Consider the following 115,343-nt stretch of genomic DNA (forward strand, 5'->3'; position numbering starts at 1 on the left):
TTAGGCCGCTTTATTGAACAAGACAACAAAGAAAAAACATTCAATGCTTTAGTTGAAAAAAAGCGTGAAAGTTTACCCACAAAGCTACAAGCTTATGAACGTATGTTGTTATTTTGTGAGCGTATCAACCCATCAAAATTACTGTTAAGGGTAAATCCTATAGGAGATGATACTGATAACTACCTCCAACTTTTAATTGGTAATATAGAACAAGAGTTTGAACATAATTTAGTACAGCAATTATACATTTCTGATGATAGTTGGAAAGCTGTTTTAGCAGCTAAATTAGCTATTATAGCTAAACTTCGAAACACAGCAGAAAGTTCTGAAACTGCTAAAGATTTACGTGAAAATGTATTAATTGACTACTCGCAACAGGAAAGTCCCGCTAATACTGCAATCTCCTTTTTAAAACAAGAAGTAAAGAAGTTGATATAATAAAAAAAGCCTCTAATTAGAGGTTTTTTTTATTTCTATTATTTTTCAACAGGCAAATCTAACCTACTTGCCCATTCTGTCCAAGAACCGTCGTATACACTATAATTAGTTTTTCCTGCCTCTTCAGCTCCTAAAGCAAGTATACATGCTGTAATTCCTGATCCACAAGAAAAAATCATTTCTTCTTTACTTGGATTCACTTCTGAAAATATTTTCTGAAGCTCTTCTTTCGATTTCATCTTACCATTTAATTGCAATTCTGCATAAGGTAAGCTTTTAGAATTTGGAATATGACCTCCTATTAAATCTTTTCTTGGTTCTGGCTCTGTAGCATAAAACCTTCCTTTTGAACGAGCGTCTAATATAACTTTATTATCAAGAGAAGCTTTTAATACTTCCTCTGTAACACTTATTTTACCCTTATTAAGATTAGCTTTGAAGTTCCCTATTAAGAATTCTCTTTCTTTTTTAGACTCAACTGTATAACCAGCGTCTTTCCAAGTAGGTAAACCTCCATTTAAAACTGCGACATTTTCAAAACCAAACACTTTAAACAACCACCAAACTCTAGGAGATGAGTACACGCCTAAATCATCATAAACAACAATACAGCTATCATTATTTATCCCTAATCTTTGAGCCTCAGTTTCAAAATATTTTTCTGACGGAATTGTGTTAGGATATTCTGCTTCAACATCTAAAAAGACACTCTTTAAATCAAAGAAAACAGCATCTTTAATCTGCTGTTTTTCTTTTTTATTATCTGTTTTGACTCCTACTTTCTGAATAGTTGCATCTAGAACTATTAAGTTATCTGCACTTAAATTATCGTGCAACCAATCAACAGAAACTATAGGTGATTTTACTGTAAGCATATTACTTTATTTTACTTCATCATAATGCTCATCCCATTCATGTGGGTGTGGCTTTCCTAACTTCCCTACAGACTTAGCTACCAAAGTTGATACTGTGGCGTCACCCGTTACATTAATAACTGTTCTACACATATCTAATGGTCTATCAACTGCAAAAATTAATGCTAAACCTATGGCTAATTTATCTGCTGGAAAACCAACTGACTCTAATACGATTACTAACATTACCATTCCTGCTCCTGGTACAGCTGCTGAACCTATTGAGGCTAATAAAGCCGTTAAAATAATTGTGAGTTGATCAACAAAAGTTAAATCGAAACCTAAAGCTTGTGATATAAATACTGCTGCTACTGCTTGATATAAACTAGTACCGTCCATATTAATAGTAGCTCCTACTGGTAACACAAAACTCGATACTTCTTTATCTACTCCAATATGTTCTTCTACTCGTTCCATCGTAACTGGTAATGTTGCCGCGCTAGAACTTGTTGAAAACGCTAATAATTGTGCTGGACTTATTTGTTTTAAAAACCATAATGGGTTCTTTTTGGTAAATACACTTATTAAAACCATATAAAGTGCTACCATTAATAATAAACCTCCAATAACAGTTGCTCCATATTTTAATAATGCTAACAATAAATCAGGATCATTAGAGGTAACCACAACATTTGCTAATAATGCAAATACCGCAAAAGGTGCTGTTAACATGATTAAATCAACCATTTTTAACACAACTTCATTTAACGAATCAAAAAAGTTTTTTAATGGTGTAGCCTTTTTTTCTCCTATTAATAACATTGATATTCCTAAAATAATAGTAAAGAAAATTACTTGTAACATTGCTTTATTATTACTCATTGCTTGTATAGCATTATCTGGAACCATATCTTCCAAAAACTTAAGTGGACCACTTTCTTTTTGTTTACTCGCTTCTACTATTTTAGCTTGTACCCCTTCACTGTTTGCGTAATCTGCTGTTAATTTAGCTATTGTATCTTCTGAAATTCCTTCTCCAGGCTGTACAACATTTACCAATACTAACCCCACTGTTATTGCTATTACCGTAGTACCTATATAAATTAATATGGTACGTATACCAATGTTTTTAAATTTTGAAATATCTTTTAAATCAGAAATTCCTTTTACTAGAGAAGCGATAATTAACGGTACTGCTATTAGTTTTAATAATTTTACGAAAATTGTTCCAAAAGGCTTTATCCAGTCCGATACAAATGACGCCCCATTGTCTGTAAAGGTCATCACTAACCCAAATAAGACACCTAAAATCATTCCTATTAAAATTTGCCAGTGTAGTGCAAGTCTCTTCATATAATCTATAAATCTATTATTTTTTAACTGGCCGTAAGGTATAAAGAAATATTTAAAAAAAGTGACCTTCAGTTCGTATCTTGTGTCCAATTATTATAAACTGAGTACTAATTTTATTAAAATAACAAAATGACGGGAATTTTAGATTTATTAAATAGCGATATAGGAAAAACAATTATATCTGGTGTTGCCGGATCAACTGGGCAAGACACTAATAAAACTAGTAGTGTACTAACAATGGCATTACCTGTTTTAATGAAAGCAATGCAACGAAATGCTGCCACTCCTCAAGGTGCTGAAAGTTTAAAGAACGCATTAAATAAGCATGATGGTGGAATCTTAGATAATTTAGGTGATTTATTTAATGGTGGTGTAAATTCTGATGTTTTACAAGACGGTGGTAAAATTTTAGGTCATGTTTTAGGAAATAAACAGCAAGGAGTTGAACAAGTTATTGGTCAAAAAGCAGGAATGGATACTGGTGCTGTTGCTGATATTTTGAAAACTACTGCTCCTATTTTAATGGGGTTACTTGGTAAGCAATCTCGTCAAGAAAATGTAAATAATTCCAGTGATTTAAGTGGACTTCTAGGTGGTTTACTAGGCGGTAACTCTACTCAAAAAGAACAAAGCTTCTTAGAACAGATACTTGATGCTGATGGAGATGGTAGTATTGTTGATGATGTAGCTGGAATGATTTTAGGTAACGCTGGTAATAATCAACAAAAATCAGGAGGGCTTTTAGGAGGACTTTTAGGTGGTGTGTTTGGAAAAAAATAATTTTATTTTGCTATAATTTATAATGAACGGGGAAACATTTGTTTCCCCCTTTTCTTTTGGTTATTTTTGCAGCATATTAGTACTTATGGAAAAACTTAAACATCGTTGGGGTATAAAAAGCAATTGGGCTTTAACTGCTATTTTTATGGTTTTTGCTATAAATGGATCATTTGCAGCTTGGGTTGCTAAACCTATTACAAATTTGCTAGGGTTATCTCCTGAAACCTTAAATCCTTGGTTATATTATCCTTTAAGAATTCTACTAGTTTTTCCTATTTACCAAACAACATTACCCTTAATTGGTTGGTTATTTGGACAATTTAAGTTTTTTTGGGAATTTGAAAAGAAGTTTTTAAGTAGGTTAGGACTAGGATTTATTTTTAAGGGGTAAAAATTCTTTTTATACTACCTATAAAAATATACAAACTACTCACCTCTTCCCATAAAGAATATTTTTTTTAGTTTACTCTTTTAATTATCTCATTTATATTGATTGGTATTGGTAAATGTACACCTTCTAATAGAAAGCGTTTATGCACAGCTTCTTTTAAAGCACATTTAGTTTTAAATTCTTGAAACGGTTCGTTTAACCATACATAAGCACGCATATGAATATGGTCTGGATATATATCAATAACACGAACATCTACTTGATGTACATCACTAATCACCTGGTATGGTGTACGATAATCAATAACAGTTGGTAACTTAACAGCTTCTTCTTGTATAATTTTTCTTGCTAAATCAATATCTGCTTTTAATCCTATTTTAAAATTGTTAAAACTTAATACATGAGAGTCTTCTATGGTATGATTTAAAATAGAATCTGTACTAATTACCGAATTGGGTATAATTAACCGCTTATTCTCAAAGTTATTTATTACAGTATGTCTCAACGTTATGTCTTCAACAATACCAACTCTAGTTTCATCCAGTTTAATATAGTCTCCCACTCTAAAGGGGCGGAATATAACTATGAAAGCTCCTGCTATTAAGTTAGATAGTGCTGCTTGTGCAGCAAAACCTATAATAGCGGCTAAAATACCAGCTCCAGAAAAAATTAAAGTCGCTTTACTTCTAAAAGCAGGCACCGCCATAATTACATAAATGACACTTAAAAGTCCAATTACAAACGATACTGAATTACGTAAAAATTGAATACTTGTTCTTCCAAAACGATCTTCTTTCTTGCTTTTAATAAGTTGCCAAATAATCGCTCTTACCAACCTAGAAATACCCCAAGACACTAAGAATACGACTATAATATACCCTAATGCTCCAAAAAAGGTATCTAGGTTAAAACGATATGGTAAAAACTTATCCATTAAAATAATGCTGTTTGACTTTCGTCGTCTTTATCTTTTTTCTTCTTTTGAAGTGCTCTTTCTAATGCTTTTTTTGCTTTATCTTCTTTAGACTCTACAAACGTTTTATCTTTAGGCGTAGTATCTTCTACATTCAAAGGTAACGCTTCTTCTTTAATTTCTTCTTCATCAGTTACCTCAATATCCTCTACTTTTTCCCCTTCTGGTTCTTCGTAAGGTAATGACTCTAATAAGTTTACTGTTCTTATTTTATCTGTTGTTAATTGATTTCCTTGAGCTTTAATTCCTTTAATTGCTATAAAGTCTTCAAAGTTCACTTCTATTTTTTCTAGGCTCCTTTTTGAGAAAATTACCTCTGCCATAGGACGATAATCTGTAGCTATGATTTCTAACTTCGATTTTTCATCTTCTGATATAAAAAGTTCTTCTTTATCTGGTGTTTCAACTAAGAATCGTTTTACAAAATAACGTTCTTTAACCCCGTCAAAATAAATTGCTGAAATTGGCTTATTAGGCTTCCATTTTTCTAACACAATCATATCATTTTCAAAATGCATCGCTAAATCTGGTGATACTGCTTTGATTTTTCCTGATTGAGTTGCTATTAATATTTTATCTTCTGCTTTAAACTCACCTAACAACTCTCCTCTCCCATCAACATTTAAACGTTGTACTGTATCGTCAAACCAAATTTTTCTAGGTTTTAAAGTTGAAACTCCTGCTTCTTTAAACTCTACTTTTTTAATTGAGTACTTGGTTACTAAGTTTCCTCTAACACTACGTCCTTTTATGGCTAAATCTGCAAAATCAATATCCCATTTTAATTTTTTAACACTTCCTACTGCTCTAAGTAAAATAGTTACTACCTCAGCTTCTCCATTAGAGTTAGCTGTAAAGTATAATACTTTTGATTTTGAATCTCCGTTGGCTAAGTTGTACTCTTTATCACGAGTAACTGATGTAACGTTAAAACGCTTCATATATGAAGGTCCTTTCGCTCCATCACGATATATCATGTTGTAAACTGTACGTTTATCTTTTTTCTTGAATATTGCAACATGAATAATTCCTTTTCCTACAAAGGTTTTAGAATCTACTTTCGTCACTACCATTGAACCATCTTCTCTAAACACTATAACATCATCAATATCCGCACAATCGGTAACGTACTCGTCTTTTCGTAGCGATGTTCCTATAAATCCTTCTTCTCTATTTACATAAAGTTTTGAGTTACGCATAACTACTTTGGTAGCTACGATATCATCAAAAATGCGGATTTCTGTTTTACGCTCTTTTCCTTTTCCGTATTTTGCTTTTAACTCTTTAAAATAGTCTATTGCAAAATCAATTAAATTATCTAAATGATGTTTAACCTCAGCTATTTTCTCTTCTAAACTTTCAATAAATTGTTTTGCTTTGTCAATATCGAATTTAGAGATTTTCTTAATTCTTATTTCTGTTAAACGAACAATATCTTCTTCGGTTACTTCTCTTTTTAAATGCTTAGTATGCGGTTTTAACCCTAGGTCAATTGCTTCTATTACTCCTTCCCAAGTTTCTACTTCTTCAATATCACGGTAAATTCTATTCTCAATAAAAATACGTTCTAAAGAAGCAAAATGCCATTGCTCTTCTAATTCATGTAATTGAATTTCTAATTCACGTTTAAGTAACTCTACTGTAAAGTCTGTTGATTTTTTTAGAACTTCTGTTACTCCAATAAACACAGGTTTATTATCCTCAATAATACAACACAGTGGAGAAATTGAATTTTCACAACTGGTAAAAGCGTATAAGGCATCTATTGTTTTATCTGGCGATACATTAGCTGGTAAATGCACTAAAATTTCAACATTAGCCGCGGTATTATCTTCAATACGTTTGATCTTAATTTTACCTTTATCGTTCGCTTTTAAAATGCTATCAATTAATGATGATGTGGTAGTACCAAAAGGCACTTCAGTAATTACCAACGTTTTTTTATCAAGTGCCGATATTTTTGCTCGTACTCTTACTTTTCCTCCTCGTTTACCATCGTTATAATTGGTAACATCTGCTATTCCTCCAGTTAAAAAGTCGGGTACAATCGTAAAACTTCTTCCTTTTAAATATTTTACAGAAGCATCTATTAACTCGTTAAAGTTATGCGGTAATATTTTAGTTGATAATCCTACTGCAATACCTTCTGCTCCTTGAGCTAATAGCAAAGGGAACTTTACAGGTAAGTTTACAGGTTCTTTTTTACGTCCATCATACGAGGCTTGCCATTCGGTAGTTTTGGCATTGAAAACAACATCTAGTGCAAATTTAGACAAACGTGCTTCAATATAACGAGAAGCCGCTGCACGGTCTCCTGTTAAAATGTTTCCCCAGTTACCTTGCATATCGATTAGTAATTCTTTCTGTCCCATTTGTACCATGGCATCGGCAATTGATGCATCTCCGTGAGGGTGATACTGCATTGTGTGACCAACAATGTTTGCTACTTTATTATAGCGTCCATCATCTAAGTCTTTCATTGAATGCATAATACGACGTTGCACGGGTTTAAACCCATCTTCCATTGATGGCACTGCACGTTCTAAAATTACATATGAAGCATAGTCTAAAAACCATTCTTTGTACATACCTGTTACCTTGGTAATGGTTTCTGTACTTTCAACAGGTTTATTTAGTTCTTCGTCATGTTCGTACTTATTGTTTTCTTCACTCATGTATGAATTCTATAAACGTTTATAGTTAAAATTGTTTTTTGTGGTTTAGTTAGTCAAATAATATTCTACCTCTAGAATTTCTACTGAGTTTGCAAAACCAATATCTCGATTTTCTTCAATTTCTACACTTACAGTACAGCTTGAATTGGCAAGTATACTTTCACATGAAGGAGAAAGAAACTCTGCATAGGTAGTAGAAAACTCGACACCATCAATTGACATAGTAAAGTAAGGAATTCCTTTTACCGAATAACTGTTTAAATTATTTAATTTTACTTCAAACGCTAACTTAGAAGTATTATTCCCTGTGTTAGATATATACTCAAAACTTAATAGCTCGTATGTGAAATTTTCTAACGATGGAGGCTCTATATTTACTGGTTCTGTAATTAACTCTAAATCACATGGTACTTCTTGTTCTATATCGTAACGATACGATTGGTTTCCTACCCAATAAAGTTGGGGAATGGTAATTGTTTTTAAACATTCTTCCTCTTCGTTTGAAGAGCAATTATATAAAACTACTATAAAACATGTTAACAATAAGGTTTTTACTGAATTGTATAATTTTTTACCCATTTTTTATCTGATGTTTTTATTCTTTGTCGTTTTAATAGATACACCCAATATTAAAGCCATAATGAACATTAATAATGTTTCTATATATGAATTTTGACTTGATGATCTACCAAAATAAATCATTAAAGCACACGCAATAATCATTATCAATGATACTATTATAATTACTTTCTTTAATTCTTTCATATTAATTTTCTTCTACTAAATCTAACTCAACCTTTAAGTTGTTAATAATAAACTTTTGTCTGTCTGGAGTATTTTTACCCATATAGAATTCTAACATTTGTTCTATCGACATTTCTTTGTCTAACATTACTGGGTCTAAACGAATATCATCTCCAATAAAATGGACAAATTCGTTAGGAGAAATCTCCCCTAACCCCTTAAATCGAGTTATTTCTGGTTTTCCTCTTAGTTTGTTTATCGCATCTTGCTTTTCTTCTTCTGAATAACAATAAATGGTTTCTTTTTTGTTTCGTACTCTAAATAACGGTGTTTCTAAAATATACAAATGTCCTTCTTTGATTACTTCTGGAAAGAATTGTAAGAAAAAGGTTATTAATAACAAGCGAATATGCATACCATCAACATCGGCATCAGTAGCAATTACAATATTGTTATAACGTAAGTCTTCCAGTCCGTCTTCTATATTTAAGGCTGCTTGTAATAGGTTAAATTCCTCATTCTCGTACACTATCTTTTTAGACAATCCATACGAGTTTAGGGGTTTTCCTTTTAAACTGAATACCGCTTGTGTGTTTACATTACGCGATTTGGTAATCGAACCACTTGCCGAATCTCCCTCCGTAATAAACAAGGTAGTATCTAAATATCCATCTTTTTTAGTGTCTCCAAAATGAATACGGCAATCACGTAGTTTCTTGTTGTGTAAACTTGCTTTTTTGGCGCGTTCACGAGCTAATTTTCGTATTCCTGATAGTTCTTTACGTTCTTTTTCTGCCTGTAATATCTTCTTTTGAAGTTTGTCGGCTACTTCCGTATTCTTATGTAAGTAATTATCTAACTGTGTTTTTATAAAATCATTAATATACGTTCTAACGGTTGGTAAGTCTCCTCCCATTTCTGTAGAACCTAATTTTGTTTTTGTTTGACTTTCAAAAACTGGTTCCATTACCTTAATAGAAATAGCACCGATAATTGATTTACGTACATCAGAAGCATCAAAATTCTTTCCAAAAAACTCTCGAACTGTTTTTACTACTGCTTCTCTAAATGCGTTTAAGTGCGTTCCTCCTTGTGTAGTATTTTGTCCGTTTACAAACGAATGGTATTCTTCCGAATATTGTGTTCTACTGTGTGTAATTGCTACTTCAATATCACTGCCTCGTAAATGAATTATAGGATACAACATATCTTCTTTATTGTTGTTGTCTTCCAATAAATCTTTTAACCCGTTTTCTGAATAAAACTTTTCTCCGTTAAAAACAATGGTTAACCCTGGGTTTAGGTACACATAGTTTTTTAGTAGTTTAGAAATGTATTCAGGACGATACTTGTAATTCTTAAAGATGGTTTCATCTGCAATAAAGGTTACTTTAGTACCTCTACGGCGTGATGTTTCTTCCAGTAGTTCTTGATTGGTTAAGTTTCCTTTCTCAAACTCTGCTGAAGCTGATTTACCGTCACGGTTAGATTCTACCCTAAAATAGGTTGATAACGCATTTACTGCTTTCGTACCAACTCCATTTAATCCAACTGATTTTTTAAAGGCTTTGGAGTCGTACTTTCCTCCTGTGTTCATCTTCGAAACCACGTCCACTACTTTTCCTAACGGAATACCACGTCCGTAATCTCGCACAATTACTTTATTCCCTTGTACAGAAACTTCTATGGTTTTACCTCCTCCCATGACAAATTCGTCAATAGAGTTATCTAAAACCTCTTTAACCAAAATGTAAATTCCGTCGTCTGGAGATGATCCGTCTCCCAGTTTACCAATATACATCCCTGGTCGCATACGAATATGTTCCTTCCAATCGAGCGAGCGTATATTGTCTTCGGTATATTGTGTTTCTTGCGTCATAAAAAATTGTGTGAATTGAAGTCTGTGCTAAAATAGTATTTCGCCAGAAAAAATAAAAAACTCTGTTAATATAGTTATCAACAGAGTTCGTTTTTATTTACTAAATAGTTTGCGTTTATGAGGTTATACGTCAAATTACTTTTAGTAAGCTATAAAAACACTAAAGTTAACAACTAAACAAAAACTATTAAGTTGGTTATAGTCTAAAAACATTAAAACCTATAAGAATAAATAGTATTTAGTAAAAACAACGCTTACCTAACCTAGATGTCCTATTAACAATCCAACCAGCCTTAAAAAATGTATCATACATTGTAGTTTTTACCGTAAGTTTGTCTAACAAATTTAAGTATTCAACATGACAACTTTATTCATAAACATTAAAGAATTAATACAAATTAGAGAAACAAGTACTAAAAAAGTATCAGGAGCTGCGATGAACATTTTACCTACCATAAAAAATGCTTTTTTATTGGTTGAAAATGGTATTATTACCGACTATGGTAGTATGAAAAAAGCTCCTATTTCTGCTGATAAAACGGTGGATTGTACTGGTAAAATGATGTTGCCTACTTGGTGCGATTCTCATACACACATTGTATATGCAGGCAATCGTGAACAAGAGTTTGTAGATAGAATTAATGGTTTGAGTTATGAAGAAATTGCCAATCGTGGTGGTGGTATTGTAAATTCGGCTAAGAAATTACAAGAAACTTCAGAAGAAAAGCTATACCAACAATCAGCAAAACGCTTAGAAGAAGTAATTGCTTTAGGTACTGGTGCTGTTGAAATAAAATCTGGTTATGGTTTAACCGTAGATGCTGAGTTAAAAATGCTACGTGTTATAAAAAAGCTACGAGAGAATTATAACATTCCTGTAAAAGCTACTTTTTTAGGGGCACACGCCTTCCCTACTGAATACAAAAACAACAGAGAAGGATATATCAATGTAATTATTGAAGAAATGTTACCTAAAGTTGCTGAGGAAAATCTAGCGGATTTTGTAGATGCTTTCTGCGAAACGGGATACTTCTCAGTAGAAGATACCGACAGAATTTTAACTGCTGCGCAACAATACGGATTAACACCCAAAGTACACGTAAACCAGTTTACAACTATTGGCGGGGTTCAAGTGAGCATAAAACACAATGCCTTGTCAGTAGATCATTTAGAAGTAATGAACACAGAAGACATTGAAGCCTTGAAAGGAACGCAAACCATGCCTGTTGCCTTACCTTCTTGTTCGTATTTTTTAAGTATTCCATACACCCCTGCTCGTGATATTATAAATGCAGGGTTACCGTTAGCCTTAGCTACCGATTACAACCCAGGGTCTACACCATCAGGAAATATGAATTTTGTGGTAGCAACAGCTTGTATTAAAATGAAAATGACACCAGAAGAGGCTATTAATGCAGCAACTATTAACGGAGCGTATGCGATGAATTTATCAAACGAGGTTGGAAGTATTACCAAGGGAAAAAAGGCGAATTTAATCCTAACAAAAGAAATTCCTTCGTATGGATTTTTACCGTATTCCTTCGGAAGTAACTTAATCGACGCTGTATTTATCAACGGAAAAGAGGTTTAGTAAGCTAAACTATGTGTAAACTGTCATTCCGAATAGTAATAAGAAGCCGTTTAGATTTCTCCTTTCGTTACACTTTAGTTCGAAATGACGTTTTCTAAAAAGACAATACAATATGCTAACAATATTCAACGAAAAAGACATACAAGAGTTTGTTGCGCCACGTGAAGGCGAAACAAAATTAGGTGAGTGCGTTGCGGTTATCGACTCTAAAAAAGAACTACAATCAGAACTTAAAAATTCCTCTGCTTCTTTTGTTATTTTAGGAGTTCCAGAAGATATTGGTGTTCGTATGAATGGCGGAAATGGTGGTGCACACACTGCTTTTATTCCTGCTTTAAAGTCGTTTTTAAACACCCAGCAAAATCAATTTATTAATGGAAACGACATCCTAGTGTTAGGATATTTGGATTGTTTGGACGATGTATATAGTTTTGATGTTTCTGACAGAGAAAAAGGTGATTTATTAGTAAAAGCAATAGATAAAGAGCTTTCTAAGCTTATTAAAATAATTGTTGAGAGTGGTAAAACTCCTATTATCATTGGTGGTGGACACAACAATGCTTACGGAAATATTAAAGGGCTTTCTGAAGGGAAAAATCAACCTGTAAATGTGATTAACTTAGATGCGCATACCGATTTACGTCGTTTGGAAGAGCGTCATAGTGGTAACGGATTTTCGTACGCCTTACAAGAAGGCTTTATTCAAAATTACTTTATGTTCGGGTTGCATGAAAACTACACGCCTCAATATGTGTTTGAAATGATTCATGATAGTTTAAACTTAGAGTATAATACGTTTGAAGAGTTAGAAGTGTATCACACTACTTCTTTTAAAGGCGAATTACAACGTGCTGAAAGTTTTATAGAAAATGCTCCTTTCGGAATTGAAATTGATTTGGATTGTGTGCAGCATTTTCCAAGTAGTGCTATGACACCTAGCGGATTTACTCCACAACAAGCTCGTAGATTTACACATTATTTTGGAAAGCTACTAAATGCTTCTTATTTACATATTTGTGAGGGAGCCCCAGCAGTTGTTAAAGATAAAATAGCTAACGGGCAAGTAGGAAAATACATTAGCTACTTAATTTCTGATTTTATTAAGGCTAAGAGTAATTAATTACACGTTACTTCTACCACAAAGTTCAGTTTATAAAGTACTATTAAACTTGATATGTATAATGGAAATGCCTTTTCGTACCTAATGGAAAAGACATTTAGTGCCTAGTGGAAGTGATATTTGATGCCTAATAGAAACGTTTTAATAATAAATAAGCCTAATACGTTAGTGGTATAACGTATTAGGCTTTAAAAAAGAGTTACTTTTTTATCTTAAGCTACAGTAACTATAAAAGAAGAGTCAGAAACACGAATGTCTTTTAAATAAATATCAATGCTACTCGTTGCTTGCGTTTTAACTCTAACACGGTAGTTACCCCCAGTAAGGGCTGGAACTTGACCTATAATTTTCTTATAGCTGTTTTGTGCCAAATAAGACACTTTGGTTTCGGTACCGTCTTCGGCAACAAAATACAAACCAACCTCGGGTAAATCACCAGCAACCTTTAAACGCAAACCATTCAGCTCAAATAATCCGTTGGCAGATAAGGTAGTATTCGTAGTTGCAGAGGTAATATCTTTTAAATTAGTAATAACCGTGTTGGTAATAGGTGCAGTTACTTTTTGTAGCGGAATATCGTCTTTAATTTCGTTGATTAACTTTCCACTATTAAGGTTTACATGTAGTTTATGGGTATCAGGATTAAAACCATCTTCCTCGGTATCAAAAACCCCAGAAATAGAGTAGCCAATATTTAGTAAAGGTAGGTTAATGTTATCGCCTTCTTCTATCGACTCGATAATTTCTTCATAGTAAGAATTAAGCACCGCCACAATATCGGTTTTACTTACTAGGTTACGTTTGCTCAACATTTTATCAATCAACTCGTCTTGATTAATAGTACGCTCTGTTAATATGCGTGCTGAGTAGTTGGTTTCATCGGTTAACTTGTTTTCAATTAAATAGTACTTCATCATATTGATTTTTAAATTATTTACTTTTCCTTTTGAATCCTTTTTTGGGTAGTAACAGCTAGCATACTGGAGCAATAACCAATACATGCCAAAACAATTACTAACCTTGGTGTTATTCATCACCAAACAGTCAGGTACAAGTGTACCTTTATAGCATTAACTTCGTAAAGATGTTGTAAAATTGAATGTGATATAATAGTAATAAGGGATAGCAATTTACTTTTTACAAACAATTTTTATAGCTGATACTAAAGTAGTTGTTTTTCGTTTTAACTCTCTGACTTTATGAGTTTTTTAACGTTTTAGGAAGTATAGGGGAGGTACGGGAAAAGAAAATGCGGATATGGAATCCGCGTTATAAGGTTATTTAGTTTTAACTTCAACGATATTCCAATCTTCATCATTTATATCGGACAGAATCGAATCAAACCTTTCTTTATGAATGGCAATACATAACAAATGTGTTGGACGAGAAAAACCAACATAAGCCATTTTACATGTCTGTCTAATCTTATCTTTTCCTCCTATATTGCTATTAAGAGTATCAGTTATATTGACACCTTTTAACTGATTTCGTAATCTTTCTGATTCGTAATTACCATAACCTCTGTTGTAAAACGTTTCAAGGTACAAAGTCGCCGTATGAGTTTGTCCTTTTGCTGAGTGTACAGTTCCAATTTCAATGCTTACTTCATCAGAATCAAATGTGTTTTTTTGTGACTCATCCTCAATATCATCTGTATTAATTTCAGATTCTCCATTTATGAAGTTTACTGATAAAGTAACTTCTTTTTGAAAAATTGAGAGAAAGGATGGAATGTAATCTCTAATGGCAGTAATGGTGTCCGAGCTTTTCCCTCTGATACATTCAATAGACCATTTATAAAGGTTTAACTTCAAGTTTTCATACTCGTTGTTTTCAAGAGTTTTAAAGAAGTTAATTAATTTTCTTTTGGTGTATACTCTATCATTTTCATCTAAGACATTTTCTAAGCGGAGAACCTTTAGCAATGCATTCAAAACATTTTTACGTACAGATTCTAGGGTTTTTTTCTCTTTATTAAAGTACAGAATATAGTCTTCAAGGACTTTGAAATCTATTTGTTGACCAGAACTGGCTTTTGCAAATTGAGGCCAATAATCAGATAAACCCACTTTATCGTCATCATCATGTTTTTTTCTCCAAGCAACTGCCATAAACTTATGAGCTGGGTTTACTGGGATTGAATTAGAAGCTTGTAATTCTTTGATTTTTTCGGCAAATGAAGGAATTACAAGTTTTATTGTGTCATCCTCATAAACAAAGATTGTTGGTTTAATGTCAATAGCAGAACCATCAGGATTAAGGTTTCTTCCCACAACTGGATTTGGAGTTAGAGCAAGATTCTGTACCAAAGAAGCAACTCTTTGACTTAACCTATGACTACCATTGATATACATCACATTATCTCGAATGGACCATATGTTTTCAAGAGAGACGGAGCCCCCACTGTAGATGGCTTGGTTTTTATCACCAATTCTTTGAATTATTGACAGGGTAGATTCATCTGGATGAAAGACCTTTTCAATCAAATTGTGTTGATGAATATCCATGTCCTGCATTTCATCAACAAAGACGAACTTAAATCTTTTTTGTAGTAGATTTTTAATAGTAGAATTTGATTCAAGATATAGATTTGCTAAGAAATATGCATCATCATAATGCAATATTTCTTTAGTCTTTAACAGGTGGATTTTCAGACTTTTGAACCAACCATATAAGCTTGATTTCTCTTCAGCAGTATAATCTTGATAATTACGCCCCCTTCTTGGTTTTCTAATCTCGAGCTGATCACCATTCAAGCTTTTTCTTAAAATAATCTCGTTATCATTAATATCAAGTCGGTACTTGTAGAAAAGAGACTCGTCTATGTTCTTGAGATAAAGTATTTTTCTAAAATCATTATTCGAGAGACCAAGTTTATAGTGCCATGGAGAGTTAAGAATTTGTGACAACCTCTCATCATAAATTTCAGAGTCAATTCTTGAAGGTTTTTTCTTAAAACTGTTCGTATAGTAAGGAATTGCTAGGAATGTGTCAACGAAACTTTGAATTGTTCCTACAAAATTTGGATAAGTAAAAAGCTTAGGGCAATTCTTTCCTATTCGTTCTTTTATCTCATCTACAGCCGCATTAGTATGAGAAATTACTAGTACACCACGTCCACTTTTCAATGGCATATACCTTTCCAAGATAAGTAGTTTTGCTAGAAGAGCGGTTGTTTTTCCACTTCCAGGTACAGCTTGTAGGTCAAGGGTTTCTAGATTACGGATAAACAATCTTCTTTCTTCGTCAAACTCTTTTCCTTCAGGTAAAAGAACTTTTTCTGCGTATTCAATATCCGCGTTTGTTATATTAATTTCCTGCGGCATATCTTATGGCTTGGATTAGATATTTGATGCTTTCATCATTATTGATATCGATTACTATGGTTCGTTCATCAGGAGCCTTTTGTAAGTCTTCATCTATAGTCATTGCTAACCTGTAGGCAACTTCTGTTTTTCTTAGTTTCTTGTTCTTATCAATCAATTTAATAGCAAGCGTCTTTTCAAAATCAGTATCCCAATTAGTTCTTGTATGAATAGACTTACACACGCTTTGTAGAGTAGATGTTAGGCTATTTGATTTAAACAAAGAATATTCTAGAGTCCAGTTTGGTGCAGTATAATATTTTATAGATTGTTCAGATTTTGCATTGTTCGCATCAATAACTCCCTGTGTTTCAATCTGGACAGTGTTTTCAACTCTTTTTACAAAATCATCTCCATCTTTTTCATATTCTTTAATATCCGAATCTGTGATTACCGCTACCGGAATTTTCATAAATGGCTCTTCTTTCCTGAGGTATATCTTTGAGTAATGGTCGAATCCTGTATTTCCAATATTTACTATTGAGATTCCCTTTTCAGTTAGATTTATCCCTATAGCCTTTGCGATACTTGGAATTAATATTTCTTCTGCCCAACCTTCTACCAGAATAACTCCTTTAGCAAAAAATAGGTTTGCTTTCGTTGTATCTAGAAATTTTTCAAGAAACTTATAGTTATTAGAGCCTAATTTTGTGTATGTTGCTCCCATCGGGAAAGCATTGTTGTCATTACAAATGATTAAATTTTCAAGCTTTAGTTTTGATGCTAGATTAGGGCTATGAGTAGTTAAGATTAATTGAATATTTTCTTCGTTTTGTAGTGCTTCAATGATTTGCATTTGGGCTTGGGGATGAAGATGCGCTTCGAGTTCTTCAATTAATCCTAACCTTAAGCCACTCCAATTTTTCTTTTGGAGATGAAGTAATTCTGAAGCCATAAACAATCTATTTAGAGTTCCTAAACCAGGGTTTAGTTCATCCTTAATAGATAGCTCGAGTTTTTCTAAGATGTTTTTGAGACTATTACCAAGTACGCCAAAATTGGATTCTTTATTCGCTTCATAAAATGCCTCAATAAACCTATCTATTTCTTTCTTTAATTCACTACCCTTTAAATCTTCACCTTCGAGGTCTTCACCTTCCTTATTCTTTCCAATAAAATAATTTTTTACCTCTTCATTAAAATCTTTAAATAAGCTTACCAATCTATGGTCTTCACCCTTGCCCTTAAAAGCATCATGACCTTGAAGGATTTGTGTTAATCTTGAATTTTTACGAGGAATTAATTCAGATTTAGCATCTCGTAAGGGTTTGAGATAAGTTGTTTTTAAATATTCTCTAGCCTCTGCTGTAAGCTGATATCCCGTTTCATCGACTCCTGATCTAATCTCAGTTGGATAGATATATTGATCATTTAAATTCCTTGAAGCATCATAAATCAACCTTAAAAAAGGTTTTGCTTCGTCTCCTTCGCCAATCCACCCTAGCCATTCAGTGAAATTTTTGGCTTCATCATCTGAAAGGTTTTCAAACCTCAATTCAATCCGTAACCTATCTGAACCATCATAAAAATCATCCCAATCTAATCTGAACCACTCGTAACTATGAGTTTTTAACGTAAGTTTTATTGAGTCAACAATTGCACTTTTTCCAGAGTCATTTTCACCTATCAATACATTTATTCCTTTTGTGAAATTCAAATCTAAATTCGGGTTCTCTAAATCAATGGAAGAATTACTGCCAAACTTTCTAAAGTTCCATAGTTTAAGGTTTGATAAGTACATATTTTAATTTTGGTATAATTATTATTAAATATAAATGAAAGCCTAAATTTAGTTGTTCAACCTCACTCATTCTTACGGTTTTCCGCAACCTAAATTGCAGATATCCGCAAAACATACATTATTACACATATAATTACCATTTAATAACATAATAGTTGTTATTACTAATGATATTTTACTACTTTTAAATTGTTAATATGCAGTTATATAAGGTTTTAACTAGTGTTTTGCTGCTGGTTTTAAAGACTGTTGTAACTGTATGTGCACAAAAAAATAACTAACCAAACTAACTAAAAATTATGAAAACCCTAAGCACTTGCTTAGCACTCTTTTTTTATGTGCTATGCATTAACGGACAAACACAAACTATTAACTGTGAATTTGAAATTAAAAAGTTGAGTAGTACTTATGAAAACTACAACAAAACATTAGAAGAAAAGAAGCAAGAAATAGACGAAACCAAAAAGTCGATTACCCAAGAAAGCTTAGACAAGCTTAGTACTTTAATTAAGGATAGAAAAGCGTATATAGATTCACTAAACCTTACCTATGCTAAGTTTACTAGCTATAAAAACGTGTGTACCAACATTCCTGCAGATTCAATAGCTAGTTGGTTTCCTTATAAAGAACCACCTACACGAGAAACCATAGCCAAAGAAGCTGAACAAGAAGAAACGGTAGAAGAACCTGTAACCTATAGTTATTTTAATGAAAATATAATTATTAGTGAAGATATTAACGGAGCTGAGAAGACATCTAGAGAGAAAAAGGTGTTCAATCAGGTATTAAAACAAGTAAATCAAGAAACTTACCTAGGGGATATTACGATACCTAAAGATGGACAGGAGTTTTGTTTTTATAATAATAAATTTGAACGTCAAGATGAGGAAAAATATACGTATAAATTTAAAAAGATAGATATAGAAGTGCGTGATGGTAGTTTTGCTGATATACAGGTATTGGTAGAATATAAGGGAAGTTTGTTATTATTTGAAAATTATAAAGGTGTGAGTTTTCTAAGGTATAGTCATTGGGCAAGAAAAAACTACCTTTTTTATTCACAAAAACAACCAACAACCAATGTTGATGAAGCAGAATTTAAAGACCTTCGCATTCGTTTAAGTGATGTACTGATGTATAAGTACAAAATAGGAAATAACTACATACCATACGATTTAACGTTAGAACTGCCTAAAGAAGATATTGATGGAAATGAAACCAATTTAACTACAGCGGCAACCTATCAAATAAAACAAGATACTTACTTAGATAAAATAGTAGAACTACGCGCTTATACCGACTTTTTAGCACTCTTTGGAGAGTCTGATAATGGTTTAGTGCAACTAGAAGGAAATGCAAAGTTTTATATGCTTCCTTTTTCAAGGAGCATTAGCAACTTTCCTATTTTCTCTAGGTATATATCTTCTATCCAATTTGAGTATTTTAAATCGATTACCCCATACGTACACTACGCTAAGTTTGAAGAAGATAAAGGGTTAGTTGCTGCAACAGGTGGTGTAATAGGAAATACATTAGATTTGGTAGAAAAACGCTTTTTAACTGTTGGTGGTGAGATGAATTTATTTGAGATATATCAAAAGAGTTATCCTATGAGAATAGGTTTGTTTGCTGCAGCTGATTATAATCTTACAAGAGTTCAAAATGATACCCAAGGAGTAGAGAATATAAAAGCAGTTAGTTATGGATGGGGGGTTAATATGTCGTCAAAACGATTTAACAACTTCGGATTCAATTACAAACTGGGGTTTCACTGGTTTGATTACAAAAACTATAACGGCTCTAGCACTATAGATTTAGACTTTAAAGTGCCCGTAGTAAAAAATCAAGCAGAGGTGTTTTATCACCCTAACAAAAACCCAAATCAAGCTATTTTTGCAAGATTAGTAACCTATAATTACAAAGGAAGCGAAAGCGATGAGGCTTTTTATCAGTTTCAATTCGGGTATAAGTTCTCCTTAGGGTCAAGAACAGTAAAGAAATAATACATAAAAAGAGGTTATTTGTTAAGAATAACCTCTTTTTATATAACAGTTTTATGAGTTCTATTAAAATCTAACAAAATTCTAATTTCATGGTGTCACCTCGAACCTATGTGAGAGGTCTCAAGGCAATGAGTTACACCTTTTAATAAGATTCCTCTCTATCGTTATTTGTTAACGTCATTGCGAGTGATAATGAAGCAATCTCTAAGTTTTGAGTTCTAAATAAACAAATTACTTCGTCGTATCCTCCTCGTAATGAGGATAAAAAGAAACTTATTTTAGCTTATTTAAATACACCTTTGTACTTGGCATTTCAGCTACATTTATGGTGTCTGGAATATAGCCTTCTGCCTGAAGTACTACCAAGCCTTCTCTAAACTCATATAGATTTACAGTTCCATCAATATCTGATATAATTGTATCTGTTGGTTCTCTTAGATTAATTACTTTAACGTTTTTTATCAGGGTTTCCGTAGTATTTAAAACTTGTATATTCCAAATCCCCATAAAATGCCTTCGTTGGTGATAATCTTCACTAGAGTTCCATAAATATATAATTGTTATAGAGAATGTAAAAACTGATACAATAGTAAAAGAGAGGTAAATAAGTACTTTTAAATATAGCTTTTGTTTTCTAAATCGAGAACTAAGAATTAATATTAAAGAACCTAGTGCAAATAGTATGAGGAAAATTTTTACCATGTTTTATTTATTAGAACCTAACCTTAGTCTTCTAAAGGAAGTATTGCTTTCTTCTTTAAAGTTATAGTATCTGCTTTTTTATTTAGAAATGTGTACCCTACTACTTCACCACTATGAGTCCAAACCGTTCTTACTATCTTAGTTTTATAGCCTTTTTTGGAAAAGGATAATTTAGAAATAAAGTTGATGTCTTTTTTTAATTTGAAATACCCTTTAGAATCAGATAATGTTGAATTATTAAAGTCCAATTCTTTTACTTTTACATTTGGTAAAGCTCTGTTATCTTCATCTAAAATAACCCCGTGATGAAAAAGTCTTTTTTCTTTACAGGATAATAATAAAGCCATGAAAAATATGAATAGAAGTTTTCTCATTTTATTCTTTCCTCTTCATAAATAAAGTGTCTTTTCTATGAACGAATAACGATTTATCTCCTCTTCTGTTCGCTGTATAAGGAGAAATAGTATCTGAGATATAACCTTCTTTAACAAAAATTAATTCACTAATAAAATCTGCTTTTCTATTTAGATAAAAATAGCCATCACTTTTAGAATAGGTATACTGTGAATAAGATGAGCTTTCTATTATTTTTACTTTATTTATTGGCTCTTTGTTTTCATCTAATACATAGCCGTGGTAACAATCACATAGTTCTTGTTTGCAAGAAACTGTTAAAAGTAATAATGTTAGTAATAATACGTTTTTCATTTTAGCTACATAACATGTCTAGAATACGCTTACTTTTCAAGTGGTTTTAGGAAGATTGAATCATACAATATTGTTTCTTCTCCAAAACTTCCTCTTGTTCCTTTTTCAATTTTGATACTCTTGTATTTTGGATGTTTTAATTCCATTGAATAAAATAAAGGAACATGCCCGCCTTCAAAATTAAACATCACTCTTTTCTTTACTCTCTGTATGGTAAACTTTCCTTGGTTATCGGACTTTATCTGTTCATCATCAATCTGTATCAATACTCCTTTAACTGGTTTGTATGTTAAAGAATCGTATAGTGTTCCTTTAATTTCGGGTCTTTCTATTCTTGACGAACAAGAATTCAAAATAAGTGCTATTAATAGTAAGTAATAGAATCTCATTTTTATTTTATTGAAAATACTTGATGTATTTACTTTTATGACTAATTAAATAAATAGTATCTCCAGTAAAGTTTCTACTTATAAACTCTCCATTATGAGTACTGTATACAGGCAATGTATCTATCCTATAGTTATCTTTTTTTAAGATGATTTCATTCCCTATTAATGTTTCTTCTTTTAGAGTAAAAAAACCTTTCTCATCTGTTTGAGTTAATTTATCATCTTGTAAACTACATACTTTAACACCTTTTATGGGTTCTTTTGTATCTATATCATAGATATATCCGCTATAGTTAGTATTACAGCTTTGTATTAAAAAGATAAAAGCTAATAATGAATGGTGGATTTTCATTTTAATTTTATTTTAGTTAACCATATTAAACTTAAAACATCTTTTGTAGATGCAACTCTTCTTTTATGATAATTGGGTTGGTTATACCATTCTCCTAGCTCGTTTTCTCTATAATACGGCATTATATCTATTTCTCCTTCTAAAGGAATTCTTGGTGCTGATGATTTACGAAATTGAAATACCGTATTTACACTTCCTTTATGACCGTAGCTGTAAAAAGTTCCTCCATATGCTTTTAAAATAGTGTGTCCTATTTCGTGAGCTGATGTATCCTTAAATTGAACATCTTCATTTCCTATTCTCTGGTATGCCCACTTTTTCGAATATTTAATATAACCTACATTATAACAAATAGCTTCTCTAGAAAAAATATTTCCCGCGTAAGATATTGGATCTTCAACGGTTCCTGGATTTCCTGAACGCATCCAAGAATTATTAGTATTAAAAATTAAACTAACATCATCCATTGTTTTCTGTGTTGTATTTATTGCGTTTACATAAACTTCATATTTTTCACCGTCAATATCAACATCTTTTGCTATGTAGTGATTCCTGTTTCTACCCCAATGATAGTTTAACCCTTCCAAAGCTAATTTTTCTAAATCTTCAAAGCTTTTTGTTATACTCTTAATAGGAATTTTACCATAATCTGACAATGTTTTTTGTGGTATTTTATCCCAAGGACATACTTCTTTTGAAGTTCTCATTCCTGGGTTAAGATGATCTCTATGAATAACCTCTTTACACTCTATTCCTCTTGCTCCTCCATCTTTTAAGTTAACACGTAATGTAACATCTATTCTTTTAGAGTTTTTATCAATCTTTACATCTACCCATTTAACCTCATCGTAACGCATACTAAAATCTAACTTTTTTCTGCTATAGTTATTTGAGTTATCTACGCCAATAGTATACAAGTTTAAATTTTCGTATTGTGTTAGTTTAGCAGTGTCTAAAATTCCTCCACTATCAAACCCATCCCATTTCCAAATGTGTTCTCCTTGTTTTAGCTTGTTAGCATCAGTTATTTTTTCTTCAAAAATCACCGAGCTTCCATCTCTAATTTGTAGCGTTAGTTCCTTGGCATTATTATCGGCTATTTGGTAAGTAAATTGTACAAAGCCTCTTTCACTATTTCCGCTGTAATCAGCTATTCCTAGGGGGACAAAACTTGGCATATTACGATAATTTTGGGGTTACACTAAAGTTTGTACCGTCACTAGAAACGGTACTGCCATTATTAGTTACTTCTTTTTGTGCTCCAGAAAGTGTTTTTCTCCAGTACGTAGAATATTCTATCGAAGAATTAGGCATTTTTACTCCTGCACACGTAATAATTAATCGGTCTTTTATAGGCTGGTCGTTTGTATTAGAAAAAATAGTTTCAAACTTTTTAAGGTAGCAATCAAAAAAAGTCATTGTTTTAGAACCTCCTTTTAAATATGGGTAGTATATTTTTAACTCTAGTTGGTCTATAGCATTTTCTTTACAAGCCCACTCTTCAAAATCAGTATTACTACCTGATTCTATTTCTAATTCTAAACCTACAAAGTTAGCGGAGCTTGTGGGTTGGTCAGAAACGTTTATATTTCTATTAAAACCAAAGTTATAGGTTAGTACTTCTATCTCTCTGTTATTAAACAACAGCATAGTTCTATATTTCATAGCATCTTTTTTAGTTATATTTTTTTCTTGTTGAAGTAATCTTTAGCAATTTCAACGTATCAAACCTACAATTTTTCTATTTAAAAAGCTAGCATATTTATTATTAAATCTCTTTGTACTAAGCAAATACGGAGCGTGTACTTTGTTTGTACTTAATAGGTACTTCTACTAACTTTATTTAAGGTTAAATACTTTGAAAGAATGCTTGGTTGTTAGCGTATGGATTTTAAATAATGAGATAACTACGTCGCTATTGCTACTCGTTATGACGGTTGTTTTTTAGAGCCAAGAGAATAGACCGCTTCGCTGTTAGAGTAAAGACTTATTTATAGGTCTTTGTTCTATTCTCTTTTTTCTATATTCTTTTTATCATCCAGTGTCACTTCGAGTAAAATTATTGAAATGAAATAAAAATAATTTTGTATCGAGAAGTTTTCTAATAGTTCTCGATACTATTTTTATTTCGTTATCACTCAATAAAAATCACTCGAACTGACAGTGATTACAATAAAAAAAGAGTAACACTTTTCAATGAGATTCCTTCTCAGTTGCTTTGCAACATACTTTCAATTAAAATATATCTTAATTTCAGTGACGTTCGGAATAACTGTATGTCTTGTGACCTACAAGAAATTCTTTGAAAATCAAGACAGCAGTGATGGATGTAAGATAAAAAGCTGTTTGAGCGATAGCGAGTTCTTTTTATCAGTGGAGGATGTCGTAGTATTTTCTCACGATTTTATTGTAAGTCTTGATTTTTGTTTCTTTTTATCAAGAAAAAGAATACCACAATAATCTTTGAGGAAAAACTTCTCTTTATAACGTTGTTATGAGACAAACGTGTAGTTTTTATGTTTGGGACTCTAAATAAATAGATTACTTCGTCATACCTTCCTCGGAATGATGGTTTGTAAAAGTATTTTTACTTATACTACTTACTTTACAGCTATATTTGCATATAGTAAAAAGAAAATAGTACCGTCTTAATGACACATCCTTTACGACAACATATTGAAGAAATTATACCTCTTACTGATGAGGAATTCGCCTATATTCTAAGTTTTTTTCAGCCTATTACTAAACGTAAACATCAATATTTACTGCAAGAGGGCGAAACTGCCAATAAAGAATATTGGGTGGTTAAAGGTTGTGTAAAGAGCTATTTTATTGAAGATAGCGGTAAAGAGCATATTCTTCAATTTGCTATGGAAAATTGGTGGATTACCGATTATGAATCATTTGTAAAGCAACTACCTTCTAAAACAGCAATTGATTGTATTGAAGATTGTGAATTGTTGTATATCACTTATGAAAACCGTGATAAACTAACTGCCTCTTTGCACAAAATGGAACGTTTTTGGGCTAAAAAGAGTAAAATGGGCAGAATAGCTCTTCAAAAAAGAATTGTATCGCTCTTACAAAATTCTGCAAAAGAACGATACGACCAACTGTTAGAACAATACCCTACCCTTTTTCAACGGGTTCCTAAAAAAATGATTGCTGCTTATTTAGGGGTTTCTAGAGAAACTCTTAGCAGGCTTAATTCTTAGTTTTTAATATTTCTTATTGTTTGCATGTGACATACATCACTTTAAAGGTGTGACATAGCTCCTGTCTAAAGTTGTACGTCCACTGCAACTTTGTAGTATAATTTTAAAACATATTATTATGCCTTTTGTAAACATTAAAGTTACCGACGAACAGGTAACCCAAGAACAAAAACGTCAACTTATTGAAGGAACAACGCAGCTTTTAGTTGATGTACTCCAAAAAAATCCTGCAACTACCCATATTGTTATTGAAGAAGTTCCTATGGGTAATTGGGGGCACGATGGTAAACAGTATTTAGGAACTAAAAAATAAGACTCATGAAGAACAAAACTGCAATTATTACAGGAGCTTCAACAGGTATTGGTAAAGAAATTGCTAAACTTTTTATAGAAAAAGGATGCAATGTAGTAATGAATGCTTCTAATGAAGAAAACCTACAAAAAGCTTATAAAGAGTTAGGTAGTCCGTTAAACGCTGTGCTTCTTGTTGGAGACATTAGTAAACAAGAAACAAGTAAACAATTAGTAGTCTTAGCTTTAGAAAAATTCAATAGTATAGATGTACTCATTAACAACGCAGGAATCTTTGCTCCTAAACCTTTTTTAGAGGTTGAAGAAAGCGATTTAGAGTTGTACTGGAATGTGAATTTAAAAGGAACTTATTTTGCCTCTCAAGCTGTTATTCCGAGTATGGTAGCACAAAAAAATGGAGCTATTATAAATATAGGAACTGTTTTAGTAGATCATGCTATAGCTGGTTTCCCTGCTACTGCTCCTTTAATGAGCAAAGGTGCAATTCATACCTTAACCAGACAACTCGCTGCTGAGTTTGGAAATGATAATATCAAAGTAAACACAATTGCTCCGGGTATTATTAGAAGTCCGCTACAAAGCAAAATAGGTATTGAAGACGCTGATAGTTTAGCTGGGTTACACTTGTTAAACCGTATTGGTGAGGTAACTGATATTGCTGAAGCTGCTTACTATTTAGCTTTTTCAAATTTTGTTACAGGTGAAACTATGAATGTGGCTGGTGGTCACACCGTTGGTCATGCCATTTAAAACTAAAAAAGATGTATAAAGAGAATATAACAGCAATAGAACTTTTAGTAACGAACTACTTTGAGGGTATTTTTTATGGAGATACTCAAAAACTTCAATCATGCTTTCATAACAATACTCCTATTTATGGAGATATTAAAGGCGCTGACTATTTTAAAAGTTCTGAAAATTATATTGAAGGGGTTGCTAACAGGCAAAGTCCAAATGATTTAAAAGAAACTTTTAACATGAAAATTGTAGGGGTTGATATTATGGGGAAAATAGCCATGGCAAAGTTACATGTACCTATGTTGGGTTATAATTACTATGACTATTTATCTCTAAACAAAATAGAGAATGAATGGAAAATTGTAGCTAAGGTTTTTACGCATGTAGAATAACCTTATAAACAAAAGCGGTTTGGATGTTTATCTAAACCGCTTTGTTTTTATTACTAACAACAAGCCTAATAATTTTTCTCATTTGATAGAGATTCCTCACTATCGTTCGGAATGACCGTAATCACCTATTTTATAATCCTAACCACTTTGTAAACTCTGCTGTTTTGTTTTGACTGGTTTTTAAAATTGTTTGGCTGTTTTTTAGATTAATAGCCACAACATTTTTATTGTACCTACTTATCTTTTCTATATAGTTTCTATTGAGTAGTTCGCCTCTATTAATTTTAAAAAACACGTTAGGATTTATCATTTCTTCTAATGCTTTTAAAGAAGATTGATTTAATACATGCTTTTTATTACTTATATCGTATGCAGTTACAATTCCATAATCTGCTTGAAAATACATTACCTCATCCACCTTTAAGAAATAGGTATATTGAGAGGATTTAACAGCGATAAAATCTTGATAGCTTTTAGGAGCTTGAGCTGTTTGATTTGCTAAGTAAGCATCTAATTTTTGTAAAACATTATGATCGCTTTCAACCTTCATTGAGTTTTTTAAGCTTGAGTACTTGTATACCGCTTTTTCAAACCGTTCAAACGAATACGGTTTTAATAAATACTCTATTCCACTGGTTTCAAAAGCATGCATCCAAAACTGGTTGTAGGCTGTTATAAATATAATTGGTGTTTGAATTGCTAGCTTTTTATAGGCATCAAAAACATTACCGTCTCGTAGCTCTATATCAGAAAAAATCAAGTCAATATCAGAAGTTGATTCAAAAAACTGAAGCACTTCTTCTACTGTTTCAAACTCTTCTACCACAGTAATAGGTTTATGATAACTTTCTATATACTTTTTCAGCTTTTTTCTAGCTGGTAACTCATCTTCAACTATAAGTGCTTTTATCATTTCTAAACAGGTTTATGAGGTAGTATTAATGGTAAAACAACTTCAAACTTTTTTTCAGTTTCGCGTATCTTAATAGTATTTTCAGCAAGCAATTCAAATTGTTTTGATAGGTTAGCCAATGCCACTCCATTACCTTTTCTTTTTTTAGAATACAACGCTTTGTTATTCGTTACTTTAATTCCTTTATCTTCTGTAATGGTAATTTGTACAGGAAATTCAAAGGTTCCTTTATTATGAGTAATGGCATTTTCTATAAGAACTTGTAAACAAAATGGTGGTACTACAATGTTTTTTGTATACAATACTGGTGCTATGTGTAGTTGATAATACCCCTGATATTTTTCTTCCATTAGCTTAAAATATCCTTCTGCAAAAAACAACTCTTCTTTTAATGAAACCAATTGCTTATCTGCACTATGTAAACTATACCTATACAACTCTGAAAATCGATTTAAAAACAAAGAAGCTCTTTCCGTGTCTTCATCAATAAGCTGATCTAAAACATTTAAATTATTGAATAGAAAGTGAGGGTTTAATTGGTTTTTTAATTGTGTAATCTCGTTTTTAGCTTTACTTATTTCATAGGCAGCTACCTGTTTTTGATACGCTACATTTTCTTTGTAATACAAGTAGGCTAATGAAAATCCACCAAAAATAATAAAGTCAATTACAGAGTTTATATTGACGTATATTATATGATAAACAGAACCAAAGTTTCTGGAATAAGTATCAAAAATGAACGCGACAATTAATCCAAAACTATTTCCTATCACTAAATATGTTAACAAGCCTATTCCAAAAAAACGCACATATCTCCTACTTAATGAAGTCTGCTTTTTTGAGTTTTTATTAATACTCTTTTTGATAAAACTAACCCACCAAAAAATAAAAACTGCTTTAAAAAAATACCAAAAAGGAGCATCAGGGTAAAAGATAAAATCTTTCCAAGAATCTGAATTCCCAAATTGATTTTTTAAAATAAATATTAAGCAAAAGGTAAAGAGAAAGATTAAAAATGTAGCATTTTCTCTAAAAAAGGATGTGTTTGTTTTCATATCAGTACTCACAAATATATCAAATTTGCGATGAAATCTTTGAAAGAATCTCACCGCAAACTCTAGCATTCCTATTTATCTTCTGGCCAAGTACTTACTGTATTTCCTTTCTCATCATAGGCTTCTAATTTTATTTTATTATCCTCGTCTATAATAAACTTAGCTCTTGTTTTTCCATTAGTGTCATATAAAAACAATCCATTTTGTTTTCCTGGTGTTTGTCCTAAAGCTACCCTAGGTACTCCTCCTATCATTCCTTTTTGTTGATATTCTTTAAACTTAGCTCTTTTCTCTTCCAAATCATTGATTGCTTTTAATTCCTCTCCTATTTTTAGGGACATTTCTTGGGTTTCGTTGTCTCCTCGATCATTAAACACTAACCTACCTGCTTTGTATCTTTTCCCATTTTTCTTAGCATCGGTAGTTATGAGTTGCATTACTTGGTCTCCATCGTATTGATCAAACGTTAACGATAATCCTGAACTATGTCCTTTTTCAGTTTTTTTACCATCATAAATAAATCCACCACACTCTATACCTTCTTCATTATAAAAAAGCATTCCTGCCCTCTTTTTTCTTTCGTGATATACTCTTCCATTAATCTTATCGCCTTTGCCAGGAAAGTTTGCTGTGTTAGTAATAAGCATTTTTACCGTTCCGTCATTTTCAATAATATTAATTCTTTTTACGTCAATGGTATCAAATTGTGTATTTCCTTTATTTTTAAAGGCTACAGTAGTTAAAACTCCTATTAGTGCTGTTATACTTACTGCAAATGTTCTTAAAAAAATAAGTTCTCTTTTTGGGTTCATCATGGTATGTTTTATAATTAGATACCTCAAAAGTATTTAAGGCTTACATTCTTTAAAACGTCTTTTTTATAAACTCAGGAAAATAAATGATAAACTAAGGAATATAAACAATAAAAAACCACCGACTTTAATTCGGTGGTTTAAAAATATGTATTAAGGTTAGTTATTTCTTAGTACATGTTTTGTAATGCTGTAATATCGTTACCATTAAACTCTCCGTCTTCGTTAGAGCTAAAGCAAGCTAACATAACTGAAGTTGAATCGTATCCTGTTGGTGTACCAGACACATGGTTAGCTCCTACACCAGCAGTTCCTTCGTTAGTGTTTTGTCCACAACTTTGACGGCTAAACCAATCAGTATGTCTAAATCCTACTGAATGTCCTATTTCATGTGTAATTACATGCTCGTTTACATTTGTTGTGTACCCTGATAATCCGTAGATTTGCACCCACTTGTAAGGTAAACCTCCACTTGGAAAACCTGCGCTACCACCTGATCCAGATTGATTTGGATTACGATAAACTACCATATCTTTATTGGAATAATCAGTTCCAAAACTTAAAGTAAAACTAATAGATACTCCGCTTAAATTATTGTAATTATCTACCGCCCATTGTAGTGCTGTTTGCTCTTTACTAGAAAGACCATATCCACCACCACCTGTATATCCTATAATAGAAATATTTCTACCTTGAGATACTAAGTTATTGGTTGAGTATTGACGTCCAGATTGATTATCATCCTTAGCCTTTGCTAAAGTAAATAACTCTTGTTCTGTCATTACTACATCTTCTTCTAAAAATAAGCGCACTTCTGATGTTCCGTCAGGAAAGTAAAAATTATCATAACGAATATGATCTACATTTAACTCTAATTTAGCTGCAGCATCAACAACCTCTTGAGGTACAGGTTTGAGCCCTGGGTTATCGCTATATTGTAGTATAGCATCCGGCTCTTTAATTTGTTCGTTTTCACTTGAACATGAGGTGAAGAACACACCTACTGACAAGCCCATAATTAGGGCTAACTTTGTTTTTTTCATAATATGAAGGGTTTTATAATTCACTGTAAATCTACACTTTAGAACTAAATATTTAAAATAAAACCTAAAAAAACGTTAAAAAAAAGAATATTTAAACAGAAAAATCATAAAATATTAAATACCAAACAAATAAGCGGTTTTTTAAACAATTAAAAAACACGATATCAATTACTTAAAAACAAAACTTCCTTTAACAGAAATGGTTAAAGGAAGTTTACGGTTAATTTACAGTATTTATAACTTATATAATAGTGCTTTGACCCATGTGTATGTTTTGGAAGTTCATATCACTATCTTCTTGATTATAGATGTAGTCCGCAATAAAATCTCCTACTTTACTAGTAGAAAATGGATTCTCTGAATTGATATCTTCGGTAGTAATTCCTAATTCTAATGATTTTTGAACGGCTACTTCTACTACTTTAGCTTCTTGCATTAAACCTAAATGCTCTAATAACATTGCTGCCGATAAAATAGATGCTAACGGATTTGCAATATCTTTTCCTTTTGCTTGTGGAAAAGATCCATGAATAGGCTCAAATAGTGCATTTTCTTTTCCTACTGAAGCAGATGCTAACAAACCTATAGAACCTCCTATAACGCTTGCTTCATCTGAAAGTATGTCTCCGAAAAGATTTTCTGTTAGAATTACATCAAACTGTTTTGGATTTAAAATTAATTGCATTGCAGCATTATCTACAAATAAGAAATCAACTTCAACATCTGGATATTGTGTTGCCAATGCTGTTACTGCTTTACGCCATAACCTTGACGTTTCTAATACATTAGCTTTATCTACCAATGTTAGTTTTTTACGTCTTTTTTGAGCTGCTTGAAAGGCTAAATGCGCCATTCGTTCAATTTCTTCTACGGTGTATGAACAACCGTCAAAAGCATGTTGTCCGTCGTCACTCAACTCTTTAATTCCAAAATAAATTCCTCCAGTCAATTCTCTATAAATAGTAATATCGGTTCCTTCAATTCTATCTTTCTTTAATGGTGAATTATGAAGTAACGTGTCATATGCTTTTACTGGACGCACATTACAAAACAATCCTAATTCTTTTCTTAAACGTAATAATCCTTGTTCTGGACGTACTTTTGCTGTAGGGTCATTATCGTATTTTGGATCTCCAATAGCTCCAAATAAAATAGCATCACTCTTTTTACACAATTCAATGGTTTCATCTGGCAACGGGTTTCCTGTTTTATCAATAGCACAGGCTCCCATTAATGTTTCTGTAAATAAAAATGTGTGGTCAAACACATTACCAACAGCTCTAAGCACTTTTTTTGCCTGTTCTGTTACTTCTGGTCCTATTCCATCTCCTGGTATTACCGTTATATTGTACTTCATCTTTTTACTTTTATTTCATTGTTGCTTCAAAAGCTGTTATTGTATCTTTTTTACTGATTAAAAAATCTATATCGTCGTAACCATTTATCATACATAGCTTTTTGTATGGATTGATTTCAAAATCTACATTACCTATAGGTGTTTTTAGTGTTTGATTTTCTAAATCTACTATAATGGTTGTATCTGGTAATTCAGTTACTTTTTTTAACAGTTTTGCTAAATATTCTTTGGGTACTTGTACTGGTAATATTCCATTGTTAAGTGCATTTCCTTTAAATATATCCGCAAAAAAACTACTGATAACTACTTTAAATCCGTAACCCGCTAATGCCCATGCAGCATGTTCTCTACTTGAACCACAGCCAAAATTATCTCCTGCTATCAAGATACTTCCAGTATAATTTTTGTTGTTTAAAACAAAGTCTTCATTTATACTTCCGTTCTTTTTGTAACGCCAATCTCTAAATACATTATCTCCGAATCCTTCTTTATTGGTTGATTTTAAAAATCGTGCAGGTATAATTTGATCGGTATCTATATTCTCGGTTGGTAGTGGTACTGCGGTATCTATTAGTTTAACAAATTTCTCCATTAGTTTAATTCTTTTGTAAAGTCAGTAATTTTTCCTTCAACAGCCGTAGCAGCTGCCATTAACGGACTTGCTAAAATGGTTCTTGCTCCTTGTCCCTGACGTCCTTCAAAGTTTCTGTTTGAAGTTGATACACAGTATTCTCCTTCTGGTATTTTATCGTCATTCATTGCTAAACATGCTGAACATCCTGGTTGTCGTAATTGAAATCCTGCTGCTTCAAAAACTTCTTGTAAGCCTTCTAGCTTTATTTGTTTTGCTACTTGTTGAGAACCTGGTACTAACCACGCATTTACATTTGCTGCTTTTTGTTTTCCTTTTATATAGTCTGCTGCAACTCTAAAATCTTCTATTCTTGAGTTTGTGCAACTTCCAATAAATACATAGTTAACGGGCGTATTTATTAATGATGCTCCTTTTTGAAAGTTCATATATTGTAATGACTTTTCAAAGGAAACATCATTAAACTGGGGAATATTTTCTGAAATTTTTATTCCCATTCCTGGGTTGGTTCCGTAGGTAAGCATTGGTTCTATGTCTTCTGCCTTAAAAGTGTATTCTTTATCAAATTTTGCACTTTTATCAGTCTTTAATGTTTTCCAATAGGCTACTTTGTTATCAAACTCGTCTCCTTTTGGTGCAAACTCACGTCCTTTTACATATTCAAAAGTGGTTTCATCAGGAGCAATCATACCGCCTCTGGCTCCCATTTCAATACTCATATTACACACAGTCATACGTCCTTCCATAGACATTTCTTCAAACACATTTCCTGCATATTCGCAGAAGTATCCTGTACCTGAATTTGTTCCTAATTGTGCTATGATATACAAGATTACATCTTTAGGTAGCACTCCTTTTTTCAACTTACCGTTTACATTTACACGCAAACTTTTTGGCTTTTCTAATAACAAACATTGACTTGCAAATACTTGAGCTACTTGGCTTGTTCCAATACCAAAAGCAATGGTACCAAAAGCACCGTGTGTTGATGTATGACTATCTCCACAAACCATAGTCATTCCTGGTTGCGTAATTCCTAACTCGGGAGCCATTACATGTACAATTCCATTATATCGATGTCCTAAACCATATAAAGTAATATCATTTTCTTTACAGTTTTGTGTTAACTGCTCTAGTTGATGCCTTGACAGTTTGTCTTTTATGGGTAAATGTTGATTTACGGTTGGCGTATTATGATCGGCTGTTGCTACTGTTTTGTCTGGTCGTGCAATCGGAATCTTACGCTCTTTTAACTCATTAAATGCTTGCGGACTCGTTACTTCATGAATTAAATGTTTGTCTATATATAAAATCTGCGGTCCGTCTTTAACAGTGTCTACCACATGCGCATCCCATACTTTATCAAATAATGTCTTTCCCATTAAGCTATGGCTATTTTTGAAATTTTATTTACTTGTTTCATAATCTGATGAATGTCTTCGTCGATTACTTCTTTTTGTCTGTCAGCAAACTGTAAGAATGTTTTATAAGCTGTATCTAACTGAATTTTAGTCAGCTCATACCCTATCTTTTTTGCTCGGTATGCTAAGGCTGCTCTTCCGCTTCTTGCAGTTAATACAATAGCACTTTCTGTAACTCCTACATCTGCTGGATCAATAATTTCATAGGTTTCACGGTTCTTGATTACTCCATCTTGATGAATTCCTGAACTATGAGCAAAGGCATTTGCTCCTACAATAGCTTTATTTGGTTGTACAGGCATTCCCATACGCTCGCGAACCATCATACTTGTATCGTACAATAATTTGGTATTGATATCTGTTTGAAGATTTAAATATGGATGCTGCTTTAAAATCATCACCACCTCTTCTAATGCTGTATTTCCTGCTCGCTCTCCTATTCCGTTAACCGTACATTCTATCTGACGTGCACCATTGATAGCTCCTGCAATAGAATTTGCAGTAGCCAATCCTAAATCGTTATGGCAGTGACAAGAAATAATTACATTTTCAATACCTTTAACATTGTCTTTTAGGTATTTAATTTTTGCTCCGTATTCTTCAGGTAAACAATACCCTGTAGTATCTGGAATATTCAACACTGTTGCTCCTGATTTTATAACTTCTTCACAAACTTTGGCTAAAAAAGCATTATCGGTTCTACCTGCATCTTCTGCATAAAACTCCACATCGCCTACAAAGTTTTTAGCATACGAAACAGCTTCTTTTGCTCGCCTAATCACTTCTTCTTTCGAAGCATTAAATTTATACTGAATATGTGAATCACTGGTACCAATCCCCGTATGAATCCTAGGCTTGTTAGCAAACTTTAAAGCATCTGCTGCTACTTCTATGTCTTTTTTAACGGCTCTTGTTAATCCGCAAACAGCAGCATTTTTAACCAATTTAGCTATTTCTTGTACTGATGTAAAATCTCCTGGGCTTGATACTGGGAAACCTGCTTCTATTACATCAACTCCTAAAAAATCGAGTCTTTCTGCAATAATTAGTTTTTGTTGGGTATCTAATTTACATCCTGGGACTTGCTCTCCGTCTCGTAATGTGGTATCGAAAATTTGAATTTTATCGCTTTGCATAAATCTAACTATGATTATCAAAATAAAAACCAAATGTATATATTGGCTTTTCTAGCAAGCTCTTTTTTAATGGGTTAGTTACGATATCAAAACAACAAAAAACAAAAACAAAACACTGAAAAACAAAAAGTTATGCGTAAACCAATTACATTCTCCAATCAACAAAATGATGCTTTGTTTGTTTTGATTAAGTCTTTATCAAAGTCAGAAAAACGTCAGTTTAATTTATATGTTGGTCGTTTAGGGGGTAATGTAGATGCGAAATTTTTTGCGCTTTTTAAATTGCTTGAAAAACAAAAGAGTTATAACGAAAGGGCCATTATAGATAGCGGTGTGGTTAGTAAACAGCAATTATCTAACTTAAAAGCACATTTATACAAGCAAATACTTATTAGTCTTCGTATGAATCCTTCTCATAAAAACATTCGAATTCAAATACGTGAGCAGTTAGATTTTGCTACTGTTTTATATCAAAAAGGACTATACAAACAGAGTTTAAAGCTGCTTGACAAAGCAAAAAATATGGCGGTTGAGAATGAAGAGAAGAATATTGCCTATGAAATTGTTGAGCTTGAAAAGGTTATTGAAAGTCAGTATATAACCCGAAGTATTGATACACGTTCTGACGAATTAACTGTTCAAGCAAAAGAGCTTAGTATGCAAAATGTTATTGCTAGTAAGTTATCTAATCTGTCATTACAATTGTATGGTACGTTGCTGAAAAATGGCTACGTAAAAAACGATGAAGAGCTGCAAGGAGTGAATACTTATTTTTACTCTAAACTTCCTGAATATACGTATGAAGACTTGGGTTTTAGAGAAAAATTATGGTTATACAAAGCACATTTGTGGCATAGCTTTTTAACGCAGGATTTTTTACAGTGTTATAAGTATGCTAACAAATGGGTAGATTTATTTAAGCATGATACTAAGAATATTTCTTTGCATCCTGTTTTTTATTTAAAAGGAAAAAACTACTTATTAGAGAGCTTATTTTTTATAAAGCATTATGATAAGTTTAAAGAAGAGCTTTCTTTATTTGAAAAGGAAATTAAAGAAAAAAGTATTCCGCAAAATAGCAATACTGAAATCTTAACTTTTCTATATTATTATGCTAACAAATTGCACTTACATTTCTTAGAGGGTAGTTTTTCTGAGGGTGAATATTTAGTAGCTATTATTAATGATAAGATTAATAGTTATAAGGATCGTCTTGATAATCATCATATCGTTGTATTTTACTATAAAATTGCTTGTTTGTACTTTGGTATGGGTAAAAACAAAGAGTGTATTTTGTATTTAAATAAGATCATTAAACCTAAAAATATTCAAGTAGCTAACGATTTACAGTGTTTTGCTAGGGTGCTTTCTTTAATTGCTCATTACGAGTGTGGCTTGGATTATGATTTGGAGCGACAGTTTAAAGATACCTATCGTTTTTTACTTAAAATGGAAAATTTACAAGAGGTTCAAAAAGAGTTTATTTCTTCAATAAAAGCGTTGGGAGATGTATATCCGCATCAAATAAAAAAGGAGTTAAAAAAAGTACACAGTCGCCTTAAGGTTTATGAGAATCATCCTTATGAAAAAAGAGCCTTTTTATATTTAGACATCCTTTCTTGGCTTGAAAGTAAGATTGAAAATAAACCTGTGGCACAAATTATTAAAGAGAAATTTGTTAGTTCTCAAAAGTGTTGAGATTGATATTTAAACCTGAAATACTCTTTATTATTTTCAATTAAGTTAACTAATTTAAATAACTGGTAAATACCTAAAATCAAAAACGGAATGCTAATTAATAGTTTAAGCATTTCTATTTTGTTTTACCTTAACTTTTACTCGTTAGTACGATGAGAGCATGTTTATAACTCATTTTTATAAGATTCCTCCTCCTACCTCGTCGGAATGACGTTTCTATTTTTTTGGCAATCGCCCTGAGATTAAAACAACTGTTCTTTTTTCACTTGCTGATATTCTTCTACAATTGCTTCTAACACTTCTTTTGCTGGTTTAATTTCATGGATAAGCCCTGCTACTTGACCTATTTCTAGTTCTCCATCGTCCAAGTTTCCTTCAAACATACCTCTTTTGGCTCTCGCACGCCCTAACAATTCTTTTAATTGTTCTACTGATGGTCCTTGCTGATATAACTCTTGTATTTCTTGATAAAACTTGTTTTTTACCAAACGAACTGGCGCTAACTCTTTTAAAGTTAAATGTGTGCCACCGTCTTTTACATCTACAATAGTTTTCTTGAAATTATCATGTGCAGAAGATTCTACCGTAGCTGCAAAACGACTTCCTATTTGCACTCCGTCTGCTCCCAACACCATTGCTGCTAACATTCCTCTACCAGAGCCTATTCCTCCTGCTGCAATTACCGGAATCTTCACTTGTTCTTTAACCATAGGAATTAACGTAAACGTAGTCGTTTCTTCACGTCCGTTATGACCTCCAGCTTCAAATCCTTCACATACTACAGCATCTACTCCAGCTGCTTCTGCTTTTAAGGCAAATTTTACTGAACTTACTACATGCACCACCGTAATTCCTTTTTCCTTTAAAAAAGAGGTCCATGTTTTTGGATTACCTGCGGAAGTAAACACAATTTTCACCCCTTCCTCAACAATAATATCCATGATTTTCTCTATATCAGGATACAACATTGGCACATTTACCCCAAAAGGCTTATCCGTTGCTTTTTTACATTTTTGAATGTGTTCACGAAGTACTTCTGGATACATAGATCCTGCTCCAATTAACCCTAATCCACCTGCATTTGACACTGCAGAAGCTAGCTTCCATCCTGAAACCCAAATCATTCCACCTTGAACAATTGGATACTGTATATTAAATAGTTTGGTAATTCTGTTTTGCATTTTTATCCTCTGAAGTTTAATGGTTGAGAAAAGTTGAAAGGAATCTTTCTATTCATATGTATCGCTGGCTCCCACCCTTTTAAGTTTTCAAAAAAACGAACAATTTCATTTTCTAACTTTTTAGGAACCTTTTCATTGATGGTAACATCTCTTACTGCTCCTTTTATATCAATTACATATTCAACTATAATCTGACCTTTAACTTTGTAACTTATCTTACTTGTTAACTTTTTAAGTTGCTTGTAATATTTATCCTTACCCCCTTTAAAAGTTGGTCTCTTTTCTTTTATAATGTTTTTTAAATCATCAATCTTTTCTCCCTTGTCATTATAATAAGTTGTTTTAATTATCGAATCGCTTTTGGCGATTCCTCTACCTGCCAATTTACCATTATAATGGTAAATTTTCCATACTCCTTCTCTCTTACCATCTATATAAACTCCTTCAATATCCTTATTCCCATTATCGAACCATGTTTGTATTCTCCCATTTCTTTTACCTTTTTTATTGTAGAAAGTTAATGCTGATATTTTTCCATTTTTATTGAACGAAACTGACTCTCCTATTTTAATCTTTTTCTCCTTTGTTAGATAATGTGTATAGTTATATAGTTTTCCGCTACGTTTATACTTCCTTACCAACCATAATGAATCTGCACTCTTAGTAATAATTTCAAAAGACATTGCTTTCTCCTTATTGTTGATTATATTACCTTTCTTGTCTAAATAGTTTATAATAGAGTCTTTCTGTGAATATCCATTAATATTTATGAACACCAACAATAATAAGAATATCTTTTTCATAGTTTTATTTTTTCCCTTTTTAAGAAATCACACCAGAACCTAATAGCTCTTCATTTTTATACCAAGCAACAAACTGCCCTTCTTGAATAGCCGATTGTGGATTTTCAAATTCAACATAAATTCCATTGTCTACTTTATACAGAGTAGCTTTTTCTAATGGTTGTCGGTAACGAATACGTGCTTCTACTTCCATAGATTCATCAGTTTGTAAAGCTAAATCTTCACGTACCCAGTGTAGTTCTTCATTTGATACAAATAATACACTTCTATACAATCCTTGGTGATTTTTTCCTTCTCCGGTATAAATAATGTTGATATCTACATCGGTTTCAATCACAAACAATGGTTCTTTGGTACCTCCAACTGCTAACCCTTTACGTTGTCCTTTGGTGAAATAATGTGCGCCTTGATGTTTACCTACTACTTTTCCATCTTCTTTATTATAAGAGAACTTCGTTGAAAAATATGCTAACTCCGCTTCTTTATTCTCAAATTCTGGAACTAAACGATTGTACTGCTCAAATTCATCTGGAATTCGGACAATATCTCCTTCTTTCGGTTGTAGTTTTTGTTGTAAAAAATCTGGAAGTCTTACTTTTCCTATAAAACACAAGCCTTGACTGTCTTTTTTATCAGCTGTAATTAAATCTGCTTCTTTGGCTATTTCACGAACTTCTGGTTTTGTCAATTCTCCAATTGGAAACAATGCCTTTGACAGTTGTTCTTGTGATAATTGACATAAAAAGTATGATTGATCTTTATTCGTATCTTTTCCTGCTAATAACTTGTATACAGGCTTTCCATCAATTATTTCTTCTGTTTTTCTACAGTAATGCCCTGTTGCTACATAATCAGCTCCTAAACTTAACGCGATATCCATAAACACATCAAACTTAATTTCTCGATTACATAATACATCAGGATTAGGTGTACGTCCTTTTTCATATTCATTAAACATATAATCAACAATACGCTCTTTGTATTGTTCGCTTAAATCAACTGTTTGAAATGGAATTCCTAATTTTTCTGCAACAATCATGGCGTCGTTACTATCTTCTAACCATGGACATTCATTAGAAATGGTTACTGAATCATCATGCCAGTTCTTCATGAACAATCCAATAACTTCGTATCCCTGTTCTTTTAGTAAATACGCTGTTACACTACTATCTACGCCTCCTGAAAGTCCTACTACTACTCTTTTCATTTTATACTTTTGAAGCTGCAAATTTACGAAATAATAAATGTTTATATTATGGAAATAATTGATGGCTTCATTACTAAAATTGATGAATTCTAATCTCTGATAAGGCTCAGTTTATTTTCTTTTCTAATGTTATTTAAATTATTAATATTTATAATTTAATTTTTAGGAATTGAAAACGCTTTTTTCTTTCTCTTGTCGGTAACTACTTCTCCATCCATGTAAAATTGCCATTTACCATCTCTCTTACCATTTTTATACATCCCTTTTTCTTTTAAATCTCCTTTTAAATCGTAGTATTTCCCTTCTCCTTCTAATTTACCATTTACATAATACACTTCTTCAATCATCACTCCTTCTTCAGTAAAAATCTTAGAAAGCCCATTTTTCTTACCATCTTTATAAATACTTTCTTCAGTTAACTTACCATTTCTATAGTAGTTTTTTAAAACTCCATCTAATTTACCGTTAGCATATTCTTCTTCTGAAAAAAGTTTTCCATCAGAAAAATAATACGTCCATTTTCCTACTCGTTTTTTTCCTACCATCCATCCTTTTGTTTTTATTTTTCCGTTAGGCGTAAAAAATTGCACAAAGGCACTATCGGATTTTGCAGAAAACTCTTTAGTCATAGAAGGAATTCCGTAAGAATTAGGTTCATAAAAATTAAATGTACCTATCTCTTTTCCATTTTTAAACTCTCCTGAATATCTTATTTTGTTTTTATTATCATCATAATATTTTTTCCAAACTCCATGCCTCTTTCCATTAGTATCAAATTTATTTATTTTTTGTGCTTGAGTAGCTGTTATAAAAAATACCGATAACAAAAGTGTTGTTGAAAATATCCTTTTTATATTTATCATGCTATAATTTCTTTTACAATTCAAATTTACATAAACCATACCAATATGAGTCTTGATTTTTTAATTTCTGTGCTAGAAAATGTTGATAATCCTGCTAGAGTAAACAGAAATAATGCTGCAAATATTGTATTAAAGCAACCTGAATTAGTAAAGTTTTTAGTTGATGTTACTTTCGATGTTGATAATAAACTATCTATTAAAGCTGCTTGGGTACTGGAATGGATTTGTACACATAATGGAATTGAATATATTATTCCTTATCTCCCTATTTTTACAAAAAATATATATAGAGTACACTTTGATAGCGCTATAAGACCTTGTGCTAAAATTTGTGAACATTTAGCAACTGCTTTTTCCTCAAAAACAACCAATGGTATAAAAGAACAGTTAACAGAAACTGATATCGATTTAATTATAGAAACTGGATTCGATTGGTTAATTACCGATCAAAAAATAGCAGTTAAAGCCTACACCATGAATACTTTATATTTACTTGGTTTACAAAAAGATTGGGTACATCCTGAGTTAGAACACCTAATTCGCACTAAAGTGATTCATGAAAGTAAAGGTTGTAAAGCCAGAGGAAAGAAAGTATTGGAGTTGATTGAAAAACATAAAGACCAAAAACAATTATAAAACCTCAGAAGAAAAATCTTCTGAGGTTCTTTTATTATTTTACAAGCAACTAAATACGATATCGTTTATTTTATTACCAAGCCCAGCCTGATGTAGAAGAAACCTGGTCGTTCCAAGACTTCTTCCACCACCACCAACCAGACATGGTGTACCATTTAAGATTCCCTACGTTTAACCCTAAATAACCTGTTGGTGAATAAAAACCTATAACTTTTCCTCCATAACAAGAGTGTTGGTATAAATATACTACTTGTCGTCTATAAGTTGGTTTTCTAATTTTTAAAGAAGATAATTGGTCGTTATTTCCTGACCCAACCCAATGGTCTCTGTAATAATAGCGTTTTTGCCTTCTCATGCCTGTCATTTCTGTGTTATAGTAGGCATGTTTATAGAAATAAAAGTTACCCGAGCCATACACATCATAGCTATTACATTTTGATGACTTCCCTTCTGTTGAAACTTGATCTCCTGGGAAACCTTCTGCTACTTTTGAGGTGTATTTTTTTAAGTCTTCTGTATTATCGAAAACTTTTACTTCAATATCAGTGCTTCCTTCTTCTGGATTATTAAAAAACAATGATTTTGGAGCTTTTTCTTCGTTACCAAAAATTTCTTGAGCAAAATCTACATCTCCATCTGCCTTCAATACTTCTCCACTTTCTTCATTATATACATAAGATATTTTAAATTGTTTTCCATAATAATCGTACGTATGATTAATAGTTACTGTACTTCCTTTTGCTAATTGTAATTCTTCTTTTTTTGATTCATTTTCAATTACTTCTTCACTTTGACAGCTAAAAAGTAATGTAAAACACATTACTGCCATCCATAAAAAATTTTGTTTTTTCATTTTTTCTTATTTTTTAAAATCCTTAGCATCTACTAAGAATTTATTCGTTTGATTAGTTAGTTTTTTAATTTTTTTAGAGGTATTAAAACCTCTCCGTTTTTAAAACGAGAATAATCTACAACGTATTTATTTGCTTGTAAAGTAATATTAGTTTTACCTAATTCCTTTGCAATATAGTCTCTTAGAGATATATCTTCTGAGATAATGAAATCTTCTTCTAAACTTCTAGAAAATACCAATCGTAATGACTCGCCTTCATTTCTGAATGCTATCATACCATTATCTTCATCGTTATTCCCTTCCCTAAGTTTCGAGAAAATCTCTTTTACCTCTAAGTTTTTGTTGTTTAACAGTTCGTTTGCAGTGTCTTCTTTTTGCCATGCTTGTAGTATCAGAGGCGACGCTTACTAATACAAAGTTTTGTAGTTGTTTCATAAAATAATAGTTTTCGGGGTTAATTATGAAATCAAATTTACATGAACTAAAAAACACAAACACCAGTTAAACAGCTATTTAAAACACAGGCAAAACCCTTTTTTAACCTAAAAAATACCTCTTTATAAATTAATTCCTATCCTTTACAAAGTTAATTCGTAACCTTTTTTAAAAACTTTTTAGGTTTGAGTCATTATTAACAATCAAATTTATATTATTATGAAAAAAAGCATTTTAAGCCTAGGAAAAGTTTTAAACAAATCTGAACAAAAAATTATTAATGGTGGAACTTCATTTGTCGCTAAATGTTGTAGTAGCGTTTTTGGTTGTACTTATGTTAGAACACATAGTTATGCCAATTTATTACAAGCTAAAGGATATACATGTATAGCTTTATATGAAGTTGGTGAACCAACACCTTATGGAAGTGGATTAGGAGAGCCTATATAATAGTGAAAGCAAGCCTAACGGCTTGCTTTTTTTATTTAATTCCCTTTAAATTCGTAGGTTTTCGATAGCCTTGAAACGGCTGCTTTAACAACTCTTTTAAACTAGAGTTTTTTTCTTCATCTGGAAATGTATCTACTCCATACACTATTTTTTCTCTATCTAACTCCATATACGTTCCTAATAAACGGTCCCAAATAGAAAAGATATTTCCGTAGTTAGAATCTGTATAGGGTAATAAATTATGATGATGTACTTTGTGCATATCGGGTGATACAATCACATAACTCAATACCTTATCTAACTTTTTAGGCATTTTTATATTAGCATGTGTTAACTGCGTAAACACTAACGATATTGATTGGTACAACATTATTATAGCTATTGGAGTCCCGACTAAAAAAACACCTACTAAAGTAAATGTAAAACGAATTACACTTTCTATCGGGTGATGTCTGTTTGCTGTTGTGGTATCCACTTTATGATCAGAATGGTGAACTAAATGTACCATCCACAAAGGTTTTACTTTATGTTCAACTAAATGTGCTAAATAAGCTCCGAAGAAGTCTAAAAATAATACACCTAACAATACGTACAACCACAATGGCATTTCGGGTAGCCAGTTGATTAATCCAAAGTCATTTGCTTGCACCCAATCGGCTGTCTTTAATAATAAGAATGCCAATACAAAATTGATAATTACCGTAGTTGCAGTGAAAAATAAATTAGGCCATGCGTGTTTCCATTTATTGTATTTAAAACTAAATAATGGTACAGCGCCTTCCAATAACCAAAAGAAAGTAATTCCGCCAACTAAAATAATACTTCTATGACTAGAAGGAATCGTTTCAAAATAATGTATAAGAGTTTCCACTATGATATATTTTTCCTAAAAATAGAAAAAATATCTATAAAAACTTATTTCTTAGAACTTCCCGATTGTGGTAATCTCTTTTTCAACTCCTCTACTATTCGGTAAGTTGCAGGACAAACCTCCGTATTTTTAATAGTTAAATCTGCTAATTGGATAAACTTTTTACGATTGGTATGTGGATATTCTGAGCAAGCTTTTGGACGCACATCATAAATAAAACACGTATTATCTGATTCATCTAAAAAAGTACACGGAGCAGATTGTAAGACCATGAAATTATCTTCATCTCGCTGTAAATATTGATTAGTAAAATCAATCACCCTCATTTTTAAGTGTTTTGCAATGCGCTCTATATCTTTTTCAGTAAAAATTGGTGAAGTCGTTTTACAACAATTAGCACATTCTAAACAGTCGGTACGCTCAAATTCTTCCTCATGCAATTCTTGCATTAATAAATCTAAGCGTTTAGGAGTACGCTTTTTTAATCGTTGAAAATACTTCTTATTTTCTTGTAAAGCGTCTTTGGCTAATTTTGGTAAGTTTTCAAGGTCTTTATCCATGGTGCAAAGGTACGAAAGCACCTTTGAAGTCATACATTATTCTGTCTTAAAAAATCATAAGGCAAATCGTGGGAAGAAAAAATTAAAAACACTAATTTTGTGCGACAATTAAAAAGAACCAATGAATATTCAATCGTTAATAGAAACGAAAGTAAAAGAAGGATTTTTAGCCTTGTATGATGTAGAAATTCCTAGTGTAGAATTTCAAGCAACCCGTAAAGATTTTGAAGGTGACATTACAGTAGTTGTCTTCCCATTACTACGGTACAAAAAAGGAAATCCTGTTCAAATTGGTGAAGATTTAGGAAAATATTTAGTCGAGAACATCAACGAAATTACTAGCTACAATGTCGTAAAAGGTTTTTTAAACTTAGTGGTTGATGATTCTTTCTATGTAAACTTTTTTAATCAAATAGCTACTGATGCAACTTATGGCTTTGTAAAAGAAGACAAAACAGATGCACGTATGGTGGAATATTCTTCTCCTAACACGAACAAACCTTTGCACTTAGGACATGTTCGTAATGTTTTGTTAGGATATTCAGTTGCAGAAATTTTAAAAGCTGCGGGACATAAGGTTTACAAAACACAAATTATCAACGATCGTGGTATCCATATTTGTAAGTCTATGTTGGCTTGGAAAAAATTTGGAGAAGGAGAAACTCCTGAATCTACTGGATTAAAAGGCGATAAACTGGTTGGAAATTACTATGTAAAATTCGATCAAGAATATAAAAAAGAAATTAGCAACCTAGTCGCTTCTGGTGTTTCTGAAGACGATGCTAAAAAGCAAGCTCCTTTATTTGTTGAAGCACAAGAAATGTTACGTAAGTGGGAAGCTGGTGATAAGGAAGTTGTTGCTCTTTGGGAAATGATGAACGGATGGGTATACAAAGGTTTCGACGTTACTTATGAAAACATCGGAGTTAACTTTGATAAATTATACTATGAAAGTAACACCTATTTATTAGGAAAAGATATTATTGAGGAAGGTTTACAAAACGGAGTTTTCTTCAAAAAAGAAGACGGTTCTGTTTGGTGTGATTTAACTGACGAAGGACTAGATGAAAAACTAGTATTACGTTCAGACGGAACTGCGGTGTATATGACCCAAGACATTGGAACTGCCATCCAACGTTCTAAAGATTTTCCTGATGTAAACGGAATGGTATATACCGTAGGTAACGAACAAGATTATCACTTTAAAGTGTTGTTCTTAATCTTACAAAAGCTAGGATACTCTTGGGCTAAACAATTATTCCACTTAAGTTACGGAATGGTAGATTTACCTTCTGGAAAAATGAAATCTCGTGAAGGAACTGTAGTAGATGCTGATGATTTAATGGATGAAATGACAAACACTGCTCGTGAAATTTCACAAGAGTTAGGTAAGTTAGAAGGGTATTCTACTGAGGAAAAAGAGGAATTATATAAAATTATCGGATTAGGAGCTTTAAAATACTTCATTTTAAAGGTAGATCCTAAAAAGAGAATTTTGTTTGACCCACAAGCATCGGTAGATTTCCAAGGAAACACAGGTCCGTTTGTACAATATACTTATGCAAGAATTCAATCAATCTTACGTAAAGCTGATTTCGATTATTCTTCATCTGTATCAGTAGAATTACACGAGAAAGAAAAAGAATTAATCAAACAATTAGAACAATATCCTGAAGTCATTCAGCAAGCAGCAAGTAATTATTCGCCTGCTGTGATTGCTAATTATACCTACGACTTGGTAAAAGAGTTCAACTCATTCTATCAAAATGTATCCATTTTAGGAGAAGAAAATCAAGATAAAAAAGTATTTAGAGTTCAGTTATCTAAAAAAGTAGCTGACACTATAAAATCTGCATTCAAATTATTAGGAATTCAAGTTCCTGAAAGAATGTAATAAATTAACAAACAACAAGTAAAAAGTAAACAACATGAAATACGACGTACTAATAATTGGAAGTGGTCCTGGAGGTTATGTAACTGCAATTAGAGCATCTCAATTAGGGTTTAAAACCGCTGTAGTTGAAAAGGAAAACTTAGGTGGAATTTGCTTAAACTGGGGATGTATTCCTACCAAAGCATTATTAAAATCTGCACAAGTATATGATTATTTAAAACATGTTGATGAGTATGGTTTAAAAGCAGAAGCTATCGATAAAGATTTCGAAGCTGTTATTAAACGTAGTCGTGGTGTTGCTGAAGGAATGAGCAAAGGTGTTCAGTTCTTAATGAAGAAAAACAAAATTGATATCATCGACGGTTTTGGAAAGGTTAAACCTGGAAAAAAAGTAGATGTTACTGATAAAGATGGTAAAGTAACTGAGTATTCGGCAGATCATATTATCATTGCTACTGGTGCTCGTTCTCGTGAGTTACCAAGTTTACCTCAAGATGGTAAAAAAGTAATCGGTTACCGTGAAGCTATGAGCTTACCGACGCAACCTAAATCGATGATTGTTGTAGGTTCAGGTGCTATTGGAGTTGAGTTTGCTCACTTCTATAACTCAATGGGAACTGATGTAACTGTTGTTGAATTTATGCCAACAATTGTTCCTGTTGAAGATAAAGATGTTTCTAAACAAATGGAGCGTTCTTTCAAAAAAGCGGGAATTAAAGTAATGACAAGTTCTTCTGTAGAGTCTGTTGATACTTCTGGTGACGGAGTAAAAGCAACTGTAAAAACTAAAAAAGGAGAAGAAGTTTTAGAAGCTGATATCGTTTTATCTGCTGTTGGAATTAAAACAAATATTGAAAACATCGGTTTAGAAGATGTTGGAATTATTACTGATAGAGATAAAATCTTAGTAAACGACTGGTACCAAACGAACATTCCAGGATACTATGCGATTGGAGATGTAACTCCTGGTCCGGCATTAGCACACGTTGCTTCAGCAGAAGGAATTACTTGTGTTGAAAAAATAGCTGGCTTACATACTGAAGCTATTGACTATGGAAACATCCCTGGTTGTACCTATGCTACTCCTGAGATTGCTTCTGTTGGTTTAACTGAAGAGCAAGCAAAGGAAAAAGGTTACGAATTAAAGGTTGGTAAATTCCCTTTCTCTGCATCTGGTAAGGCTAAAGCTGCTGGAACTCCTGACGGATTTGTAAAAGTTATTTTTGATGCTAAGTACGGTGAATGGTTAGGATGCCATATGATTGGTGCCGGTGTTACCGATATGATTGCTGAAGCTGTTTTAGGCCGTAAATTAGAAACTACCGGTCATGAAGTATTAAAAGCAATTCATCCACACCCAACTATGAGTGAAGCTGTTATGGAAGCTGTTGCTGACGCTTATGATGAAGTAATCCACTTATAAAATTCTCAAACTTTATATAACTATAACCTCGTCATTTTTGGCGAGGTTTTTTTATATTTGAATATGAAAAAAATACTCCCAATATTCGTTTTATTATGCTGTTTTTATTCTTGTAAAACAGAAGAAAAAAAAACTCCTTTAAACCCATTAACGGTTCCCTTAAACGAACGTCCTATACCAAAACTTCCAAATACTAGAAATATCTCTACTAATGTTATTGGAGGTGCACATTATATATGCCCTAACAAATGTAAAGGAGGAACTTCAAGTGTTCAAGGCACTTCTTGCCCTGTTTGTAAAACTCCTCTTGCTCATAACCAAGGCTTTCATAATACCCAAAATAATAATTCAAATTCACCTATATCAATACCTGCAACACCACCCACTTCTGGCCCAAATGCAGCAGGACAATATCATTATACTTGTTCTAACGGTTGTACTATTGGTTCAGATAATTCAGGACAATGTAAAAATTGTGGAGGAGAATTAGTTCACAATGCTGCTTTTCACAGCTAAAAGTATGTAATTACCTTACTTTTATTACGGTTTTTAATTAAGTTCCTTAACCTCTATTATCTAACTTTGTTATAAATTATAAAAATTTACACTTATGTTAAGAAATGTTTTAAAATTAGGTTCTGTTTTAAAAAACCATGAACAAAAATTAATTACTGGAGGAAATAATATGAAAGAATGTTCTTTAGGGGATCGTTGTACTAGTGATCCTCAATTTCCATCTTATTGTATTCTAGGGGTCAACCTTTGTTGCGTAAATGGTTTTTATGAAATATGTGGTCAATAACATAATCATCTCCTAAGATATAATTTATACTTTAAAACGTGTGATCAGAATATATTAAAGAATTTATAAACCTCACCATAATAAGGTGAGGTTTACATAACAGCTCTACTTATAGTAGCTTGATAACACTTTTATTTAAAGAAATTATTATTTAATATTTTTTTGCATTTTATTTTTCTAATATACCTTACCTGACCTAACTATACCACCAATTCATTAGAAATGCTGATAAAAACCTTTTAAGGCTATAAAAAAGTTTATATCAAAGATTTTCTTAACCCTTCTTCTACATTCTTCCACAAAAAGTTCCAAAAAGAACGAGTTTGATCTCTTTCAAAGTTTTTTATTTCTACCTTTTCTAATTTATTTTTTGAAGAATTTTTCACAAATAAATTAGCTAACCAAGAAACTACTTTTTTTACTCCTTTTTGCTTATTGAGCATTTTCAACTCAAGGTTTTTAAATGCTATAGCAAAATCTCCATTAGAAAAATTATCATTACCATAAAAATTAAAAAACAACTTATCTATTTTACCTTCGCACTTTATATTTAGTGCAGGCTCTATAAATGAGTTTATATTTTTTGAACTTACTTCATAAAGTTTTCCTTTAATTGTAAAAGCATCATTAACATCTGCTATATTGAATCTCCAATCAATTGATAAAGGAGATGTTCCCATAAAGTCACTTTTAATCTTAACAATTGTAGTTGGAATGCTATCTTTTATTTTAACATTTGTCAAGTTAGTTACAATTGCATCAATGTTTTCAAAACTTACCAATCCTGCTTTTCTTTCCTTATTAGTTAGCTCTTCATAAGTAATTTTAGTATCCTTTATTTTAATACTATCAATTACAAAATTAATTGGTAGTTCTCTTAGACTCTTACTATATAAGTCTTTTCTTTTGTTTCTATGATTAAGAACTGTTGCATCTAGGTATACACCAAAGTCTCCATCACTTATTAATATTTTGTCAATAGTAAAAAGTAACTTTTTTTTATTTGTTAATTTTATTTTAGGTACTTCTATTTTTTTAATAAATAAATCTAATATATCCTTTTCATAAGGAACATGATATATGTAGTTCTTTCTAGGTTTAAGAGGAGTAATTTTCACACTATCAAGTTTAAGAAAATTATCCTCCAATTTAAGATTAGCTATGCTATAAGATTGAATTTCTGAACCCTGTGCATCAAAAGCATTAAGCTTCAATGAAATTTTTTCATATAGAAAAGGAATTGTCGTTTTTAAATCTTTAGAGTATTCTAATTTTGTAAGTTTTAACCTATAGTTATCTATAGTAATAGGGTAATTTTTATCATTTATAATAGCTAAAGCTGAATTTTTAATTTCTAACTCATCAATAGTTATTGGCATTCTCTTTTTTTTATGTATAGTATCTTTTTCCTTAGCATTAAATATATCTTTAGGTATTTTTCCTTTTATAATAGAACTATTTAAGACTATTTTATCGATTGATAGTTTATCTTTAATAAAGTAAGCATAATAAGAAACTCCTTTTACACTTAAGTTATTTATTTTAAGATGTATACTATCTTTTTCTAAAAAAAAATCATCAATACTAATATTACCTAATAATACATTAGCTTTTACTTTTCCTGTATAATTAATATGTTTTTTTACTAAGGTTTCTGTCAGTTTTTTTTCAATTTTACCTGCTGCTATATAGTTCAGACTCAAAATTAAGACTGAAAATAGGACTACTATTATTACAATTATTTGTATTGTTTTTTTTATCACAGCAAATTTTAAATTTTGTTAAAATTAGTTAATTATTTATTTTCTTTACATTTAAAACCCTTTAAAACATTTAAAAAAAATATTTAACTCTATTTTTATTGAATATTTTTTATTTCGGCATAATAGTTGCTACTAACAAAACATTAACATAATAACTACTACTATGGAAAACTATCTACTAAAACAGTTTTGCAATTTGAGGGGATGATTGTTATTGAAAAAGAAAAACTCGAAGTTAATAGCTTCGAGTTTTATTTTATAAATGTTTTATTTACCTGATTAACTTCTTATATTTAATTCGCTTAGGCATTAAATCTCCTCCCAAACGCTTCTTCTTGTTCTCTTCATAATCAGAGAAAGAACCTTCAAAGAAATACACTTGACTATCTCCTTCGAAAGCTAAGATATGTGTACAAATACGATCTAAAAACCATCTATCGTGCGAAATTACCACAGCACATCCTGCAAAATTTTCTAAACCTTCTTCTAAAGCTCGTAAAGTATTTACATCTAAATCGTTTGTTGGCTCATCTAATAACAATACGTTACCTTCTTCCTTTAACGTCATTGCTAAATGCAAACGGTTACGCTCTCCTCCTGATAAGGTTGCTACCTTTTTATTTTGCTCACTTCCCGAGAAGTTAAAACGACTTAAATAAGCTCTTGAATTTACTTGTTTACCTCCCATCATCACTAAATCTTGACCTTCAGAGAAGTTCTCCCAAATAGATTTTTCTGGATCAATATTAGAATGTGACTGATCTACATAAGCTATTTTAGCTGTCTCCCCTACTTTAAAGCTTCCCGCATCAGGAGTTTCTTCTCCCATGATCATTCTGAAAATAGTGGTTTTACCAGCTCCGTTCGGACCAATAATTCCTACAATTCCGGCTTGTGGTAGGTTGAACTCTAAATTTTCGTATAATAATTTGTCTCCATAAGCTTTAGAAACACCTGTAGCTTCTATTACGTTCGTTCCTAAACGAGGACCATTAGGAATGTATATTTCTAATTTTTCTTCCGTCTGCTTCTGATCTTGACTCATTAACTTTTCGTAGTTCTTCAAACGTGCTTTTTGCTTTGTTTGACGACCTTTTGCTCCTTGACGTACCCATTCTAACTCTCGTTCTAAAGTTTTTTGACGCTTAGAGGCTGTTTTACTTTCTTGAGCTAAACGTTTAGATTTTTGGTCTAACCAAGATGAATAATTTCCTTTCCATGGAATACCTTCACCTCTATCCAATTCTAAAATCCAACCTGCAACGTTATCTAAGAAATAACGGTCGTGCGTTACTGCAATTACCGTTCCTTTATATTGTGCTAAATGATGCTCTAACCAATGTACAGATTCTGCATCTAAGTGGTTGGTAGGCTCATCTAATAATAAAATTTCTGGTTCTTGTAATAATAAACGACATAAAGCAACACGACGACGCTCTCCTCCAGATAATACTCCGATTTTCTTATCTCCTTCTGGCGTACGCAAAGCATCCATCGCTATTTCTAACTTAGTATCTAATTCCCATGCATTAGAAGCATCAATCTTATCTTGTAGTTCAGCTTGACGATCCATTAACTTTTGCATCTTATCTGCATCAGAATATACTTCTTCTAAGCCAAACATATCGTTTATTTTGTTGTATTCATCTAAAATAGCAACTGTTTCTGCTACTCCTTCTTTAACAACTTCTAAAACGGTTTTATCTTCGTCTAACTGAGGTTCTTGTTCTAAATATCCTACTTTATAACCTGGAGAGAACGTAACATCTCCTTGGTAGTTTTTTTCTACTCCTGCTATAATTTTTAACAAAGTAGACTTACCTGAACCGTTTAAACCTAAAATACCAATTTTAGCTCCATAAAAGAAACTTAAATAGATATCTTTAAGAACCTGTTTTCCTGTACTTTGGTAGGTCTTAGAGACCTTATTCATTGAAAAAATGACTTTTTTATCGTCGCTCATTTCTCTATATTTTCTTTAATTAAACTCTTCCTTTTAGGGCATTAAACACCCATGCATTTGCAAAAAAACCTAACCCAACAGCTCCAAATCCATACCCTGCTATTTCATCATATTTAAATACTGCTAATCCAATAAGTAAAATTCCCATTAATACCATTATAAGCGTTGCCCAACCTAGGACAGTGTTTTTGTTCATTGCCATAATTTACTTTTTTCAATAAAATGTGAGCCACAAATATCGGTAATTATTTAGACTTATTCACTGTAGTTTTGCGCATAAAAAAAGTCTTACCAATGCAAGACTTTTTAGTGATTTTAAATTTATATACATACTATAGTTCAGCAGCTAACCTACTTCCTTGGTTTATGGCTCTCTTTGCATCTAATTCTGCCGCAACATCAGCTCCTCCAATTACATGTACTTTCATTCCTTTGGCTTCTAATGGCTCTAACAATTCTTTAAATGGAACTTGACCTGCACAAATAATTACATTATCAACTGGTAATACTTTTTGTTCTTCATTTTGAACATAGTGTAAACCTTCATCATCTATTTTTGTATACTGTACTTCATTTATAAATTGTACTTTTTTTCTTTTTAATACTGAACGATGAATCCATCCTGTAGTTTTTCCTAAATTTCCTCCAAACTTTCCTGAACTACGTTTAAACATATATATTTCTCTTGGTGAAGGATGAACTTCAGGAGTAACACCTTCTATTCCTGCACGTGATTTTAATGTTTTATCAATACCCCATTCCTTTAACCAAGCATCTATATTTTGAGAAGTACTCTCTCCTTCATGAGCTAAATATTCTGAAACGTCAAAACCAATTCCTCCCGCTCCAATAACCGCAACACATTTACCTACAGGTTTCTTTAATTTCACAACATCAATATAACTCAATACTTTTTCATGATCAACCCCTTCTATTCTTGGGGTTCTCGGTGTAATTCCAGTTGCTAAAACAACCTCATCAAAATTACCATTGTATAAATCTTCAGCAGTAACCCTTGTGTTTAACTTTACATTTACCTTATGCAATTCTAATTGCTTATTAAAATAACGAATGGTTTCATAAAACTCTTCTTTTCCTGGAATTTGTTTTGCTATATTAAACTGACCTCCTGTTTCTTTATCGGCATCAAATAAGGTTACATCGTGCCCTCTTTGAGCTGCTACTGTTGAAGCTGCTAAACCAGCTGGTCCTGCTCCTACAATTGCTATTTTTTTCTTTTTTGAAGTTAGATTATAGTTAAGTTCTGTTTCGTGACATGCTCTTGGGTTTACCAAGCAACTTGCTACTTTCTTTTGAAATGCATGGTCTAAACAAGCTTGATTACAAGCTATACAAGTATTTATTTCATCTATTCTTTCTTCTTTAGCTTTGTTTACCCATTCTGGATCTGCTAAAAATGGGCGTGCCATTGAAATCATATCTGCATGTCCTTCTGCCAAAACTTTTTCAGCAGTATCTGGCATATTTATTCGGTTAGAAGTAACTAATGGAATAGATAGTTCTTCTTTCATTTTTTTGGTTACCCAAGTAAACGCAGCTCTAGGTACTGAGGTTGCAATAGTAGGAATTCGTGCTTCATGCCATCCAATACCTGTATTGATAATAGTAGCCCCAGCTTTTTCTATTTCTTTTCCTAACTGTACTACTTCTTCCCAAGAACTTCCTTGTTCTACCAAATCTAGCATCGATAAACGATAGATAATGATAAAGTTCTCTCCAACAGCTTCTCTAATTTTACGAACCAATTCTACTGCTAAACGAATTCTATTTTCATACTTACCTCCATAATCGTCGGTTCTTTTATTAGTTCTCGTTACTATAAACTGATTAATTAAATATCCTTCAGACCCCATGATTTCTACACCATCATATCCTGCTTCTTGTGATAATTTAGCACAGTTTACAAAGTCTTTTACTGTTCTTCGTATTCCCGATTGCTTTAATGCAAATGGTTTGAAAGGCGTTATTGGTGATTTAATTTTTGAAGGTGCCACATTAAATGGGTGGTATCCATAACGTCCTGAGTGTAAAATTTGCATACATATTTTACCGCCCTCTTTATGAACTGCTTCTGTAATTACTTTGTGTTCACGGGCATGCTTTTTTGTACTCATACGGGCAGAAAAAGGTGCTGTCCATCCTTGAATATTCGGTGCAATTCCTCCTGTAACAATCAAACCTACCCCACCACGTGCACGCTCTGCATAGTAAGAAGCAATGCGTTTAATTCCATTTTTTTCTTCTTCTAAACCAGTATGCATAGATCCCATTAACACTCGATTTTTTAAAGTAGTGAAACCTAAATCTAACGGCTCAAAAATATGTTTGTATTTCATTGTTGAATTTTTATAAAATATTATGCATGCATAACAAATTGCAAGATACATATTTTTTATTATATTTTTTTTATATAAAAAGACCCTATACATTGTATAGGGTCTTTTTATACTTTTAGGTATTTTTACCACCAAAATATTATGATTAAACCATTTGAACATATAATGATTATAATAATCCTAACTTTGGTTCCATCATTTAATTCGGCTTCAAACCTGTAAATTGGTTGTCTTTGATACTCATGAGGTACTTGTATTACATTACCATCTTTCATTCTGTGCTCTGCCAAACCAACACCTGAAAATTCATCTTTTACGATACGGTAACTTTTTAAATCTTCTTTTTTAAGGTTTCCTCTTTCTAAAAATAAATCTAAAGTAGGTTTTTCTAGCCCATTTGGGTTCATTGGGTATTCATCTGCTCTAACTACTCCGTAATCTTCATGATAATCTAGCTTTAAGTCTTCTGCTGATTTTGCAGCTTTAGTATATAAAGTTTCTGTTTGAGTTTCGTCTAATAATACAGTTTCTTCATTTTGACATGATGTAAATACCATAAAAAAGATACTTACAAACATTAGGGTTTTTAAAGTCTTCATAAAATTGAGTTTGGGTTAATTAATCAACTCAAATATATCTAAGCATTATTTAGGAATACCTAGGTAAAAGACTACTTATAATACAAGATAATCCTCTTATTTTTAAAAGGATAATAACTTTTTATACACTCATGTAATTTCTATTTCTTAAAAGGCGTAATTTTTAATCTATATTTCCCTTTTATTAACTATAAACACAAAATCTATTGTCTAATTTTATCTAGTAAACCACTAAGTTGTGTAGCTTCTTCTTCCGTTAAATTTTCAATAAAATCTAAATGTAACTTATCATCTATTGCTTTTAATAACTTTTTTCCTTGTTGCGTAATACTTATATAAACTACTCTTCTATCATGCTTACATCTTTCACGATCTATTAAATTCTTCTCGTATAATTTATCCATTAATCTCGTAGCATTTGGAGCTCGTTCAATCATTCTATCTTTTATTGTTTGAACTTTTATCGCTTCTTTTGCTCCTCTTAAAATACGAAGAATATTAAATTGTTGAGATGAAATACTGTACTGCTTAAAAAACTCATTTTCTTGACTGTTTATCCAATTGGCAGTGTATTTAATATTTATAAACGCTTTAATTTTATTATTTGGAAACTTTGAATTAATATCTTTTGAAATATCTCCCATTGCTTTGGTAATTAGCTGTTAGCTATTAGCCTTTTTTATTAAAATAAGATTATCCTTTTAACTTTAAGTCTTGCATTAATTTGTTGAAAGTATCTGATGATGGTGTTAGATACACTTCATCATCAACAAATAGCGTTGGATATTTAACTTGACCTTCATATAATTCTTTCGTGTGTTCTTTTGCTTCATCATCAACAGAAACATCTTTATATTCAAATGGTACTTCTGCAGATTTTAAAAAGTTTTTATATGCAACTGTATGTGCATGTCCTTTTCTACCATATAAAACTATCTTCATTTTTAACCTCCTTATTTTGAGTACAAAAATACAAAACACACATTTATATACCAAGGAATATAAATTCTTTACAAATATTGAAAAGGAATTTTATTTAAGCTAAAACGTCTGAGTATTCAGGCTTTTTATCAAAAACTGATTTAGCAAATGGGCATAATGGAAGTATTTTGATATTTTTACTTCTAGCAAACTCTACTGAGGCTGCTACTAACTTATATCCTGCTCCTTTTCCTCTTAAATCATCACCAACTTCAGTATGATCTATAATTAATTTATCCTTACCTGCCCAAGTATACGTCATTAAAGCAGCTCTATTCCCTTCAACTTCAATATAGAACTCTCCTTTTTTATCATTGTCTTCTTGCTGTACTTTCATCATTATCCTTTAAACTCAACTTTTACATGTGTACCATCACAATATGGTTTGTTATGAGAAGCCCCACACCTGCAAAAAGCAGTTGTTTTATTTTTCTTTTCTGTTGTACCGTCCGGATTAGTTACATGCAGAGTTCCGTAAATTAATAAAGGACCATCTTCTAATGCTTCTACCTTAGTTTCTGTATGAGCTGCTGCTTGACTCCCTTCTCTTTTTGAAATGTATGATAAAGCTCCTGATGGGCATTCCTCTACTTGCTTTTTAATTCTTTCTGTAGTAGCTCCATCCATCTTAATCCAAGGTCTATTTTGTGGATTAAAAACCTGTATCAAGCCTTTCCAACATTTTTTTGAATGGATACATTTGTTTGGCCTCCAAACTACAGTAATATCATTATTACTATAGTTCTTTACAATTTCCTTTGCTTCTGACATAACTTAAAATTTTATGTTTATACTGCTTTTTGGAAAGTTGTAACTGCTTCTTTTATTTCTTCATTAAACTCCTCATTTACAATCCTTCCGTCATTAAAGTTATCATAAAATTTCGGTAAAGAAAAATCTGCTATAACATTTGCTCCCATATGAGGAAATCCATTTTTAGCTATTGCCATTGACGACGCCCCTCCTCTACCTCCAGGAGAAGTTGATAATAATAGCATTGGTTTATTATGCCATATTTTTTGTTCTATACGCGACATCCAGTCTATAATATTCTTAAAAGCTACCGTAAAATTACCATTATGTTCTGCTAACGATACAGCTATTCCATCTGCTTCTTTAATTTTTTCTAGAAATATTGCGGCATTTTCTGGTACACCTTCTTCTATTTCTTTATCAATTCCATAAATAGGTAATGGATAATCGTTTAAATCTAATACTGAAACTTCAATTCCACCTAATAAGCTAGAAGCATATGTTACTAATTGTTTGTTTATTGATTTTTTGCTGTTACTACCTGCGAAAGCGATTATTTTTTTCATCTATGTTGTTATTTTTGACTCAATTTCTGTTTCACCTTTCACCATTTTAGCTACTGGGCATTTACCTGCTATTTCTAATAGTTTAGTATGCTGCTCTTCTGTAACTTCTTTTTCGAATGAAATTTCTTCTACTAATGATTTTTTAATTCCTTCTGGAGTTAATTGTTCTTTTTGGCTAACATTTACTGTAACTTTTCCTAAGTCCCATCCTTTCCTCTCTGCATACATTCTCAAAGTAATAGACACACATCCACCAATTGCAGTTAGTAAATATTCTACTGGAGTTGGTCCATTATCGTCTCCTCCTTTGTCTAAAGGCTCATCAATAACAGCAAAATGATTTCTCATTTTTGCTTCTGCTAAGTAATTTCGGTCAGTTAAAGTAACTGTTGCTGTTGGATTGTTGCTCATTATATTTTTTTACTATAAATATACGAAACTATTAATAGTACGATTGCTATTACAGCTCCTGTTTGTTCTCCATCACCAATCATAAAATGAGCAAAAAAAGCTAGAATAAATGCAAAGAAAAAACCTGCATACGCCCATTCATTTAAAAACTTTCCTCTAAAAAACCATAACGCTACTAAACCTAATAGCTTAGCCACTGCATACGGATAAATAATATATGTTGGATACCCAAAGGCAGTAAACATTTTTGCCACTTCTTCATGATTAAAAAAATACATTCCTGCTGAAAAAAACATTAATAATGTTAATAACCCTGTAGCTACATAAAAAATAATTTTATCTCTTTTCATTTTGTTTGTTGTTAAAATTCATTTACAAATATATAAAAATATTTAATTATTTTCCGTGGTAAATATTACCCAGACACTTATTAATATTAACACACAAGGATTTCAAATAAAAAAAAACATATATTTGCATTTATATAAGTGCTTATATTTTTATTATGGATGCTCTAAAAGGATTAGGAGAAATTGGATTAGGTTCTAGATTAAAAAGAACTAGCGAATACATGATGCGTGAAACACAATTGGTGTACGATGAGTTTAATATTGATTTTGACCCTTACCTATTTCCTACTTTTAAAATTATAAAAAACAAAGATGGTGTTACTAATACTGAGATTACCAACAGTTTAAAAACATCGCAGCCTGCTACTACTCAAGCTATTAATAAGCTTCATAAAAAAGGACTTATCTCCCTTAAAGAAGACAAATTGGATAAGCGAAAAAAAGTTGTTTTTGTTTCTAACAAAGGAAAGCAACTCATAGAAAATGTAACTCCTATATGGAACAGCATTGAACACACTATTAAAGAGTACACTAATATAAAGTCTGAATCACTAACTGAACTTATAAATGAATTAGAGGCTAAGTTTAATGAAAAGTCTTTCAGCAAAGCTATTATAGAACACATAAAAATGAATACAACACAAAATACTATAGCAATTACCACGTTTAAGGAAGAATACAGCTCATCTTTTTATAACCTGAATATTGAATGGTTACAAACATTTTTCTACGTAGAACCTTATGATGAGGAAGTTTTAAGCAATCCTCACAAATATATTATTGACAAAGGAGGACATATTTTCTTTGCTAAATTAAATAATGAAGTTGTAGGTACTGTTGCTTTAATGCCTATGAGTGAACCTAATATTTATGAATTAACAAAAATGGCTGTTTCACCAAAACACAGGGGTTACAAAATAGGACAACAACTCATGCAACATTGTATTAATTTTGCAAAAGACAAACAGTTTGATGAATTGGTTTTATACTCAAACACGAAACTTGAAAACGCTATTTATATTTATAGAAAATTTGGCTTTTTAGAAATTCCTGTGGAAAAAGACTGTCCATACGAACGTTGTAATATTAAAATGGAATTAAAAACAAAGTCTTGATAACTTACGATATGGATACTACTCAAACAATTAACATCTTACAAGAAGCTGAAAAATTGAAAAATTACTTTTCTCCTAAAATAATTTCTGAAGTTAACAACGAATATGTTAAGCTCGCCAAAATTAAAGGGGAAGATATTCCATGGCATAATCACGAAAATGAAGATGAGCTTTTTTATGTTATCGATGGAAATCTTTTAATGGAAATAGAAAATCAACCTAGTTTTACGATGAAAACAGGAGATCTATACGTAGTTCCTAAAGGTATCAATCACAGAGTTAGTTCTTCGGAAGATTGTTTAATTATGCTTATCGAAACAAAATCTACCAAACACACTGGTGATGTAATAACTCCTATCACTAAATCTATTGATAATCAAAAATATTAAAGCCCTTATAAAGGCTTTTTCATTAAAGTAAAAAGCTCTCTTTTAAAAAGAGAGCTAACTACATCAAAATAAAATTTACAACTGCTAATTATAAACTCATACTATCAAATTAGTAAGTAAAATTCCTGCTATGCAAACAAACAATTGAAACAAACCAAACATAACAGGAAGTTTACAAACAACTAAGATTTTTTATACTGCTACTGCACTTTCTTCTTCTATCCCTTTATCTTTTGCCCCTACTTCAAATTGATTAGATGTATTCTTTTCTCCACTAGCTTTTAACGCTTTATCTCCAGCAAAAAATGTTTTATGGTCGTCTCCTAAATCAGAACCAGCCATTCGTTGATGCTTTACACAAGAAACTCCTTTTCTAATTTCTTGTCGTTGCACTCCTCTTACATACGCTAACATTCCATCTTCTCCGAAATAACCTTCTGTTAAATCATTCATATGTAGCGCTGTTGTATGGTATGTTGGTAAGGTGATTAAATGATGGAAAATACCTGCTTCTCTTGCCCCATCTATTTGAAAAGTACGGATTTTCTCATCCGCTCTATGACACAATTCTGTACCATCATAAGCCGCATTCATTAAATTATTTCTGTCGTACCCTGTCATGTTTTCTCCTTCTGCAACCATTTCATCATACACTTGATTACGGAAGTTTAACGTCCAATTGAACGATGGCGAATTGTTGTATACCAATTTCGCATTTGGTATTACTGCTCTCACTCTATTTACCATATTGGCTATTTGACCAACGTGTGGTGTAGGCGTTTCAATCCATAACAAATCGGCTCCGTTTTGTAAGCTTGTAATACAATCTAGCACTACCCTATCAATATTCGTTCCTTCTCTAAACTTATACAAACCATTAGCCAAACGTACAGGACGCACTAGCTTTCCATCACGTTTTAGTAATACATCATCTTCTTTTGCTTCATCAATTGTAATTTCTTCAGCTTCTACAAATGCTAAATATTGAGAAGCTAAATCTCCTGGCTCTTGACTTACGGGTAATTTTTGAGTTAATCCTGCTCCTTCCGAATCGGTTCTTGCTACAATAACTCCATCTTCTACGCCTAACTCTAAAAAGGCATATCGAATTGCATTTAATTTTGCTATAAAGTCTTCGTGTGGTACAGTTACTTTTCCGTCTTGATGTCCACATTGTTTAGCATCTGAAACTTGATTTTCTATCTGAATAGCACAAGCACCAGCTTGAATCATTTTTTTAGCTAACAAATACGTAGCTTCTTCATTTCCAAAACCAGCATCAATATCAGCAATAATTGGAACTATATGTGTTTCAAAATTATCAATTTCACTCTGTACATCTTCTCCGTTTTCTAATCTTCTAAATAAATCGTTTAATTCAATAGCATCTGCTTGACGTAGAAAATCATAAATCTCCTCAATTAACGCAGGAACTGCTGTTTTTTCATGCATCGATTGATCTGGTAATGGACCAAATTCTGAGCGCAATGCAGCTACCATCCATCCTGAAAGATATAAATATCGTTTACTCGTTGTTTTGTGATGTTTTTTTACTGCAATCATTTTTTGTTGTGCTACGAATCCGTGCCAGCACCCCAATGACTGTGTATAATTAGATGAATCTGCATCGTAAGCCGCCATATCTTCTCTCATAATTGCAGCGGTGTATCTAGCGATATCTAAACCTGTTTTAAAACGGTTTTGTGCTACCATTCTAGCAGCATTCTCTGGAGAAACTGAATTCCAAGTTGATCCAAACTTTTTCTTTAATTCTTTTACTGTTTGTAAAGCAGAACTATAATTAGCGTGTGCTAAATTTTTCATAATTTTGTAATTGATAAGGTTATTAATTTTTATTGATAGCTTGCCCTCTTAAATGTTGCCGCATTTTTGGGGGCTTTTTTCTCGATAATCGAGATTTAAATATTTCAAGTTTAGTCTTTAATTTAAATTGCTTTTCTCTATAAATATTTATATGCTGGTAAGGTTAAGAACTCTACAAATTCTTTGTTTAAAATCAACTCGTCAAATAATTGAATAGCTAACTCAAACTTTCCGTTATTGTATCTGTCTTCACCTACATAACTTTTTATTTTTTTTAATTCTTCTTTTTTAAATTGCTCATACATTCCTTCTGTAAACGTTCTACCATCTTCAAGCATTACGTTTTTATGTAACCATTGCCATACTTGTGTTCGAGATATTTCAGCAGTTGCTGCATCTTCCATTAAATTATACAAGGCAGCTGCTCCTTGTCCCATTAACCACGACTCTACATACAAAATACCAACATTGATATTTTCTCGTATTCCTTGCTCAGTAATAGTACCTTCTGGTAATTCTACTAAATCTTTTTCTGTAATTGTTAGATCTTCTAGCTTTTTATCTATCTGATTCGCATTGGGCATTGTTGTATTAAAAACGTCCATTGCAATTGCTACTAAACCAGGATGCGCCACCCAAGTTCCGTCATGACCATTCCTAACTTCTTGCTCCTTATCTTTCTTAACCTTTGCAAAAGCTTCTTTATTTAACGCTTCGTTATTCTTTACTGGAATTTGTGCAGCCATCCCTCCCATAGCATGTACACCTCGTTTGTGACACGACTGAATAACTCGTAACGAATACGCCTTCATAAATGGGCTACTCATGGTTACTTGTGAACGGTTTGGCACAATAAAACCAGAATGATTTCTGAACTTTTTAATGTATGAAAAGATATAATCCCAACGACCACAATTTAAGCCAGCCATATGATCTTTTAACTCATAAATAATTTCATCCAACTGAAAACTTGCCGTAATTGTTTCTATTAATACTGTTGCTTTAATGGTTTTTTGTGGTACCTCCATATACTCTTGTGCAAATACAAAAACATCATTCCACCAACGTGCTTCTTTGTAGTGTTCTAGTTTAGGTAAATAAAAATAGGTTGCACTTCCTTGCTCTCGTAAGGTTTTGATATTATGGAAAAAGTACAATCCAAAATCAACCAAAGAACCCGACATTTCTACACCATCAATCAACAAATGTTTTTCATTTAAATGCAATCCTCTTGGTCTTACTAACAAGGTAGCTACTTTGTCTTTCAACTCATAGCTTTTATCTTTTGCAGCGTTGTAAAATGAAATTGTTTTATTTACTGCATCTCGTAAGTTTACCTGACCATCTAAAATATTTTGAATTGTAGGTGAATTACTATCTTCAAAATCTGCCATAAACGTTTTTGCTCCAGAATTTAATGCATTGATAATCATTTTACGCTCTACTGGCCCTGTAATTTCTACTCTCCTATCTAACAAATCTTCAGGTAACGGAGCACATACCCAATCGCTCTCTCTTATCTCTTTCGTTTCCAAAGGAAAAGAAGGATAGTTTCCTGCATCAAAATAAGCTTGTTCGATTTCTCTTTCAGCTAATAATTGAAGTCTTTGAGGATTAAATTTTTCTTGAAGTTGAATTAAAAATGCTTTGGCTTCATTGGTCAAAACACTTTTATACTCGGTTTGATCAAAACCTACACATTGAATTTCTTTTGCTAAAACATCTTGATTCATATCTATTTATTTTTTACTTATTGATTGACAGTTCAATATTAAAAAAAAGAACTTAAACAAAAAAGCGAACGTTCGCTAAAAACATGTAAGTTACAAATTTTTATTAATTCGCTAATTTTTATACCTTTGAATTACGAATATTTTAATAAAACACATTGGAAGAAGAATATATCAGATTAGTTTTTGGGTTAAAACTGAAACAAATACGTACAGATAAAAACCTATCAATCTTTGGATTAGCTAAACTAACAGGATTATCAAAATCGTATTTAAACGAAATTGAGAAAGGAAAAAAGTATCCAAAAACTGATAAAATTGTTATTCTTTCTGAGAAGCTAGAAGTACCTTATGATCATTTGGTATCTCTAAAATTAGATAAAAACCTAGCCCCTATTGGTGAAATTTTACAATCGAAAATTTTAAAAGAGATTCCTCTTGACCTATTTGGTATTAAAGAAAATAATCTAATTGACATCATTGCCAATGCTCCTGCAAAGGTTAATGCTTTTATAAGTACCATTATTAAGATTTCTCAAAACTACAATTTAACAAGAGAAAGCTTTTTTCTTGCTGCATTACGTTCGTACCAAGAAGCACACAACAACTATTTTGAGGATATTGAAACAAAGGTTACAGATTTTATTAAGGCTTATCAAATCAATCCAAACAAACCTATTTCTTCAAAAGACTTAGAAGAAATTTTAATTGAAGAATACGGTTATACGATTGATAGCGAAGAACTATCTAAACATCAAAAATTATCTGAATTAAGAAACATCTATATTCCAAAAAACAAAACACTTCTTATATATAACGATATAAACGAAGCACAGAGAACATTCATTTTTGCTAAAGAAATAGCTTATAATTATTTACAAATTGAAAACAGGTTATATACATTTCCATGGATTAAATTTGACAGTTTTGATGAAGTATTAAATAATTTTGTAGCTTCTTACTTTGCAGGTGCTTTAATTATTCCGAAAGATGATTTAATTCAAAAACTAACACAACTTTTTTCTTTAAAAACTTGGCAACCTATACAATTGCACAAAATTATTAGAAGTTATAATTGTTCAGACGAAACGTTTTATCAACGTTTAACGAACATTTTACCAAGACACTTTAATATTAAAAACCTATTCTTTTTACGTTTTACTCATAAAGAAGGTTCTCTGGCACATAGACTTTCTAAAGAACTACATATTACACAACAACAGTCTCCTCACGCCAATCGTAACAATGAACATTATTGCAGAAGATGGATTGCCATTAAAACAATTCAGGATTTAGAAATTTCAGAAGAAAAAAAATCTGCTTACGGAATTCAAATTTCGTCGTACGAAAATTCTCAAAAGGAGTATTTAGTTCTTTCTGCAGCTACTGCCGATCCTTTTAAAGAAAAAATTAATCGTAGTGTTAGCATAGGTATGTTGCTTTCTCCACACTTAAAAAGAAAAATTCATTTTTTTAATGAAGATACTTTCACTAAAAAAACAGTAGGTGTTACTTGCGAAACATGCGCAGTACAAAACTGTAATGAACGGGTGGCAGAACCTTATATTTTAATAAAACAATCTAGAAATAAAGAAATAGAAAATACTGTTGAAAACATCATTCAATCGTACACCTAAACACCTTGTTTTGTACGTTGTTTTTCTTATTTTAGCACACGCAAACAAATAACTTACCATGGATCTTAACTTCAACAAAAACGAAGACCACAATAAACTTTTAGTATCAGATTTACGTAGACGCTTAACCAAAGTTAAATTAGGCGGTGGACAAAAACGTATTGACAAACATCATGAGAAAGGAAAATTAACAGCTCGTGAACGTATTGATTATTTATTAGACGATAAGTCTAAGTCTATCGAAATTGCTGCTTTTGCAGGTGAAGACATGTATCAAGAACATGGTGGATGTCCTTCAGGCGGCGTGGTTGTAAAAATGGGATATGTTAGCGGTAAGCAATGTATTGTTGTTGCTAACGATGCTACCGTAAAAGCGGGTGCTTGGTTCCCTATTACAGGAAAGAAAAATTTAAGAGCTCAAGAAATAGCAATTGAAAATAAACTACCTATTATTTATTTGGTAGATTCTGCTGGGGTTTATTTACCAATGCAGGATGAAATTTTTCCTGATAAAGAACATTTCGGAAGAATTTTTAGAAACAATGCGGTAATGAGTAGCATGGGAATTACCCAAATTGCTGCCGTTATGGGAAGTTGTGTTGCTGGTGGTGCTTACTTACCTATTATGAGTGATGAAGCACTTATTGTAGACAAAACAGGAAGTATTTTCTTAGCAGGTAGTTATTTAGTTAAGGCCGCTATTGGTGAAACTATTGATAATGAAACATTAGGTGGAGCAACTACACATTGTGAAGTATCTGGGGTTACCGATTATAAAGCAAAAGATGATAAAGATGCTTTAGATACCATTAAAAACTTAATGGATAAAATTGGAGATTATGACAAAGCTGGATTTAATCGTAAAGAAGCTTTTCCTCCAAAAGAAAATGAAGATGATATTTTCGGAATTTTACCAAAAGCTCGTAATGAGCAATACGACATGATGGAAATCATCAAGCGTTTGGTTGATAATTCTGAATTTGAAGAATACAAGGCAGGCTATGGTCAAACCATTATTACTGGATATGCTCGTATTGATGGATGGGCAGTAGGTATCGTTGCTAACCAACGTAAAATTGTAAAATCAAAAGGAGCAAAAACCAAACCTAGCGAAATGCAATTTGGTGGGGTAATTTATAACGATTCAGCTGATAAAGCTACTCGATTTATTGCCAACTGTAACCAGAAGAAAATCCCGTTAGTTTTCTTACAAGATGTTACTGGGTTTATGGTAGGAAGTAAATCTGAACATAGCGGAATTATCAAAGACGGAGCCAAAATGGTGAACGCTGTTAGTAACTCTGTAGTTCCTAAATTTACGGTAGTTATTGGTAACTCTTACGGTGCAGGAAATTACGCTATGTGTGGTAAAGCCTATGACCCTCGTCTTATTTTTGCATGGCCAAGTGCTGAACTAGCTGTGATGAGTGGAGCCTCTGCTGCCAAAGTATTACTACAAATTGAAACAGCTGCTTTAAAGAAAAAAGGAGAAGAAATTACTCCTGAAAAAGAAGCTGAATTATTTGATAAAATTAAATCGAGATACGATAATCAAATATCTCCTTACTATGCTGCTGCAAGAATTTGGACCGATGCTGTAATTAATCCTCTAGACACCAGAACATGGATTTCTATGGGAATAGAAGCTGCTGACCACGCTCCTATTGAAAAGCCTTTTAATTTAGGAGTTTTACAAGTTTAAAACACAGAAAACAGCATGAAGAGGAAAGTGTTTTGGGGCATTATTGCCCTTGTTATAGGCTTTGTAATCTATCAAGTGTATATTTTCACCTTATCTGAAAATGATAATATCAAGTCTATTTACCTAGTTCCTGATGATGCTGTTTTCATAGTTGATACTGAAAGACCTATTGACACTTGGGATGAAATAAGCTCAAGTGAAATTTGGACGCATCTTCAAAAGAATCAACAAATCAATAGACTATCTGAAGGCCTCCATAGTTTAGATGAAACTTTTAAAGCAAAAAAGGAAATTTTTGACTTTATTGGGGAACGTAATCTGGTTATTTCAGTACATGTATTTAGTCCTAGAAAATATGGGTTATTATACGTTGCGGACTTACAAAAATTCTCTAAACTTATTTTTCTAAAAAGAGCTATAAGTAATTTGGCTGGAGAAGACTATAAGGTAACGAAACGAGTATACAAAGAACACGAAATTATAGAACTGTATAATAAGAAGACTAGAGAAACTTTACACCTTTCTTTTATTAAAAACCAAGTTATAGCTTCTTATACTCACCTTTTGGTTGAACAATCAATTGACCAATACTTGAATCCTGTTATTGGACGAGATATAAATTTTATAGAAATAAAAAAGAAAACAGATACTGATGGATTTTTTAATATCTATTTACAACATAAATATCTAAAAGATTATTTAAATTGTTTTACCAGTTCTAGCAATTTAGATTTTTTAAATAAAGAAGCTTTCTTCTACTCTGGTTTAGACATATCCATTGTGGAAGGAGTTATCGTTCAAGCTACTGGTTACACAAACGTTGACACTAATTCACAAACTTATTTAAAGGTATTACAAAAGTCTGGGGCTGGTAAGCGTAGCGTTGCTAAAGTAGCTCCAAAGAACACCTCTTTATACCTTAGTTTTGCTTTTGATAACTTTAAAACATTCAATAGTAATCTAGAGAAACTCCAACAAGAAAATCCTGCTGATTTTAAGGTGTATTCTGATCAACTTGCGATGATTGAAGATAAGTTAGACATTAATGTTTCTGAAAACATTTATAGTTGGATTGGTAGTGAAATAGCTTTAATTCATTTTAACACTGAGCTTTCAAAAAACAAAAAAGATATCGCTGCTATTATTAAAGCTGACGATATTGATGACGCTAAAGAAAATCTTCAGCTTGTCCTTTCAAAAATTAAAGAAAACACCCCTTTGAAATACAAGCAAATCGATTACAGAGGTTATCCTATTAACTTTTTCGATTTAAAAGGATTCTTTAAAATGTTAGCAGGAAACATGTTTTCTAAAATGGAGAAACCTTACTTTACCATTATTGATGATTTTGTAGTTTTTAGTACTAGTCCAAATACTATCAAAGAAATTATTAACAACCACTTAATAGGATACACCCTAGAAAACTCTGAAAAATTCGATGATTTTAATTATCATTTTGAGAAAAAATCTAGTGTCTTTGCTTATGTAAACACTCCAAATTCCTACAAAGATCTTTTAAGTTTAGTTGATAACAAAACTCGACGTAAACTTCAAAAAAACAAACCTTATATTACTTGCTTTTCACAAATTGGAATGCAGCTAATTGCTTCTGATGACTTATTTGAAAGTAATATTTCTCTTGTTTTTGAAGATCCTAAAAACATTGATATAAACACTAAAAAAGATAAAGAATTAAAAGAGAAACTACTATTAGAGTTAGCTCCCCACAAAGATTCTACAAGTACTCAAAATTCCACAACATTTTTTAAGCTTCCGCCAATACATCCTTCTGACCTAAGCGCTAAATCATACAAAGAGTTTTATAAAAACGGAAAACTAAAATTTGAAGTTGATTTAGAAGATGGCTTAAAAGATGGTTCTTATAAGTCCTATTATGAAAACGGAAACGTAAAAGTTAAAGGGCATTATAAAAATGATAAGAAAAGTGGAACTTGGAAAGCTTATGATAAACAAACAGGTGATGTAATTTTCAAAAAACATTTTTAATTGCAATATTTTATAGCATTAGTTACATTTGCCAAGCAAAATTAAAACAGAATACACATGGGAAGAGCATTCGAATTTAGGAAAGCAAGAAAGATGAAACGTTGGTCAGCTATGGCTAAAACCTTTACTCGTATTGGTAAAGATATCGTTATGGCAGTTAAAGAAGGTGGTCCAAACCCCGAAACCAACTCTCGTTTACGTGTTGTAATTCAAAATGCAAAGGCTGCCAACATGCCTAAAGATAATGTTGAGCGCGCTATTAAAAAAGCATCTGATAAAAGTACTGAAAACTATAAAGAAGTATTATTTGAAGGATATGCTCCTCACGGTATTGCTGTTTTGGTAGAAACTGCTACTGATAATAATAACCGTACAGTGGCTAATGTACGTGCTGCTTTTAACAAATGTAATGGAAACTTAGGAACCTCTGGTTCTGTTGCTTTTATGTTTGACCACGTTGTTAACTTTAAAGTAAAAGAAGATTCCTTAGGAATGGATTTAGAAGAGTTTGAAATGGAAATGATTGACTTTGAAGTGGAAGAAGTTTTTGCCGACGAAGAAGATAGTTCGGTAATGCTTTATGCTCCTTTTGAACAATTTGGCGCTATTCAAAAATATTTAGAAGAAAATAATATTGAAATTCTTTCTTCTGAATTTGAACGCATTCCAACAACCACTACTGCGATTTCAGAAGAACAAAAAGAAGAGGTAAACAAACTTTTAGAAAGGCTGGAAGAAGATGATGACGTAAATAATGTCTACCATTCTATGGAAGAATAACAAACATCTTCTTATTCAAAACATATAAATCCAACGATAAAAATCGTTGGATTTTTTTATATATTTATCTCAACCAAACTTTTCACTATTACTATTTTCTACGAAACAAAAAGAGTGAGCCAATAAAAATAAGTAGAAAAAGCAAACTTTATAAAATAGATAAAGAAGAGAACTACAATGCTTAACGATTCGGAATGAGTTTAGCTGATTATAAAAAAGCTTTTGACGCTAAAGATTTTTTAGAAAAAACAGGGCATTTAACCCTGTTTTTTTATTCTTAATTATACGTTTTTACTAATCTAACGAACTCTGCTTTGTAACCATCTTTATCCTCTCCTATTTCTCCCTCTGTCAAACTAAGTACATCTTCAATTTTTGTCTTATTTTTAAATTTTGATTTACTTAATTGCATTCCAAATAAAGCTACTGCTGAAATAAATTTCATATCATTCGTTGGTGCCAATACTTCATTTTTAACCGTTTTTACCAACTCTATACTTTTAGTCCCTTTTGGTAATTTATACCTAAACTTCACCGTTAATAATTCATTATTAAAACTATCTAATTGTTTATTTTGAGTATACTTCAATTTGGGTAGTTTCTTCAAAAATTTACTTTTTACTCCTACAGGAATTACTTCATACAATGCTGTTACTGTATGACCACTACCTAACTCACCAGCATCTTTTGTATCATCTACAAAATCTTCATCATTCAACAATCTATTTTCATATCCTATTAAACGATACGCTTGCACTTTTTCTGGATTAAATTCTACCTGAATTTTCACATCCTTTGCAATGGTATATAAAGTACCCCCAAATTCTTTACCAAATACCTTTTGCGCTTCTTGCATCGTGTCGATATACGCATGATTTCCATTTCCCTTATCTGCTAAAATTTCTAATTTATCATCTTGGTAGTTTCCGTAACCAAAACCTAACACTGATAGAAATACTCCTGATTTTCTTTTTTCTTCTATTAACTCTTCCATTTCAGCATTGGTTGAAGCTCCTACATTAAAATCACCGTCTGTAGCTAAAATAACTCGGTTATTTCCATCTTTTATATAATTTTCCTTTGCTAGTTTGTAAGCTAACTCAATTCCTTCTCCTCCTGCCGTTGAGCCTCCTGCTTCTAATTGATTCAAAGCCTCTAATATTGTTTCTTTTTCATTTCCTGATGTAGGTTTTAAAACTACCCCTGCTGCTCCTGCATATACAACAATTGCTACTTTATCTTTTTCTCTTAACTGATTTACCAATAATTTAAAAGCAGATTTTAATAAAGGTAATTTATTATGATCTGACATAGAGCCTGAAACATCTATCAAAAAAGTTAAGTTTGATGCTGGTAAATTTTCTTGTTTATACTCTTTTCCTTTTAATCCAATTCTTACCAGCTGAGTATCTTTATTCCATGGAGTCGTAACAATTTCTGTAGTGATTGAAAAAGGATGTTTTCCTTTAGGTTGCGGATAGTTATAATCAAAGTAATTAATCATTTCTTCGATCTTAACTGCATCCTTTGGTATTTTTTGACCGCTATTAATCATTCTTCTTATATTACTGTAAGAAGCTTTATCAACATCAATAGAAAATGTAGTCAAGGGAGAATTTATAGGACTTTTGAAAATATTTTCACTTCTTCCTGCATAAGAATCTCTATTTTCAATTTGATTATGTCCTCTAATGCTAATAGCTCCAGTAGAAAAAGCCTTTTTACCTTTTAAAGTACCATAACTTGTCACTACAACTTCATCTAATACATTGTCTCCCTTCATTACAACATTTATTACCGGACTTTTTCCTACTGTTTTCATCTCTGTTTTCATTCCTACAAAAGAAAACACTAAAACATCTCCTTGTGTAGCTGAAATAGAGTATTTACCATCAAAATCAGTTTCAGTTCCAATAGTAGTTCCTTTTACCACAATAGTAACTCCTGGTAACGGACCTGATTCATCTGAAACTACACCTGTTATTGTTCTTTGTTGTGCTGCAAGTGCTATTGAACTCAACAATATCATTGCATAAAATAGTTTTTTAAACATAGTTTTTCGTTTTAAAGTTTACATAAAACTAGCTAACACTATATTTTTATAAAACCTTAAATGAGTAAACAAGTTTATTAGAAAAGTGAACGATACCTTTTAGTGAGGTAAAATTTTAGCGAGTGTTTTTTTTCGTTGAATTTTTTTTGTTTCTGTCTCAACAAATTTTTCTACAAAATAAATTGCTTTCGGGATTTCATACTTAGTAAGCCCAAGTAGATTTCTCACTTTATTCGAAATGACGTCATTTTTCTCTCCTTCAACTATCAAAACTAGCTTCTCTCCTAGTTTTTTATCGTTGATACCTGTAGCAAAAAAGCGATTTGAAATAATTTTAGAGAGTTTTTCTTCTATTTTCTCTGGATGTAGCTTTACTCCTCCAGAGTTAATCACGTTGTCATAACGCCCCAACCATTCAAATTCGGTATCAGAAATCAAACGAATTACATCGTTTGTTATAATTTTCTCTTCAGCTACTTTTGGCGCATCAATCACTAAGCAATTTCGATTATCTTGAGAGAGTTGTACTTTAGGAAGTGCCTTATAGTGAGATTTCTCACTATCGTTAGAAATGATATTGTTTAACTTTTTAACAGCAATATGTGTAATTGTTTCTGTCATTCCGTAAGTGGCATAAATTTCAGTTGATTTATTTTGAATAGCTTCAATTAAATCATTTGCTACAACACCTCCTCCTACAATAAGCTTCTTTATTTTATCTATATCTCCTAAAGAGCTTCGTAATTGTAAAGGCACCATTGCAGAAAAATCATACTCTTTTACAATTTCTACTTTAGATGTTGGAGCAACCATATCCATATTCCACCCTAAGGTTAATGCACGAACTAACATCATTTTCCCAGCAATATAATCGGTTGATAAGCACAATAAAGCTGTAGTATTTTCTTTTAACCCGAAAAAAGCTCCAGTGGCTTTTGCTGAGTTTATTATAAACTCCTTTTTCAATCGAATTGGTTTGGGTTTTCCCGTAGAACCTGATGTTTGTACTACTACAAAATCTTCTGCATTAAACCAATCTGATAAAAATTGATATACGGAATCGTTTATAGTCTTCGAAAAAGTCAATAATTCATCTTCATTAGAAAAAGACTTTCCATTTAACTGAAAACTATTATGAAAGTTTAGATTGTCCACTTTATTTGGAGTACTATTTTGTTATTACCGGCTTCTCTATGTTACCAAATAGTTTTTCTTTCCAATTTTTCCAGCCATATTTTTTTGAAAACAGTAGCAACATTAAAGGATATAAAACAAATACTGGTAAAAACATTTCTATTCCTACCGAAGGATCTGAAGTATCTACAAATAAAGCATCCGTTTGAAAAACGGTCCAATCTGTAGTTACCAAGAATGCAGCTACAATATTATTAATAGCATGCAAACCTAATGCTAATTCTGTTCCTTCATCCATTAGTGTAGTTATTCCGAAAAAGAAACCTGTTCCTATATAAAAAACCATTGAAATATACCCTAGCTTCTCTACTTCTGGGTTTGCTCCGTGGAGTAAACCAAAAGCTACCGAAGTTACTATTAATGGAACCCATCTGTTTTTAAACCAAGTACCAAGTCCTTGCATAAAATACCCTCTAAAAAGTAATTCTTCAAAACTCGTTTGAATGGGTAAAAACAAAAACGATACTATCATTAAAGTAAAAAAAGGCAGAGGTTTAAAATTCCATGTATAATTTTCAGGAGCTAAAAGAATGTCAGAAGATACTACTAGTACAGATAGTATTCCCCATACAAAGAAACCAAACCAAAAGCGATTCCAATCTATTTTATTTCTGCTTGTTATAACTGTTTTTATAGCTCTTTTATGAATATATTTTATTCCTAAAAACAATGAAACTAATCCAAAAGCAAACATCACCACCATCATAAATAAAAACAAGTTTTTATTTATTCCTAAGCTCATAAAGCTATCATCTGCTGCTCTTAAAAACTCACTTGTACTTTCAGAATGTAAAATTGCAGTTACAGCTAAAGGAATTACACCTATAAACTGCCACCCAAATAAAACTATAAAAATAACTAATAAGTATAAGTACCAATGGTTGTCTCCTTTATATGCTTGTTGTATAAAATTCATTGTTATATATTAAAGTACCATTTTTTGTTCGTATTATACCCTAAACTTCCATTTGAAACTTCCAACGGACTTTCAAAATTGTTGGTAAACAAACTACCTGTTCCTAAACCTTGTGGTAACGGATTATTTAACGTATGTGTCCATTGTGCTATTGCATTTAATCCTATATTGCTTTCCAAAGCACTCGTTATCCAATTACCCACATTATGGTTGGATGCTATTTGAATCCATTCGTTACTTCCTTTAAACCCTCCTACCAAACTAGGTTTTAAAATAATGTATTGAGGTTGAATTGTAGCTATACATTTTTCTTTCTCTTCTAAAGAAAACAGGCCTATCAATTCTTCATCTAACGCAATTGCTAATGGTGTTTTTTCACATAAACTTGCCATTTCTTGCCATTGTCCTTGTTTTATTGGTTGCTCTATAGAATGTAGTTCTAATTCAGATAGTCTTTGTAACTTTTCTAAGGCATTTTGTGGCAAAAATGCTCCATTGGCATCTACACGAAGTTCAATTTCCTTGGCTGAAAATTCTTTTCGTATTGATTGTAACAAAGCTATCTCTGTATCGAAATCAATCGCTCCTATTTTCATTTTTATGGTAGTAAAACCTTGTTGCAACTTATCTTTTATTTGTTGCTGCATAAAGGCTTTATCTCCCATCCAAATTAATCCGTTTATAGAAATTTGTTGTTGTCCTTTAGTAAAGTCAGAAGGAAATAATTCAAACGGTGTTTTGCTTTCTAAGGATAAAAATGCTTGTTCTAATCCAAACTGTATCGATGGGAACTCTATGAGTTCAAATAATAATTTCTCTAAGCCAGAATTAATATTGTTACACACCCACTGTAATTTCTCTTCATAATTAGGTTTATCATCAGCACTTAAACCTCTGAACAAACCGCATTCTCCAAAACCTTTCTTTCCTTCTTTTTCTAAAATTATAAACCAAGTTTCTTTAGTTCTTAAAATTCCACGAGAAGTACCACTTGCTTGTTTAAAATTCAGTAAGTATTTATGGTAGGTAGCTTTTATCAATTGTAAGTGTTTTAATTATGAGCTTCAGATGCTTTTTTAAAGTTCTCTAAATATTGTTGACTCATTTTTTTAAGAGTTCCTTTAAAGTACGGGAATAAACAACTCATTATATACGATTCACTAATACAGGTAGTAGTTTGTAATATCTTAGTTGAGTTTCCTTCTGAAATAAATGTATAATCATCTGTTTTTAGCATATTTTCTGCATCAAAGTGAAGAGTAAGTTTTTCATTTTCTTTATACGCTAATACTTCTTCTGTCATAGTTACCAATTTACCTTGATTTTCAACAACCACTTTATATTTACTACCTGTTTTATTAGGTTGTTCTTCTAGAGTTTCAATTGATTTCACCTCTGGCATCCATTTTTTCATCAATTCTTCATCCTGAAAATCCGAAAAAACTTCATTTACTGGCTTGTTAATTGTTATTTTATTGGTATAAACAACTTCTTGTACTACTAATCCTGTTAAGAAAAATGCTAGAATTAAGACTGTTATTACTCCTAAAATTATTTTGATTATTTTCATATATATAATACCTCTCCAAAAAGGCTACCTAAATAGTTATTGTTTGTCCAATTTCTAAAATCACTAATTCTTTTTTTGCTTGTGAAAACTTTTCTTTAGCTTCTTCTATATCTATTTTTATAGGAGGAAAGGTGTTGAAATGACACCCTATTACTTTATCACAAATTACTAAGTCGCTGGCTATGATAGCATCGTCAACTCCCATGGTAAAATTATCACCAATCGGAAATATTGAAGCTGTTAAGTTTGTTGACATCGGTATTAGCTTCATATCCATAGTTACTGCTGTATCACCAGAAATATACAAGGATTTTTCTCCTGCTGTTACTACAAACCCTCCTGGTTGCCCTCCATAACTTCCATCTGCAAATGAAGAAGTGTGAATAGCATTTACATACTTTGCAGAAAACACATCATTTTTATATGTACCTCCATGATTTACTGGATGTCCTTTGAGTTTTTTCGTTTCATAATACATTACTATTTCGTAATTAGAAATTATTGTAGCTCCTGTTCTTTCTGCTATGCGTTCTACATCTAATACATGATCTTGATGCGCATGTGTAAGTAAAATATAATCTGCTTTTACTTTATCTACATCTATATTTGATGCTAGAGGGTTTCCTGTTATAAAAGGGTCAACTAACACATGTGTTCCGTTAATTTCAATACCAAAACATGCGTGACCGTAAAAAGTAATTTTCATGTATTTATTCTTTTCGTTTAATTCGTTTCTTTATGAGTATTATTAATAAAACTATTAAAAGTATAAATGGCCAAATGTTTACCAAACCGATAAAAAACCATTTTATATTGTCTATTCCGTTGGCAAAAGCATCTGCTATACGTCTTCCAAAAGTTTTTGAATAAGCTTTACTTACTTCTTCTTTATAAAATCGAATTGTTAGGGTTGAGAAAGACACTTGATTTTGTAAGTATTTCAAACGTCCTTCCATCGATTCTATTTCAGACCTTACATTTGTTAATTCTCGCTCAACTTCTAAAATTTCTTTTACTGAACTAGCCTTTTTTAGTATTTCGCTATATCGTTGTTCTAATTCTTTTTTTACCTTCAAACGTGCTTGTACATCCAAAAATTGCTCTGTTACATCGTTAACAGAGATATTCTTATTATCAAACCTTGCTACTTTTGATGAAATCTCATTTAAAAAAGTATCAAAACTTTCTGAAGGAATTCGAACCGTTAAATTTGAAGTAATATTTTGAGAAGATTTGTACTCGTTATCAGCAGAAATGTATCCGTTATATTTTTTTACTGCTTGCTCTATATAATTTCTTGTTTCTAATAAATTATCTGTTTCAAAAGAAATATCTCCTGTTTTAATAAGTTTTCTTTCAATTGTTACTTCTTTATTCTCTGATGCAACTTCTGATGCTTCTACAATTTCTTTGGTAATGTCAAAATTTCCTGAAGTTTTAAGCTCTCCATAAGAGGTTGGATTCGCTCCTTTACTATTACAGCTAATAAATAATAGAAACGTTCCGAAAAAAACTAAAATAGTTCTCATAGTGTTAAATTTTCTTGGGAAGTTACAAAATTTGACCTAATCCGAATAAAATTGAAAACAAAAAGGTACTAAGAGCTACTTTTTTTAACTCTCCATCTAACAACGCTTCTTCTTTGTTTTTATAGACAAAAACTAAATGTTTTAGTAGAGGAATATAAGCTATAATAAATAAGAATTGATATGGTGACTTAAACGTAATTAGCGTGTACAGTAATGCAACTATAAAAGACGCTACAATTAAAAAGTAATGATACATTTTTGCAGATTCTGCTCCCATTTTTACCACAAGCGTATTTTTTCCTGATACCGCATCATTCTCTCTATCTCGCATATTGTTTAAGTTCAATACCGCTGTACTCAACAATCCAACTGTAATTGCTGGTAAAAAAATGATAAAGTTCAATTGTTTTGTATATAAAAAATAGGTTCCAACGACTGCTAACAATCCGAAAAAGATAAAAACAAAAACATCTCCAAATCCGCTATAACCATAAGCTGATTTCCCAACGGTATATTTTATGGCTGCTACTATCGAAGCTATTCCTAACCCGAAAAAAATTATTGAATACAAAAAGTTGTCTTTTCCAAAGGAAACATAAATTAGTAGTAGTGCAATAATAGTTGTAATAACTCCTGTAACAATCATTGTATTTTTCATTTGCTTTGGAGTAATCACTCCTGAAGCTACCATACGTGCTTCTCCTTCTCTTTCATTATCCGTCCCTTTTACACCATCTCCATAATCATTAGCAAAATTAGATAGTATTTGAAAACCAATAGTGGTTAGTATAGCAAGTAAAAATATATATATTGAAGGAAAAACCTCGATATGTTTAACTTTAAAATATGTTTTATCAACAACATCAAGCTCAGCTAATGAAGTTTGTATAGGTTGCCAAACCCCTAAAAAACTTCCTAAAATAATTCCTGAAACCGATAAGGGTAATGTACGTAAACGTGCTGCTTTTATATAGTTTTTCATTGAGATAATATGATTTTCAAAGATAAGTTTTTTAGACATAAAAAAAGGAAAGCTAAGCTTTCCTTTTATCTTCAACTATATGAATCGTTTATTTATTTACTACAGCATCAAAACCTACTTTTGTTCCTGGTTTATCTATAAAATATTCTCTTTTGTCTACCAAAACATTATCTCTAAGAATTTCCATTGTTATTGTATAAACACTAAAATTATCTGTGGCTTTATCTTCATATTCAAAAGCTAAATTAGCTGCAAAATTAATTTCATCTGTATACGATTTCTTATAAGGAAAAACATTAGTTGTTGTAGTGTTATCATACTTAAAGAAACCTGATTCTAGAAAAACAGTTTTAATTCTTCCATTGTTGTCATTACTTGTACTCGTAATATTAAATGTTATTGTTGCCAAGTTTCCATTTCCATCAAGAGATAAATCGGTATCATCACACGATATTAATAACACTAAGCATAAAAAGGTAAAAAGGTATCTCATTCTTTTTTGTTTTTGAATTATTTTTCAACAAACTTACTACAAAGAAAAAAGTGTGCTACTCTCGTAACACACTTTTAAGAAAACTTTATATTTCTTTACTAAAGGTTATTTGCTTCTGCAATTAACTCTGCAATGTCTTTTACTTGTATTTGCGATTCTTTTTCTTTGAATTTTACACCGTCAGTCATCATGGTATTACAGTAAGGACAACCGGTAGCAATAATTTGTGGATTTGTTTCTAAAGCATCTTCTGTTCTTAACACGTTAATATCTTTATCTCCTCTTTCAGATTCTTTAAACATTTGTGCTCCTCCAGCTCCACAACATAATGCTGTTGACTTATGACGTTTCATCTCAGTCATTTTTACTCCTAAACGACGAATTAATTCACGTGGACTTTCATATACATCATTTGCACGTCCTAAATAACATGGATCGTGATACGTTAAACGCTTACCGTTTAAATTTTCATCTTCAATAGTTAAACGTCCTTCTTTGATTAACTTGCTAATATATTGAGTATGATGATATACTTTATACTTTCCTCCTAATTCAGGATATTCATTTTTTAATGTATTAAATGAATGCGGATCGCAAGTTACAATTGTTTTTATTTCGTAAGCGTTTAAAATTTCAATATTTGTAACAGCTTGCATTTGAAATAAAAACTCATTCCCTGCTCGTTTTGCTGCATCTCCTGTTGAACTTTCTTCGGTGCCTAATACTGCAAAGTCAACTCCTGCTTGTTGTAATATTTTTACGAAGGCTCTTGTTATTTTTTTTGCTCTATCATCGTAACTTCCTGCAGCTCCTACCCAAAATAACACTTCAGGTTGTTTTCCTTGAGCCATCATTTCTGCCATTGTTGGTACTACCATAAATTGTGAGTTTTTAAATTATGACTTACGCTTTACATCTTACTCGTAATTCATAATTAATTATTAAAAAATTATTCTTCGTCTTTCCAGTTTAATCTATCCATTTGACTATACTGCCATGGTGCTCCGTTATTTTCAATATTGGTCATCATCATATTTAACTCTTGCGGAGCTGCAGATTCTTCCATTACTAAATAACGACGCATATCCATAATAATAGATAATGGATCAATACCAATAGGACACTCTTGTACACAGGCATTACAACTTGTACAAGCCCATAATTCTTCTGGTGTTATATAATCATTTAATAATTGTTTTCCATCGTCTTTAAATGTACCTCCATTTGCATCAATATTTTTTCCTACTTCTTCTAAACGGTCACGTGTTTTCATCATAATTGCACGTGGTGATAACTCTTTTCCTGTTAAGTTTGCTGGACAAGATGAAGTACAACGTCCACATTCAGTACATGTGTAAGCATTCATTAACTGTACCCAATTTAGATCAGTCACATCAGAAGCACCAAATTTCTCAGGTTCTCCTTCTTCTTCTCCATCTTCAGGCATAGTATACGGATCAGCATCTGGATCCATCATCATCTTTACCTCTTTTGTTACAGCTTCTAAATTATTAAACTGTCCTTTGGGTTTTAAGTTTGCATAGAATGTGTTTGGGAAAGCTAGTAATATATGTAAATGCTTAGAATAATATAAATAGTTTAAGAATATTAAAATTCCTATAATGTGTAGCCACCAAGCTGTTTTCTCAATAGTATGTAAAGATTCATTAGAAAAACCATCAAACCAAGGAGCTATAAATTGAGAAACTACATTTCCTACTCCAGCCTCTTGAAAAGTAACATCTGTAGCATTCATTACTAAGAATAAACTCATTAACACCATTTCAAAATATAGAATAATATTTCCATCATTCTTAGGCCAACCTTCCATTTCTTTATTCCAAAAACGTTTCACTTTTTCTATATTTCTTCGGAACCAAAAAATCGTTACAGATATTAAAACAAGTACTGACAATACTTCAAAGTTTCCTATTAAGAAACCGTATAGTGTATTACCTATTATTGGTTGAAAAACACGATGTGTTCCTAATAATCCATCAATAACAATCTCTAACATTTCGATATTAATCAGAATAAACCCAACATATACAACAACATGTAAAATACCTGAAACAGGACGACGTACCATTTTATATTGTCCTAAAGCTATTTTAGCCATATTTTTCCATCGTTCTGGCTTTCTATCAGTTCTATCTACATCTTTTCCTAATTTAATGTTTCGTATTAGCTTACGAACATTCATTACAAAATACCCTATAGCTGCAATTAAAATAATTGCAAAAAAGAGGTTTGGCAAGTAATTCTCCATTGTCTTTAATTAATTTTTTTACTCTATTTATAACTATTTACTTCTTCAGTTTTTAAGAGGTTATAGAATATTTTTAGTTGTTGTTTTATTTAGTTGTTACTTGTATTGCTTTGATTGTTTTCTTCGTTATATGGTTTTGGCTTTTTTCCGAATAATGAGAAATGTACAAAACGTTTTGGGTTTAATTTCATTTCTCTTAATAGTTCTTCTAATTCTTTTGAGGCATTTGTTAAATTAGTATACATTTTATCATCAGTCATTAACTTTCCTAAAGTTCCTTTTCCTGATTTCATGTTGGCTAACAAGCCATTAACATTTGCAAGAGTTGCTTCAAGCTTTTTTACCGATTCTCCTAAATTAGCTTTCGCTAAATCATCAGATACTTTTGAAAAGTTATCTGTAATTTTTTTAGTATTCTCAAAGGTTTTATTTAAATTTTCTTTATTATTTGCCAATAACGTATTAACCGAAGCTAAAGTTTTACGTACATCATATATGGTACCTTCTAAGCCTAATATACTTCTATTTAAGCTTTTTCTTGATTTTTCATCTAATACTTGATTAAACCCAATGAGTAAGGAATCTGCTCCTACTAATACGTTTTCTAGTTTAGCTTGAATGGGGTTTAATTTCTCTCCAACAGATGAGAATATGTCCGATTCAACTTCTCCGTTTAAGTAATCTCCTGATTTTGCTACTTCTCCGTCATACTTAGGCACAATTGCTAAGTTTTGCCCTCCCATTAAGCTTGCCGAATATATTTTAGCGATACTGTTTTTAGAAAAATTAAAGTCAGTGTCTAATGAAATTTTCACTATTAAATTTCCTTTTTTATCTGGGTTTTGATTGAAACGAATTTCATCAACTTTTCCAACTTTCAATCCATTAATAGTAACTGAACTTGCTTCATTTAGACCATTGATATTATTGTACTCTACAAAAAAGTGCCTTGTGTTTGCACTGAACAAATCTTGTCCTTTTAAGAAATTATAACCCCAAATAAATAGTGCAATAACAACGACAGCAACAATTCCTGTTTTTAGTTCTTTAGACATAGAATATATTTATACGAGCGAAAATAATAATAATTTTGCGAGTATATATATAGAATACCTCTAAATTAACGGTTTTTCAATGCTTCTTTTATTGAAATTCGTTTTCCGTTTTTAAAAGCTACAATCCAAGCATCTTTATAACCTTTACTTCTTACTTTGGGTAAAACTTTTTTTATTTCTGACAAACTTGGTAAGTTTCCATAATAATATTTATAATAATTATCTATAAATAAATACTCTACATTTTCTAATCCTTTAAAACTACTTGTTGAAAGTTTTTTTCTTGATGCTGCTACTTGTATTCTAAACATCACTTTAGCAGATACAGGTTTTGATAGAGATGCTTTTTTTTCTAAAATGTTATCTTTTTTTACAACTTGTATATCTTTTTCTGCAACCTTATTTACTACTTCATTTTCAACTAGCGGTGCGTTTACCGTTATAGTTTCACTAATTGTATTTAATTTTAACCGTTCAAAGTATTTTCTAATTGCTTGCGCTATTGATTTTGCCATCTTTAGCTGCCCTTTTCTAGAGTTTAAAAACTTTCCTTCATTTTTATTTGTTAAAAAACCTAGTTCTATTAAAACACTGGGCATTACTGTTTCTCTTAAAACTAAAAAATTTGCTTGCTTTACTTTTCGATTATTTCTTTTTATTGCTACAAAGTTATTTTGTACCAAACCTGCAATACCTAAACTATTTTCTAAATTTTCTTCTTGAAGTACAGATAATCCAATAACTGATTCTGGTGAATTCGGATCATAATCGTAATTTTGTTTATAATTGTCTTCTAATAATATTACCGAGTTCTCTTTTTTAGCAATCTCTAAGTTTTCTTTGTTTCCACTCAATCCTAAAACAAACGTACTTGCTCCATGCGGATCAGATCTTCTAAAAGCATCACAATGTATAGATACAAATAAATCTGCTTTTTTATCATTTGCAATTTTAGCTCGATTATGTAATTCTACAAAAACATCTTTTTTTCGAGTATAAACTACTTGTATATCTTTTGATGTTGATAGCTCTTTTCCTACATCTAATGCTACTCTTAAAGCTATGTTTTTTTCTCTGTAACCATTCCCTAAGTTTCCAGGATCTTTACCTCCATGACCAGCATCTAAAACAACAGTATACTTTTTTTGAGCTGAAACCGACGCTATACTCCCTAACAAAACTGTTAAAAAAGTAAGAATAATTAAGCATGATTTTGATATATTATATTTACGGAAATTTAAGAATTGCATCAATAAAATTTAACTATTTTTGGTTTTTAAAATATAGGCATTCAAATAACACGCCAAAGTTTTTAAATATAACACAAAAATAGTATTAATAATATTGCGAGCAAATCCAACTTACATACTTTTAGCCCTATCTCTTTTTTGTTTTCAATTAAGTATTGCCCAAGAACCTATTAAGGAGGCTATAAATATTCAAAAAACTAATAAAGATTCTACATATAATACTGCTAAAGATACTTTAATAGGGTTAAAAAATAACGACCTTGTTTATAAGAAAAGAGACACAATTGTTAATGACTCTATTAAGCCTAAAGAAGTTATTGATGGTATTATTACCCACGATGCTGAAGATTACACCATACAAAGTACTAAAAATAAAACAATTACTTTATACAACAAAGCTCATGTAACATACACCGATATTGATTTAAAAGCTGGAATTATTATTTTAGACTATAAGAATAATATGGTATATGCTAAAGGTATAAAAGATAGTACAGGATACCATCAAAGACCTCAGTTTAAACAAGGTGGACAAGAATCGGAACAAGATTCTATTTTATTTAACTTTAAAACTAAAAAAGCTTTAGTTTACGGTGTTAAAACAAATCAAGGTGGAATTATTACTTATGGTGAAAAAACAAAACGAGTAAATGACTCCACTATATACATGAGAAGGTTACGATTTACCACTTCAAAAAAGAAAATACCAGATTATTATATTCAAACAAATAAAGCAAAACTAGTACCTGGTAAGAAAATTATAGTTGGTGGTAGTAATTTAGTATTAGCAGATGTTCCTACTCCTGTATATTTACCCTTTGCTTATTTTCCTTTAACAGACAAAAGAACTTCTGGTTTTATTATTCCTTCTTGGGGGGAAAGTAATAACCAAGGTTTTTTTATGCAAAATGGAGGTTATTACTTTGCACTAAGTGATTACTTTGATTTAACTCTATTAGGAGACTTATACACCAATGGCAGTTGGGGGTTAAATGCTTCCTCTAACTATTATGTGCGCTATAAATTTAGTGGAAGTTTTAGTGCTCGTTTTGAAAACATTATTCAAGGAATACGTGGTCTCAGCGATTATCAAAAATCCACCAATTTTAACCTTAGATGGAGTCATAGTCAAGATTCTAAGGCGAGTCCAAACTCTCGTTTTTCTGCCTCTGTTAACTTAGGTAGCAGTAAGTACTATCGTCAATCTTTAAATGAATTTAATAGTTCTCAGTTCTTAAACAACACATTAAATTCGTCTATTTCTTATTATAAAAATTTTATAGGCACTCCTTTTAACCTTAGCGTAACTGCTACTCATTCACAAAACACCAATACAGAATCAATTACTATGACGCTTCCTTCTTTACAACTTAATATGGATCGTATTTATCCATTTGCAGGTAAAGGAGGAATTAAAAAGAATCCTATTCAAAAAATGGGATTGAATTATAGTATGCAGGGGCAATATCAAATTAACACCACAGATGACGAATTTTTCACTGCTAAAATGTTTCAAACGGCAAAAAAAGGGATTCAACATAATTTAAGCACCAACACCAGTTTAAAAGCTTTTAAATATTTTACACTATCACCTAGTGTAAATTATAAAGATGTTTGGTATTTTGACCAAATTAAAAAGAGATATGATCCTACCGCAGTAAACAAAGACGGTAATTTAGGAGCGGCAGTTAACGACACTATTAGTGGTTTTACACGTTATAATGAATATAATTTTGGTGTTTCTTTATCTACCAATATTTATGGTACATTTAACTTTAAAAAAGGACGTTTAAAGGCTATTCGACATACAATTAGACCCTCTATTTCATACGGATATCGTCCAAATTTTGCTGATGATTACGATTTAATAGTACGCCAAAGTTCTGATCCAAGTGACTTACTAACCTACTCTCCCTTTGAAGGCGGTATTTATGGAACACCTGGAAGTGGAGTTTCAAACTCTATTGGTATTTCTGTAAACAATGTTTTAGAAGCTAAAGTAGCCCCAAAAGACCCCGATAGTGATGAAGAAGACAAAAAAATCACCATTCTTAACAACTTAAATTTTAGCACAAGCTATAATTTAGCCTTAGACAGTGTACGTTGGTCTCCTGTAAGAGCCAACGCTGGTACACGTCTTTTTAAAGATAAACTAGCTTTAAATATGAATGCTACCTTCGACCCATATCAAGTAAACAGTAAAGGCCAAAGAATAAATAAAATTAATGGCAATATCTTTAGAATGACTAACTTGGGAGTAACAGCTAATTACTCTATTTCTAGTAAAGATTTTGAAAAAAACAAAGATGGTGGGGATAGTGATGATGATAAAAACGGTAATGGAGCACAAGACACTCCTGATGTTTTTGGGGAAGGTATAGGACCTACTAATGGATTTCCTAACAACACTAATAACAAAAATGAAGAAAGCGAAACAAAAGAAACAGAACTATACAAAGCCAAAATACCTTGGACTCTTAATTTAGCTTACAGTATGAGTTATACAAATAACGGGTTAACAAGTCAAATAGGTAATAATACATTAATGTTTAGCGGCGATGTTGAACTTTCTCCTAAATGGAAAGTTGGTTTTTCTTCTGGTTACGATATCAAAGACAACGCTTTTACCTATACAAGATTGAACTTCTCTAGAGATTTAGATAGTTGGCGATTCAATTTTAACTGGACTCCTTTTGGTGTTAACTCATCTTATAATTTCTTTATTGGAGTGAAGTCTTCAGTATTAAGCGATTTAAAGTGGGATAAAAATAAACCACCAGATAGAGTTTTATTTTAGAAGTTAGAAAAATCTAACTTTTCCCTTTTAACAAAGCAAACAACTTTATAAACTCAAACTAAAATGAAAAAAATAATCACAACAGACAAAGCTCCAGCTCCAATTGGTCCATATAACCAAGCTGTACTTAGTGGAGATACTTTATACACTTCTGGACAAATAGCTATTAACCCTGAAACTGGTGAATTAGTTTTAGATTCTATTGAAGCAGAAACCAAACAAGTAATGCAAAACATGAAAGAAGTATTAGCTGCTGCTGGTATGACTTTTGAAAACGTTATTAAAACTTCTATTTTTATTTCAGACATGCATAACTTTTCAAAAATTAATGCTGTTTACGGTGAGTATTTTAATGACGCTACAGCTCCTGCTCGTGAAACAGTAGAAGTTGCTAACCTCCCTAAGTTTGTAAATGTAGAAATTAGTATGATTGCTGTTAAATAGCTTTTAACATTAATTAGTTCTTAATCTTTAAACTATTAACTTCGATATCACAATGATATTCGTTTGTTAAAACGAAAGATATCTTAACCATTACTATTCTTAAAGAAACAAATAATTATGATAGAAAATCAAAGCGCAGAATTAGAAATTTATGGCTCAAATTTTAACTTTTATTGGACTCGAATTATTGCAATTCCATTTCTTCTTTTTTGGGTTTTATTTTTGTTTGATTTTTTAGAGCTATGGAAATTTACTAGATATTTTTCTATATTCGGAGGTACAATAGATTTATTTTTAACACCAATTCTTCTTAGTATACCTTTTTACATTATGGTGTATAAAAAAGTTCAACAGAAGAAACCTATTATAAGTTTATATTCCGACACTTTAAGTTATAAATTAGATAAGCCTATGTTTAAATTTATTAAACTTTTCAACGAATTATTTGTTAAACCTAAATTTCAAACTGTAAAATATGAAGACATAGATAAAGTTTATAAATATAATGGAGTTGTTGGTAGAGGATATTATATTAAAGCTAAATATGACAAATTTAATAACAGAACATCAATACATACTATTAATAATGATATAGAAATGGACATGCTAAGGAGAAAACTAAAAGAGAAAAATGTAAAGGTGGTTTTCTAACCTTACTCTAATCTAAAAAACGAAATGGTAATATTAATTGCTTTTTCATACTTATTCATAACTAAGGCAAATTTGAAACGAATTAATAAACTATCATAAAAAAAGAGAAACAATTAGTTTCTCTTTTTTTATGATAGTTATATCGCTTTAATTAACAGTTCTGCCGTTGATGGATTTGTTGCTAACGGAACATCATGTACATCACACAAACGCATTAACATAGAAATATCTGGTTCGTGTGGATGCTTTGCTAAAGGGTCTCTAAAAAACAATACCATTTGGCATTTCCCTTCTGCTACTCTACCAGCAATTTGCGCATCACCTCCAATAGGTCCTGATAAAAATTTTGTTACTTCAAAACCTGCTTTTTCTGCTTTTTCTCCTGTTGTACCTGTAGCTATTAACCGAACACTTTTTTGACGTAAAACTTCTTTGTGTTCATTTAAAAACTGAACCATTTCAGCTTTCATTCCATCATGTGCTATAATTGCTATTTCCATAAATAGTGTTTAAAAAAGTATTCCCGCCAAAAGCGGGAATACAATATTACAAAATATTTTATGCTTTTATAAAGAAGCCGAATACTCTAATAAATCTACAATTTTAGTAGCATATCCATACTCATTATCATACCAAGAAATTACCTTGAAAAAGTTCTCGTTTAACTCTAAACAAGCATCAGCATCAATTACAGATGTTCTTGTTTCTGAAACAAAGTCTTGTGACACCACCTCATCTTCAGTATATCCAATAATCCCTTTAAACTCTCCTTCTGAAGCCTCTTTTAATGTTGCTAAAATTTCTTTTAACGAAGTCGCTTTATCTGTTCTAAACGTTAAATCTACTAAAGAAACATCTGCCACAGGAACTCTAACTGCCATACCCGTTAATTTACCTTCTAACTCTGGAATAACTTTCGTTACTGCTTTTGCCGCCCCTGTTGACGTAGGAATAATATTATTTACTACCGAACGTCCTCTTCTCCATTTCTTATTAGGTCCGTCAACGGTATTTTGTGTTGATGTCGCAGCATGAACTGTAGTCATTAATCCCTCTTTCAATCCAAAATTATCGTGGATAACTTTTGTTAATGGTCCTAAACAGTTTGTAGTACATGAAGCATTTGAAAAAATAGTTTCATCAGCTGTTAACTCTTTATGATTTACTCCCATTACATACATATTAGCATCTTTTGAAGGTGCTGAAATAATTACTTTCTTCGCTCCACCTGTAATATGCATTGCTGCTTTATCTTTATCAGTAAAAAAACCTGTAGATTCGATTACATATTCTGCTCCTGCTTCATTCCATTTAAGGTTCTCAGGGTTTCTTTCAGCAGTGATTCTTATTGTTTGTCCATTTACAACTAAATTTCCATCTTTCACTTCAACATCTCCTTCAAATCGTCCATGAACAGAATCATACTTCAACAAATAGGCTAAATAATCTACATCTAACAAATCGTTAATAGCCACAACTTGAATGTTGTCTCTTTTTATTGCAGAACGGAATGCTAATCGACCAATTCTTCCAAATCCGTTAATTCCTATTTTTATCATTATTTAAAATTTTATATTCTTGTTTAAGTGGTCATAATATCTGATACGCGTAATAATTCGGTATCAATATTATGTTGACCTTTGATTGCTTTTTCTAAATCGGTAGAAATTACTTTATTATCTTTTAACCCTACCATCAAGTTTGTCTTTCCATCAAGTAAAAGTTCTACAGCACTTACTCCTAATCTACTTGCTAAAACTCTATCAAAACATGATGGAGAACCTCCTCGCTGCATATGTCCTAACACAGAAACCCTTACTTCATATTCAGGTAAGTTTTCTTCCACATAATCAGCTAATTCAAATACATTTTTACCAGTTTTATCTCCTTCCGAAACTACTACGATACTTGACGATTTCCCTGACCTTCTACTCTTCTTCAAAGATTCCAACATTCTTTCTAACCCTAAGTCTTCTTCAGGAATTAAAATCTCTTCTGCTCCTGCTCCAACACCAGCGTTTAATGCTATAAATCCTGCATCACGCCCCATAACCTCAACAAAGAAAAGTCGATTATGAGAAGATGCAGTATCTCTAATTTTATCAATTGCTTCTACAGCTGTATTCAAAGCTGTATCGTAACCAAGTGTATGACTTGTTCCTGAAATATCATTATCTATGGTTCCAGGAATTCCTATTATAGGAAAATTGAACTCTTGATTAAAAATCACTCCTCCTGTGAAAGAACCATCTCCACCAATCACCACTAAGGCATCTACATTGTTCTTTTTTAGACTTTCGTAGGCTTTTTGACGTCCTTCTTTAGTTCTAAAATCTTTTGAACGAGCCGATTTTAAAATGGTACCTCCCTTGTGAATAATATTATTAACACTTCTAGCGGTCAACGGAATTAAATCTCCTTCAATCAACCCTTGATATCCTCTGTAAATTCCCATACAATCCGTTCGGTAATAAGCACAAGTCCTTACAACAGATCGTATCGCGGCATTCATTCCTGGAGCATCCCCTCCAGAAGTCATCACTGCTATTTTTTTAATTTTTCTCATAAAAACGAATATCAAATTTACTCAATTTTAGTCATTTTTTAATAAAAAACAATAAATTCATTTTGCTTTTTAATTGAAGTTTAACGTTTAATATTATTTGGTTACTTTTAGCCAACAAATAAAACAAACTATGTTATTAACCTCTCTTGATTATATTATTATTTTCGGTTTTTTTATTCTTTCATTACTTATTGGTCTTTGGAGTTCAAAATCAGCAGGAAAGAACAGTTCCGAATTCTTTTTATCAGGAAGAAATATGCCATGGTGGTTGTTAGGGGTTTCTATGGTTGCAACTACATTTGCTGCTGATACTCCTGGATTGGTTACTGAACTAGTTAGAGAAAATGGTGTTTCTGGTAACTGGGTTTGGTGGGCAATGCTTCTTACAGGAATGCTTACCGTATTTTTTTATGCTAAACTATGGAGAAAATCAGGAATAACTACCGATTTAGAGTTTTATGAGCTACGTTACTCTGGTAAGATGGCTAGCTTTTTAAGAGGTTTTAGAGCTATTTATTTAGGTGTTATTTTTAACGTAATTACAATGGCAGGTGTTTGTTTAGCCGGAGCTAAAATTGCTAATATTTTATTAGGCATATCACAAGAAGAAACACTTTTTTATTCTTCAATAGTTATTGTTATTTACTCTTCTTTAGGTGGATTAAAAGGTGTTTTACTTACTGATTTTGTACAGTTTTTAATTGCTATGGTTGGTTCTATTTGGGCTACTATATATATTGTTGGTTTACCAGAAATTGACGGACTTTCAAATTTATTGACACATCCTAACGTAAGTGACAAACTAGCAATGTTTCCTGATTTCTCAGATAAAGAAGCATTAATTACTTTATTTATAATTCCTTTTGCTGTACAATGGTGGAGTACTTGGTATCCTGGAGCTGAACCTGGTGGTGGTGGTTATATTGCGCAACGTATGTTAGCTGCTAAAGATGAAAAAAATGCTACTTGGGCTACTTTATTTTTCAATTTTGCCCATTATGCATTACGACCTTGGCCATGGATTATTGTTGGACTTGCTTCATTAATTATTTTTCCAAGTTTGGATAGTATGAATCAAGCATTTCCTAGTTTAACAACTGAAATGCAAGGACACGATGTGGCTTATGCTGCAATGATGACCTACTTACCTGCTGGATTATTAGGAATCGTATTAACCTCTTTAATAGCTGCTTTTATGAGTACAATTTCTACTCAATTAAATTGGGGAAGTTCATACATTGTAAATGATTTTTACAGTAGGTTTATAAATAAAAATGCTTCTGAAAAGCAAAAGGTAGTAGTTGGAAGAATATCAACTATAGTTTTAATGTTGTGTGCTGCTCTTTTTTCTTTCTATTTACAATCAGCTAAAGGAGTTTTCGATTTGCTGCTACAAATTGGTGCAGGAACTGGACTGTTATTTATTTTACGTTGGTTTTGGAGTAGAATTAACCCATATAGTGAAATTGCTGCAATGGCCATATCTTTTATAATTGCTGTTTTCTTTTTTATCAATGGAAAAATGGAGATTCCATTTACTCAAATTGCGGGATATTGGCAATTAATTATTGGCGTTTTGGTTACTACTGTAGGTTGGGTTATTGTAACTCTTTTAACAAACCCCACCAATACTAAAACCTTAGAAAAATTTGATAGTCTTATTTTTGAGAACGAAAATAAATTTAAAAATGTTGGATATAAAATTTTAGGGTTTATAACTGGAACTATAGGTATTTACAGCTTCTTATTCGCCTCTGGAAATTGGATTTATGGTGAAACAACTCTAGCTGCAACACTTTCAATAATCTCCTTAATTTGTATTTTAATTTTAAGAAAAATATGGAAGTTTGTTTCTTAACACAATTAATACTTACTAGTGTTAAACATGAAAGCCTTTATTGAACAGCTTTATCGTAATTAGATATAATTTTTTTTATTCTTTTATTTTCAAAAACAGAAGGAAATAAGTCCTTAACAATTGTATGATATTCAAAATCGATGGCTAAAGCATTATTCAAATGAGCCACTCCATACTCTTCTTTTCCTAGAATCATAAACAATCCGCAAAGTCTATACTCAATTTCTGCAAATTCTTTATACGTTTTTTTTGCTTGAATTAATATCTTAAGTGCTTGATTAAATTCTCCTAAAAACAATAAAATATCTACTAAAGCAATGTAAATTTCAATCTCTTTATCTCCTAAAGATAAGCAGGTTTTAAAAGCTTTAACTGATTCTTCGTAAAAATTAAGTTTTAAATTAATATCTCCATAACGCCTCCAATATAAAACATTTGATTCATCTATATGAATTGCTTTATTTATATAGTACAATGCTTTTTCATAATTTCCTTGATTATAACAAGCATTTGTTAATAAAACCCAGCCTCTATCTAAAAGAGGGTCTTCATGTACTGCCTTTTTATAAAAGTGTATTGCTGTTTGTGTGTTTTCAAGTTTATCATAACACTCCCCAATCCTTATATAAGCATAAGCCGTTGGGTCATCTAATTCCAGTGTAACCAAATAATTATCTATTGCTTCTTCATAGCGCTTTAATTCTTCTAAGGATTTTGCCTTTTCTAAATACCCCCCTATAAAACTATCATCAATCAATACTGCATAATCAAAAGCTGTTAATGCTTCTTTAAACATTCCTAGCTCAAAATATTGTCTTCCTAATTGATGCCATGCGACTTCACAATATGGATTTTTATCTAAATACGAATTTAAAAATTTTATTGCGTCTTCATGACTACCCTCCATATCAAAACAATAAACTATATTATACAACGATGAATAATCTTCATAATCTACCTCAATACACTTTGCAAAATTCAAACGTGCATTTTCAAAATCATCAAGATACAAGTACTCCATACCTATCATAGACCAAACATCAGATGGATCTTCTATATACTGTAAAGACTCTTTTAAAATAGCAATTGCTTCTGTGTGCTGTTTCTTTTTAGATAAGATAATTGCTTTTTGGATAAATACTTCATCATTATGAGGTTCTACAGCTTCGATATTAGACAACATCTTAATTGCTTCATGCAATTCATCTTCAAAAATTAAAATTTCTACTTTCATTAATTTTAATTGAATTGAAGACGGATGCTGCTCTAAACCTAACTGTACGGCTTTTTTTGCCAACGACTGCTTACCTATATTTAAATAATGCTCTATAATTGTCTCAAACTCTACAGCATCGAAAAAATATACCTCGTTGGTTTTCAACATAGATTCAAATTTTGATATTGACATGGGCTACAGATTTGAATTTATATAAAGTTACTGCAAGAATAATACCTATTTACTGGTATGTTTATTTCTTTTCAACAATTTAATTAACAATATAAAACATTCGTTTTTATTAAAAATAAGTTATTTGAAAGAGTTAATTATTTTTCTATCTTTGAAAGAACATAAAAATTAATATCTAATTTTAAACAAAAAATCATGAGTAAATTTGACGAAAAAGTGGCGCTTTATAAAAAGTTTATGGACGATAGAGATATTCGTTCTAACACTGATTTATTAACTGCTGTAACAAAAGGACTAGGCCCTTCTATTTATAAAAAAGATGCTGAAACCGTATCAGGAAGTGACCCTAAAGAACTAGAAACTGTTAAGAAAAACTTCTTAATGAAAAAATTAGGTTTAGCTGATGGACCTGAATTAGATAAAGCTATTGGAGAAGTAATGGAAAGAATTGGAAAGTCGGAAAGAAATAAGTATCGTGCAGTTGTATACTACATGTTGGTTAAGAAATTTGATAAAGAGTCTGTTTACGGAATGTAATAACCTCTCTTTCTAAAAAATATAAATCCTGTATTTAAGTTTTAAATACAGGATTTTTTTATTTTAGCCGCCAACAAACAACTTATATTTATGTCGCAATTTATTAGTGTTTTTGACATGCTTAAAATTGGGGTGGGACCTTCTAGTTCTCATACTCTAGGCCCTTGGAGAGCGGCTCAACAATGGATTCAAAAATTAAAAGATACAAATGAATTTCTTTTAATTGAAGAAATAAAAGTGGACTTATATGGTTCTCTTTCATTAACAGGCAAAGGGCACGCAACAGATTTAGCTGTTTTATTAGGTTTAAGTGGAGCTGATCCTGAATATATTCCAATTGAAACAATTGATGTTATTATCAATGATATTAAAACCAAAGAACTTTTATTTTTTAATAATGAAAGAAATATTGCTTTTGCCAACGGCTCAGTAACATTCAATAAAGAGTTTTTACCTTTTCATGCTAATGGAATGACTTTTAGAGGATATGCTAACGGTGTAGAAATTTCTACAGAAACATACTATTCTATTGGTGGAGGGTTCATTGTGCAAGAAGACGATAATCTTGCTGAAGATATTGAGATTAATAAACAAAACTTTCCGTTCCCTATCAACAGAGCTGCTGAGCTTGAAGCCTATTGCGAAAAGGAAGAGTTAAATATTTCTGACATTGTTTACCAAAATGAACTTGTAATTAATTCTGCTGAAGACATCGACAAAGAATTGCATCGTATATGGAACACTATGTTAGAATGTATGTACATAGGTTGTCACACTCAAGGAATTTTACCTGGCGGATTAAATGTAAAACGACGTGCATTTGAAACACACCAAAGACTTATTAAAGAAGCTGAATATACGAACCAACAAGAATGGATTACTGCTATTAGAAGTACAGAAGTAAAATTCCGTGAAATTTTAAAATGGGTAAGCTGCTTAGCTTTATCTGTTAACGAAGTGAATGCTTCTTTGGGTAGAGTTGTTACTGCTCCAACCAACGGAAGTGCTGGAGTTATTCCTGCTGTAATAATGTATTATTTAGTAATAGAAAACCACGATGCTACTTTTGAACATGTTAAAAAATTCTTGCTAGTTGCTGGAGAAATAGGAAGTATTTTTAAGAAAAATGCAACAATTTCTGCTGCTATGGGTGGTTGTCAAGCTGAAATTGGTGTATCCTCTGCCATGGCCGCTGCTGCATTAACAGAATTGTTAGGCGGAACTCCGTCACAATGCTTAGTTGCTGCTGAAATTGCCATGGAACATCATTTAGGACTTACTTGTGATCCTATTGGCGGATTGGTACAAGTACCTTGTATTGAACGTAACGCTATGGGGGCAATTAAAGCTATTAATGCTGCTGAATTAGCCTTAGAAACCAATCCAAAAGAATCTAAAGTTCCTTTAGACAAAGTAGTAGATACTATGTGGGAAACGGCTAAAGACATGAATAGAAACTACAAAGAGACTTCAGAAGGTGGTTTAGCTGTTACTGTTCGTTTAGCTGATTGTTAAGAGTTATTTTATTTCAACAGGTTCTCCTAAAAACTTGGGATTAACATTTAAGAGAATATCTACAAATACTTTTACCCTTGCTAAATATTCTCTTAATTGAACTTTCATAGCTTTTTTTCCTGAAACTCCTCTGGCGTTATACCCTATTGCTTCAATATCAAAATGGTTTGCCAAATACAATGCTCTTTCATTATGAAATTGTTGAGATATTATTGTTACTGAGGTTTGACCAAAAACTTCTTTTACCCTTACTACCGAATCTAAGGTTCTAAAACCAGCATAATCTAAATAAATTTTACTCTCAGGAATTCCTGATTCAATCAAATCATTTTTAAAATCGGTTGGTTCATCATATCCTTCGGAGCCATTATCGCCACTTACTAAAATAAAATCAATTTTTTCAGCTTTGTATAACTCCACAGCAGCATTCAAACGAAATTGATAATACAGATTTATTCTCCCATCAGACAAATACTTTACCGTACCTAATAACAGCCCTACTTTATTTTTAGATATATTTTCTGTAGAATTAAATAATTTTCCTTCTGCATTATTAATTATTACTTTGTTTGAAACATAAATAGAAGTAACAACTAGTAGACAACCTAAAAGAAAAATAATAGCAACTTTTTTTCGTTTCATCTATCTTGTAAATACTAATTCAGTTTCGGTAGACATTTCTTCAGAAAAACCATATCCTTCCACATCAAAACCTTTTAACTCTTCTAAAATCTCCACGTTATTATCTATAATGTAACGCACCATTAATCCACGAGCTTTTTTAGCAAAGGTCATAATAGTTTTATACTGTCCATTTTTAAAATCTTTAAAAACGGGAGTTATCATAGGTACTTTTAATGCTTTTTTAGGAAGCGCCTTAAAATATTCTGTACTTGCTAAATTAATTAACAACTCTCCATCTCCTAATTCTTCATTTAGCGACTCAGCCAATGTAGTATCCCAAAACTTATATAAGTTTTCTCTTCTACCTACTTTTAACTTAGTTCCCATTTCTAAACGATAAGGTTGAATTAAATCCAACGGTTTTAACAAACCGTATAACCCTGATAAAATTCTTAATTTCTCTTGTAAAATAGAAATCTTATCTTCTGATATAGAACTGGCATCAATACCTCTATACACTTCACCTGTAAATGCAAATACTGCTTGTTTTGCATTATCTAAAGAAAAAGGAGGTTGCCAATCTTGATTTCTATCATAATTTAAACTTGCTAAATCATCAGAAATCTTCATTAACTCGCTTAATTTTTTTCTTGACAATGTTCTTAACTTCTTATTCAGTTTTTCAGATTGCTCTAAAAACCTAGGTTGCGTATATACATCAGTAGTAGCTTTGCTTTCAAAGTCTAACGATTTTGCTGGTGATATTATAATTTTCATGCTATAAAATTTAGAGTAAAAATAAGAAGCTATTTTAAAATCATCAATTACTTCAGGTAATTTAAATTGATTGTAGTATTAATTTTTTTAATACTAAACTTGTAATCCGTCATAAGCTAAAAACACATTCTCTGGTAATTCTTTTTCAACCTCATCATGTAATCCTAAAAGCTCACTAATATGTGTTAAATATGCTTTTTTAGGTTTAATTTCCTCTATAAAACTTAACGATTCTTCTAAGTTAAAATGTGTTTTATGAGGTTCTCTTCGTAAACCTGTCACAATCAAAACATCAAGGTTTTTTAGTTTTTCTTTCTCTCCTTCTGAAATAGTTTTAATATCGGTTATATATGCTACGTTATTAAAACGATATCCGAGAATCGGTAAATTACCGTGCATTACTTCAATTGGAGTAACCTCTACTCCCTCTAACTCAAAACTTTCTTTATGTGAAATAATCGTTGGAGCTACACTTGGTGCACTTGGGTATCGATTTTCTGTTGCAAATATATAATCATATCGCTTTTGTAAAACTCCTAGCACTCTTTTTGTTAAATATATAGGTACTGGTCCTATTTGAAAGCAGTACGGACGAATTTCATCTAAACCAGCTATATGATCTGCATGTTCATGGGTAAATAAAATCCCTTTAATCGAAGCCACCTCTTCACGCATCATTTGCTGACGAAAATCTGGACCACAATCAATCACATAGTTAATATCACCCCATGAAACTAACACCGAAGATCGTAATCTTTTGTCTTTCGGATTTTTAGATAATGCCACAGGATGTTTACTGGTAATCATTGGAACTCCAGTAGAAGTTCCCGTTCCTAAAAAAGTTATTTTTACTTGATTTTTTTTCTTCATTTTCATCACAAAAATACAACAAAAATTGTCTGTTCGTTTGTAATTTCAGTACATTTGTACTACGTAACAAAAAATAACAAAATGGCAATTACGTTAAAAGGAGATCAAAAAATAAACACTGTACCAACTACCAAAATGAAAGCGTTAAAGATTAACTTAAACGCACACATATATGGAACTTTTGCAGAGATTGGAGCTGGTCAAGAAACTGTTCGTAATTTTTTTAGGGCTGGTGGGGCCTCTGGTACAATAGCGAAAGCTATGAGTGCTTATGATAAAGACTTCTCTGATGCCATTTATGGAATTGAAAAAGACAATCGTTATGTTACAGAGCCTCGATTAAAAAAGATGCTAAAGCACGAAATGGATTTAATTGAAGAGCGACTTGATCGTCAAAAGCATCCTGATAAATTGTTCTTTAGCTATGCTAATACAGTGGCAACTATTAACTTTACTAAAAAGTTTAAAGGTCATGGATGGGTTGGTATTCGTTTTCAATTAGATCCACTAGAAGATTATAACGAAATTGTTTTACACCTACGTTTTAAAGAAACAGATGCACGTCAACAACAAGAAACATTAGGCGTTTTAGGTGTAAACTTAATTTATGGTGCTTATTATTTAAATGATAATCCGAAAGATTTATTAAAATCTTTTTACGATAATATTGACAAAGATCGTTTAGAAATTGATATGATTAATTTCTCTGGACCTCGTTTTATGTATGTTGACAACCGTTTAATGAGCTTACAACTTGTTAAAAACGGAATGACAAATGCTGTAATGTTTGGTCCTGATGGAAACAACTTATTGCCTGCACAAGTACTTTATAAAAAAAATATATTAGCCCTTAGAGGAAGTTATAGACCTGTAACAAAGGTTAATATGGACATGTTTGAAAGTGCTAAGCAATTGTTTTTTGACGAGAATAAGGTAGACCCTAAAAAAACTAAAATTATTTTTGAAATTACGTTAAGTAATCTTCGTGCTGAAGGAGAAATTAATGAACGTGACTTTTTAGACAGAGCAGAACTATTATGCTCTCTTGGTTTGAATGTTATGATCACCAACTACCAAGAGTACTTTAAGCTTGTAGAGTATTTTAGTGAATATACTAAGGAACGTATGGGGCTTGCAATGGGGGTTTATAATCTTATTCAAATTTTTAACGAGAAATATTACCGTGATTTAAGTGGAGGTATTTTAGAAGCATTTGGAAAACTTTTTTACAGAGATTTAAAAGTTTATATGTATCCTTATAAAAATGAAGAAACTGGTGAATATATTACTAGTGAAAACCTTAAAGTACACCCTAGAATGAAAGAACTTTATAAGTTCTTCAAAAATAACGGTAGATTAATTGATATTAAAGACTTTAATCCCGATATTTTACATATTTTCTCTAGAAAAGTTTTAAAAATGATTAAAAACGGAGAAGATGGATGGGAAGAAATGCTTCCTAAAGGAGTTTCTGAAACTATCAAAGAAAAACGTTTATTTGGTTGCACAAAAAGAATTAAATAGTATTTTTTTATTACTCTTTTTAAACCTTTAACTATCTTTATAGTCTAACAGCTAAATAGTTTTTAGTTGATTGACGAAATTACACTTATAGATCAATTGCAGCAACCTACCACAAAACAGGTTGCTTTTAAAAACCTAGTATCGCAATATAAAGAGCGATTGTATTGGCATATACGAAAGATTGTAATTTCTCATGAAGATGCTGACGATGTTTTACAAAACACCTTTATAAAGGTTTACAAAAATATTAATCAATTTAAAAGAGATAGCAAACTATTTTCTTGGATGTACCGAATAGCAACCAATGAAGCTATTACCTTCATCAATAAAAAAGCTAAAGAGAAAAATATTCATATTTCTGATTATCAACTACAAATTACTTCCACTCTAGATAGCGATTATTGGTTTTCAGGTAATGAAATTCAACTTATTTTACAAAAAGCAATTGCTACATTACCTCAAAAACAACAATTAGTTTTTAATATGAAGTATTTCGATGAAATGAAATATGAGGAAATCTCTGAAATTCTTAACACATCTATTGGAGCTTTAAAAGCTTCTTATCACATAGCAACAAAAAAAATAGAACATTTTATAAAGAACTATAATTAAACCTTTTACTATAAGAATAGTCTTACTAAAGTATAATGAATAAAAAAAATAAACATACTATAAATTTCTCAAGCCTAAAAGCTGGTAAGAATTGTGGTTTTTCAATTCCTCAAAACTACTTTGAAGAAATTGAAGAAAAAATTAATACTTCCATTTTTATAGATAGTTTACCAAAAAAGAAAACGTTCAATACTCCTGATGATTATTTTGACACAATCGAAACTCAAATTCTATCAAAATTAGTTACAGAACAAACTACAGAAACGAAAGTAATTTCATTACGTAAAAGAATTTTACAGTACATCCCTTTAGCTGCTGCAGCTTCAGTTTTACTTTTCATCGGTTTTAATTATTTTAATGCTCAAAAAATTACTTTCGAAGATATAACCATTATCGATATTGAATCTTGGTATGAAAATGGATACGGTGATATTGACAATAATGAGCTTGCAGCAACATTAAACACGTCTGAACTAGATGAAGATATATTAGCCTCTATTAGTGATGAAACACTAGAAGACTACTTAAATTCTGTTGATACAACAACACTCATAAATGAAATAGAACAATAATGAAAAAAAAATTATTTATATTATTCGTAATTTTCACTTCCTTTTTTTCTGTTCAAGCGCAAACAAGAAAAGGAAATTATGAAAAGGTTAAAGCTTTTAAGGTTGCTTTTCTTTCTGAAAAGTTAAACTTAACAGAAGAAGAAGCCAATAAGTTTTGGCCACTATATAATGTATATGACAAAAAAATGATTGAACTTCATAAAGCAGAACGCTACAGTATTAAAAAGAAAATACTTAGTTGTGGAGGAATTGATAGCTTAACTGATAAAGAATCAAAAGAAATTGTTAATAAAATTAAGTCCGTTTCAAAAGAACAATATGAAACTAAAACTAATTTTTATAATAAACTTTCTACCTTTTTATCAGATAAAAAAATCCTCACCTTGGAGGTGGCTGAACATGAATTTCACCGAAAGCTCATAAAAAAGCTAAAGGGTGAAAAAAAGAAACATCGATAAGTAAAAAAAGGAAGCTTTTAAAGCTTCCTTTTTTTACTTATCGACTAAGGCTAAACAAACATATAAATCTGGTTTATTAGCCGTAAATTGTTTTAGCCAAATAGTTAGTTCATCTATTTCATAAGGTAGTAATCTACCTAAAGCTTTTTCAAGCTCTTTACAAAATAAATCAGCGTTAAAACTAACCTTTTGAAGCACAGTTTTCGTGTACTCATACATAGCTCTTGCCATTTTTATTGGGGTTATCTGTTATTAAATACTGAACGTAATTTACAAATTTTTATTCCAATTAGAGTGTTAAAGTTTGTCCAAAAAAAATGCGAGACTTATTCAAGTCTCGCATTTTTAGTCGTATAATTTATAATACTATAAACTATTCACTTTTTCTATTAAAGCATTTGCTCTAGTCTCTAACTCTGTATTAATTGATTTATAGTGAGCTTTCTTATTTTCAACGTTTTTTGCGTTAACTTTAGCTACTAAATCATCAAAAGTTACAATAACCTCATCTACAATAGCATCTGCCTTTGCTTTATCTGCTTCAGGGTTTAACTCTTTTGTTATTTGACAAATACTAATAATGTCTCCTAACGTATAGTTAATATCTTTCTTTAAATTTTTTATGCTTGCCATAATTATAAATTTTGATGCAAAATTAATCGATTTTATTCAATTCTTCTTGAAATTTCTCAAAAAACTGCCCTACATGATATCCATCTACCAAAGCATGATTTACATTAACAGCCACAGGCATTAACATTTTTTTATTTTGCTCCTTTATTTTACCAAAAGCTAATTGAGGTACGCTATCGTTTTTATTTCCTGAAAAAGGTTCTTTATGCCCTGTAAAGCTTACCCAAGGAATGGCCGAACAATGTATACATCCTAAAGAGTACTTGGACGGAAACAAATCATTAGAATTTAAAATTCGTTCTTTTTCCTTTTGAAAGTTACAATTGAATTCCTCAAACTTTTCAGAATAATCTATATACGAGAATCCAAAAGTGTTATCAGGCCTTGCAATAGTTGCTGAAGCGTTGATTACTTCGTAAACAGCTATTTTATCACCTTCTAATCTATATTTTAAATTCTCAACTGCATTTATAGCTTTCATGCAAGCATGTAAGTATCGGACAAAAAAGGACTGATTCTTTTCTTTTGCTAATTGATAGATTATAGACACATCTACATCTGCAACTAATCCAAAAGTTGGATCTTCTAAAGTTCTAAAATGTTTAAAAAGCTCTTTCCTATTCCAACTTTCAATATCTAGGTATTTCATTTATAAAAATTTTAATACATCTGTAATACTAGATACTGTTTTGTAAGCATCTGATTTTTGCTCTTCTTTAACCTCTTCGTGTGCCCATGTTGTATGAAACGGAACATGAATCGCTGTTGCTCCTATTTCAATTAACGGTAACACATCTGATTTTAATGAGTTTCCTATCATTAAAAACTCTGAAGGATTAATATCTAAGCGTTTTACTAATTTTTTATAATCAGTTTTTTTCTTCTCACTCATCACTTCTGTATGATGAAAATATTTTAAAATTCCTGATTTTGCCAACTTACGTTCTTGATCTAACAAATCTCCTTTGGTTGCTACAATTAACTTATATTTTCCATGTAATTCTTGCAACACCTCTTCTACCCCATCTAGGAGTTCTATTGGTTTTTCTAACATATCTTTTCCTATTTCAAGAATTTCTTCCATTTTTTTAGGACTAATTTTATAGTTAGAAATTTCTAGCGCACATTCAACCATTGACAGCATAAAACCTTTTACTCCGTACCCGTATATTTTAAGATTTTCTATTTCTTTTTTAAACAACTCTTGATGGATTTTATTCTCTGTTTCATAATCGGACAATAATCGAGCAAAATCATCTTCAGCATCACGAAAGTAAGTCTCGTTTACCCAAAGTGTATCATCTGCATCAAAAGATATTATTTTAATATTATTCATTTTCTAGTTGTTTTATAGCTTTCTCTAAATCTTCAGGAGTATCAATACCAATACTCTCCACTGAAGTTTCTATCATCTTTATTTTTTTTCCTACTTCTAAATAACGAATACATTCAATTTTTTCAGCAGCCTCTATTGGTGTCATAGGGGTATGATAAAAATCAATTAACGCTTCTTTTCTGAACGCATAAACTCCTTTGTGCTTATAATAGTTTACAGGAACTTCTTTATCTCGATGATATGGAATTATACTTCTTGAAAAATAAATAGCAAAATCATTTGTATCAGTAATTACCTTAACGTTATTTGGGTTTTGAATATCTTCTTTATTCGTCATTTTTACTTTTAGTGATGCTAAATCTATTTCTTTTTGAATATCAGATTTAAAAACACTAATTAGTTTTGACAACGAAACTGTATCAATAAAGGGTTCATCTCCTTGTACGTTTACCACAATATCTACATCTAAATTTTCAACTGCTTCTGCTATTCTATCAGAACCACATTCATGTTCCTTTTTACTCATTAAAACCTTACCTCCTACTTTTTCTATAGAGTTATAAATTACTTCGGAATCGGTTACCACATATACCTCATCAAAAAGGTTTGCTTTTACAGCTGCTTCATAGGTTCTTACAATTACAGGTTTTCCTCCTAAATCTTTCATCAATTTCCCTGGAAAACGTGATGCACTATAACGTGCAGGTATCATTGCTATTATCTTCATAAATAATCATAAGTGTTTACGTATCAAAGATACATATTTAAACTGCCATCATAAAAACTGATAATACTCACTTTTATAAAACTTTAACATTAAATACTTTTTAGTTTTGTTCAATTATTAAAAACTTTTACTACTTTTGAGTCATTATGAAGACGCTTTTAGGTACATACACGTTTATTTTTAACACAATCAATTCGATTATGTGTACTGCCCGCATGCATAAACAATATGTATATGTAACTAAAAGCACCCAAAGAAACAGATTTAAACATCGATTTTAAACAATCAATTTTAATATAAATTTAACCAAAGGTGCTTTTTTAAAAAAGCACCTTTTTTATTTACTAATATTTTAAATTTTAAACATTATGAACACTTTTAAGTATCGAAACTCAATTAGAAAACATGTAGCCTCAACTGTAATGTACTCAGTACAAAATCCATTTTACAGAGACCCGGAATTACTAATACTTAATCCTTAAAATTATCATGAAAACATTAAATATCACATCAAACAGTCAGCCAAATCAATTTATAGTTAACAAAAAGCAGGTTAGCAAAAACAAAGTGTTAAAAACTTCAGTTTTATACGATAAAATTGAATCTAGCGCGAATACTTCTTTAGGCTTTTATCCAGACTCTTCTAATTTTAGTTTTAACAGTATCGAGTTTGATCTGTTAGGCAACGCATACCTTAATGATAAACTTGTTATCAAAAACAATATTAAAAAATTGAGTGATACTGAGATTATTTTCAATATAACAGTATCTAAAAAAGAAGAAAAGAAACAAAATATTATATGTACAGCTACTTTTGGCTATACAATTAAAAAAGCGTCTTAATTATTCCTAAAAATTGATTTTACAATCAATTAAGCAATCGTTAAGTTAGTTTGGTTTGTTTATAAGCTTAGGAGATTTTTTTCTCTTAAGCTTATTTTATATACGTTTCTAATAGTTCTGAAGGATTTTCTGATAAAATTTCCACTTTATCAATACATGCTGGTACCAAGATTGTTTCTCCTTTTCTTACAACTTCTTGTTGACTTTCATAAAAGAATGTTACCTCCCCTTCTACGCACATATAAATTACGAAGCAATCTTTTTTAGATAAATCTATTTCTTTTTTCCCCTCCACTGGTAATATATTTGTTGTAAAATAAGGGCATGCAACAACTTTATTCGCTATATTTTTTTGTTTCTTATAAGTTGTTTTATAGGAACTTTTAGCTGAGAAATCAATAGCTTCTAATGCTTTTTCAGTATGGAGTTCTCGGTAATTACCGTCTATATCTTTTCTATCCCAATCGTAAATACGGTAAGTTATGTCTGAGGTTTGTTGAATTTCAGCAATCAGTAAACCAGCACCAATAGCGTGTACTCTTCCTGGTGGCACAAAATAAACATCTCCTTTGGACACTTTATCTACATTTAAAATACTTAAGAGCGTCTTGTTATTTAGGTGATATACGTATTCTTCTTTATTAGAGTTTTCTTTAAAACCTATAATAATATTAGCTTCATTATCGGCTTGCATTACATACCACATCTCTGTCTTCCCAAAAGACTCTTGAAGTTCTGCTAATTTATCATCAGGATGTACTTGAATACTTAAAACCTCTTTTGCATCAATAAATTTTATTAATAATGGAAACTGCTCTCCAAAAGTTTCATATACATATTCACCTACTAAATCGTTCTTATACTCTTTTAAAAGACTTCTTAATGTTCTTCCTTTAAGGTTACCATTACTAACAACCGATTCATCTCCATCAACATCTGAAATTTCCCAACTCTCTCCAATATTGGATCCGTCTGAGTTTTTATGAAGTAGTAGGTTTAGTTTTTTTCCTCCCCAAACCTTTTGCTTTAAAATTGGAGTAAATCTTAGTAATTGGTTTATCATAAATTATGTACCTCTATAAGTTACGTAGTTTCTTGGAGTTTCATATAATGTAATTGCTAAGTCTAATTTTTCTGGAATACTTACACGTAACTTATTATAAATTACTACTGATATGTTTTCTACTGTAGGATTAACATTTTTAAACTCCTTTACTTCAATATTTAAGTTTTTATGATCCAATAGATCTTCAACCTTCGACTTAATTAAATCTTTCAGCTTACCTAAATCATATACATATCCTGTTTCTTGATCTATCTCACCAGTTAATGAAACAATTAGCTCATAATTATGACCGTGGTAGTTAGGGTTACTACACTTACCAAAAACCTCGTAATTTTTCTCATCAGACCATTTAGGGTTAAATAACCTATGTGCTGCATTAAAATGTGCTTTTCTGTGAACTGTTACTTTAGGCATAATTAAATATACTTAGATATTTTATCGTACGATTCTTTAAAAATTATTTTAAACCAAGCTGTATACTTTTCTGGATGATTATCTATATCATTTTTCACCTCCTTTAAAGGCATCCATTTATATGACGCCACTTCTTCAGGGTTTACAATAGGTTCGTCGTTAAATCGACCAATCATTACATGATCGTATTCATGCTCTGTTAAGCCATTATCAAACGGAGCTTTATAAATAAAAGAGAATACTTCTTCTAACTCACATGAAAACCCCATTTCTTCTTGTAATCTACGTTTTCCAGCTTCAATGTTCGATTCTCCATCTCTTTGGTGTGAACAACAAGTATTTGTCCATAACAAAGGGGAGTGATATTTTTCAGCAGCACGTTGTTGTAACATCAATTCATTTTTATCATTAAAAACAAATACCGAAAATGCCCTGTGTAGTAAAGCTTTTTCATGTGCTTCAATTTTTTCCATTAATCCTATCGGATTATCTTGCTGATCAACTAAAATTACTTGCTCTTTCATCTAGAAAATTTACGAAAAGCAAACTTACAAAATTGCGACCAGTTCAACAATTAAAACCTTTTGAACAGTTCGCTTTAAAATGTATCTTTGCAACCTTAAAATTTATAGATGAGTTTTTTAGAAGAAATACAGAAGAGACGTACATTTGGAATTATATCACACCCAGATGCAGGTAAAACCACCTTAACTGAAAAATTATTACTTTTTGGTGGAGCGATTCAAGAAGCTGGTGCGGTAAAAAATAATAAAATTAAAAAAGGAGCTACTTCTGATTTTATGGAGATTGAACGCCAACGTGGTATCTCTGTTGCTACCTCTGTATTAGCTTTTATTTATAAAGACAAAAAAATCAATATTCTTGATACCCCTGGTCACAAAGATTTTGCTGAGGACACCTTTAGAACCTTAACTGCGGTAGATAGTGTTATTGTAGTTATTGATGTCGCAAAAGGGGTTGAGGAACAAACCGAAAAGTTAGTAGAGGTTTGTCGTATGCGAAAAATTCCAATGATTGTTTTCATTAACAAGTTGGATCGTGAAGGAAAAGATGCTTTTGATCTATTAGATGAAGTTGAGCAAAAACTAGGTTTAAAAGTAACTCCTTTAAGTTTCCCTATTGGAATGGGATACGATTTTAAAGGAATTTACAACATTTGGGAAAAGAAACTAAACATTTTTTCTGGAGACAATAAACAAACCATCTCAGAAGGTGTTGAATTTGATAATATAGACAACCCTGAACTAGATAAAATTGTTGGAGAAAATTCTGCAAATACACTTCGTGAAGAATTGGAATTAGTAAATGAAGTATATCCAGACTTTAACCAAGAAGCTTACGTTAATGGAGATTTACAGCCTGTCTTCTTTGGTTCTGCTTTAAATAACTTTGGTGTAAAAGAATTGTTAGATTGTTTTATTGATATTGCTCCAAATCCTCAACCAAAACAAGCTGAAGAACGCTTGGTTGATTCTAAAGAAGAAAAATTGACAGGGTTTGTATTTAAGATTCATGCAAACATGGATCCTAAACACCGTGATCGTTTAGCTTTCGTAAAGATTGTATCAGGAACTTTTAAAAGAAATACCCCTTACTTACACGTTCGTAACGGTAAAAAAGTAAAATTCTCTAGTCCGAATGCCTTTTTTGCTGAAAAGAAGGAAATTGTTGAAGAGTCTTTTCCTGGAGACATTGTTGGTTTGCACGATACTGGAAACTTTAAAATTGGCGATACGTTAACCGAAGGAGAACAATTAAACTTTAAAGGAATTCCTAGTTTCTCTCCTGAGCATTTCCGTTATGTAAATAATGCCGACCCAATGAAAGCTAAACAACTTTATAAAGGTTTAGACCAGTTAATGGATGAAGGAGTTGCTCAGTTATTTACCTTAGATATGAACGGTCGAAGAATTATTGGTACAGTTGGAGCTCTACAATACGAGGTAATTCAGTATCGTTTAGAGCATGAATATGGTGCTAAATGTTCGTATGAAAATATTGCAGTACACAAAGCTTGTTGGGTTGAACCAGAAGACCCTAAAAATGAAGAATTCAAAGAGTTTAAACGTGTAAAACAACGTTATTTAGCTAAAGACAAACAAGGTCAACTAGTGTTTTTAGCTGATTCTCCGTTTACAATTCAAATGACACAAAGCAAATATCCAACAGTAAAATTACATTTCACTAGTGAGTTTTAACAAACCCTACATATTCTCTTTTCTATTCTCTCTTTTCTCTTTTATAACTTATAGTCAAGAGGATTTATCGAGTTTACAAGGAAAAGAATTACACAATAAAGTTCGTTTGAATTTTATTCCTGTTGAAATGCCTTCGGATAAGTTTACTGACTTAAAACCAACGATGGGTTTGACTGGTTTGCACTATCAAATCCCTATTAATAACTGGTTATACGGAGGTGCTGGATTTCATTTTGCAGTAACAGGAGACCAAGGAGGATTATTTACCTTAGGTGCTGAATTAGGAATAAATAAACAACTATACAAAAACTTATATATTGATGCTAACTTCCATTTTGGCGGCGGCGGCGGATATCGTTACTTGGTAAACGATGGCGGTTTTATCAATCCGAATATCGGATTACAGTACAAAAAGAACGATTACTCCTTCGGAATACAATACAGTCATGTTAACTTTTTATCAGGAGAAATTAAAAGTAATTCCGTTTCTTTCTTTGTAGAGATACCAAGTATTTTACGTTTTACTGATTATGATAAAGCGCATCAAAAATTTGTAGCAGACAATCTTTCTCCAGATAGTTTTTGGAGTAAACCAGTGGTTAAAAATGCACAACAAATTCGTTTTGATTTCTTTAAACCTATTGGTAATTCGAAAAAAGATAATGGGGATGACCTAAATGAATTACTATATGTACTTGGATTTGAGTATCAGAAATATTTGAACGAAAATACTTTTCTATTTGCTCACACCGATGCAATTTACAGGGGGCTACGCGCTGGCTTTATGGATTTATTTATTGGTGCGGGGTATCATCCATATCAATCAAAATACGTTAATATTTTCGGAAAATTAGGTATTGGTGCTGCTGGTGGTCGTGTAGCTCCTGAAGGTGGGTTAATGATCTACCCTTCTGCAGGAATTGACTTAAAACTATTTAAAAACATTGCTATTAGTGGTCATGGTGGATATTATCGTGCCATTGCTGGTGATTTAGAAGCCTATACTTTCGGATTTGGTTTAAAGTACTTCGGATTTAACGGCGGAACATCTTCCGAAGAGAGCAGTACTTATCTTACAAGAGGGTTGCGTTTTGAAGTTCAAAATCAAAGTTATTTTGATGTTGCTAAAACAGATGATATTTACGACGCTACTGAAATTGACTTACAATTAATTGGCTTTAAAGTTAACTATGATTTAAATCATTCGCTATACATTGCTGGAGAAGCTGGTTTTGCATATGACGGTCGTTCGGGTGGATATGCTCACGGATTAGTCGGTGGTGGTATATATAGTCCGTATTTTTTTAACAACAAAATGCGTGGATTTATAGAAGTTATGGCAGGAGCTGGCGGAGGTGCTGGTGTAGATACTGACGAAGGAATCATTATTCGTCCTACTCTTGGATTGAGTTATGATATCGTAAATCAGGTTTCTATAATTGTATCTGGAGGTAGATATTACTCTCCTTTTGGAAATGTTAACTCTAACAATATTAACATAGGTTTAAGCTTTAACCTTTCAACTTTATCTGTAAAAAATTAACTTTGTCATTGCTAAGAAAAACAATGATTTAGCTATTTTAATAAAAAGATTCTTTTTTTCCCTTAAATTTTGGACACTAGAATCATACATATATAAATAAACAAGAGAAAAATGGATAACGGAATTTATGCAAAGTTCACCACTCCAAAAGGTGAAATTTTAGTAAACTTAGAATACGAAAAAACTCCTGGAACTGTAGGTAACTTTGTTGCTTTAGCAGAAGGAAATTTAGAAAACTCAGCGAAACCACAAGGAACTCCTTATTATAACGGATTAAAATTCCACCGTGTAATTGCTGATTTTATGATTCAAGGAGGATGTCCTCAAGGAACAGGAACAGGAAACCCTGGTTATAAATTTGATGACGAAATTCACCCTGAATTAAAACACAATGCTCCAGGAAAATTATCTATGGCAAATGCAGGTCCTGGAACCAATGGTTCTCAATTTTTTATTACACATGTTGCTACTCCTTGGTTAGACGGTAAACACACTGTTTTTGGTAGTGTTATTGAAGGACAAGACGTTGTTGATGCAATTGCTCAAGACGATACTATGGATGTAGAAATTATTCGTGTTGGTAGTGATGCTGAAGCTTTTAATGCTGTAGAAGCTTTTAGAACTTTTGAAGGAGCTCGTGAAAAACGTGAAGCTGAAGCAAAAGCTAAACAAAAAGAGTTATTAAATCAAGTAGCAGCAGGATATGACGAAACTCCAAGCGGTTTACGTTATAAGATCTTACAAAATGGAGACGGAAAACAAGCTACTAAAGGAGCTATGGTTTCTGTACACTATAAAGGTCAGTTATTAGATGGAACTGTATTTGATTCATCATATAAGCGCAAACAACCTATCGATTTTGCTATTGGTGTTGGTCAGGTAATTCCTGGTTGGGATGAAGGTATTCAGTTGTTAAAAGTGGGCGACAAAGCTCGTTTAGTAATTCCATCTGACTTAGCATATGGTGCACAAGGTGCTGGTGGTGTAATTCCTCCAAACGCTACTTTAATTTTTGATGTTGAGTTAATGAATGTAAAGTAATAGCTTACAATTTATTATACAAGTAAGTAAAGCCTTCATAAATTATGAAGGCTTTTTTTATTATCTCATTTCACTTAATATTTACTTAATATTCATAACATTAAAGAACATATTACTTAATAGATATATCATAATTACTTAAGAACAAAAGAGTAAAAAAGAATGATTTTTACGTCATCAAACAAGCTCTTAAGCCTTATGAAAACAACTTTCCTTTTTTTAACATTTTTTCTTTTCACCTCAATTACACTCGAAGCTCAAGAAGTATGTACTACGCCTGAAGATAATACTATTGATTTAAATATTATTAGTATGAATAAATGTGAAATTGGTAAAGAAAATCAAATTCCTAGAAAAAAAACAACTCAAACACTAACTGCTAGAAACAGAATAAAAAAAGTAAGAAAGATTACTCAAAAAAATCAATCAAGCTTAAATGCTTCTTCAAAAGTTTCTATTATTACTACAAACAATGACTTATCAATACAAAATTCTTTAAAATCTCAAACTAAAGAAATTTTATTTTCTGTTGTTGATCAAGTTCCTTTATTTCCTAAGTGTAAAAATAGTTCTAACGAAAATGCAAAAAAATGTTTTAAAGACAATATGCAAAAACATTTTTCTAAAAATTATTATCCTGAAGTCTTTTCAGAAGAAGGTATACGTGGCAGAATTTTGATTCAATTCACAATAGATATATATGGATTACCAAAAAACATTCAAGTAGTAAGCTCTAAACCAAGTGATATTATTACCAACGAAATCAACCGAATTATTAACAAGTTACCTCAGTTAGAATCAGGTAAGGAAAAAGGAATTCCTGTTGATGTTACATACTCTTTTCCTATAAATTTAATCTTAAATTAATATAAAACATTTATCTAGATTTTCAGATAATTTTATTTTCGTGCTCCTTAAAAATTCCTCTTTAACACACACAAATGAAACATATCTTTACCTTTTTTTTATTTTCAATATCATTTTCTTATGCTCAAGAAAAATGTGAAACCCCAAATGAAAATATCCAAGATTTAAATACCATTAGTATTACTAAGTGCTCTATAGAAGATGTAAAAGAAGCTCTAGAAACTGAAAAAACTAAAGAAATTTCGACAAGAAAAAGACATCGTAAACTTAGAAAAACAAATACTATTTCAGCAAAATCAAATAAAGTAGAAGAAATAAAAAGTAAAAATTCTCTTGTAGAAAAACTAAACTTAAAAGAAGATATTTTAACTTCTTTAGATAAAATTCCTTTTCATCTAGTTGAACAAATTCCTTTGTTTAATGAGTGTAAAAAGACTCCAATTCTACAACAATCTAAGTGTTTTGAAAAAGAAATGATTAAACATATTGTTAGAAATTTTGATTATCCAAAAGAGGCCTTGCGAAAAAAAATTGAAGGTAAAATTTTAGTTCAATTTACTATTGATAAGCAAGGAAAAGTAATTGACATAAAAAAGAAAGGACCCAAAAACAGTGCACTTCTAAAAAAAGAAGCAGAAAGATTAATTTCACTGCTCCCTAAATTTATTCCTGGAAGTCATAAAGGTAGCTCGGTTAATGTAAAATATGCTCTACCTATAATTTTTAAAGTTCCATAACTTTATATTTTCTTTTTAAAGGAACTATCTTTTGGTCAAGATTATAAAATAATTTGCTATATTCTATTTTTTACTTATATTTACAGCGTTAGTTAACGTGTTAATAACTAAACCAAACACTTAAAAATAGAGCACACATGATTAAAAAATTCCCCTTAGTAGTAGCTGCTATGCTACTTTCTTTAGCGGCTGTAGGACAAGAAGTATGTACTACTCCAGATGAACAAATCGCTGATCCAAACAGTATCACAAAATGTGCAATTGAAGACACCGAGAGTGGTGCAAAAAAACAACTTTCTATTGAAGTCTCAACCAGAAGACGTGTTGTTCGTAAGAACAAAGAGGCTGTTTCTGCTATAGGTGGAGGTATTAATTCTTCACAAAAAGTAGCTGATATTAAAAAGAAGTCTTTGTTAATTGGTAAACTTGAGTTAGAAGATAATTCTTCAACTATTGAAAAAGTACCTTTTAATTTAGTTGAAGAAATTCCATTGTTTAGTAAGTGTAACAATGTTCCTTTAATAAAGCAAGCAAAGTGTTTTGAAACAAACATGACTAAACATATTATTAAAAATTTCAACTACCCTCAAGACGCCATTGAAGCTGGTATACAAGGAAGAGTTTTAGTTCAATTTACAATCAATGAGCAAGGAAATGTTGAAGATATCTTACTACGTGGGCCAAAAGGTGGAGAGTCTTTAGAAAAAGAAGCTGAAAGAATAATTAATAACCTTCCAAACTTTATTCCTGGTAAACATAATGGTAGGACTGTTAAAGTAAAGTACGGAGTTCCTATCACTTTCAAGGCTCCAGGAGCATCAAATAATTCTTCATCTAGTACAACAAGTAAAGTCGTAGCTAAAAAAAGTTCTAATGTAGTAAAAGAAAAAACTATTACTGATTTTGTAAAATTTGTAGAGGTACAAAGTATTCCTCAATTCAAAGCTTGTACAAAAGTTCCTGATATGCAAAAATTAACCTGTTTCAATGAAAGAATGGTTAGTCATATTCAAAGAAACTTTAACTACCCTGCAGCAGCTGCAGAACAAAATATTGAAGGTAGAGTATGGGTTCGCTTTATCATAGATAAAAAAGGAGAGGTAACTAACATAAAAATGAAAGGACCTAAAGATGGTCACTTATTAGAACAAGAAGCTAAGAGAATGGTTTCTAAGTTACCTAAATTCGTTCCTGGAGAACATAATGGAAAAACAGCTAATGTTGAGTACTACATTCCTGTTAACTTTAAACTTCATGAATAAGGTATAAAATAACTCTTAAAAGTGTTTAAAAAAGCTTCTAATTATATAATTAGAAGCTTTTTTAGTTTTATTTCTTTTAAAATTTTTAAATTTACTAGAATACTCTCCTCTTTTAATTTTTTATCTCACTATAACACCTATATACCTTTACTCCTATTAAGGTAGAGTTTTCCTCTTTTTAATCCTTTATTAGAAAATTACTTTATATACACCTTTTTCTTTTACCTGTTTTAAAGCATAAATGAAGGTTTTCATACTTTCTCTGATTATCTAAACAATATCAAAATAGAACTTAAATTAGGTAAGTTATTAAAGTAATGAGCATAAAAAAAGCCAGCAATAATGCTGGCTTACTTTTTTGTCTTTTTTTCTTATTAAAGCTTAATGTTTTCTTCTGTTGCTAACAAACCAAAAAACTTATCTAAGTTTGGTAAAATTACAATTCTAGTTCTTCTATTTCTAGCTCTATTGCTAGCCGAGTTATTTTCAACAAGTGGCACAGAACTTCCTCTACCAGAAGCTATTAATCTACTTGGATCAACGTTGTATTTTTTCTCTAAAAGCCTAACGATAGATGTTGCTCTTTTAACACTTAAATCCCAGTTATCTTGTACAACTGCATTACTAATAGGTCTTGAGTCTGTATGACCTTCTATCATAACATCCATGCTTGGTTCAGAGTTAATCACATCAGCTAATTTTTTTATTAATTTATGTGCATTTTTTTTAACTCTATAACTAGCTGTATTAAATAACATTTTGTCTGAAACAGAAATCATCACAACTGTTTGATCAATGTCAATATTTACATCTTCATCATTTTCTAACTCTGAAGTATTGATAGATTTTTTTAAGTTGTGAGCAATAGCTACATTCATGGAGTCTTTTAACGTTTTAACATTAGCTAACTCAGCTGGATCAACATTTTTAAGCGTTTCTCTCATTTTTTCTTTTACAGAGTTTGAGATTACAGCTGATTTTCCAACCATATCTAGCTTAATGTTATTTTCTTCATGAAGTGTTTCGTTTACACTCTTTAATGAGTTAATTTTTTCATTGTAATCATCAACTCTCTTTTCTATTTTAGCAAACTTAGCTTCTAATTGCTCTTTTTCTAGAGTTGTCTTTTGTAAATTTCCTCTAGTATCATTATACTTTTGTTCAAGTTCTACATACTTCTTTTTTGATACACAAGACGACATTGTTAAAGCCAATACCGCTAAAGGAATAAATAATTTTTTCATAATTAATAATAAATGATAATAAGTTAATGTAACTCTATAACTTAATTTTCGATATATTATTATGTCAGTATAAATAAAAAACTCCTTTAAATAAAGGAGTTTTTTATTTGTTGATTTTACAACTATTCAAATAAAATTTTATTTTTTATAGTTTAATTTTACGTTTTTGTTTAACTTTTGACAATCACTATCTTTTTCTTTAAAACATTTATTATCCTCTGGTCTTAAGCTTCTATCAGTTTTTTTTAAGTTTTTGCTTAAAAACTCTAAAAAATTACTTTTTCTTGTCGTAAATCTTCTATTGATCCTTTTCTTTTCTTGTTCCTGTCTTATTTCTATAGATTCACTCCCTTCTACTATATAAAAATATGAACGTCTGTTTAATTGATATTCTTCTTCAGTACACTTTTTTCCGTCTACACAATCATTTAAAGGGTTGTCTTCACCATAACCTATAGCACTTTCAATTCTATTACTTGCAATTCCTCTTGATAGTATGTAATCTCTCGTAGATTTTGCTCTTTTATCTGACAAAAACCTATTGTAATCTCTTCTACCTCGACTATCTGTATGTGACTCTATTTTTATCACTAACTCAGGATGATTAGTCATTACTGTTACAATATTTTCTAACTCATACTCTGCATCCTCCCTAATATCATACTTATCATAATCAAAATAAATAGGTTTTATAACTATTTGGTTTCCTATTATTAATGGTGTTAACTTTAAGTTTGCTATAATTTCTTTATTTCTCTTATTATTAGTTCGAACTATACTTCTATTTGATCTATGATCTAATTTAGTTGCTGTAACTGTATAGGTATTATTACATGGCACATCTTTGAAAGTATAGTTACCTGAACTATCAGAAATTGTTTCTGCTATAACTTCTTTTTCTTTATTAATTAGTTTTACTACAACCGCATCTACCGGAGTATTTGTTTTATTGTTTTCTATTACTCCTTTAACAATTTGTGTACAAATTGGTGGGTCCGTATAAATAAAGAAGCTATAAATATCATCATCTCCTTTTCCTTTTTCTCTATTTGACGAAAAGAAACCTCTTTTTCCATTTTCACTTATAAAAAATGAAAAGTCGTCTTTTTTACTATTGAATGGATACCCTAAGTTTTCAGGTGATAAAAATGTACCATCCTCTTTAATCTTTGCTTGAAAAATATCAAGCAGTCCTAAACCTAAATGCCCGTTAGATGAAAAATATAATACATTATCATTT

The 115,343-nt window shown here is 31.5% G+C and carries 116 protein-coding genes (2 of these 116 running past the window's edge); 39 read left to right on the forward strand and 77 right to left on the reverse strand.

Annotated features, from left to right (window positions below):
• Positions 1-438, forward strand: the 3' portion of a protein-coding gene (locus tag ABHQ57_RS13190) for a hypothetical protein (RefSeq protein WP_073183674.1). Its footprint begins 75 nt before the window's first position; only the last 438 of its 513 coding nucleotides appear in the window; its start codon lies beyond the left edge, outside the window; it ends in the stop codon at positions 436-438.
• A 38-nt stretch (positions 439-476) separates the two neighbouring features.
• On the opposite strand, the gene ABHQ57_RS13195 is transcribed toward ABHQ57_RS13190, so the two are convergent.
• Together ABHQ57_RS13195 and ABHQ57_RS13200 are read right to left on the reverse strand one after the other, a co-directional pair.
• The gene (locus ABHQ57_RS13195) at positions 477-1,313 is read right to left on the reverse strand and encodes a sulfurtransferase (protein ID WP_389863927.1); all 837 of its coding nucleotides are present in this window, start codon (positions 1,311-1,313) and stop codon (positions 477-479) included.
• Positions 1,314-1,319: 6 nt separating this feature from the next.
• Positions 1,320-2,645: a dicarboxylate/amino acid:cation symporter gene (locus ABHQ57_RS13200; protein WP_047789045.1), complete on the reverse strand. Its 1,326-nt coding sequence runs from the start codon at positions 2,643-2,645 to the stop codon at positions 1,320-1,322.
• 129 nt (positions 2,646-2,774) lie between these two features.
• On the opposite strand from ABHQ57_RS13200, the gene ABHQ57_RS13205 reads away from it, so the two are divergent.
• Together ABHQ57_RS13205 and ABHQ57_RS13210 are read left to right on the forward strand one after the other, a co-directional pair.
• Positions 2,775-3,425, forward strand: coding sequence for a DUF937 domain-containing protein (locus tag ABHQ57_RS13205; RefSeq protein ID WP_167713621.1), 651 nt, complete (start codon positions 2,775-2,777; stop codon positions 3,423-3,425).
• Between the two features lie 85 nt (positions 3,426-3,510).
• On the forward strand, positions 3,511-3,816 hold the full coding sequence (locus ABHQ57_RS13210) for a DUF6787 family protein (protein ID WP_047789047.1): 306 nt from the start codon (positions 3,511-3,513) through the stop codon (positions 3,814-3,816).
• 67 nt (positions 3,817-3,883) lie between these two features.
• Here ABHQ57_RS13210 and ABHQ57_RS13215 read toward each other — a convergent pair whose 3' ends face one another.
• From ABHQ57_RS13215 to ABHQ57_RS13230, 4 genes are all read right to left on the reverse strand, one after another.
• The gene (locus tag ABHQ57_RS13215; RefSeq protein ID WP_167713620.1) at positions 3,884-4,750 is read right to left on the reverse strand and encodes a mechanosensitive ion channel family protein; all 867 of its coding nucleotides are present in this window, start codon (positions 4,748-4,750) and stop codon (positions 3,884-3,886) included.
• Positions 4,750-7,464 carry a DNA gyrase/topoisomerase IV subunit A gene (locus ABHQ57_RS13220; RefSeq protein WP_047789049.1) on the reverse strand — a complete coding sequence of 905 codons (2,715 nt, stop codon included), beginning with the start codon at positions 7,462-7,464 and terminating at the stop codon, positions 4,750-4,752. The genes ABHQ57_RS13215 and ABHQ57_RS13220 overlap by 1 nt, the downstream gene beginning before the upstream one ends.
• 45 nt (positions 7,465-7,509) lie before the next feature.
• A complete protein-coding gene (locus tag ABHQ57_RS13225; RefSeq protein ID WP_047789050.1) occupies positions 7,510-8,043 on the reverse strand; it encodes a hypothetical protein in 534 nt (177 codons plus the stop codon).
• A gap of 187 nt (positions 8,044-8,230) precedes the next feature.
• The gene (locus ABHQ57_RS13230; RefSeq protein WP_167713619.1) at positions 8,231-10,087 is read right to left on the reverse strand and encodes a DNA topoisomerase IV subunit B; all 1,857 of its coding nucleotides are present in this window, start codon (positions 10,085-10,087) and stop codon (positions 8,231-8,233) included.
• A 358-nt stretch (positions 10,088-10,445) separates the two neighbouring features.
• Between ABHQ57_RS13230 and hutI the strand changes: the two genes are divergently transcribed.
• Together hutI and ABHQ57_RS13240 are read left to right on the forward strand one after the other, a co-directional pair.
• Positions 10,446-11,678 carry an imidazolonepropionase gene (gene hutI, locus ABHQ57_RS13235; RefSeq protein WP_389863930.1) on the forward strand — a complete coding sequence of 411 codons (1,233 nt, stop codon included), beginning with the start codon at positions 10,446-10,448 and terminating at the stop codon, positions 11,676-11,678.
• Positions 11,679-11,790: 112 nt separating this feature from the next.
• Positions 11,791-12,798, forward strand: coding sequence for a formimidoylglutamase (locus tag ABHQ57_RS13240; RefSeq protein WP_159491402.1), 1,008 nt, complete (start codon positions 11,791-11,793; stop codon positions 12,796-12,798).
• Positions 12,799-13,010: 212 nt separating this feature from the next.
• Here the strand turns inward: ABHQ57_RS13240 and ABHQ57_RS13245 are convergent, their stop codons facing one another.
• From ABHQ57_RS13245 to ABHQ57_RS13255, 3 genes are all read right to left on the reverse strand, one after another.
• Positions 13,011-13,832, reverse strand: a complete 822-nt coding sequence (locus ABHQ57_RS13245; RefSeq protein WP_389863932.1) for a DNA-binding domain-containing protein — start codon at positions 13,830-13,832, stop codon at positions 13,011-13,013.
• Positions 13,833-14,075: 243 nt separating this feature from the next.
• Positions 14,076-16,124, reverse strand: a complete 2,049-nt coding sequence (locus ABHQ57_RS13250; protein ID WP_389863934.1) for a UvrD-helicase domain-containing protein — start codon at positions 16,122-16,124, stop codon at positions 14,076-14,078.
• Positions 16,108-17,904 (reverse strand): ATP-dependent endonuclease, encoded by a 1,797-nt coding sequence (locus ABHQ57_RS13255; protein ID WP_389863936.1) that lies wholly within the window; start codon positions 17,902-17,904, stop codon positions 16,108-16,110. Before ABHQ57_RS13255 ends, ABHQ57_RS13250 begins: the two co-directional genes overlap by 17 nt.
• Positions 17,905-18,203: 299 nt before the next feature.
• Here ABHQ57_RS13255 and ABHQ57_RS13260 point away from each other — a divergent pair, with 299 nt between their 5' ends.
• Positions 18,204-19,907, forward strand: a complete 1,704-nt coding sequence (locus tag ABHQ57_RS13260; protein ID WP_389863938.1) for a hypothetical protein — start codon at positions 18,204-18,206, stop codon at positions 19,905-19,907.
• 273 nt (positions 19,908-20,180) lie between these two features.
• Here ABHQ57_RS13260 and ABHQ57_RS13265 read toward each other — a convergent pair whose 3' ends face one another.
• The 7 genes from ABHQ57_RS13265 to tssD are packed head-to-tail and all read right to left on the reverse strand — an operon-like array spanning position 20,181 to position 23,723.
• Entirely contained in the window at positions 20,181-20,609 is a 429-nt protein-coding gene (locus ABHQ57_RS13265; protein WP_073183695.1) for a hypothetical protein, read from the reverse strand.
• A 23-nt stretch (positions 20,610-20,632) separates the two neighbouring features.
• A complete protein-coding gene (locus tag ABHQ57_RS13270; RefSeq protein WP_047789059.1) occupies positions 20,633-20,956 on the reverse strand; it encodes a carboxypeptidase-like regulatory domain-containing protein in 324 nt (107 codons plus the stop codon).
• 28 nt (positions 20,957-20,984) lie between these two features.
• A complete protein-coding gene (locus ABHQ57_RS13275) occupies positions 20,985-21,317 on the reverse strand; it encodes a hypothetical protein (RefSeq protein WP_047789060.1) in 333 nt (110 codons plus the stop codon).
• A gap of 29 nt (positions 21,318-21,346) precedes the next feature.
• Positions 21,347-21,706 (reverse strand): hypothetical protein, encoded by a 360-nt coding sequence (locus ABHQ57_RS13280; protein WP_389863941.1) that lies wholly within the window; start codon positions 21,704-21,706, stop codon positions 21,347-21,349.
• A 7-nt stretch (positions 21,707-21,713) separates the two neighbouring features.
• The gene (locus ABHQ57_RS13285) at positions 21,714-22,058 is read right to left on the reverse strand and encodes a hypothetical protein (protein ID WP_173360359.1); all 345 of its coding nucleotides are present in this window, start codon (positions 22,056-22,058) and stop codon (positions 21,714-21,716) included.
• Positions 22,055-23,236: a hypothetical protein gene (locus ABHQ57_RS13290; RefSeq protein ID WP_389863943.1), complete on the reverse strand. Its 1,182-nt coding sequence runs from the start codon at positions 23,234-23,236 to the stop codon at positions 22,055-22,057. Before ABHQ57_RS13290 ends, ABHQ57_RS13285 begins: the two co-directional genes overlap by 4 nt.
• 1 nt (position 23,237) lies before the next feature.
• Positions 23,238-23,723 (reverse strand): type VI secretion system tube protein TssD, encoded by a 486-nt coding sequence (tssD, locus tag ABHQ57_RS13295; RefSeq protein ID WP_281979899.1) that lies wholly within the window; start codon positions 23,721-23,723, stop codon positions 23,238-23,240.
• A gap of 986 nt (positions 23,724-24,709) precedes the next feature.
• On the opposite strand from tssD, the gene ABHQ57_RS13300 reads away from it, so the two are divergent.
• From ABHQ57_RS13300 to ABHQ57_RS13315, 4 genes are all read left to right on the forward strand, one after another.
• Positions 24,710-25,273, forward strand: coding sequence for a Crp/Fnr family transcriptional regulator (locus ABHQ57_RS13300; protein ID WP_159611570.1), 564 nt, complete (start codon positions 24,710-24,712; stop codon positions 25,271-25,273).
• A 118-nt stretch (positions 25,274-25,391) separates the two neighbouring features.
• Positions 25,392-25,586: a 4-oxalocrotonate tautomerase family protein gene (locus tag ABHQ57_RS13305; RefSeq protein WP_073183706.1), complete on the forward strand. Its 195-nt coding sequence runs from the start codon at positions 25,392-25,394 to the stop codon at positions 25,584-25,586.
• Between the two features lie 5 nt (positions 25,587-25,591).
• Positions 25,592-26,335: an SDR family NAD(P)-dependent oxidoreductase gene (locus tag ABHQ57_RS13310; protein ID WP_389863946.1), complete on the forward strand. Its 744-nt coding sequence runs from the start codon at positions 25,592-25,594 to the stop codon at positions 26,333-26,335.
• An 11-nt stretch (positions 26,336-26,346) separates the two neighbouring features.
• The gene (locus tag ABHQ57_RS13315; protein WP_047789070.1) at positions 26,347-26,715 is read left to right on the forward strand and encodes a nuclear transport factor 2 family protein; all 369 of its coding nucleotides are present in this window, start codon (positions 26,347-26,349) and stop codon (positions 26,713-26,715) included.
• 130 nt (positions 26,716-26,845) lie between these two features.
• Here ABHQ57_RS13315 and ABHQ57_RS13320 read toward each other — a convergent pair whose 3' ends face one another.
• From ABHQ57_RS13320 to ABHQ57_RS13355, 8 genes are all read right to left on the reverse strand, one after another.
• Positions 26,846-27,628 carry a LytR/AlgR family response regulator transcription factor gene (locus ABHQ57_RS13320; protein ID WP_389863949.1) on the reverse strand — a complete coding sequence of 261 codons (783 nt, stop codon included), beginning with the start codon at positions 27,626-27,628 and terminating at the stop codon, positions 26,846-26,848.
• 2 nt (positions 27,629-27,630) lie between these two features.
• Positions 27,631-28,683: a sensor histidine kinase gene (locus ABHQ57_RS13325; protein WP_389863951.1), complete on the reverse strand. Its 1,053-nt coding sequence runs from the start codon at positions 28,681-28,683 to the stop codon at positions 27,631-27,633.
• Positions 28,684-28,754: 71 nt separating this feature from the next.
• The gene (locus ABHQ57_RS13330; RefSeq protein WP_196781612.1) at positions 28,755-29,498 is read right to left on the reverse strand and encodes a hypothetical protein; all 744 of its coding nucleotides are present in this window, start codon (positions 29,496-29,498) and stop codon (positions 28,755-28,757) included.
• 167 nt (positions 29,499-29,665) lie between these two features.
• Positions 29,666-30,538, reverse strand: a complete 873-nt coding sequence (locus ABHQ57_RS13335) for a M57 family metalloprotease (RefSeq protein WP_047789074.1) — start codon at positions 30,536-30,538, stop codon at positions 29,666-29,668.
• A 241-nt stretch (positions 30,539-30,779) separates the two neighbouring features.
• On the reverse strand, positions 30,780-31,895 hold the full coding sequence (leuB, locus tag ABHQ57_RS13340) for a 3-isopropylmalate dehydrogenase (protein ID WP_073183714.1): 1,116 nt from the start codon (positions 31,893-31,895) through the stop codon (positions 30,780-30,782).
• Positions 31,896-31,905: 10 nt separating this feature from the next.
• Positions 31,906-32,487: a 3-isopropylmalate dehydratase small subunit gene (leuD, locus tag ABHQ57_RS13345; RefSeq protein ID WP_073183717.1), complete on the reverse strand. Its 582-nt coding sequence runs from the start codon at positions 32,485-32,487 to the stop codon at positions 31,906-31,908.
• Positions 32,487-33,869, reverse strand: coding sequence for a 3-isopropylmalate dehydratase large subunit (gene leuC, locus ABHQ57_RS13350; protein ID WP_073183719.1), 1,383 nt, complete (start codon positions 33,867-33,869; stop codon positions 32,487-32,489). Before leuC ends, leuD begins: the two co-directional genes overlap by 1 nt.
• The gene (locus ABHQ57_RS13355) at positions 33,869-35,044 is read right to left on the reverse strand and encodes a 2-isopropylmalate synthase (protein ID WP_073183722.1); all 1,176 of its coding nucleotides are present in this window, start codon (positions 35,042-35,044) and stop codon (positions 33,869-33,871) included. The genes leuC and ABHQ57_RS13355 overlap by 1 nt, the downstream gene beginning before the upstream one ends.
• A 132-nt stretch (positions 35,045-35,176) precedes the next feature.
• On the opposite strand from ABHQ57_RS13355, the gene ABHQ57_RS13360 reads away from it, so the two are divergent.
• Positions 35,177-36,742: a hypothetical protein gene (locus ABHQ57_RS13360; protein ID WP_073183724.1), complete on the forward strand. Its 1,566-nt coding sequence runs from the start codon at positions 35,177-35,179 to the stop codon at positions 36,740-36,742.
• Positions 36,743-36,984: 242 nt separating this feature from the next.
• Here the strand turns inward: ABHQ57_RS13360 and ABHQ57_RS13365 are convergent, their stop codons facing one another.
• The 4 genes from ABHQ57_RS13365 to ABHQ57_RS13380 form a co-directional block, all read right to left on the reverse strand.
• Positions 36,985-37,923 carry a nitronate monooxygenase family protein gene (locus tag ABHQ57_RS13365; RefSeq protein WP_159491450.1) on the reverse strand — a complete coding sequence of 313 codons (939 nt, stop codon included), beginning with the start codon at positions 37,921-37,923 and terminating at the stop codon, positions 36,985-36,987.
• 2 nt (positions 37,924-37,925) lie between these two features.
• Positions 37,926-38,726 (reverse strand): toxin-antitoxin system YwqK family antitoxin, encoded by an 801-nt coding sequence (locus ABHQ57_RS13370; RefSeq protein WP_047789080.1) that lies wholly within the window; start codon positions 38,724-38,726, stop codon positions 37,926-37,928.
• 19 nt (positions 38,727-38,745) lie between these two features.
• Positions 38,746-39,933 carry a tRNA 2-thiouridine(34) synthase MnmA gene (mnmA, locus tag ABHQ57_RS13375; RefSeq protein WP_389863956.1) on the reverse strand — a complete coding sequence of 396 codons (1,188 nt, stop codon included), beginning with the start codon at positions 39,931-39,933 and terminating at the stop codon, positions 38,746-38,748.
• 155 nt (positions 39,934-40,088) lie between these two features.
• A complete protein-coding gene (locus ABHQ57_RS13380; RefSeq protein ID WP_389863958.1) occupies positions 40,089-40,796 on the reverse strand; it encodes a toxin-antitoxin system YwqK family antitoxin in 708 nt (235 codons plus the stop codon).
• 45 nt (positions 40,797-40,841) lie between these two features.
• On the opposite strand from ABHQ57_RS13380, the gene ABHQ57_RS13385 reads away from it, so the two are divergent.
• Complete coding sequence (locus ABHQ57_RS13385) at positions 40,842-41,432, forward strand: adenylosuccinate lyase (protein ID WP_239180843.1); 591 nt, start codon at positions 40,842-40,844, stop codon at positions 41,430-41,432.
• A 73-nt stretch (positions 41,433-41,505) separates the two neighbouring features.
• Here ABHQ57_RS13385 and ABHQ57_RS13390 read toward each other — a convergent pair whose 3' ends face one another.
• The 3 genes from ABHQ57_RS13390 to ABHQ57_RS13400 are packed head-to-tail and all read right to left on the reverse strand — an operon-like array spanning position 41,506 to position 42,720.
• Positions 41,506-42,285, reverse strand: a complete 780-nt coding sequence (locus ABHQ57_RS13390) for a hypothetical protein (RefSeq protein WP_389863961.1) — start codon at positions 42,283-42,285, stop codon at positions 41,506-41,508.
• Between the two features lie 56 nt (positions 42,286-42,341).
• Positions 42,342-42,560: a hypothetical protein gene (locus ABHQ57_RS13395; RefSeq protein WP_389863963.1), complete on the reverse strand. Its 219-nt coding sequence runs from the start codon at positions 42,558-42,560 to the stop codon at positions 42,342-42,344.
• Between the two features lie 28 nt (positions 42,561-42,588).
• Complete coding sequence (locus ABHQ57_RS13400) at positions 42,589-42,720, reverse strand: hypothetical protein (RefSeq protein WP_301280573.1); 132 nt, start codon at positions 42,718-42,720, stop codon at positions 42,589-42,591.
• Between the two features lie 219 nt (positions 42,721-42,939).
• On the opposite strand from ABHQ57_RS13400, the gene ABHQ57_RS13405 reads away from it, so the two are divergent.
• Positions 42,940-43,170, forward strand: coding sequence for a hypothetical protein (locus ABHQ57_RS13405; RefSeq protein ID WP_047789086.1), 231 nt, complete (start codon positions 42,940-42,942; stop codon positions 43,168-43,170).
• Positions 43,171-43,201: 31 nt separating this feature from the next.
• Here the strand turns inward: ABHQ57_RS13405 and ABHQ57_RS13410 are convergent, their stop codons facing one another.
• Together ABHQ57_RS13410 and ABHQ57_RS13415 are read right to left on the reverse strand one after the other, a co-directional pair.
• Complete coding sequence (locus tag ABHQ57_RS13410) at positions 43,202-44,041, reverse strand: sterol desaturase family protein (protein WP_173361004.1); 840 nt, start codon at positions 44,039-44,041, stop codon at positions 43,202-43,204.
• 44 nt (positions 44,042-44,085) lie between these two features.
• Positions 44,086-44,601, reverse strand: a complete 516-nt coding sequence (locus ABHQ57_RS13415; RefSeq protein WP_073183749.1) for a YkgJ family cysteine cluster protein — start codon at positions 44,599-44,601, stop codon at positions 44,086-44,088.
• Positions 44,602-44,722: 121 nt separating this feature from the next.
• Between ABHQ57_RS13415 and argS the strand changes: the two genes are divergently transcribed.
• The 3 genes from argS to ABHQ57_RS13430 all read left to right on the forward strand — a co-directional run bounded on the left by argS (position 44,723) and on the right by ABHQ57_RS13430 (position 48,434).
• A complete protein-coding gene (gene argS, locus ABHQ57_RS13420; protein ID WP_167713599.1) occupies positions 44,723-46,495 on the forward strand; it encodes an arginine--tRNA ligase in 1,773 nt (590 codons plus the stop codon).
• Between the two features lie 34 nt (positions 46,496-46,529).
• Positions 46,530-47,918, forward strand: coding sequence for a dihydrolipoyl dehydrogenase (gene lpdA / locus ABHQ57_RS13425; protein WP_167713598.1), 1,389 nt, complete (start codon positions 46,530-46,532; stop codon positions 47,916-47,918).
• Between the two features lie 63 nt (positions 47,919-47,981).
• The gene (locus ABHQ57_RS13430; protein WP_167713597.1) at positions 47,982-48,434 is read left to right on the forward strand and encodes a hypothetical protein; all 453 of its coding nucleotides are present in this window, start codon (positions 47,982-47,984) and stop codon (positions 48,432-48,434) included.
• A gap of 543 nt (positions 48,435-48,977) precedes the next feature.
• Here ABHQ57_RS13430 and ABHQ57_RS13435 read toward each other — a convergent pair.
• The 12 genes from ABHQ57_RS13435 to ABHQ57_RS13490 all read right to left on the reverse strand — a co-directional run bounded on the left by ABHQ57_RS13435 (position 48,978) and on the right by ABHQ57_RS13490 (position 58,463).
• Positions 48,978-50,423: a hypothetical protein gene (locus tag ABHQ57_RS13435; RefSeq protein ID WP_167713596.1), complete on the reverse strand. Its 1,446-nt coding sequence runs from the start codon at positions 50,421-50,423 to the stop codon at positions 48,978-48,980.
• A gap of 331 nt (positions 50,424-50,754) precedes the next feature.
• Positions 50,755-52,446 (reverse strand): energy-dependent translational throttle protein EttA, encoded by a 1,692-nt coding sequence (ettA, locus tag ABHQ57_RS13440; RefSeq protein WP_047789093.1) that lies wholly within the window; start codon positions 52,444-52,446, stop codon positions 50,755-50,757.
• Positions 52,447-52,465: 19 nt separating this feature from the next.
• Positions 52,466-52,642 carry a CAL67264 family membrane protein gene (locus ABHQ57_RS13445; protein WP_231128403.1) on the reverse strand — a complete coding sequence of 59 codons (177 nt, stop codon included), beginning with the start codon at positions 52,640-52,642 and terminating at the stop codon, positions 52,466-52,468.
• Between the two features lie 136 nt (positions 52,643-52,778).
• Positions 52,779-54,803, reverse strand: a complete 2,025-nt coding sequence (locus tag ABHQ57_RS13450; protein WP_167713595.1) for an FAD-dependent oxidoreductase — start codon at positions 54,801-54,803, stop codon at positions 52,779-52,781.
• A gap of 125 nt (positions 54,804-54,928) precedes the next feature.
• Positions 54,929-55,402: a hypothetical protein gene (locus ABHQ57_RS13455; RefSeq protein ID WP_167713594.1), complete on the reverse strand. Its 474-nt coding sequence runs from the start codon at positions 55,400-55,402 to the stop codon at positions 54,929-54,931.
• A gap of 203 nt (positions 55,403-55,605) precedes the next feature.
• Positions 55,606-56,046, reverse strand: a complete 441-nt coding sequence (locus ABHQ57_RS13460; RefSeq protein WP_082118638.1) for a MarR family winged helix-turn-helix transcriptional regulator — start codon at positions 56,044-56,046, stop codon at positions 55,606-55,608.
• Positions 56,047-56,095: 49 nt separating this feature from the next.
• Positions 56,096-56,344 (reverse strand): glutaredoxin domain-containing protein, encoded by a 249-nt coding sequence (locus ABHQ57_RS13465; RefSeq protein ID WP_047789098.1) that lies wholly within the window; start codon positions 56,342-56,344, stop codon positions 56,096-56,098.
• A 94-nt stretch (positions 56,345-56,438) separates the two neighbouring features.
• A complete protein-coding gene (locus tag ABHQ57_RS13470; protein WP_317166143.1) occupies positions 56,439-56,723 on the reverse strand; it encodes a GNAT family N-acetyltransferase in 285 nt (94 codons plus the stop codon).
• Complete coding sequence (locus tag ABHQ57_RS13475) at positions 56,723-57,154, reverse strand: (4Fe-4S)-binding protein (RefSeq protein ID WP_047789100.1); 432 nt, start codon at positions 57,152-57,154, stop codon at positions 56,723-56,725. Before ABHQ57_RS13475 ends, ABHQ57_RS13470 begins: the two co-directional genes overlap by 1 nt.
• A gap of 17 nt (positions 57,155-57,171) precedes the next feature.
• Complete coding sequence (locus ABHQ57_RS13480; protein WP_073183765.1) at positions 57,172-57,702, reverse strand: NADPH-dependent FMN reductase; 531 nt, start codon at positions 57,700-57,702, stop codon at positions 57,172-57,174.
• Entirely contained in the window at positions 57,703-58,113 is a 411-nt protein-coding gene (locus ABHQ57_RS13485; RefSeq protein ID WP_047789102.1) for an OsmC family protein, read from the reverse strand.
• A complete protein-coding gene (locus ABHQ57_RS13490; RefSeq protein ID WP_167713593.1) occupies positions 58,113-58,463 on the reverse strand; it encodes a DoxX family protein in 351 nt (116 codons plus the stop codon). Before ABHQ57_RS13490 ends, ABHQ57_RS13485 begins: the two co-directional genes overlap by 1 nt.
• A gap of 155 nt (positions 58,464-58,618) precedes the next feature.
• Between ABHQ57_RS13490 and ABHQ57_RS13495 the strand changes: the two genes are divergently transcribed.
• Positions 58,619-59,578 carry a helix-turn-helix domain-containing GNAT family N-acetyltransferase gene (locus ABHQ57_RS13495; protein WP_167713592.1) on the forward strand — a complete coding sequence of 320 codons (960 nt, stop codon included), beginning with the start codon at positions 58,619-58,621 and terminating at the stop codon, positions 59,576-59,578.
• On the forward strand, positions 59,575-59,967 hold the full coding sequence (locus ABHQ57_RS13500) for a cupin domain-containing protein (RefSeq protein WP_231128394.1): 393 nt from the start codon (positions 59,575-59,577) through the stop codon (positions 59,965-59,967). The genes ABHQ57_RS13495 and ABHQ57_RS13500 overlap by 4 nt, the downstream gene beginning before the upstream one ends.
• Before the next feature lie 192 nt (positions 59,968-60,159).
• Here the strand turns inward: ABHQ57_RS13500 and ABHQ57_RS13505 are convergent, their stop codons facing one another.
• The gene (locus ABHQ57_RS13505; protein WP_159614786.1) at positions 60,160-61,791 is read right to left on the reverse strand and encodes an isocitrate lyase; all 1,632 of its coding nucleotides are present in this window, start codon (positions 61,789-61,791) and stop codon (positions 60,160-60,162) included.
• 137 nt (positions 61,792-61,928) lie between these two features.
• On the reverse strand, positions 61,929-63,524 hold the full coding sequence (gene aceB, locus ABHQ57_RS13510) for a malate synthase A (RefSeq protein WP_167713591.1): 1,596 nt from the start codon (positions 63,522-63,524) through the stop codon (positions 61,929-61,931).
• 155 nt (positions 63,525-63,679) lie between these two features.
• Between aceB and ABHQ57_RS13515 the strand changes: the two genes are divergently transcribed.
• From ABHQ57_RS13515 to ABHQ57_RS13530, 4 genes are read left to right on the forward strand one after another with little or no spacing between them, the layout of a single operon-like run.
• Positions 63,680-65,158: a helix-turn-helix domain-containing protein gene (locus ABHQ57_RS13515; protein WP_389863972.1), complete on the forward strand. Its 1,479-nt coding sequence runs from the start codon at positions 63,680-63,682 to the stop codon at positions 65,156-65,158.
• A 58-nt stretch (positions 65,159-65,216) separates the two neighbouring features.
• The gene (locus ABHQ57_RS13520) at positions 65,217-66,860 is read left to right on the forward strand and encodes an acyl-CoA carboxylase subunit beta (protein WP_047789107.1); all 1,644 of its coding nucleotides are present in this window, start codon (positions 65,217-65,219) and stop codon (positions 66,858-66,860) included.
• Positions 66,861-66,875: 15 nt separating this feature from the next.
• Entirely contained in the window at positions 66,876-68,867 is a 1,992-nt protein-coding gene (locus tag ABHQ57_RS13525) for a DUF3352 domain-containing protein (RefSeq protein ID WP_167713589.1), read from the forward strand.
• Between the two features lie 57 nt (positions 68,868-68,924).
• Positions 68,925-69,647 (forward strand): YebC/PmpR family DNA-binding transcriptional regulator, encoded by a 723-nt coding sequence (locus tag ABHQ57_RS13530; protein ID WP_047789109.1) that lies wholly within the window; start codon positions 68,925-68,927, stop codon positions 69,645-69,647.
• A gap of 277 nt (positions 69,648-69,924) precedes the next feature.
• Here ABHQ57_RS13530 and ABHQ57_RS13535 read toward each other — a convergent pair whose 3' ends face one another.
• From ABHQ57_RS13535 to ABHQ57_RS13595, 13 genes are all read right to left on the reverse strand, one after another.
• Positions 69,925-71,700 (reverse strand): VWA domain-containing protein, encoded by a 1,776-nt coding sequence (locus ABHQ57_RS13535; protein WP_167713588.1) that lies wholly within the window; start codon positions 71,698-71,700, stop codon positions 69,925-69,927.
• Positions 71,701-71,799: 99 nt separating this feature from the next.
• The gene (locus ABHQ57_RS13540) at positions 71,800-72,855 is read right to left on the reverse strand and encodes an AMP-binding protein (protein WP_389863975.1); all 1,056 of its coding nucleotides are present in this window, start codon (positions 72,853-72,855) and stop codon (positions 71,800-71,802) included.
• 13 nt (positions 72,856-72,868) lie between these two features.
• On the reverse strand, positions 72,869-73,810 hold the full coding sequence (locus ABHQ57_RS13545) for a CPBP family intramembrane glutamic endopeptidase (protein WP_167713586.1): 942 nt from the start codon (positions 73,808-73,810) through the stop codon (positions 72,869-72,871).
• Positions 73,811-73,812: 2 nt separating this feature from the next.
• A complete protein-coding gene (locus tag ABHQ57_RS13550) occupies positions 73,813-74,850 on the reverse strand; it encodes an o-succinylbenzoate synthase (protein ID WP_167713585.1) in 1,038 nt (345 codons plus the stop codon).
• 11 nt (positions 74,851-74,861) lie between these two features.
• Complete coding sequence (locus ABHQ57_RS13555) at positions 74,862-75,380, reverse strand: SRPBCC family protein (protein WP_167713584.1); 519 nt, start codon at positions 75,378-75,380, stop codon at positions 74,862-74,864.
• A gap of 28 nt (positions 75,381-75,408) precedes the next feature.
• Positions 75,409-76,086, reverse strand: coding sequence for a metal-dependent hydrolase (locus tag ABHQ57_RS13560; protein WP_047789115.1), 678 nt, complete (start codon positions 76,084-76,086; stop codon positions 75,409-75,411).
• A 4-nt stretch (positions 76,087-76,090) separates the two neighbouring features.
• Positions 76,091-76,909, reverse strand: coding sequence for a DUF4349 domain-containing protein (locus ABHQ57_RS13565; RefSeq protein WP_167713583.1), 819 nt, complete (start codon positions 76,907-76,909; stop codon positions 76,091-76,093).
• A gap of 22 nt (positions 76,910-76,931) precedes the next feature.
• Positions 76,932-77,891 (reverse strand): 1,4-dihydroxy-2-naphthoate octaprenyltransferase, encoded by a 960-nt coding sequence (menA, locus tag ABHQ57_RS13570; protein WP_389863979.1) that lies wholly within the window; start codon positions 77,889-77,891, stop codon positions 76,932-76,934.
• Between the two features lie 88 nt (positions 77,892-77,979).
• Positions 77,980-78,384, reverse strand: coding sequence for a hypothetical protein (locus tag ABHQ57_RS13575; protein WP_167713582.1), 405 nt, complete (start codon positions 78,382-78,384; stop codon positions 77,980-77,982).
• Between the two features lie 98 nt (positions 78,385-78,482).
• Positions 78,483-79,262: a (Fe-S)-binding protein gene (locus tag ABHQ57_RS13580; RefSeq protein ID WP_167713581.1), complete on the reverse strand. Its 780-nt coding sequence runs from the start codon at positions 79,260-79,262 to the stop codon at positions 78,483-78,485.
• A gap of 71 nt (positions 79,263-79,333) precedes the next feature.
• Positions 79,334-80,653, reverse strand: coding sequence for a 4Fe-4S dicluster domain-containing protein (locus ABHQ57_RS13585; RefSeq protein WP_167713580.1), 1,320 nt, complete (start codon positions 80,651-80,653; stop codon positions 79,334-79,336).
• A gap of 89 nt (positions 80,654-80,742) precedes the next feature.
• A complete protein-coding gene (locus tag ABHQ57_RS13590; protein WP_047789120.1) occupies positions 80,743-81,708 on the reverse strand; it encodes an MlaD family protein in 966 nt (321 codons plus the stop codon).
• Positions 81,709-81,773: 65 nt separating this feature from the next.
• A complete protein-coding gene (locus ABHQ57_RS13595) occupies positions 81,774-82,958 on the reverse strand; it encodes an N-acetylmuramoyl-L-alanine amidase (RefSeq protein ID WP_167713667.1) in 1,185 nt (394 codons plus the stop codon).
• A gap of 94 nt (positions 82,959-83,052) precedes the next feature.
• Here ABHQ57_RS13595 and ABHQ57_RS13600 point away from each other — a divergent pair, with 94 nt between their 5' ends.
• The 3 genes from ABHQ57_RS13600 to ABHQ57_RS13610 all read left to right on the forward strand — a co-directional run bounded on the left by ABHQ57_RS13600 (position 83,053) and on the right by ABHQ57_RS13610 (position 86,850).
• Positions 83,053-85,755 carry a putative LPS assembly protein LptD gene (locus tag ABHQ57_RS13600; protein WP_196781611.1) on the forward strand — a complete coding sequence of 901 codons (2,703 nt, stop codon included), beginning with the start codon at positions 83,053-83,055 and terminating at the stop codon, positions 85,753-85,755.
• Positions 85,756-85,818: 63 nt separating this feature from the next.
• Entirely contained in the window at positions 85,819-86,199 is a 381-nt protein-coding gene (locus ABHQ57_RS13605; RefSeq protein ID WP_047789121.1) for a RidA family protein, read from the forward strand.
• A gap of 117 nt (positions 86,200-86,316) precedes the next feature.
• Positions 86,317-86,850 (forward strand): hypothetical protein, encoded by a 534-nt coding sequence (locus tag ABHQ57_RS13610; protein WP_167713579.1) that lies wholly within the window; start codon positions 86,317-86,319, stop codon positions 86,848-86,850.
• Between the two features lie 137 nt (positions 86,851-86,987).
• Here the strand turns inward: ABHQ57_RS13610 and ABHQ57_RS13615 are convergent, their stop codons facing one another.
• From ABHQ57_RS13615 to pfkA, 3 genes are all read right to left on the reverse strand, one after another.
• Positions 86,988-87,350 carry a methylglyoxal synthase gene (locus tag ABHQ57_RS13615; RefSeq protein ID WP_047789122.1) on the reverse strand — a complete coding sequence of 121 codons (363 nt, stop codon included), beginning with the start codon at positions 87,348-87,350 and terminating at the stop codon, positions 86,988-86,990.
• A gap of 66 nt (positions 87,351-87,416) precedes the next feature.
• Entirely contained in the window at positions 87,417-88,409 is a 993-nt protein-coding gene (gene gap / locus ABHQ57_RS13620; protein ID WP_047789123.1) for a type I glyceraldehyde-3-phosphate dehydrogenase, read from the reverse strand.
• 23 nt (positions 88,410-88,432) lie between these two features.
• The gene (gene pfkA, locus ABHQ57_RS13625) at positions 88,433-89,416 is read right to left on the reverse strand and encodes a 6-phosphofructokinase (RefSeq protein WP_047789124.1); all 984 of its coding nucleotides are present in this window, start codon (positions 89,414-89,416) and stop codon (positions 88,433-88,435) included.
• A 130-nt stretch (positions 89,417-89,546) separates the two neighbouring features.
• Here pfkA and ABHQ57_RS13630 point away from each other — a divergent pair, with 130 nt between their 5' ends.
• Positions 89,547-91,274, forward strand: coding sequence for a sodium:solute symporter family protein (locus tag ABHQ57_RS13630; RefSeq protein ID WP_167713578.1), 1,728 nt, complete (start codon positions 89,547-89,549; stop codon positions 91,272-91,274).
• 37 nt (positions 91,275-91,311) lie between these two features.
• On the opposite strand, the gene ABHQ57_RS13635 is transcribed toward ABHQ57_RS13630, so the two are convergent.
• Positions 91,312-92,682, reverse strand: a complete 1,371-nt coding sequence (locus tag ABHQ57_RS13635; RefSeq protein ID WP_159614760.1) for a lipopolysaccharide assembly protein LapB — start codon at positions 92,680-92,682, stop codon at positions 91,312-91,314.
• A 195-nt stretch (positions 92,683-92,877) separates the two neighbouring features.
• Here ABHQ57_RS13635 and ABHQ57_RS13640 point away from each other — a divergent pair, with 195 nt between their 5' ends.
• A complete protein-coding gene (locus ABHQ57_RS13640; RefSeq protein WP_047789126.1) occupies positions 92,878-93,219 on the forward strand; it encodes a DUF2853 family protein in 342 nt (113 codons plus the stop codon).
• Between the two features lie 90 nt (positions 93,220-93,309).
• Positions 93,310-94,734 (forward strand): L-serine ammonia-lyase, encoded by a 1,425-nt coding sequence (locus ABHQ57_RS13645; protein WP_159491511.1) that lies wholly within the window; start codon positions 93,310-93,312, stop codon positions 94,732-94,734.
• 3 nt (positions 94,735-94,737) lie between these two features.
• Here ABHQ57_RS13645 and ABHQ57_RS13650 read toward each other — a convergent pair whose 3' ends face one another.
• From ABHQ57_RS13650 to ABHQ57_RS13660, 3 genes are all read right to left on the reverse strand, one after another.
• Positions 94,738-95,376, reverse strand: coding sequence for a vancomycin high temperature exclusion protein (locus ABHQ57_RS13650; protein WP_159491513.1), 639 nt, complete (start codon positions 95,374-95,376; stop codon positions 94,738-94,740).
• Positions 95,377-96,135, reverse strand: coding sequence for a peroxide stress protein YaaA (yaaA, locus tag ABHQ57_RS13655; RefSeq protein WP_167713577.1), 759 nt, complete (start codon positions 96,133-96,135; stop codon positions 95,377-95,379).
• Between the two features lie 93 nt (positions 96,136-96,228).
• On the reverse strand, positions 96,229-97,011 hold the full coding sequence (locus ABHQ57_RS13660) for an MBL fold metallo-hydrolase (RefSeq protein WP_073183804.1): 783 nt from the start codon (positions 97,009-97,011) through the stop codon (positions 96,229-96,231).
• A 75-nt stretch (positions 97,012-97,086) separates the two neighbouring features.
• On the opposite strand from ABHQ57_RS13660, the gene ABHQ57_RS13665 reads away from it, so the two are divergent.
• From ABHQ57_RS13665 to ABHQ57_RS13680, 4 genes are all read left to right on the forward strand, one after another.
• Positions 97,087-98,529 carry a hypothetical protein gene (locus ABHQ57_RS13665; RefSeq protein ID WP_047789131.1) on the forward strand — a complete coding sequence of 481 codons (1,443 nt, stop codon included), beginning with the start codon at positions 97,087-97,089 and terminating at the stop codon, positions 98,527-98,529.
• A gap of 66 nt (positions 98,530-98,595) precedes the next feature.
• Positions 98,596-99,141, forward strand: coding sequence for an RNA polymerase sigma factor (locus tag ABHQ57_RS13670; protein WP_167713576.1), 546 nt, complete (start codon positions 98,596-98,598; stop codon positions 99,139-99,141).
• A gap of 35 nt (positions 99,142-99,176) precedes the next feature.
• Positions 99,177-99,713, forward strand: a complete 537-nt coding sequence (locus ABHQ57_RS13675) for a hypothetical protein (RefSeq protein ID WP_167713575.1) — start codon at positions 99,177-99,179, stop codon at positions 99,711-99,713.
• Positions 99,713-100,171 (forward strand): hypothetical protein, encoded by a 459-nt coding sequence (locus ABHQ57_RS13680; RefSeq protein WP_167713574.1) that lies wholly within the window; start codon positions 99,713-99,715, stop codon positions 100,169-100,171. Before ABHQ57_RS13675 ends, ABHQ57_RS13680 begins: the two co-directional genes overlap by 1 nt.
• Before the next feature lie 33 nt (positions 100,172-100,204).
• Here ABHQ57_RS13680 and ABHQ57_RS13685 read toward each other — a convergent pair whose 3' ends face one another.
• The 5 genes from ABHQ57_RS13685 to kdsB all read right to left on the reverse strand — a co-directional run bounded on the left by ABHQ57_RS13685 (position 100,205) and on the right by kdsB (position 102,867).
• Complete coding sequence (locus ABHQ57_RS13685; RefSeq protein ID WP_047789135.1) at positions 100,205-100,402, reverse strand: hypothetical protein; 198 nt, start codon at positions 100,400-100,402, stop codon at positions 100,205-100,207.
• Between the two features lie 135 nt (positions 100,403-100,537).
• Positions 100,538-100,804 (reverse strand): hypothetical protein, encoded by a 267-nt coding sequence (locus ABHQ57_RS13690; RefSeq protein WP_047789136.1) that lies wholly within the window; start codon positions 100,802-100,804, stop codon positions 100,538-100,540.
• Positions 100,805-100,826: 22 nt separating this feature from the next.
• Positions 100,827-101,453 (reverse strand): CatA-like O-acetyltransferase, encoded by a 627-nt coding sequence (locus ABHQ57_RS13695; protein WP_047789137.1) that lies wholly within the window; start codon positions 101,451-101,453, stop codon positions 100,827-100,829.
• Entirely contained in the window at positions 101,454-102,140 is a 687-nt protein-coding gene (locus ABHQ57_RS13700) for an HAD family hydrolase (RefSeq protein ID WP_047789138.1), read from the reverse strand.
• The gene (gene kdsB, locus ABHQ57_RS13705; RefSeq protein WP_047789139.1) at positions 102,133-102,867 is read right to left on the reverse strand and encodes a 3-deoxy-manno-octulosonate cytidylyltransferase; all 735 of its coding nucleotides are present in this window, start codon (positions 102,865-102,867) and stop codon (positions 102,133-102,135) included. Before kdsB ends, ABHQ57_RS13700 begins: the two co-directional genes overlap by 8 nt.
• 489 nt (positions 102,868-103,356) lie before the next feature.
• Here kdsB and ABHQ57_RS13710 point away from each other — a divergent pair, with 489 nt between their 5' ends.
• A complete protein-coding gene (locus ABHQ57_RS13710; RefSeq protein WP_159614749.1) occupies positions 103,357-103,710 on the forward strand; it encodes a hypothetical protein in 354 nt (117 codons plus the stop codon).
• Positions 103,711-103,801: 91 nt separating this feature from the next.
• Here the strand turns inward: ABHQ57_RS13710 and ABHQ57_RS13715 are convergent, their stop codons facing one another.
• From ABHQ57_RS13715 to idi, 3 genes are read right to left on the reverse strand one after another with little or no spacing between them, the layout of a single operon-like run.
• Positions 103,802-104,773 (reverse strand): type I phosphomannose isomerase catalytic subunit, encoded by a 972-nt coding sequence (locus ABHQ57_RS13715; protein ID WP_167713573.1) that lies wholly within the window; start codon positions 104,771-104,773, stop codon positions 103,802-103,804.
• Between the two features lie 3 nt (positions 104,774-104,776).
• Positions 104,777-105,190: a 6-carboxytetrahydropterin synthase gene (locus ABHQ57_RS13720; RefSeq protein ID WP_073183816.1), complete on the reverse strand. Its 414-nt coding sequence runs from the start codon at positions 105,188-105,190 to the stop codon at positions 104,777-104,779.
• A gap of 2 nt (positions 105,191-105,192) precedes the next feature.
• Positions 105,193-105,714: an isopentenyl-diphosphate Delta-isomerase gene (gene idi / locus ABHQ57_RS13725; protein ID WP_167713572.1), complete on the reverse strand. Its 522-nt coding sequence runs from the start codon at positions 105,712-105,714 to the stop codon at positions 105,193-105,195.
• 108 nt (positions 105,715-105,822) lie between these two features.
• On the opposite strand from idi, the gene ABHQ57_RS13730 reads away from it, so the two are divergent.
• The 6 genes from ABHQ57_RS13730 (at position 105,823) to ABHQ57_RS13755 (ending at position 112,859) form a co-directional block, all read left to right on the forward strand.
• Entirely contained in the window at positions 105,823-107,409 is a 1,587-nt protein-coding gene (locus ABHQ57_RS13730; RefSeq protein WP_167713571.1) for a peptide chain release factor 3, read from the forward strand.
• Complete coding sequence (locus ABHQ57_RS13735) at positions 107,399-108,952, forward strand: hypothetical protein (RefSeq protein WP_231128393.1); 1,554 nt, start codon at positions 107,399-107,401, stop codon at positions 108,950-108,952. The genes ABHQ57_RS13730 and ABHQ57_RS13735 overlap by 11 nt, the downstream gene beginning before the upstream one ends.
• 111 nt (positions 108,953-109,063) lie before the next feature.
• Complete coding sequence (locus ABHQ57_RS13740; protein WP_167713570.1) at positions 109,064-109,993, forward strand: peptidylprolyl isomerase; 930 nt, start codon at positions 109,064-109,066, stop codon at positions 109,991-109,993.
• 198 nt (positions 109,994-110,191) lie between these two features.
• Entirely contained in the window at positions 110,192-110,860 is a 669-nt protein-coding gene (locus ABHQ57_RS13745) for an energy transducer TonB (protein WP_167713569.1), read from the forward strand.
• A gap of 74 nt (positions 110,861-110,934) precedes the next feature.
• Positions 110,935-111,597, forward strand: a complete 663-nt coding sequence (locus ABHQ57_RS13750) for an energy transducer TonB (RefSeq protein ID WP_047789146.1) — start codon at positions 110,935-110,937, stop codon at positions 111,595-111,597.
• Positions 111,598-111,734: 137 nt separating this feature from the next.
• Positions 111,735-112,859 carry an energy transducer TonB gene (locus ABHQ57_RS13755; protein WP_053056675.1) on the forward strand — a complete coding sequence of 375 codons (1,125 nt, stop codon included), beginning with the start codon at positions 111,735-111,737 and terminating at the stop codon, positions 112,857-112,859.
• Between the two features lie 374 nt (positions 112,860-113,233).
• On the opposite strand, the gene ABHQ57_RS13760 is transcribed toward ABHQ57_RS13755, so the two are convergent.
• Entirely contained in the window at positions 113,234-114,103 is an 870-nt protein-coding gene (locus ABHQ57_RS13760) for an OmpA family protein (protein ID WP_047789147.1), read from the reverse strand.
• Between the two features lie 138 nt (positions 114,104-114,241).
• Positions 114,242-115,343, reverse strand: the 3' portion of a protein-coding gene (locus tag ABHQ57_RS13765; RefSeq protein WP_167713568.1) for an OmpA family protein. The gene runs 1,055 nt beyond the window's last position; only the last 1,102 of its 2,157 coding nucleotides appear in the window; the start codon falls outside the window, past its right edge; its stop codon occupies positions 114,242-114,244.

This window comes from Tenacibaculum sp. ZH5_bin.1, from assembly GCF_042865525.1.
In the GTDB taxonomy this organism is placed as follows: Bacteria; Bacteroidota; Bacteroidia; order Flavobacteriales; family Flavobacteriaceae; genus Polaribacter; species Polaribacter mesophilus.

Bases quoted from the DNA above. Each gene is read 5' to 3' on its own strand.
- ABHQ57_RS13750 (WP_047789146.1), top strand. From the start codon at position 110,935: ATGAAACATATCTTTACCTTTTTTTTATTTTCAATATCATTTTCTTAT.
- ABHQ57_RS13210 (WP_047789047.1), top strand. From the start codon at position 3,511: ATGGAAAAACTTAAACATCGTTGGGGTATAAAAAGCAATTGGGCTTTA.
- leuC (WP_073183719.1), bottom strand. From the start codon at position 33,869: ATGGGAAAGACATTATTTGATAAAGTATGGGATGCGCATGTGGTAGAC.
- ABHQ57_RS13690 (WP_047789136.1), bottom strand. From the start codon at position 100,804: ATGGCAAGCATAAAAAATTTAAAGAAAGATATTAACTATACGTTAGGA.
- argS (WP_167713599.1), top strand. From the start codon at position 44,723: ATGAATATTCAATCGTTAATAGAAACGAAAGTAAAAGAAGGATTTTTA.
- ABHQ57_RS13650 (WP_159491513.1), bottom strand. From the start codon at position 95,376: ATGAAACGAAAAAAAGTTGCTATTATTTTTCTTTTAGGTTGTCTACTA.
- ABHQ57_RS13300 (WP_159611570.1), top strand. From the start codon at position 24,710: ATGACACATCCTTTACGACAACATATTGAAGAAATTATACCTCTTACT.
- ABHQ57_RS13715 (WP_167713573.1), bottom strand. From the start codon at position 104,773: ATGATAAACCAATTACTAAGATTTACTCCAATTTTAAAGCAAAAGGTT.
- ABHQ57_RS13480 (WP_073183765.1), bottom strand. From the start codon at position 57,702: ATGAAAAAAATAATCGCTTTCGCAGGTAGTAACAGCAAAAAATCAATA.
- yaaA (WP_167713577.1), bottom strand. From the start codon at position 96,135: ATGAAAATTATAATATCACCAGCAAAATCGTTAGACTTTGAAAGCAAA.
- ABHQ57_RS13560 (WP_047789115.1), bottom strand. From the start codon at position 76,086: ATGAAAATTACTTTTTACGGTCACGCATGTTTTGGTATTGAAATTAAC.
- ABHQ57_RS13200 (WP_047789045.1), bottom strand. From the start codon at position 2,645: ATGAAGAGACTTGCACTACACTGGCAAATTTTAATAGGAATGATTTTA.
- ABHQ57_RS13530 (WP_047789109.1), top strand. From the start codon at position 68,925: ATGGGAAGAGCATTCGAATTTAGGAAAGCAAGAAAGATGAAACGTTGG.
- ABHQ57_RS13610 (WP_167713579.1), top strand. From the start codon at position 86,317: ATGATAGAAAATCAAAGCGCAGAATTAGAAATTTATGGCTCAAATTTT.
- leuD (WP_073183717.1), bottom strand. From the start codon at position 32,487: ATGGAGAAATTTGTTAAACTAATAGATACCGCAGTACCACTACCAACC.
- tssD (WP_281979899.1), bottom strand. From the start codon at position 23,723: ATGAAATATAGAACTATGCTGTTGTTTAATAACAGAGAGATAGAAGTA.
- ABHQ57_RS13335 (WP_047789074.1), bottom strand. From the start codon at position 30,538: ATGAAAAAAACAAAGTTAGCCCTAATTATGGGCTTGTCAGTAGGTGTG.
- ABHQ57_RS13355 (WP_073183722.1), bottom strand. From the start codon at position 35,044: ATGCAAAGCGATAAAATTCAAATTTTCGATACCACATTACGAGACGGA.
- ABHQ57_RS13575 (WP_167713582.1), bottom strand. From the start codon at position 78,384: ATGAGATACCTTTTTACCTTTTTATGCTTAGTGTTATTAATATCGTGT.
- ABHQ57_RS13245 (WP_389863932.1), bottom strand. From the start codon at position 13,832: ATGAATAACACCAAGGTTAGTAATTGTTTTGGCATGTATTGGTTATTG.
- ABHQ57_RS13585 (WP_167713580.1), bottom strand. From the start codon at position 80,653: ATGGAGAATTACTTGCCAAACCTCTTTTTTGCAATTATTTTAATTGCA.
- ABHQ57_RS13740 (WP_167713570.1), top strand. From the start codon at position 109,064: ATGGATAACGGAATTTATGCAAAGTTCACCACTCCAAAAGGTGAAATT.
- ABHQ57_RS13635 (WP_159614760.1), bottom strand. From the start codon at position 92,682: ATGTCAATATCAAAATTTGAATCTATGTTGAAAACCAACGAGGTATAT.
- ABHQ57_RS13590 (WP_047789120.1), bottom strand. From the start codon at position 81,708: ATGTCTAAAGAACTAAAAACAGGAATTGTTGCTGTCGTTGTTATTGCA.
- ABHQ57_RS13415 (WP_073183749.1), bottom strand. From the start codon at position 44,601: ATGGATAAAGACCTTGAAAACTTACCAAAATTAGCCAAAGACGCTTTA.
- ABHQ57_RS13225 (WP_047789050.1), bottom strand. From the start codon at position 8,043: ATGGGTAAAAAATTATACAATTCAGTAAAAACCTTATTGTTAACATGT.
- ABHQ57_RS13310 (WP_389863946.1), top strand. From the start codon at position 25,592: ATGAAGAACAAAACTGCAATTATTACAGGAGCTTCAACAGGTATTGGT.
- ABHQ57_RS13330 (WP_196781612.1), bottom strand. From the start codon at position 29,498: ATGATGAACCCAAAAAGAGAACTTATTTTTTTAAGAACATTTGCAGTA.
- ABHQ57_RS13730 (WP_167713571.1), top strand. From the start codon at position 105,823: ATGAGTTTTTTAGAAGAAATACAGAAGAGACGTACATTTGGAATTATA.
- ABHQ57_RS13665 (WP_047789131.1), top strand. From the start codon at position 97,087: ATGGCAATTACGTTAAAAGGAGATCAAAAAATAAACACTGTACCAACT.
- ABHQ57_RS13565 (WP_167713583.1), bottom strand. From the start codon at position 76,909: ATGAGAACTATTTTAGTTTTTTTCGGAACGTTTCTATTATTTATTAGC.
- lpdA (WP_167713598.1), top strand. From the start codon at position 46,530: ATGAAATACGACGTACTAATAATTGGAAGTGGTCCTGGAGGTTATGTA.
- ABHQ57_RS13525 (WP_167713589.1), top strand. From the start codon at position 66,876: ATGAAGAGGAAAGTGTTTTGGGGCATTATTGCCCTTGTTATAGGCTTT.
- ABHQ57_RS13545 (WP_167713586.1), bottom strand. From the start codon at position 73,810: ATGAATTTTATACAACAAGCATATAAAGGAGACAACCATTGGTACTTA.
- ABHQ57_RS13220 (WP_047789049.1), bottom strand. From the start codon at position 7,464: ATGAGTGAAGAAAACAATAAGTACGAACATGACGAAGAACTAAATAAA.
- leuB (WP_073183714.1), bottom strand. From the start codon at position 31,895: ATGAAGTACAATATAACGGTAATACCAGGAGATGGAATAGGACCAGAA.
- ABHQ57_RS13465 (WP_047789098.1), bottom strand. From the start codon at position 56,344: ATGAAGATAGTTTTATATGGTAGAAAAGGACATGCACATACAGTTGCA.
- ABHQ57_RS13390 (WP_389863961.1), bottom strand. From the start codon at position 42,285: ATGAAAAAACAAAATTTTTTATGGATGGCAGTAATGTGTTTTACATTA.
- ABHQ57_RS13205 (WP_167713621.1), top strand. From the start codon at position 2,775: ATGACGGGAATTTTAGATTTATTAAATAGCGATATAGGAAAAACAATT.
- ABHQ57_RS13360 (WP_073183724.1), top strand. From the start codon at position 35,177: ATGCGTAAACCAATTACATTCTCCAATCAACAAAATGATGCTTTGTTT.
- ABHQ57_RS13395 (WP_389863963.1), bottom strand. From the start codon at position 42,560: ATGATAGCATTCAGAAATGAAGGCGAGTCATTACGATTGGTATTTTCT.
- ABHQ57_RS13505 (WP_159614786.1), bottom strand. From the start codon at position 61,791: ATGAAAAATTTAGCACACGCTAATTATAGTTCTGCTTTACAAACAGTA.
- ABHQ57_RS13685 (WP_047789135.1), bottom strand. From the start codon at position 100,402: ATGGCAAGAGCTATGTATGAGTACACGAAAACTGTGCTTCAAAAGGTT.
- ABHQ57_RS13275 (WP_047789060.1), bottom strand. From the start codon at position 21,317: ATGAAAAACGTATTATTACTAACATTATTACTTTTAACAGTTTCTTGC.
- menA (WP_389863979.1), bottom strand. From the start codon at position 77,891: ATGAAAAACTATATAAAAGCAGCACGTTTACGTACATTACCCTTATCG.
- ABHQ57_RS13370 (WP_047789080.1), bottom strand. From the start codon at position 38,726: ATGAAAAAGATATTCTTATTATTGTTGGTGTTCATAAATATTAATGGA.
- ABHQ57_RS13645 (WP_159491511.1), top strand. From the start codon at position 93,310: ATGTCGCAATTTATTAGTGTTTTTGACATGCTTAAAATTGGGGTGGGA.
- ABHQ57_RS13405 (WP_047789086.1), top strand. From the start codon at position 42,940: ATGAAAAAAAGCATTTTAAGCCTAGGAAAAGTTTTAAACAAATCTGAA.
- ABHQ57_RS13365 (WP_159491450.1), bottom strand. From the start codon at position 37,923: ATGCAAAACAGAATTACCAAACTATTTAATATACAGTATCCAATTGTT.
- ABHQ57_RS13595 (WP_167713667.1), bottom strand. From the start codon at position 82,958: ATGCAATTCTTAAATTTCCGTAAATATAATATATCAAAATCATGCTTA.
- ABHQ57_RS13195 (WP_389863927.1), bottom strand. From the start codon at position 1,313: ATGCTTACAGTAAAATCACCTATAGTTTCTGTTGATTGGTTGCACGAT.
- ABHQ57_RS13760 (WP_047789147.1), bottom strand. From the start codon at position 114,103: ATGAAAAAATTATTTATTCCTTTAGCGGTATTGGCTTTAACAATGTCG.
- ABHQ57_RS13265 (WP_073183695.1), bottom strand. From the start codon at position 20,609: ATGGTAAAAATTTTCCTCATACTATTTGCACTAGGTTCTTTAATATTA.
- ABHQ57_RS13660 (WP_073183804.1), bottom strand. From the start codon at position 97,011: ATGAAAATGAAGAAAAAAAATCAAGTAAAAATAACTTTTTTAGGAACG.
- ABHQ57_RS13455 (WP_167713594.1), bottom strand. From the start codon at position 55,402: ATGAAGACTTTAAAAACCCTAATGTTTGTAAGTATCTTTTTTATGGTA.
- ABHQ57_RS13745 (WP_167713569.1), top strand. From the start codon at position 110,192: ATGAAAACAACTTTCCTTTTTTTAACATTTTTTCTTTTCACCTCAATT.
- ABHQ57_RS13495 (WP_167713592.1), top strand. From the start codon at position 58,619: ATGGATGCTCTAAAAGGATTAGGAGAAATTGGATTAGGTTCTAGATTA.
- ABHQ57_RS13240 (WP_159491402.1), top strand. From the start codon at position 11,791: ATGCTAACAATATTCAACGAAAAAGACATACAAGAGTTTGTTGCGCCA.
- ABHQ57_RS13450 (WP_167713595.1), bottom strand. From the start codon at position 54,803: ATGAAATACAAACATATTTTTGAGCCGTTAGATTTAGGTTTCACTACT.
- ABHQ57_RS13555 (WP_167713584.1), bottom strand. From the start codon at position 75,380: ATGAAAATAATCAAAATAATTTTAGGAGTAATAACAGTCTTAATTCTA.
- ABHQ57_RS13380 (WP_389863958.1), bottom strand. From the start codon at position 40,796: ATGATAAATATAAAAAGGATATTTTCAACAACACTTTTGTTATCGGTA.
- ettA (WP_047789093.1), bottom strand. From the start codon at position 52,446: ATGAGCGACGATAAAAAAGTCATTTTTTCAATGAATAAGGTCTCTAAG.
- ABHQ57_RS13630 (WP_167713578.1), top strand. From the start codon at position 89,547: ATGTTATTAACCTCTCTTGATTATATTATTATTTTCGGTTTTTTTATT.
- ABHQ57_RS13400 (WP_301280573.1), bottom strand. From the start codon at position 42,720: ATGAAACAACTACAAAACTTTGTATTAGTAAGCGTCGCCTCTGATACT.
- ABHQ57_RS13605 (WP_047789121.1), top strand. From the start codon at position 85,819: ATGAAAAAAATAATCACAACAGACAAAGCTCCAGCTCCAATTGGTCCA.
- aceB (WP_167713591.1), bottom strand. From the start codon at position 63,524: ATGAATCAAGATGTTTTAGCAAAAGAAATTCAATGTGTAGGTTTTGAT.
- ABHQ57_RS13305 (WP_073183706.1), top strand. From the start codon at position 25,392: ATGCCTTTTGTAAACATTAAAGTTACCGACGAACAGGTAACCCAAGAA.
- ABHQ57_RS13250 (WP_389863934.1), bottom strand. From the start codon at position 16,124: ATGCCGCAGGAAATTAATATAACAAACGCGGATATTGAATACGCAGAA.
- ABHQ57_RS13270 (WP_047789059.1), bottom strand. From the start codon at position 20,956: ATGGCTTTATTATTATCCTGTAAAGAAAAAAGACTTTTTCATCACGGG.
- ABHQ57_RS13445 (WP_231128403.1), bottom strand. From the start codon at position 52,642: ATGAACAAAAACACTGTCCTAGGTTGGGCAACGCTTATAATGGTATTA.
- ABHQ57_RS13700 (WP_047789138.1), bottom strand. From the start codon at position 102,140: ATGAATAATATTAAAATAATATCTTTTGATGCAGATGATACACTTTGG.
- kdsB (WP_047789139.1), bottom strand. From the start codon at position 102,867: ATGAAGATAATAGCAATGATACCTGCACGTTATAGTGCATCACGTTTT.
- ABHQ57_RS13260 (WP_389863938.1), top strand. From the start codon at position 18,204: ATGAAAACCCTAAGCACTTGCTTAGCACTCTTTTTTTATGTGCTATGC.
- ABHQ57_RS13640 (WP_047789126.1), top strand. From the start codon at position 92,878: ATGAGTAAATTTGACGAAAAAGTGGCGCTTTATAAAAAGTTTATGGAC.
- ABHQ57_RS13470 (WP_317166143.1), bottom strand. From the start codon at position 56,723: ATGATGAAAGTACAGCAAGAAGACAATGATAAAAAAGGAGAGTTCTAT.
- ABHQ57_RS13675 (WP_167713575.1), top strand. From the start codon at position 99,177: ATGAATAAAAAAAATAAACATACTATAAATTTCTCAAGCCTAAAAGCT.
- ABHQ57_RS13255 (WP_389863936.1), bottom strand. From the start codon at position 17,904: ATGTACTTATCAAACCTTAAACTATGGAACTTTAGAAAGTTTGGCAGT.
- gap (WP_047789123.1), bottom strand. From the start codon at position 88,409: ATGATAAAAATAGGAATTAACGGATTTGGAAGAATTGGTCGATTAGCA.
- ABHQ57_RS13320 (WP_389863949.1), bottom strand. From the start codon at position 27,628: ATGATAAAAGCACTTATAGTTGAAGATGAGTTACCAGCTAGAAAAAAG.
- idi (WP_167713572.1), bottom strand. From the start codon at position 105,714: ATGAAAGAGCAAGTAATTTTAGTTGATCAGCAAGATAATCCGATAGGA.
- ABHQ57_RS13710 (WP_159614749.1), top strand. From the start codon at position 103,357: ATGAAAACATTAAATATCACATCAAACAGTCAGCCAAATCAATTTATA.
- ABHQ57_RS13485 (WP_047789102.1), bottom strand. From the start codon at position 58,113: ATGAGCAACAATCCAACAGCAACAGTTACTTTAACTGACCGAAATTAC.
- ABHQ57_RS13430 (WP_167713597.1), top strand. From the start codon at position 47,982: ATGAAAAAAATACTCCCAATATTCGTTTTATTATGCTGTTTTTATTCT.
- hutI (WP_389863930.1), top strand. From the start codon at position 10,446: ATGACAACTTTATTCATAAACATTAAAGAATTAATACAAATTAGAGAA.
- ABHQ57_RS13680 (WP_167713574.1), top strand. From the start codon at position 99,713: ATGAAAAAAAAATTATTTATATTATTCGTAATTTTCACTTCCTTTTTT.
- ABHQ57_RS13475 (WP_047789100.1), bottom strand. From the start codon at position 57,154: ATGTCAGAAGCAAAGGAAATTGTAAAGAACTATAGTAATAATGATATT.
- ABHQ57_RS13325 (WP_389863951.1), bottom strand. From the start codon at position 28,683: ATGAAAACAAACACATCCTTTTTTAGAGAAAATGCTACATTTTTAATC.
- ABHQ57_RS13720 (WP_073183816.1), bottom strand. From the start codon at position 105,190: ATGCCTAAAGTAACAGTTCACAGAAAAGCACATTTTAATGCAGCACAT.
- ABHQ57_RS13385 (WP_239180843.1), top strand. From the start codon at position 40,842: ATGAGTCTTGATTTTTTAATTTCTGTGCTAGAAAATGTTGATAATCCT.
- ABHQ57_RS13490 (WP_167713593.1), bottom strand. From the start codon at position 58,463: ATGAAAAGAGATAAAATTATTTTTTATGTAGCTACAGGGTTATTAACA.
- ABHQ57_RS13290 (WP_389863943.1), bottom strand. From the start codon at position 23,236: ATGCCAAGTTTTGTCCCCCTAGGAATAGCTGATTACAGCGGAAATAGT.
- mnmA (WP_389863956.1), bottom strand. From the start codon at position 39,933: ATGAAAAGAGTAGTAGTAGGACTTTCAGGAGGCGTAGATAGTAGTGTA.
- ABHQ57_RS13580 (WP_167713581.1), bottom strand. From the start codon at position 79,262: ATGGTAGTACCAACAATGGCAGAAATGATGGCTCAAGGAAAACAACCT.
- ABHQ57_RS13285 (WP_173360359.1), bottom strand. From the start codon at position 22,058: ATGAAAATCCACCATTCATTATTAGCTTTTATCTTTTTAATACAAAGC.
- ABHQ57_RS13535 (WP_167713588.1), bottom strand. From the start codon at position 71,700: ATGTTTAAAAAACTATTTTATGCAATGATATTGTTGAGTTCAATAGCA.
- ABHQ57_RS13315 (WP_047789070.1), top strand. From the start codon at position 26,347: ATGTATAAAGAGAATATAACAGCAATAGAACTTTTAGTAACGAACTAC.
- pfkA (WP_047789124.1), bottom strand. From the start codon at position 89,416: ATGAGAAAAATTAAAAAAATAGCAGTGATGACTTCTGGAGGGGATGCT.
- ABHQ57_RS13755 (WP_053056675.1), top strand. From the start codon at position 111,735: ATGATTAAAAAATTCCCCTTAGTAGTAGCTGCTATGCTACTTTCTTTA.
- ABHQ57_RS13215 (WP_167713620.1), bottom strand. From the start codon at position 4,750: ATGGATAAGTTTTTACCATATCGTTTTAACCTAGATACCTTTTTTGGA.
- ABHQ57_RS13695 (WP_047789137.1), bottom strand. From the start codon at position 101,453: ATGAAATACCTAGATATTGAAAGTTGGAATAGGAAAGAGCTTTTTAAA.
- ABHQ57_RS13460 (WP_082118638.1), bottom strand. From the start codon at position 56,046: ATGGGAGATATTTCAAAAGATATTAATTCAAAGTTTCCAAATAATAAA.
- ABHQ57_RS13520 (WP_047789107.1), top strand. From the start codon at position 65,217: ATGGATCTTAACTTCAACAAAAACGAAGACCACAATAAACTTTTAGTA.
- ABHQ57_RS13615 (WP_047789122.1), bottom strand. From the start codon at position 87,350: ATGGAAATAGCAATTATAGCACATGATGGAATGAAAGCTGAAATGGTT.
- ABHQ57_RS13280 (WP_389863941.1), bottom strand. From the start codon at position 21,706: ATGAGATTCTATTACTTACTATTAATAGCACTTATTTTGAATTCTTGT.
- ABHQ57_RS13230 (WP_167713619.1), bottom strand. From the start codon at position 10,087: ATGACGCAAGAAACACAATATACCGAAGACAATATACGCTCGCTCGAT.